Genomic DNA, 115,343 nt, shown 5'->3' on the forward strand with positions numbered 1-115,343 from the left:
TATCGGTAACTCCGGTCCATTGGCGGACGAAATTGAAGAAGCAGTGGCAGAAAATGACTTGCTTGTTACTTCTGTACTTTCTGGTAACCGTAACTTTGAAGGACGTATCCACCCGCTTGTAAAAGGTAACTACCTTGCATCTCCACCACTAGTTGTGGCATATGCGCTTGCTGGTAATGTGGATGTTGACCTTCAAAATGATGTAATCGGTAAAGATAAAGACGGAAACGATGTATTCTTTAAGGATATCTGGCCTTCCATGACAGAAGTGAAAGAAGTTGTTAAATCAACGGTAACTCCAGAGCTATTCCGCAGAGAATATGAGCATGTATTTGATGACAACAAGCGCTGGAATGAAATCCAGACTTCTGATGAAGCATTGTACTCATGGGATAATGATTCCACTTACATTCAGAACCCACCATTCTTTGAAGGGTTAACTGCTGAAGCAGGAACTGTAGAGCCACTTTCTGGTCTACGTGTAGTTGGGAAGTTTGCAGACTCTGTAACAACTGATCATATTTCTCCGGCTGGTTCTATCGGAAAAGATACACCTGCAGGTAAATACCTACAAGCAAATGGTGTAACTCCTCGTGAGTTCAACTCTTATGGTTCCCGCCGTGGTAACCATGAAGTAATGATGCGTGGTACGTTTGCAAACATCCGTATCCGTAACCAAATCGCTCCAGGTACAGAAGGCGGCTGGACGACTTACTGGCCAACTGGCGATGTAATGAGCATTTATGATGCTTGCATGAAGTATAAAGAAAAAGGTACTGGCCTTATGGTCATTGCTGGAAAAGACTACGGTATGGGAAGCTCCCGTGACTGGGCTGCTAAAGGAACAAACCTACTTGGAATTAAAACAGTTATCGCGGAAAGCTTCGAAAGAATCCACCGCAGTAACTTGGTTCTAATGGGAGTTCTACCTTTACAGTTCAAAGATGGTGAAAGTGCAGAAGTACTTGGCTTGACTGGTAAAGAAACGTTTGAAGTAGCTGTTGACGAAACAGTTAAACCACGTGACTTTGTAAAAGTTACTGCTACAGACGAAGAAGGCAACAAAAAAGAATTTGAAGCACTTGTTCGTTTCGATAGCGAAGTAGAAATTGACTACTACCGTCACGGTGGTATCCTGCGTATGGTATTGCGCGACAAGCTAAAAGCATAATGTGATAAAGATAAGCTGGTCTCTTAACACGGGGCCAGCTTTTTCTTTTGATTTAAATGTTATAAAATTGACATAGGTTAATGGAAATTACATCATTACATATGATTAAATGATAGTAATACAATGTAGAGGAGTAAGATATGGATGCTGTTCAATTAGGTCCGCTGCTAATAAAGAAGTCTTATCTGGTTCTTCTTTTTTCATGTCTACTAGCATATCTTTATATTGCTATATACCTTAGAAAGAAACCGGAAATCGTAAAAACAGTAGAGAACCATTTAACTTCTGGCTTACTAATATGGATCCTTATTTTTAAATTTAGTATTATTATTTTCAGACCGTCCATCATTTGGACAAATCCCTATGGACTGCTTTTTTTTACAGGGGGGACAAGGGGATTTTATCTAGCAATAGTTGTAACAATAGTTTTCTTATTTTGGAAACTTCAACAATCCAATATACATATTAAAACTTCAGCATTCATTCTAATCCCAAGTATTATAATAATCATCTCTAGCTATTACGGAATAACGGCAATTTTATAAAGGTGGGAAAGTAGATGGTAAAAAAAATAATAGCAATCGCCTTTCTTGTTGCATTAAGTGGCTATGCTATCTTTCAGGTGTTTGGAGAAAAAGATCCGGCTACTGGCACTCAACCTGGGGACAAAGCAATGGACTTTGAACTTAGTACACTAGAAGGAAAAACAGCTCAACTTTCTGATTATGAAGGAAGAAAAGTTATTGTGAACTTCTGGGCTACGTGGTGTGGACCGTGTCGAGCTGAAATGCCAGAAATGCAAAAGTTCCACACAGAAAATGAGGATGTCGTGATGCTTGCTGTTAACTTGACTACAAGCGAGCCGAGTATAGATTCAGTCAAGAAATATGTTGAAGAGGGTGGATATACTTTTCCCATTCTTCTTGATGAGGAAGATATCTTTAGGCACTATCAAGTCTTGACTATGCCTTCTACTTTCTTTATTGATTCAGAGGGTGTCATTTCCTATATGCATTTAGGCCCCATGACATATGAATTGATGGAAGAACAGGTTGCGAAAATGAATTAATGAGGGAGGTTGTATAGAGATAATCTGTGCAACCTCCTTTTAAAATTTCCAACGAAAATGACCGGTTATCGGCGATTTAAAAGACGTTAGCTTAATTTCAGAAGCAAATGGATATGTGTTATGAATAATATAGGGGATCCCATCTTTCGTTCGTTTATCTGAAACAATGCCAACATGATCGAAATCTCCACCAAGAAACACGATAATATCTCCGGGTTGCCATTGCTCTAAATTATCAATATCCCCTTTAATAACTTCTGTCGTTAACGACTGTGCATACCTTTCAAAAAATACAGATTGATTTGGAACACGTCTAAAATCAATGTTAGGGTCTGGTGAACCACCAACTCTTGGATACAGTTCTGTATTTTCGGCAATATCCACATCCATAAGGTCCTTTAAATTTATTCCCGCTCCCATAAACCCACGCCACACTACGTCCGTACAAACACCCTCTGTCTCTGGTGGGTAACCACCGTCATAATACACACTTTTATAAGGTGTACGCTGCTCTACCTCTTTCCTTGCAGTTAAAACAATGTCTAACTGATCTGGTATGCCGTTTTTATTATGATCAGTTTCAGATAAAGTTGAAGGGATATCCAGTGTTTTGGTAAAGGGAATTGATACATTAATTCCTAGATAGTCAAAAACAATGCCTTCCTTAAAAAAAAAGGCAAATCCTAATAGAAAAATTAATGCCCCTACAATAAAAATCCTCGCTTTCTTTTTCATGCTTCACCTCTCTCAGTTAATCAGTTAGGCTTATTATTTGTTTCATATGGTGTATATCGTGTTTTACAAACATATGTAAGAATGAATCGAGAGTATATTTGCGCTTTTTCTTCCCGATGGTGAAAGTAACTTCTTGATCTAAATTCTCTATTTTGTCCATTAGCTTATTTCTTGTGGTGACAAATTCCTCAATAAGTACATTAGTGTCTTCAAAGGTTCTAATTGATTCTATAGCTTTTTCATTGTAGGTATCATGATCCGGGAAGTCTGGTAGAACACCGTTGTCTTTCATTTCAGGCACCATATTTTCCAACAAAAATAAATCCCAGAAGTAAATATGGCCGATGATTTCTTTTATTGACCACTTACCTTTTGAAAGAGGTTTGATTAATTCACTTTCTTCTTTTGCTCTAAATGAATAGAAAAACTCCAAATTGTATAGATAGGCTTCATATGTTGAAGTTGTCATTTTCATCAATCACCCTCACTTTTCAAAATATTCTCTCATTAGATTGTACAGTAAATACATAAAAGAAACAAGAACGTATATTCGACTTTATGGCTATTTATACCAGTTTTTAATTTTCTGAATTCGGTTATATACATACTAACTATCCTCAATATCTACTTTCTATAGACTGACCTCTTCAAATTTTCATGAAATTCTAATTAATTTCGCAGAAAGTTATCATAATTTTAGAGTATTTTGGACATTAATACTATTACAATAATTAATAAGTAGGTGAGATGATGAGAAGAATCCGTAAACGTTCATTTGAAGAACTTGTTTTAGAGAACAAACAGCTTTTATTAAAGGACGAAGAGGCACTTCGTAAAATTGAAGATCGCTTAGAGGAAAAGATGTTAAATAAAGCAGCAGAATAACTTTCAAATATTTCTTGTTATGAATTTCCCTCCACCTTGAGATAGTAAAGGTAGGAGGGATGTTTTATGAGTAATCCAAAAAGAGTCAGCAAACGGATGCAACCAACACATATTGGGACGAAATCACGTGAAGCAGGCGGCAATAAGGGCAAACAAATGCAAGATACATCAGGTAAACATGCTCAAGTAATTCAAACAAAGGGCGAATAATACATCCAACAATTTCAAGTGTTATTAAGCCTTTCACTGCAAAGAATAATGTTTGTAGTAGCTTTTCATTCGATAAAGGGAGGCGTTTTGTTATGGACCAAAACAAACAACATCGTGCAAACCCGGATGATCGCAGTGATAATGTAGAAAAACTACAAAGCATGGTGCAGAACACAATAGAGAATATTGAAGAAGCACATGATTCCATGCAATTTGCCAGTGCAGAGGAAAGAGCTCGCATTGAAGCGAAAAACCAGCGTCGCGAAGAAAGCATTGCTGCTTTTAGGTCTGAAATTAAAGACGAAGCAAGTGCTCGCGAAAACGGTCTTCAGTAAAAAGGAAAAGGCGGGCAGCGTATGCCCGTCTTTTTTAAAGGTTTTTTTAATGTGGAAAAATATTCTTTTATGTTATTATTATCAAATACAGCTAAGTAAGGGGGAGCAGAGATGCTAATTTCTAAAAAAGAAATAGAAGTACGGTATGCGGAGACAGATCAAATGGGGGTTGTGTATCATGCCAATTATCTGGTTTGGATGGAACTTGGCAGAACACAACTTATTAAAGATTTAGGCTTTTCGTACGCAGAAATGGAACGGGACGGAGTTATTTCGCCTGTAATTGACATAAATGTTACATATAAAAAGCCTCTTCGTTACGGAGAAGTTGCTACTATACATACATGGATTGAAACATACGATGGCTTTCGAGTGGTCTATGGTTATAAAATTCTAACACCAAACGAGGAAATCGCATTGTTGGGAAGTTCCTCGCATGTGTGTGTGACAAAAGATAACTTTAAACCGATTATAATTCGAAAGAAATATCCAGAGTGGCATGCTGCCTACGAAAACGCTAAAAAGCAAGGAGAGTAAAACATGGCTTTCGGAATCAAACGAGGTGAACTTCAAGAGTGGAAAGAGAATGTGAGAAAGGGAGAGATTGCCTTCCTTACCCACTATTGGATTCACCCGCGCTTTGATGGTATAACAACCGTCACAAAAGCCGGTTGCTGTGATGTGAAAAAGCTCATTGACTGGGGCAGGCAATATGGTTTGAAGGAAGAATGGATACATAAAAGGGATCAATATCCTCATTTTGATTTAATCGGAGACACCCAACTGGAGATTTTGAAAAAAGAAGGTCAATGGACACAGATTCATCGATTCTTTGAGCATAAATAAAGAATTAGGACTTAATAGTCCTAATTCTTTTTATGTTCATTCGTAGTCAAATTTAGGTTCGTTCAATTCTTCATCAAACTTAATGTGAAGATCATGACTGTCAAAATACCATGCATCTTTTTCTTCCACAAAGAACGTAATTCCGTCTTTCTCAATGGTCGCAACAGGCTGGTCTGGATCTTCTTTTACAATTCCTAAAGAAAATCCCTTTTGAACCGTACTGCAGCCTCCATAGCGAACTTGGAATTTTAAGCTGTCTCCATTTTCTAGGTGAAGCTCTTTTTTATACCATTCTAGGGCTTGATCTGACAATTGAATATTCATAACAGCAACTCCTTTTGTCTCTTTGATTGTATTACGTTGCCTTGAAAAAAGGAAAGATGCTTTCGCATGAACGCAATATGTATATACAACCTTATTATACCTGAATTCCACGAATGCAACCAAACGAAACCACTTTATGTGAAAATGAAAAGCACCGACCCTTTTTGTTTAGGATCGATGCTTGTGGAATTAGTTATTTATTTGATCTTCTTTTAACCATTGATACATATGCTGCATCATTTCTTCGTTTTTAGCCTCTGCCTGAGAATACCCGTATGATGCAGCATCCTTTAATGGAACCACATGGTATTTAGTAGGATTGACTTGTGAAACATATGTAGGGATAAAATTATCCACTTTAATATCAATTTTGCTCTCTTGTCCATCCACCGTCTTTTCGACATGGAGTTGAAGGATACCACCAATATCTTTATAGTCATCTTTTTGGCCAGACAAGAAATTACCTAATGAATAGACGACAAACATTTTCCCGCCATCCGGCCTGTCCATGAATTTCATTGGCTGCAAAACATGGGGATGATGTCCGATCACAATGTCGACGCCAATTTCAGCCAAGAAGTCTGCAAGTTCTTCCTGTTCAGAGTTTGGAAAAAGGATATATTCCACTCCCCAGTGCATAGCGACTACGACAACATCTGAGTTTTGCTTGGCTTCTTCAACGTCTTTTTTTATTGCCTCACGATCAATCAGGTTTACAAAGAACTCTTTTCCCTCTGGAACGGGAATTCCGTTTGTTCCGTATGTATAAGACAAGAAGGAAAATTCGATTCCGTTTTTTGATATGGTCCGTAATCTTGCTTTATCTTCCTGGCTCTTATACCCACCGACATATTCCATCCCGATAGTTTCATAATGGTTAATGGCATTCATGATCGCCTTTTCCCCACGGTCCAATGTATGGTTGTTAGCGATGCTGACAATATCAACGCCAGCTTCTTGAAGGGCATCGGCAACTTCAAATGGACTGTTAAAGCTAGGGTAATTGGATAATCCTATTTCAGTCCCTCCAATGATGGTCTCTTGATTTGCAATGGAGATATCCGTTTCAAGTAGGTAGGATTTCACCCTGTCTAGCATGGGATTGAAAATATAACTGTTTTCCCCTGTTTTCGCTGCATTATAAACAGTGCTATGAATGAGTAGATCCCCTACAGCAGAAATGGTTGCTTCTGTACGGAAACCCTTTTCTGTTTTTACTTTCTTTGTTGCCTGGTGTAACTTAGCTGGTTTTGCAACAAGCTCTTCCTTGTTTTCACTCCCATTAAAACTGCTGAAGTGTTTAAAGGACAATACAGAAAAAACGGTTCCCAATAGCATAATAATTAAAATTGGGAGAAGATATTTAAATTTTTTATTCATGTAAATAACCCCTTATATCTTTTTCTTCCTCCACCATATAACATAGTTTTCGCAAAATTCATCGTAATATGTCGAATGTTCAAAAAATTAAAGGGTTTTTGTTTTGTTTCTCGAAATAGTATAAGGATACATATAAAAAAGGGGGAAACAATTTGCTTACATTCAAAAAACCTGAAGTGGAACAATTTTTTAAAGTCTTTAATATTGAAGATTTCACATTAAGTCCAGATGAAAAACAGTTAGTATACAGTACGAACCTAACCGGGCATTACAATGTATGGGCAATGGATCTGCCAAATCAGTACCCATATCCGCTGACATTCAATAACCAAAGTTGTCATGGGTTAAAGTACGATCCAAACGGAAAATACATATTAGCAAGCTTTGATAAGGATGGAAATGAGCTGGCACAACTTTATGCCTTGCCTAGCCGAGGCGGGGAATTGCAGGATGTGAGAGTGGATAACGAGCATCGTCATATGAACCCGAGCTTCTCCAAAGACGGACAACGTATATACTATACCAGCACAAAAGATAACCCAACATATTTAAATTGTTTTTGTTACGACTTAGAGACAAAAGAGGAAAAGTTATTGGTAGAGGGGACCGATGCGTCCACATACTTAATAGCCGTATCAGAAAATGAAGAAAGCTTCATTACTCTTAGACATTATGCCAACACTCATACTCAGGCATTTTTACATCAAGGTGAAACAACAACTAAGTTAACGCCGGAAACAGACAGTCAACATACTGTTGACAGTGCCATATTTACTGAATCCAACTCCATATATCTTGTTACTGATTATGAGGATGATAATGGTTACCTCGCGCATTTTGATCTTGAAACGAAGAAGTTTACAAGAGTATCGGATAGTGAGATGCATTTTAATAACATGTATCTAGACAAGTCCGGAAATAAGTTATATCTCGTTTCAGCAAAAGGAGTGGAAGATAAACTCTATACCTATTGCTTGGAGAAAAAAGTTTGGAATGAAGTCGACATACCAGTCTCCATTATTGATAAAGTGGTAATAAGTAAAAGTGGAGCGGTCTATCTACTAGGAAAAACTGCCTCAAAGCCGGCAAATATCTTTAAAAAGCAAAAGGAAGGGTGGATTCCTTTAACGAATAATCGTGTGCCGGCAGTTGCGGATGAAGAGCTTTGTGAACCGGAAATCCACTCTTATCCATCTTTTGATGGACTAGAGATTGAAGCATTATTCTTCAGGGCTAAAGAAGAGGTGTCAAACGGACATGTAATACTTTGGCCGCACGGAGGTCCACAGGCTTCTGAACGAAAGTTTTTCCGCTCTTATTTTCAATTCCTAGTTAATAGAGGATATAGTATTTTTGCTCCGAATTTCCGAGGGTCCTCCAACTATGGATTAACCTATATGAAAATGGTGGAGGGAGACTGGGGACACGGACCTCGTCTGGACAATATACATGGACTTGAATGGATTATACAAAAAGGGTTTGCAGATAGGGATAAGATTTTCTTAATGGGCGGCAGCTATGGTGGATACATGGCGTTACTTCTCCACGGTCGTCATCCAGAATATTTCAAAGCGGTCATTGATATATTTGGTGTCAGTAATCTGTTTTCCTTCATTGACTCTGTGCCAGAACACTGGAAACCGATCATGAAACAATGGGTAGGAGATCCGGTAGAAGATAAAGAACGACTGACAGTGGATTCTCCAATTACTTACCTCGATACCATGACAAAGCCAATGTTAATTATTCAAGGTGCAAACGATCCGCGAGTGGTCAAAAAAGAATCTGATCAGATTGTAGATGCTTTAAAAGAAAAAGGCCGGGATGTAGAATACCTTGTACTTGAAGATGAAGGGCATGGTTTCTCTAAGAAAGAAAATGAAATAAAAGTATTCAGGGCAATCCTGAACTTTTTAGAAAAAAATATTTAAATTATTTTAGGCATTTGCTAAGGATTCGGATTAATTTCCGGGTCCTATTTTTTGTTTAATATGTAATCGAGCTCAAGTCGTACCTCCATCTACGCCTCAAGAAGTATTTTCCAAAAAAGGCTTTTTATTTTATTATATCGAGCATATAATCAATTTTGGGAGTTGGAAATATATTCTTATTTTTGATAATTGAGGGGAGAATTTAGGGATGTCGATGATAGAATTTATTTTGAGAAGGAAAATCGCTGTTGGTCTTTTAGTCGTGTTTGTATTTATGATTGGCTTCTATTCGCTGAACAAACTTGACCAGGAATTAATGCCGCCGATTGCTTTTGATATGACGATTGTACAGGTAGATGCAGGGGAAATGCCTGTATTGGATGTAGAAGATAAAGTAACCAAACCGATTGAACAAATTTTAAGCGGAATAGACGGTGTGGATTCCCACACTTCCGCAACATACGTTGGTAAGTCTTCGATCACAGTTTTGATTGAAGAGGGAAGAGGGGATGAAGTACATAAGAATATTGAGGCTGCAGTGGCCCCTTTATCCACCCAAATCCCTGGAGTTCAGTATATTAATAGCTTTCAAATGACTACAAGGCAGGAATATGAGTTTTATATGGATATTTTTAATGGTGATATGGAGGATATTTCAGCCTTTGCAAAAAATGTGGTAGAACCTAGACTAGAAGCATTGCCAGAAGTAAGAGATGTGAAGTTTGATGGATTAGAAGAGAACGAAGTGGTTATTCAATTTAAGGGAAATGAACTAACGGACGCCGGTGTGGATTCCCAGCAAATCATTCAAACCATTCAACAGTCTAATCTGATTACTTCATTCGGGGAACTATCGGAGGAAGTAAACGAGCCGACTTTAAGATGGAATACTTCATTAATCAATGTCGAGGATATTAAGGAGATTTTAGTACCTACCTCATCTGGTGTAAAAGAACTTAGTGAGCTAGCTGACGTTGAATTAAAGGTACGTGAAACTTCATCGGGTGTTTGGAAGGACGGTAGCCAGGATGTCGTAATGGTTCAGATTGGCCGAGTTTCTGAGGTTACGCAAATTGAAATGGCCGAAGCGGTCCGTGCAGAAGTGGAGAAAATACGAGAAGAAGGACTTATTTCCGGATTTGAGTTTGAAGAAATAGTAGCGCAGGCTGATTATGTCAGCGAAGCGGTAAATGGTGTTTCAAGCAACATTCTTATAGGTGGATTACTGGCCATTGTGGTGCTATTCCTGTTCCTTCGAAATGTTAGAGCAACCATGATCATCGGAATCTCCATCCCACTATCCATTCTCCTTACGTTTGCAAGTATGTGGATATTGGAATACAGCCTTAATATGCTGAGTTTAATTGCACTTGGGTTAGGAATTGGAATGATGGTGGATGCTTCTATCGTTATTTTAGAATCCATTTATCGTAAAAAAGAACAAGGTTTAAATAATCGGGAAGCTGTATTAATTGGTGTTAAAGAAGTTGCTTCTGCGGTATTTGCCTCCATGCTGACTACCATCGTAGTGTTTTTACCTATCGGTTTGTTAGGTGGAGAAGCAGGCAAATTCATGATTATTCTATCCGTTGTGGTCATTGTGACACTCGTAAGTTCAGTCGTGGTTTCTTTTACTCTAATCCCATCCCTTTCTGAGAATTTCTTGAAATTGACGAAAAGTCAACAGAATAAAAAAGAGAGTAAAATTATCCTGTCCTATGGTAGGTTCATTAAATGGCTCACGGATAAAAAACGCAGACGTTACGGTGTCATCTTCCTGTTCTTCCTAATGTTCGTTGGTTCTCTGGCTTTAGTTACAAAAGTGCCGATGACCATCATGCCTGACATGTATAATCGTTATTCAGAAATAATGGTAACACTTGATAAAGGTGTTACACCAGATCAGAAAAATGAAATTGCTGAAGCAATACATTCCAAGCTCGTTGAAATCCCAGATGTGAAGGAAGGTTTTGTACTGGATCAAATTGAATTTATGTTTGTCTTGATCAATATGACTCCAGAAGAAGAAGCTACCTTAGAGCAAAAAGAAGTAAACGAACAGATTCTTAAGGGCTTGCTTGAACTAAAAGAAGATTATCCTGTTATGGATGTTACTTCCGTCATGAGCGCTGGAGCCAGTTATCCTGTTCAAATTGAGTTAAGTGGCGATGAACTGGATGGATTGACTTCGTTATCCTCTGATCTGGTAAAAGACTTAAACGGAATTGATGGGATCATCGGTACGACTACATCCCTTGGAACATTGATGGATGAGGAACTAATTGTACTAAACGACGCAGCAATGAATAAGGATGGAATTACTCCGTTGCAAATTCTAGGTCAATTAAACAATTTAACTTCTTCTGTTCCAATCGGTTCTTTGCAAGATGAAGGCGTAACACCAATCCTAGTTGCCCCAGATGAAGTAATCACAAACAAAAATCAGATATTAGAGCTTGAAGTGACAACACAAGACGGACTAAAGGACCTCTCTAATTATGTGACGTTTGAACAGGTGAAAGCGCCTGGCCAAATTGATCATAAAGACGGGGAGCGGGTTGTTAAAGTTCTTGCGAATATTGAGAATCGTGATTTAGGTTCTGTAAACAGAGATGTGCAAGAGATAGTAGAGAATTTTGATATACCAGATGGCTACACTATCACGGTTGGAGGAAGTCTTGAACAGCAACAGGAAGCGATACAGGATATGTTAGTTATCTTAGCCATCGCCATCTTCTTGGTATACGTTGTGATGGCCGTTCAATTCAACCATTTGCTCCATCCGATTATTGTTATGACCATTATTCCAATGACTTTTACGGGTGTTATTTTAGGATTACTGTTAACCCAGCGTGAATTGAGTATTATGTCAGGTATGGGTGTCATTATGTTGATTGGGATTGTACTGAATAATGCTATCCTTTTGATTGACCGAGCTAAACAGCTGAGAGCAGAAAACTATGGTGTAGGGGAAGCAATGGTAGAAGCGGGTATGAATCGGATACGTCCAATTTTCATGACTACATTGACAACGGTGGGTGGAATGTTGCCTCTTGCTATTTCAACAGGAGCCGCCAGCAACTACCAGGCGCCTTTGGCCACAGTTATCATCGCAGGACTATTGTTCTCTACTCTAATAACACTAGTGCTGATTCCTTCTGTCTATATGCTTTTCCATGATCTTGGAATAGGTATTCGTAAAGTGTTCAAACGAAAAAGAAACAACGGAACTGAGATTTCATCAGCTGAAAAAGCAGGTTAACGATAAGCAAGCATCCATTATCTTAGTGATATTGGATGCTTGTTTCTATTATATGGTAACATATAAACTATTAATAAATACTTAAGGTGGGATCCACACATATGAAGACACTGGTCTGTTTTGGTGATAGTTTGACAGCAAGGCATGAAGGAAAAGAAAACCCTCAACTTACGGAAAAACTTTCCCTCCAACTCCCAACATACAGAGTTGTCAACGCAGGGGTATCTGCTAATACCACAAAGGACGCATTAAAAAGAATGGAAAAGGATGTTTTAGCTCATCACCCCTATTTCGTAACTGTATTATTTGGGTCGAATGATGCTGCAGTTCATAAGAAGGTTGCTCTTAACACCTATAAAGAGAACTTGTTAAAGATTACCCAACTAATTGGACCGGATAAAACGATACTCATCACCCCGCCTCCAGTGAATGAATCATTACAACCTAACAGGAAAAATATCGAACTGGCTAAATATGCAGATGCAGTTAAGCGTGTTTCAGAGGAAACAGGCAGCTATTTGATTGACTTCTACACAGAATTGTACTCTAAACCTCATTATAAAGAGCTCTTAGTCGGCATATTAAATGATGGGTTGCATTTTGGTGAAGCTGGATATGACATACTGGCAAATTTAATTACTGAAGAGATAATTGAAATAGAATCAAACAAAGAGCAGAAATTTGATTAGGGCGGTAATATTTGACCTTGACGGCACGCTTTTGGATAGAGATGTTTCGTTAAAGAAGTTCGTTGAAGATCAATATGAAAGGTACAATCAAGCTTTCTCCCACATACACAAAAATACCTATATTGATAGATTTATCGAACTCGATGCACGCGGGTATGTCTGGAAAGATAAAGTATATCGACAACTTATAGATGAATTTCTAATTAATGCTCATACTTGGGATGAACTGTTAGATGATTATATTCATCACTTTCCATTCCACTGCACACCATTTAATAATGTAGAAAGCACACTTAAGCGACTTTCTGAAGACAACCTTTCATTAGGAATGATAACGAACGGTTTTGAAGTTTTCCAAATGAACAATCTAAAAGCATTGGGGATCGACCACTTTTTTCATTCCATTCTCGTGTCGGAGCGGGAAGGAATAAAGAAACCTAATCCTGAAATTTTCCGCAGAGCTGCAGAACGTCTGCAAGTATCCTTGAAGGAATGCCTTTTTGTTGGAGATCATCCTGAGAATGATGTGAAAGCTGCAAAGGGTGTTTGCATGACTACAGTTTGGAAAAAAGATACCTATTGGGATGAAGTGGATGCAGACTTTATTATAGAAGATCTCCGTTGTTTGCCTACTATTGTCAAATTCATAAATGAGAAGGAAGGCAGATAACATGGTTTATGACGTAGAAACCCTCAAACACGAGCTTTTAAAAATTGAGGATAAAAAGATACTAGAAGATAAAACGTATGTTGACAAATTAATAAATTCCATGATGAAGCACATCGGCTCAACAGACCCCATTCTTCGTGATAATTTAATTTACACAAACTTTGCAAAATTTATTAATGGTGGTGTAATCCCGCAGAGCAAGATTCTTAATATGTTAGAAATATGTTTGGATGAGGAGCATCTATTTTATAAAATTGGGGAAGAAAAGACGGACTCTGTATTTACACGCTCCTTTTCTTCTTTAGTTGTTGCTCTCATTTTAGCCAATGACGATGGAACACTTATTGATGCAAAGAGATTGGTAGAAATACAGGCAGCTATCTTAAAGTATTTAGATAAAGAAAGGGATACCCGCGGTTTCGTAGGAAATAAGGGGTGGGCGCACAGTATTGCACATGCAGCAGATATGTTGACTGCTTTGGTAAGTCACGCGCATTTTCGTATCAATCTACTTTCTGATGGGCTTAAAGCAATAGAAACATGCCTTTTAAAGGATGTAGTGTACCAAGATGAGGAAGAAGAGAGGCTTATTTTTGCTGTAGAAGCCCTTCTAGATAAAGGAATAGAAAAACAAATGCTTATTAATTGGATAAAAGGCCTCTCATCTAATTTGAATAAGGAACAGGAAAAGCACGGACAAACACTATCTTTTTACCGAAGTAAAATTAACGTGACCAATTTCATGAAGAGCCTTTATTTCCGATTGAGGCTTATGAATCCTGAGGACAAGGAACTGCTAGTGTGTCTAGAATATGAAATTCATTACTGGTTCAGAAAAACTTATGGTCAAGGGTAGGTGGTGTTATATTGATTTATCAAAAAGAAGAATTACTTATAAGGAAACTTCAACAAGGCGAGGACGAAAAACATTTATTAAAATGGTTGTCTGAACCAAAAGTGTTGGAATTCTATGAAGGGCGAGATATAACGTTTAATTTTGAAGATATCAAAAGGAAATTCTTTAATAGAAACGATGAAATATTTCGGTGTATGGTCATCTATCAAGGGAAAAGCATTGGTTATATTCAATATTATCCAATCAATAAAGCTACTAGCACACTAGCAGAATACTTTGAGATGGAGGGGGTTTATGGCTTAGATCAGTTTATAGGGGATTCCGACTACTGGAACAAAGGAATAGGAACGCTGCTCATTTCATCTATGGTTAATTACCTATTAACACAAAGAGGGGTCAACCGGCTAGTAATGGATCCAATGATATCCAACGGAAGGGGCATCAAATGTTATAAAAAATGTGGTTTTAAAAAGATAAAAGTGTTAGGTGAACATATTTTACATGAAGGAAAATATAGAGATTGTTGGTTGATGGAGTACACTACGTAAATGTACAAAAAACAACCTCTATTAACAAAATAATAATCCTAGATTGCTATAGCTTTAAAAGTAATTGCGAGATAGAAAATGACAGGTAGAAGTGTTACTATTACCCCCATTGTCTTGAACTTATTTTTAAATTGTAAAGTTAATCCGATAACCCATATGCCAAGTATAAGCAAATACCAGAGATTGTATTGTGAAGTTTCTGTCTCTGACAAACCTGGTCCTGCTAACCATAAGGTGAGTAATAAAACAAATAAACCAGTCACTACATTCCAAGCCAGTAGCATATATCTTTTCAAAATCGTGGCCTCCTTATATACAAATAAGATATCTTTAGTGTAATTTTACACGATAAAGGTAGAGGATGCACATACTTTATTCTGAAAATTAAATTATTTTTTATTTTGAAACCTAATCTTAATTTTAATCGTATTATTATTGATTAATAAACTTTTCATGTTGAATGGGGGAGAAGGGATGTCTTTTTTTAACAAGGCATTGGCTAGTGTAGGAATTGGCGCTGCGAAAGTAGATACTAAATTGGTTGAATCAAGTTTTGTATCTGGAGAGGAAATACGCGGTATTGTAGAAATCACCGGTGGTTCTGTGGAACAGCAAATTGATGAAATTTACTTAACTTTATTAACAAATTATATTAAAGAATCGAATGATACAAAGGTCCATAAACAAGCAGTCTTAGAAAAAAAGAAAATCGTGGATCCGTTTGTGATTGGTGTGAATGAAACGAAGGAAATTCCTTTTACAATAACCCTTCCACATGATACGCCTGTAAGCATGGGCAACACAAAAGTTTGGTTGCAAACAGGATTGGATATAAAAAATGCAGTAGATCCTTCTGATAAAGATGTTGTCCAAGTAAAACCCTCTCCACTCATTTCGACCATCTTAAGTGCTGCGGAGCAATTAGGTTTTCGCTTAAGAAAAGTGGAATGTGAAGCGGCGCCATATAGATGGAAAAATCACTTTCCGTTCATTCAGGAGTTCGAGTTTGTTCCAACGTCTGGTCCATTCAGAGGGAAGCTGGATGAAATCGAAATGATCTTTTCCAACAATAATGGAAGTTCCGTAGAATTGATTCTACAAGTAGATCGTAAGGTTAGAGGTCTTGGTAGTTTTCTATCAGAAGCATTGGAAATGGATGAGACGTTTATCAAATTGCGTGTAACGAATCAAGACCTCCCTGGGTTTAAACAACAATTAGAAAGTACCATTCGCCGCTATTGCTAATAATATGTTCTTAACAAGAACACCATTTCCTAGGGTGTTCTTTCTTATGTGAAAAAAGTTGTTATTTCAAAAGATATAAATTAAACTAAAAATTCATTCAATTTATTTTAAAGGAGCGTGTTGTAATGACAAAACTAGGATTTATCCGTCACGGAAGTACGGCCTGGAATAAGGAGAAAAGAGCACAAGGGAGTTCAAATATTCCACTTGATCAAGATGGTATTAGGGATGCAGAAAGTTTAGCAAACAGAATAAAAAATGAAGATTGGGATGTTATTTACTCTAGTGATCTATTAAGAGCCATGCAAACTGCTGAAATCGTGGCAAGGAGTCTACAAGTCGATGAGGTGTTCTTAGACTCTAGACTTCAAGAAGTGAACGGTGGTCAAATTGAAGGCACAACAGAACCTGAACGAATTGAAAAATGGGGAGAAAATTGGCGTGATCTGGACTTGGGAATAGAATCAAAGGAAATGGTAGTAAAACGGGCCCTTTCGTTCATTGAAGAGGTAACTCAAAAACATAAAGACCAGAATGTACTAGTAGTTAGTCACGGGTCCTATATAAGACATGTTTTAGGTGAATTGGTGAAAGACCTTAAGATGGAAAATCATCTTGAGAATACCTCTGTTTCTACTGTCAAAGTTCGTGAAGGACTGTGGGAATGCGAATTATATAATTGTACGAAGCATCTTGGGGGCAAGTAGGAAACATCTGATTGGAAAGTCTTGCTAAAATAGTGCTTTCTTTTGTATAATAAGAATATATGTTCGCACGCCGTAAAAGGAGGCATTTTTCTTGTTGCAAACTGAAAAAGATGTGCTGAATCTCATTGAATCAGATGAATGGATGATGGATATTTTGAGAGCGGCAAAATCTCTTAATCTCCCTGATTGGTGGGTATGTGCTGGATTTGTCAGAACAAAAGTCTGGGATACATTACACGGTCATGATTGTAGAACTCCTTTACCTGATATTGATGTTATTTATTTTGATAAAAATGATGTAAGTGAGGAAAAGGACAAGCAACATGAAAAAAGACTGCTAGAACTATGTCCGGTGGAACCATGGTCCGTTAAAAACCAGGCAAGGATGCATGTCATTAATAATTTACCGCCATATACTAATTCCACAGAAGCAATGTCTAAATTTCCAGAAACGGCTACGGCAATAGGAGTTAAATTAAACCAAGACAATCAATTACAATTAGCCGCTCCTTGCGGAATTCAAGACCTTATAAGTTTAAAAGTGAAGCCAACATCTCCCTATAAAAAAACAGCAGAACATGCCAGGATTTATGAAAATCGCTTGAAACAGAAAAATTGGCAGGCATTATGGCCGAATATCACTATTTTACATGTGGAAGGTGTAAATTCATGACAGGACTACTTCATCATATAGAATTATATGTGTCGGACCTGAAGAAAACGAAAGAATTCTGGGGATGGCTGCTCGAAGAACTGGGATATGAACCCTATCAAGAGTGGAAAAGTGGACAGAGTTGGAAAATAGAAAATACATATATTGTTTTTGTTCAAACGGAAGAAAGGTTTCTCGATGTTCCCTATCATCGATGCAGAGTAGGCCTTAATCATATTGCTTTCCATGCCTCGTCACGGGATCATGTGGACAGCTTAACAGAAAAACTGAAAGCTCGTGGAGTAAATATGTTATATAAGGACAAACATCCATATGCTGGCGGAGAAAACTATTATGCGGCATTTTTTGAAGACCCTGACCGTATCAAAGTAGAGCTTGTGGCTCCTTCAATATAATGATTCAAACGGAGGTAAACAGATGTTCAATACTGTATTACTAATAGGTATTGCTATTGGGGTAGGAACCATCATTTCCTACCTCGGACAATTGGTTAATCAAAATAAGAGAATCATAGAATTGTTGGAGAAAAAGGATAGATGAGATGACTAAGATCAGCATGTATACGATGTGTCTTGTAGTGGATGGAGATAAAGTTCTCTTAATTAATAGGCCAACAGATAAAGGATTTCCGGGCTTTATTGGCCCAGGTGGAAAAGTGGATTTTCCAGAAAGTTTAACAGAAGGCGCTATTCGAGAAGTCCATGAAGAAACCGGCTTACAGGTAAGTAACTTAATCTATAAGGGTCTAGATGAATATGTAAATGAGTTGGAAGATGAAAGATATATGGTATTCAACTATCTAACATATACATATATCGGAGAACTCTTAACTTCTCCACCAGAGGGAGAATTAAAATGGGTAGCAATATCTGAGGCCCTAGATTTACCTATGCAAGACTGGTTTAAAGAAAGATTCCCTCTATTCTTTGAAGAAGGGACTTTTGAAAAGCATGTAGTATGGGACGGAAAAGTTAAAAAAGCGGTAAAAGAAGTGATAACAAAGCATTGATAGTAATGAAAAAAGCATCCGAGAAAAACTCGAATGCTTAAGATACCTTCTTCTTTTTTAAATTTAACCATGTTATCTTAGGCTCTGTTCTCTTGATAATTCTACCGATATTTGCCCGATGTTTAAAAATGACAAATGCAGTAAGCACTGACACAGCTATAATAAGTGGTAGATCTCCAAATGCAATGCTGTAAATGGTGGTTACCACTCCGGTCAGCATAGAAGATAGAGATACATATTTCGTTAAAAACAAGAAAAGAAAAAAGCAGAATAACATTAAACCGAACAGAAGCGGACTGGCGAACAATAGAACTCCACCAGAGGTTGCAACTGCTTTTCCACCTCGGAATTTTGCAAATACCGGATAAACATGTCCGACAACGGCACAGGCACCAGCAAGAAGTGGATGAATATCAGCTCCAAGTAAGAAAGGCAGGGAGGCTGCCAGAGTTCCTTTTAATATATCGCAAATTGTTACAATCATTCCGGCCTTGACACCCAATGTACGGAATGTGTTGGTACCGCCTAAGTTCCCGCTTCCGTGTTCACGGATGTCGATTCCATAGCCTACTTTTCCCACTACAAGTGCGAAAGGAATGGAACCGATGAGATATGCAAGTATAATAATTAGTAGTTCAGTCATTCATTAAACCCCTTTATGTAATAATCCCTATCTTTAATATATGTTAAATTTAACAGGAAGCAAAGGGTTTATTGCAAGTTATCGCGAATTTTTTATGAGTAAGTACTAATATCAGGTTGTTATAAGTTGTTAAAACTAGACTAAACGGGTATAACAGTAAGAATTAACTTTTTAAAAAGGAAGGGGATAAAAATATGAATATTGAAATTCCTAGCAGAGAAGAGATCGGAAAGATATTGAAAAAGAGCAAGCGGATTGCTGTAGTCGGATTATCTGATAACCCTGCGCGTACATCTTATATGGTTTCAAAAGCAATGCAAGATGCAGGATATGAGATTATTCCAGTTAATCCTACTGTAGATGAAGTTCTTGGTGTGAAGGCTGTTCCAACATTAAAAGAAGTAGAAGGTCATATCGATATCGTAAATGTATTCCGTCGTTCTGAGCATTTATTTGGAGTTGCAGAAGAGTTCTTACAAATAGATGCAGACGTTTATTGGGCTCAACTCGGACTTGCAGATGAAAAAACTTATGAATTGTTGAAAGAAAAGGGCTATACTGTCATTATGGATCGATGCATTAAAGTGGAACACGCTTTAACAAAATAGGTCAGACTCGTCCTTGTTTTTATAAGAAAACAAGGATTTTTATTCATTTTATGACAATTTACGCCAGATTATATTGGCTAAAGTGTAAGAACCCTATACAATAGAACATAGACAAGTTTCAAATGTATGATAATATATAAACGAATATTTGTTGTGAACAAACAACGAATCCGTGTAGATAAAAGGAAATTCATACATAACATGATTTATTGGTAGTAGTAGTGAAAGGGGTATGTTTTTGTTGGCAAAAAATACGTTTGAATATAACGATGATGCGATACAGGTATTAGAAGGTCTCGAGGCTGTACGTAAACGTCCGGGTATGTATATTGGAAGTACGGACAGCAGAGGTCTTCATCACCTTGTATACGAAATCCTTGATAATTCCGTCGATGAAGCACTAGGCGGATACGGGGATCATATCATTGTGACGATACACAAAGATAACAGCATAAGCGTAAAGGATAAAGGCCGAGGTATGCCTACCGGAATGCATAAAATGGGAAAACCTACCCCCGAAGTAATTTTGACGGTATTACATGCAGGTGGAAAGTTTGGTCAAGGCGGATACAAAACGAGTGGAGGACTACATGGTGTAGGTGCATCCGTCGTAAATGCTTTATCCGAATGGTTGACGGTAACGATCAAGCGAGACGGTATTGTGTACGAGCAGCGTTTTGAAAATGGTGGGAAGCCAGTCACAACGCTAGAAAAGATTGGTACAACCAATCAAACAGGTACAACCATTCATTTTAAACCGGACACAACCATCTTTAGCACCACAACGTATAATTTTGAGACATTATGTGAGCGTCTACGTGAATCTGCCTTTTTATTAAAAGGTTTAAAAATAGAGCTGAATGATGAAAGGAATTCTGTTAAAGAGGTATTTCATTATGAGAGCGGCATTGAAGCATTTGTCACTTACCTTAATGAGGAGAAGGATTCGCTTCACAATGTCGTTTCCTTTGAAGGTGCCCAAAACGGGATTGAAATTGATTTTGCTTTTCAATTTAATGACGGGTATTCTGAAACCATTTTATCTTTTGTTAACAATGTTAGAACGAAAGATGGAGGTACACACGAAGCTGGTGCAAAAACGGCAATGACCCGTATTTTTAACGAATACGCAAGAAAAGTGAATCTTCTAAAGGAAAAAGATAAAAATTTGGATGGTTCTGATATTCGTGAAGGATTATCTGCAATTATTTCCGTTCGTATTCCAGAGGAACTCTTGCAGTTTGAAGGACAGACAAAAGGAAAACTTGGAACAAGTGAAGCCCGTTCTGCGGTAGATAGCGTGGTATCAGAACATCTCGCCTACTTCCTCGAGGAAAATCCGGAAACTAGTTCCATGCTCGTTAAAAAGTCCATTAAGGCTTTCCAAGCAAGAGAAGCGGCTAGAAAAGCAAGAGAAGATGCACGGAGCGGGAAAAAGAGAAAACGATCTGATGCGATGCTTAGTGGGAAATTGACTCCAGCACAATCCCGTAACCCTCAGAAAAATGAAATTTACCTGGTGGAGGGTGACTCTGCAGGTGGTTCCGCTAAACAAGGGCGTGATCGCCGTTTCCAAGCAGTTTTGCCACTACGAGGAAAAGTCATTAACACGGAAAAAGCAAAACTTGCAGATATCTTTAAAAATGAAGAGATCAATACGATTATCCATGCAATAGGCGGTGGAGTCGGACCGGACTTTTCAGTGGAAGACATTAACTACGATAAAGTGGTTATCATGACCGATGCCGATACAGATGGTGCACATATTCAAGTATTGCTATTGACCTTCTTTTATCGTTACATGAAGCCACTTATTGAAGCTGGTAAAGTGTTTATCGCACTTCCACCTCTTTACAAAGTAAGTAAAGGGACCGGGAAGAAAGAAGTATTAGAATACGCTTGGTCTGATGAAGAACTGAAGGGTGCCATCCAAAAGATTGGCCGTGGTTACACTATTCAGCGTTATAAAGGACTTGGAGAAATGAACGCAGATCAATTGTGGGAAACAACCATGAACCCGGATACTCGTACCCTAATACGCGTAAGAATCGACGATGCAGCCCGTGCTGAGCGTCGTGTAACCACACTAATGGGTGACAAAGTGGAACCAAGACGTAAATGGATTGAAAGCCATGTTGCTTTTGGATTGGAAGAAGATCCAAATATTTTAGAAAATGATAACTTGTTGGTCGCAACTGAGGAGGTATAACAGATGACACAGACAGAGAAATTTCACGACCTACCCCTAGAGGAAGTTTTAGGCGACCGATTTGGACGTTATAGTAAATACATCATCCAGGAGCGTGCATTACCAGATGCACGTGATGGACTTAAACCAGTACAAAGACGAATTTTATATGCCATGTACGCAGAAGGAAATGTGCATGATAAACCGTTCCGTAAATCTGCTAAAACAGTAGGTAACGTAATCGGTAACTATCATCCACATGGTGATTCGTCTGTATACGATGCAATGGTTCGTATGAGTCAGGACTGGAAGGTACGTAATATGCTTATCGAGATGCATGGTAACAACGGTAGCATTGATGGCGACCCTCCAGCGGCCATGCGTTATACGGAAGCAAGATTATCACCAATTGCTTCCGAGCTTTTACGTGATCTTGATAAAAAAACCGTAGAATTTATTCCTAACTTTGATGATACTTCCCAGGAACCGGTTGTTCTGCCTGCTATGTATCCAAATCTATTAGTGAATGGTTCAACAGGAATATCTGCAGGATATGCAACGGACATCCCTCCGCATCACCTTGGAGAAGTCATTGATGCAACCATCATGCGCATCGATAACCCTTCAGTGACAGTAGATGAGCTAATGACAGTGGTCAAAGGACCAGATTTCCCTACTGGCGGTATCATTCAAGGAGTAGAAGGAATCAAGAAAGCTTACGAAACTGGAAAAGGCAAGATCATCGTGCGAGGGTTAGCTGAAGTGGAAGATATCCGCGGCGGGAAGCAACAGATTGTTATCACAGAGGTTCCATATGAAGTAAACAAAGCAAATCTCGTTAAAAAAATTGATGAACTGCGCTATGACAAAAAGGTGGATGGTATTTCAGAGGTACGTGATGAAACCGACCGTACAGGACTGCGAGTTGTAATCGAACTGAAAAAAGAAGCAGATGCAAATGGAATTTTAAATTACCTTTATAAAAATACCGATCTGCAAATCACATTCAACTTCAACATGGTTGCCATCTATAAAAAACGTCCAACATTAATGGGATTGCCTCACTTTTTAGATGCGTACATAGATCACCAAAAAGAAGTGATTTCAAATCGTTCACGTTTTGAGTTGAACAGAGCAAAAGAACGCCAGCATGTTGTAGAAGGCTTAATGAAAGCACTCTCTATCTTAGACGAAGTAATTGCTACAATCCGTGCTTCCAAAGATAAACGCGACGCGAAAGATAACTTGATTGCCAAGTTCACTTTTACAGAGCCGCAAGCGGAAGCCATCGTTTCCTTGCAGTTATACCGTTTAACTAACACAGATATCACGGCATTGCAGGCTGAAGCGGATGAACTTGCTAAGAAAGTTGCTGAATTAGAAGCAATTCTAGCAAGCGAGAAAAAGCTGTTTTCTGTCATAAAGTCAGATTTAAAACGTGTAAAGAAACTCTATACAAATGATCGCCGTTCTAAAATCCAAGATCAAATCGAAGAGATTAAGATCAACTTGGAAGTAATGATTCCTTCAGAAGACGTCATCGTTACCGTTACAAAAGACGGTTACGTCAAGCGTACAAGCTTACGTTCTTTCTCTGCTTCAAATGGTCAGGATTTCGGTATGAAAGAAACCGATAGAATCATCTCTAAGTTGGACATTAATACAACTCAAACGTTGCTATTGTTCACGAACAAAGGGAATTATCTGTACTTACCAGTCCATGAACTCCCTGATATCCGCTGGAAGGACATGGGCCAGCACGTTGCAAACATAGTTCCAATAGACCGAGATGAGTCAATTATAAAAGCAATACCTGTCAGCAATTTCGAGGACCCTAACTTCTTGTTGTTCGTAACGCGCAACGGAATGGTCAAGAAGACGGAATTGAGTGCATACAAAGCACAACGCTACTCCAAACCATTAATGGCTGTTAACCTTAAAGGTGATGACCAGGTAGTCGATGTTCATCTCACAGACGGCGCTCAGGATATCTTCTTGGCGACGAGAAGTGGATATGGTCTTTGGTTTACCGAAGATGACATTAATGTCGTCGGTGCCCGTGCAGCTGGGGTGAAGGGCATAAACTTGAAAGATAGTGATTATGTTGTGAGCGGCTTAGTATTTGAGAAAGAATCAAAGGCTATGTTGTTCATCGCCACCCATCGCGGTGCCGTGAAAAAATTAAAAATTACTGAGTTTGATAAGGCCACTCGTGCTAAACGCGGGCTTGTTATGCTTCGCGAAGTGAAAAATAATCCACATCAGATTGCAGCAGTCGAACTTGTGGAGCCTTCAAGTTTCATATATGTTCAAACAGAAAAAGGTACGGTGGAGAAACTAGCAGCCGCATCTTACCGTAACAATGACCGCTATTCCAACGGATCCTTCGTCCTGGACCAACAGGAAGCAGGAGATGTAGTGGAAATGTGGGTGGAGACGGAAATGGAAGTAGAAGGTAAGGAAAAATAGAATTTGCACCGCTTTTCTGCGTGAGGTTTTTGCGTGGAGGGGCGGTTTTTGTGTTCTTTTGGGGAGGATAGGCTTTTAAAAACGAAATTATGTTTACTAGAATAATATTATGTAAACTAAAAAGTGTAATAAATCTACAAATTGTAGAACGTTTAGCAAAAGAGGTAGAAGTTCGCTTGGGAAATGTAGTAGTAGGTCCGGGAAATGTAGAAGGTCGCAGTTTTATGGTAGAAAGTCACAACTTAAAGGTAGAACTGTTCAAAAATGACCAGACTCGCCAAAAAAAATGTTTCTGAAACAGAAGAGACTGGAATACCTGATATAATGTTGGTAAATAATGCTCCAAGAAAAACTAAATCCAAGCCTTTATGCAAGCATATCTATTATGTAGGTCTAATAATATAGTGAAGGAAAGAGAGGGGATGTATCATGAAACCAGTATTGCTAGTTGTAGATGTTCAAAAAGGTTTTGACGATCCAGCATGGGGGCAACGCAACAACCCAGATGCAGAAGATAGAATGCTAGAACTTATGAAGACTTGGAGACAAAAAGATTTCCCTATTATTCACGTTCAACACGTTTCTCAAGACCCAAATTCAAAACTTCATCCTAGCAACCCTGGATTTGCTTTAAAGCCGGGGTTTGAACCGATGGAAGACGAATATTTTATCCGAAAAAATGTGAACAGTTGTTTTATCGGAACACAATTAGACAGTTATCTAAAGAAAAATGGCTATCAAACCCTGTTTGTTATTGGATTAACCTCCAATCATTGCGTATCGACTACAGTAAGAATGGCTGGAAATCTCGGGTACAGAACGTACGTTTGTAGCGACGCAACTGCAGCATATGAGGCTGTATCCTTTGACGGTTTAAAGCTATCAGCAGAAGATGTACATCGCCACGCCTTATCTGCATTACATAAAGAATTTGCGGAGGTTACTACATCAAAAGAAATAGTGAAATTGATTCAACAGCAAACAATAAAGAATTAATAAAAACAACGCCATAGCAAATTGGCGTTGTTTTTTAATAATGAGTCCGATCAACTTTTTTACTCCAGTTCATGAAAGGTTGCAAAGAGTTGACCAATGGGAGTTGAATAAAAGGGAGGGTTCGATTTGCAGGATCCAGTTGAACTTCACGGTAGATAAATTCATCATCAAAATGAATGGAGGCAGCGTCTTTGCGATCTGCAGCAAAATAAACGGTGGGAATCCGTGCCCAATAAATAGCACCAAGACACATCGGACACGGTTCACAACTGCTATAAAGTATACAATCTCTAAGCTCAAAGGTTTGTAAACTATGACAAGCCTTCCGTATGGCCATCACTTCAGCATGTGCTGTTGGATCGTGACTACTGGTCACTCTGTTGACACCTTCGGCAATAATTTGATTATTTCTTGAAATAACAGCACCAAAGGGACCGCCATTTTCTTGAACATTTTGAAGAGCCAAGTCAATGGCCCGGTGAAGAAAGAATTCATGCAAGTGCTTTTCCAAAGAAACACCTCCACAGAAAGGGGTTTCTAACATCTTATTGCAATATCTCAAAGTTAATACGCTTCAGGAATAATTACTTAAAATATAAATGGGGGACAAAAGAGGGACGAGTTCAAATGAATGATTGCGGTAATAATATTATGTAAACTTCAATAACAAAAAAGATAGCTGCAGTTTAAGACTAAATGGTTACATAGAAGCAATGGGTTAAATATAGTATAATTTAATCTTTATCAGCCAGAACCACATAGTTGGATTTGAGATTCATGAACTATTATTAATTATAAAAAATTTATTGGAAATAATACGAAATTAAATTTAAAATTAGTTAAACTGTGGCACTTATTGATTTCAATTGATTCCGTCTCACTATCATAAGTTTACTTTGTTTTTGATACAAATTAATGTTTTTTTGATGACTTCCCATAATAAGTGTTATGTCTACCCTGAAAAATAAATAAAGTTAGAGGAGAATCTTAATACTCCTCTTCTCTAAAATATTTATACATTTGTTTTATAATGAATACTAGCAAACCGAGCATCAGTCTTTATCCAGTTTTCCAACTGGTCAATAGTAATATTTGCATGTATACGTGCTTTTTCTATGGAATTGTGAAAGTCTAACTCTTTAAGGAATACTCTTTGCTTAGTCGGTTTTCTTGGAGCTTTATTTATTAACTGTTCAGCTGGTAACTTTTCTTTATTGTAAATATCAAATTTTCTTTTTAGATATAATTTCTTATCATTGTATATCCAGTCGCCAAACTGTTTTATGGTCTTTTTGCCGCTTATGTAAATCCTGAAGTGATTATCTTTGCTTTTAATTATTGGGTCGAATCCTTTGTCGTCGAGTATATCTCTAAAATCTAAAATAAAGGAATATGAAGCTCCAACAAAGTTTATCATATTTCCTTTTTTATATATACTACCATCCCCATCAAAATAACCTCTTACAAAATGATGCATATATACTTTTGGTACATAAGGGAATTCGACGGTTTTAGATTTGTTTGGTGTTAAGCCATGGATATTCATCAGGTCATCTTTAATAATTTTGCTGTTTATATTAAGGAAATGTACACCATTTTTATATTCCCCAATTAGATTCCATTTCATGCCGTATTTGATCAAGAATCTCAAACTCTTTTTGAGCAATACTTACTGTTTGTGCTTCTCCACTTACAACTCCATCAGCTAAGAAAAATCCCAATATATATGCCATGTTTGGTGACCAGCACTTGAAAAAATCCTCATTTATTTGATACTTCCTTTTCCAATGCCCCCTTGGTCGCAGTTCCACATTATTTTTCTTAAGAATTTGTGTAATTCTTCGACTTGATACATTACCCACAATTGCAATCTCAGTGGTACTCATACCATCATTATACATTTTAATAATTTCCGGGAGGTCTAAGGTGATTTTTCTACTTGGCATCTGTTTCATATATTCCCCTTCCTCTCCTGTAGATCTAATTACCTATATTTATATTATACGAACATTTGTTCTGTAGTACAAATAATAGCACTTCCCCACATAAAAAAAGAAAAAACCGCCCATCAATGAGCAGTTTTCCCTTCCATTTTCATTAATTTAACCGTCAACCCAACAGCCCCTAACACCATCACTCCCCCAATCCACGGAGTGTGGATTAGACCTATGGAATCCACAATAATTCCACCTAACAACGATCCAATGGCGATTCCTACGTTAAATGCTGCGATATTGAGCGCAGAAGCGACGTTCACTGCAGAAGGTACATATTTTTCTGCGAGATTCACAACCAATACCTGCAGTCCAGGTACATTCATAAACGCAAACATCCCCATTAAAAAGATCACGATCAACCCAACAACTTTAAATGGTGCTGCAAAAGTCAATACCACTAAAATGAAGGCTTGCATCATAAACATCCACATAAGAGCCCTCAAAGGGTTTCTATCCGATGCTTTACCACCAATTACATTCCCTACAGCAACTGCTATTCCGTAAACAAGTAATATACCACTCACCCATTTTGCGCTAAACCCTGTGATATCCACTAAAGTGGTGTCAAGTAAGTGAAAGCAACGAAGGTTCCACCATACCCTAAGGCGGTTATGGCAAAAGCCATCAGCAGTTTAGTATTCTTCAACACATCCAGTTGCTCACGTAACGATGATGGAGGTGCCTCTTTTAGATCACGTGGAATGAGAAACCAACTTGCTACGGCCCCAATCACTCCCAACAAAGCAACACCCCAAAAAGTCGCTCTCCAGCCAAACATTTGTCCAATAAAGGTCCCGAGTGGTACACCTGTTACTGTCGCCACTGTCAGACCTGTAAACATTAATGCAATGGCACTGGCTCTCTTGTCAGCAGGAACAAGATCGGCAGCAATTGTTGCCCCTATTGAAAAGAAAATTCCGTGTGAAAAGGCAGTGATAAACCGCGCTACCAATAGTAATTCATAACTGTTGGATAACGCTGCTACGGTATTACCAATAATAAATACAACCATTAGTGAAATTAATAACGTCTTCCGATTCATTTTATTTGTTAGTGCCGTTAATACAGGTGCGCCAACGGCAACACCCATCGCATAACCTGAGATTAATAATCCGGCCATTGTGATAGAGATATTCAAATCATTTGATATTGTTGACAACAAGCCAACTGGAACGAATTCTGTCGTGCCTATCCCAAAAGCACTAATTGCTAAGGCTAATAATGCGAACGTACTATTTCTTCTGTTCGTCTTAGAATGATTTATAGAAACTGTTTGTGAACTCATAATAAATGCCTCCTTCATAGAATGCGGATTACCTTTAGGCGCCATTAGGTAACCTTTCGAGTTCTTATTATGGAGGCAGATGATTTAAAATGTAAGTACGCACTTTAAAGTGAGGTAGGCACCTTGAAGTACCCTATTTACCTTTAAGGCCATGGTGGTATAATGATTGAAATAAATACCTTATAAAGAACGGATCTTTTATTAAGCAATACAATATTCCGGTGGAAGCTGCATTGGAAGTGATCGGTGGCAAGTGGAAAGTAGTCATCTTATGTCACCTAATAAAAAGTAAAAGACGGACAAGCGAACTTAAAAGACTAATGCCCACTATTACGCAAAAGATGCTCACACAACAACTTAGAGAACTGGAGTCTGATGGTGTTGTTAATCGCATTATTTATAATCAGGTTCCTCCTAAAGTGGAGTATGAATTAACCGAATACGGCTGGTCGCTGAAGCCTGCATTAGATATGCTTTGCGCATGGGGTGAACATCATATAGAGAAGACCTCACCAAATAACGAACTAGTAAATTAACCCCCTTTCTACATGAAAGAGGGTTTTTCGTTCTCCCTATGTGTAAAAACCAAAACAAAAACCCAACACAATTATTCGGTTTAGTCCTCTCTTTTCTTCTTTTCATGAACACTTAATTCTTCTGAGAACTCTGTTTGTAGTTCCATTCGTTGAGCTTCCCTTTTCGATTTCTTTCTCGGATGATCCGGGAAAACACTTTTGACAAGGTACAGATGGAAAAACACTTCGAAAACAGTGATGGTAAATGCTGCAATTGCAGATGGTAACAAGAATCCGCCACTTAGATTGGTCAGAATATATACCATAAAAGCGATAACGGCAAAGTTAAATACAAAGTCAAATACAGCAGCAAATGTATAATTTGTTCGCGGCAACACCATATCATCCACTACAAAATACGAAAAAGTAATTAGGAGAACGGTTGTCAAAAGGATATCTAGGAAAGAGATTTCAGCAAACTGATTCAAGAAAAAGGATAGGATTAGAAAACTGACGATGAACTTTATCAATAGTGGCATAAAATGTTTCATGTTTTTCACTCCTTTTCATTTGTATAGTGCTCGTTGAAAAGGTGTTTTATACAGAAGTACTTGCACAGAAACTGTAGCAGGGAATACTTTGGGCTATATAACCAATATAACCAAAGAAAGGATGACACCTATGTCAAAAGAGATGGATTATACGTCCCCCTCTATACAATTTTTTTATGATGTCAATAAGAGTAATGCTTATACTAAGGATAATCAGAATTATATAAACGTTTTAGGTGTTAAACAGCTAAACACCTTGTCAGGAACATCATTATTGGACATATTTTTGGATGCCAATAACGTCATTGAACCTCACTATCATCAAAATGCTACCGAACTTGTGTATTGTATAAAAGGATCTGCTGATATTTCCTTGTTCAATCCTTTTACAAAACAACTTCTAACATATACTGTAACGCCGGGGCAGGTGGTCAATATCCCACAAGGCTGGTGGCATTATGAAATTGCAAGAGAAAACAAAACCCATTTACTTGCTATTTTCAATGCGCCCACTCCGGATGTTATATTAGGATCTGACTTATTGGCATTTACACCTGCCAATGTTATGGCCCATACTTATTGCTTGGATGAGAAGAAATGGAAAGAGACTGTGAAGCCAGTCCATCCTTCAACTTTTATTGGCCCCCCTCAATCTTGTGAACGTAAATATCAACAGATTCAAACTTATTACCCGCGTTTACAATATCCATATTATTACTATTATTAAAAAAAGTCCCCGGTAAAAAGGGACTTTTTTTGTTATCCTGCAATATCACGATTGCGGAATCCTATAAATCCAAATATCATCAAAACAATGGCAATCAGCGATAGAAAAGTCAGGGAAAAATAACTGATTTCTTCCACTGGTATTTGCGGAATGTGTCCATATGGAGATAAATTTGCCATCCATTCAGGTAACTTGAGCATGCCACCAAGATAAACAACAAAAAACGAATAGCCCAGTACAAGCCAAGTAAGGCCTGTCAGTTTAGGTTTTAATCCAATTGTGGCAACCCCAATTCCAGTCATGATCCATAAAGCGGGCAAATAGACAAGACCTGCCTTTAAAAACGACTGTAATGATATAGGATCGTCCATGACTGAATCTGCTGCCACCCACAATCCTAAAATAGCCAAGGTAAGCATAATAAAGCCAAAGATGAGAGACAACAGCATGTAACTTCCCAGTAGCTTATATCTTGACACGCTTTTCGATAGAATCGGCTCCAGTTGCCCCCTTTTCTCCTCTCCTTTTAGTTTTAGAAGAAACATGATGGGTGGAATTGTACAAAGCATAGATATTATAGCCATTAGCATGGTCATAAACTGTTCGGTTAACGTGTATCCTTCGACTGGTGGTAACATTTCAGCCATCATTTCATTACTTGAAAAGAAAGACTCCAGATCCCCAAGCACTGAACCATACGACACACCTAAGATAAACATTCCGATCGCCCAAGCGATGATTCCTGTCCGTTGGAGCCTGAATGCTAACCCGAAAGGACTATTCAAAAAACGAGATGCATGTCTTTTACCTGGCTTTGTTGAAATGAATCCAGACCCAAGATCACGTAGCGCATTTAAGTACAGTGCAGTCAGTGCAATGAAAACGGAACTAACGAGTGTAAGAAAAATCGGCCACCAATAGTTGTTCACATAAACCTCCGACCCCAATATCCAACCAAGTGGGGACACCCACGACAAAGCTTCATTACTTACATCCCCTACCGCGCGAATTAAGTATGATAATGCTAGGAGTGTAAAAGACAAACCAATAGTTCCCCGTGAATTGGAGGAAAGCTGTGCAAAAAGAAGGGTAATGCCCGTGAAAAATATCCCTGTTGAGCCTAGTGCGGCACCGTACAGAATGGAACCATATAAATCGATACTTTCAATTCCCAATGAAAATAAACTAACGGCAATCATAAGGCTCAATAATACATTTGTAGCTATCATCACGACTAGTGTTGCAGTAACAGTACTTAAACGACCAACAGGCAAAGAGCGTATTAACTCCACACGTCCTTCCTCCTCATCATTTCTTGTATGACGAGTGACGAGCATGATACTCATAATAGCAACCACAATGGCTGTAAATAATAGCATTTGATGCGCCATCATCGGACCTTCTGTATAGTTCTCCAACCCATATCCCTTGCCGAGCATAGCCGTCATGGCAGGATTTTTCATCGTTTCAGCTATTGCTTGCCTTTCCTGTTCATTTGCATACAAACCAGCAAATGAAGTGGCCGTTAATAAAGTCATTAATGTAATGGATATTAGCCAAATTGGAATACGAATTTTATCCCTCTTCAAAATGAAAAATATAAGGCTACCAGTATTACTAAAACGTTGCTTCCACATTAGGCTTCCCCTCCCGATCCCGTTTTGGAAGGGCCTCCGCCTTCATAATGTCGCATAAACAGCTCCTCTAAGGTAGGAGGAGAGCTCTCTAATTTTGTAATACCAAACCCGCTTACATGCTTCATGACTGCTGTGAGTTCTTCAGCGTCTACTTGAAAAGATAATGCATCGTCCTTCTGTTCCACCTCATGTACTCCTTTTAAAGAACCAATATCAAGTACAGGCTGTGTAGTTTCGACAAGGAGGTTCGTTCTTGTTAAGTGTCTCAACTCTTGTAACGTCCCTGTTTCAATGATTTTTCCTTGTCGAATAATTCCGACACGGTCACAAAGCTTTTCCACCTCTGAAAGGATATGACTTGAGAGAAGTACACTCTTTCCTGCAGTCTTAGCCTCTAATACACATTCCTGAAAGACCATCTCCATTAACGGATCAAGCCCAGACGTAGGTTCATCTAATATATAGAGATCCGCATTTGAAGCAAATGCTGCAACCAACGCTACTTTTTGACGATTTCCTTTAGAATACGTTCTGCATTTTTTTGACGGATCCAGTTTAAATCTTTCAATTAGCTCTTCTCTCTTTCCAGTGTTGCTCCCTCCACGAAGTTTCATGAAAAGATCAATTACTTCTCCCCCAGTTAGATTTGGCCATAAAGTCACATCACCAGGTACATAGGCAATGCGTTTGTGAATCTCTACTGCATCTTTCCAGGCATCTTGGCCAAATATCTTTGCTTCCCCTTCTGTTGCCTTCAGAATTCCCAATAATATACGTATGGTAGTGGATTTCCCCGCTCCATTTGGTCCTATAAAGCCATATACCTCGCCGCTGTTAACATTTAGATTTACCCCGTCCAACGCAGTGAATTTACCAAATGTTTTACATAAATTTTTTGTCTCTAATATGGTCATGAAAGACCCTCCCTTAATCTACATGATAAATCATACAGAAAAGCAAAATATGAAATATTTTAACTTACATAGTTCATAATATACATAAAATTATCCTTTGACAAGAGTTTATGAACTATTTTATTTGTTTTATTACATATTTTTGATTAATATATAGGAGAGGTGAAATATGATGGACGGTTTTCAACGACGGAGAGAACAAAAGAAACAAGATATCCTAGAGGCAGCTTTGGCACTTTTTATGGAATATGGAGTCCAGAAAGTATCCATATCCGAAATAGCGCAAAAAGCCAATGTTTCGCAAGTAACAATCTATAATTACTTTGAAAGCAAACAAAAATTAACAAGCGGTGTGTTTGGTTACTATATAAAAAAAACTTCTGACGATTTTGAAAAACTCATTCATAGTAATATTCCGTTCCCAGAGAAAATCAAACAAATTATTTTCAATAAAAAAGAAATCTCTAAGCAGATTCATGAAGAATTTTATCATTTTATGATGAAAGAATATGCAACGGAAGGTAATATCATCGAGAAAATCTATGTGGAAAAGGCACTTCCCTATTTTGCGAAGCTTTTTGAAGAAGGAAAGGAACAAGGATATGTTAATCCAAACCTTTCCCAGGAGGCAATTCTTTTCTATGTACAGATGCTGAAAGATTATATGCAAAGAGAAGAAGTATATCAGAAAGTGCTTCCGTTAACAGAAGACATTACGAATATCTTTTTTTACGGCATTATCGGTAAAAAAGAGTAAAAAACAGGCTCCCTCTAGTGAGGTGCCTGTTTTTTTGTTTTATCCCTTTTTAATTACCTCATCGATAATTCCGTATTCCTTTGCTTCACCTGCAGTCATAAAATTATCTCTGTCTGTATCCCGCTCAATCTTTTCAATTGGCTGTCCAGTATAATCAGCAATCATTTTATGAAGGTCAGCCTTTAACTTCAGGATTCTACGAGCTGATATTTCAATTTCCGTTGCTTGACCTCTTGCACCACCGAGCGGCTGATGAATCATAATTTCACTGTTAGGTAATGCCAACCTCTTCCCTTTCGCTCCAGCCATTAGGAGCATTGCTCCAAAAGAAGCTGCCATTCCAATGCAGATTGTTCGAACGTCTGGTTTGATATAGTGCATCGTATCAAGGATAGCAAAACCAGCGGTAGTAGATCCGCCTGGGCTATTAATATAGATGGATATGTCCTTTTCCGGGTCATCGGCGGCTAAAAATAGTAATTGGGCAACGACGCTATTTGCGATCTGATCATTGATTTCTTCCCCAATCATGATGATACGGTCTTTCAGTAAGCGCGAGTAAATATCATAAGAACGCTCTCCCCTACTTGATTGTTCAATAACATAAGGTATCGTATTCATGTTCATATCCTCCTTTATTAGGCAACACAGTTAAATGCATTGATAGGAGTGTGAGTAGGTAGTGAGTACGTCGTGACATTATCATGGAAGATAGCCGGAAGGGCATCAATGAGCACTCCTGGATCTTCTTCCTGCAGACTTTCCTGAAATAAGTGTGGCAATAATTCCTTTTCCTCTTCGCTCCAAAGGCTTTCTATAAGGTCAGAATTGGGTGCCTCTTTTTTGTTTATTCTTTTTCTAGTACGGTGCAAAGCTGCTTTTACCGCTCCTTCTGTTGTTCCTAACATGCTGGCAATTTCAGTTGATTGAAAGTCAAATGCTTCTGTAAGGAAAAAGATTACTGCCTGTTTTGGCGTAGTATGTGTAAGAAGTGTATCTGTAATGATGAGGGCTTTTTCCATATGATGCTGATACACCTCTTCTTTAAGAACATCCTGCAATATTTCCTTTTGTCGTCTACGAACAATATCAATCCACTTGTTGTAAGCAACTTTTTTAAGCAGACCTTGGCTAATGACAGCAGGATGAGAGTAATGCTGAATTGTCTTGGCCATCGTTTCCTGTGCGAGATCATTTCCATCCCATTCGTTTTTTGTGAGAAAGAGGCAATATCGAAGCAATTTATGGTAATGGTCCTGCAGGTACTCTTCCCCGGAAAAATCAGTCTCAACTAACATTCTATTCTTAGCATTTTTCACTGAGCAACACTCCTTTACTCCACTCTATTATCTAAACGTTTCATTAGCCCCTTAAGATACGGGGTACTGTAAATTATTTTTTGAAGTATGTATATGTAAACATACTGTAAAGAAAAATACCCCCACAAACTCGATCGTTTTCATTAATATTATATATACAATACATAACCAAATATCAGTATGTTCATGGGAGGAAACTATGCAAACATATGTAAAGGATTCTTTATTGGAATGGAAAGAAGAAATGTTAAAGCAGAAGAAGGAAATTGATGATGAATATGAAAAAGTGAAGTCTGATCTTCAATTATATTCAATTAAGTTCAGTATTACGAAACAAGTGATACAATCTACGATTAATGATGAAATCATCGACAACATTAAAGAATCTTATCACAAACCATATGAAGAAAAATTCAATGAACTTAAACAATACATAAAAGAGCTGGATGAAAAAAGAAAAGTGTTTCAAATGTTTGTAGATAAAATAGACAAAGTCAGTGAAACAGAGATGCTGGAGAAATAGGTTGGATTGGGCTGTTGGGAACTCCCGTGTAATTGGTATTCCCGACAGCCCTCCTTCTTTATTGTGGATGTACCATTTTACTTGGATCAACGAAAGCATCAAATTCTTCTTCTGTAAGTAGTTCCAATTTGAGAGCGGCTTCTTTTAATGTCGTCCCCTCTTTGTGTGCAAGCTTAGCAATGGATGCAGCTTTTTCATATCCAATGTGTGGATTTAGGGAAGTTACTAACATCAAAGAGTTTTGAAGGTTTAAGGCTATTTTTTCAAGATTAGGTTCCATCCCGTTTACACATTTGTCGTTAAAGCTGTTCATACTGTCTGTCAAAAGTGTAACCGATTGTAGGAAATTGTAGATAATGACCGGCTTGAACACATTAAGTTCAAAATTCCCCTGACTTGCAGCAACTCCAATAGTCACATCATTACCCATAACCTGCGTTGCCACCATCGTTAAGGCTTCACTTTGGGTTGGATTGACTTTCCCGGGCATGATAGAACTGCCAGGTTCATTTTCAGGAATGGCTATTTCTCCAATCCCGCTTCTTGGACCACTGGCAAGCCATCTTACATCATTAGCGATTTTCATTAAATCGGCAGCTAGCGCTTTAATCGCTCCATGTACATACACAACCTGATCATGACTTGTTAGTGCATGGAATTTATTCTTTGCAGAGATGAAATTTTTCCCTGTCAGCTTTGTGATTTCTTCCGCCACCATCTTCCCAAAGTCAGGATGCGCATTTATCCCTGTCCCTACTGCCGTTCCCCCTATAGCTAATTCTTTCATATAGGGAACGCTTTCTATAATCATTTTCTCCGCTTTTTCAAGCATATGATGCCATCCACTGATTTCTTGGCCAAAAGTAAGTGGGTTCTTCCTATTTTAATGACATCTTTGAATTCCTCTGACTTCTGAAGCAAGATCTCTTTTAGTCTCGTTAGAGCTGGGAGAAGTTTTTCCTCGACTGCTAACACGCCAGCAATATGCAGGGCAGTCGGAAATGTGTCATTGGAGCTTTGGGACATATTCACATCGTCATTTGGATGTATCCGCTCCTCTTCTCCGCTCTCCGATAAAAGTTGGTTGGCCCTATTGGCTATCACTTCGTTTACATTCATATTGGATTGAGTCCCGCTACCTGTTTGCCACACAACAAGTGGAAAGTGATCATCCCATTTACCGGTCATTATCTCCTCAGCAGCCGCTGTGATTGCTTGTGCTTTTTCAGTAGAGAGTTTGGTCAATTTATTATTACTTATGGCCGCTGCTTTTTTTAATAGAGCAAATGCGTGGATGATCTCTATTGGCATTTTCTCCGCACCAATCGCGAAATTTTCGATGCTTCTTTGTGTTTGGGCACCCCACAGTTTATTCTTTGGAACTTTTATTTCTCCCATCGTATCTTTCTCAATTCTGTAATCCATGTATGTAAACTCTCCTTTCTTCTCATTACTTACTATTTACCTTTATAGTTAAAAGGAAAACGTAGTCTTTTCAGATAAGTATTTCTTTTTGTCTATAAAAATAACCTGTTCCTCGTATGAGAAACAGGTTAACTGATAATTCGTTAGTTTGTAACTTCTTCTTTAATTGCATCCATTCTTTTGCTTACTTCTTCTTCAGTTAATCCGTGCTCAATGATATAGCGGTTTCTTGGGTCTACACGGCATTCATGGGAGCAACTGCGCAAGTATTTGTGTTCGTTTTCCTCAGAGCTCAATATTTTTTTATTGCACTCAGGGTTTGCACAGTTTACATAGCGCTCGCAAGGTTCACCTGAAAAGTGGTCCTTACCTACTACTACATGTTCTTTTTGATTGATTGGAACACTGATGCGCTCGTCAAATACATAGCATTGTCCATCCCATAGTTCACCTTGCACTTCAGGGTCTTTCCCGTACGTGACAATTCCTCCATCCAGCTGGGAAACATCCTCAAAACCTTCTTCAAGCAGCCATCCAGAGAACTTTTCACAACGTACTCCGCCAGTACAATACGTCAGAATCTTTTTGCCTTCAAAATTCTTTTTGTTTTCTTTGATCCATTGAGGAAGCTCTTTGAACGTATTAATATCCGGTTTCACTGCACCTCGGAAATGCCCAAGCTCGTACTCATAATCATTACGAGCATCGATAACAACTGTATCTTCGCTTTGTAATGCTTCCAACCATTCTTTTGGTTTTAAATGCTTTCCTGTAGTTTTGCGTGGATCAATATCATTTTCCAAACGTAATGTCACCAATTCTGGACGATAACGAACCTTCATTTTAGGGAATGCATGTTCAGTTACTTCATCTACTTTATAAATGATATCTGAGAACAAAGGATGTGCATTCATATGCTCGATATAAGCATCTGTTTGCTCAATCGTACCTGAAACGGTACCGTTAATCCCTTCTTTTGCAATTAATATTCGGCCTTTCAATCCTAGCTCTTTACAGAATTCCAGGTGTTCTTGAGTAACCTCTTCAGGATTCTCAATATCTACATATTTATAATACAATAATACTCTATAGTCTTGACTCATCATTATCACCAATACCTTTATTAAATTTATCTATTTACATAGTTGACATAATTGTTTCTTTATATAAGAAGTTACAACATATTACTATATCAAAAATAGTGGGACTGTGACAAGCTTTTATTACTCTAACAAGTAGCTGCCCGACCTCTTCATTTGTTTTTGGTGAAAATGTATTGATTAACTTGAAGACAAAGGGTATATTTTACACAAATGAAGGCGTTTTCAGTCTATTTTTCGAAACGTTTCACTAAAATTGGTTAAAAGGAGTTGTTAGTATTTGAAAAAGTTGCTTGGGTTACTTTTAATTAGCGTTCTGGTTGTTGCTTCTGTTCTTTATTTTACAAGCACTCCAGAAAGGACTACTGTTCAACCGAGTAATGAAATGGAGAAAGAGCTATTGGAAACTGCAGAAAAAACGTTTCGATTCTTTGAAGATTATACAGATCTTGAAACAGGTCTTACCATGGATCGTGTTGATTTTGAGCAGGATGAAAACAAAGCCGAGCACACCTCCCCAACTAATATTGCCATGTATATGTTAGGGATGGTATCTGGTGTGGAACTTGGTTTTATTTCCAAAAAAGAAGCAGAACAAAAACTTGAAAAAACCTTGCGCTCACTTAAAGAAATGGAAACTTGGAACGGACTTTATTACAATTGGTATTTCACTAAGAATGGGACGCAAAAAACAGATTGGGGACAGTTTATCTCAAGTGTTGATAATGGTTGGTTGACAGCAGGATTAATTGTCACGGGGCAGTATTTTGAAGGTTTGAAAGAATTAACAGATCCTCTCGTGGAGCAAATGGATTATTCCACTCTTTATGACCCTTCAGTTGGTCATCTGTACGGAGGTTACGATAAGGAACAAGAAAGCCTCACCCCTCACCATTACGGGATGTTATATACCGAGCCCAGAGTGGCAAGTTACCTTGCTATTGGTAAAGGAGATGTACCTGAGGAACATTGGTGGAAGTTGTACCGAACTTTTCCGCCAGAGTTTGACTGGCAATCTCAAACACCCACTGGAGCTATGAAGGATTACGACGGCATAAATGTTTTTCAAGGAATCTATGAATATGAAGGAATCAAATATGTACCAAGTTGGGGAGGTAGTATGTTTGAAGCGCTGATGCCAAGCCTTGTCATGAAGGAAAATGAACTCGGTGTGGATGCTTTAGGATTGAATAATCTGCAGCATGTAAAAGGTCAAATCCGTTATGCAGAGATTAATGAGTTAGATGCTTGGGGATTCTCCCCTGCAGCAATTCGAAATAATTATGGAGAGTTTGGAGCGCCTGTATTAGGTACAGAAGGTTATGAGGATATAGCAACAGTAACACCGCATGCTAGCTTCCTTGCTTTAGAGCATGCTCCTGAAAAAGTCTATGAAAATCTTAAAAAACTGAAAGACATGGGCGTCTATGGAGAAGATTATGGCTATTATGATACGGTGAATCTTCAGAATGGAGAAGTTGCTCATTCTTACTTATCTTTGGACCAAGGAATGATTTTGGCTTCTATCACCAATTTCTTAAAGAAGGGTGTCATCAGGGAGTATTTTCATCAAGATCCAATTGGAGAAAGACCTGAACATCTATTGGAAGTCGAGGATTTTGAGATAAGGGATTAAACATAAAAAGAGCCCCGATCTGAGCGGCTCTTTTTATGTTTCTATCAAGCTATTTTATTGTACCGATATAGGATAAAGAATTCACTTCTGCAGAATCATAGGAACCTTCTAGTATTTTTCTAATATCTTCAAGCATCGTCGGGAGGTCCACATCTTCTCCTTTTTTTCCGGAGAATGGTTCAGCAACAAAGAAAGGTTGGGTTAGATATGCCTCTAATCTTTCCCCTCTCTTATATGTTTGGATTTCAGTTTCAGGGAGTAAATCCATTCCTCTGACTTGAACAAGTGAGCGTAATTCACGGTATCGTCTAAGAAGTTTTTGTGAGCGTTGTTGTATAGTTAAGTGGTGTTGGTCTAGATGAGCACCTTCTAAGACAGATGAAGTGGATTGTAAAGGATTAATAGCTGGATATTTGTGTCTTGCTGCAAGGTCTGCATCGAATTGCCATAACGTTTCTAAAGGACCGTAAGGAAGGTCTTCATCTACTACCTGCCCACTTAAATCAAGTAGGAAAGTTGTAACTGTATTCATTCCTATCTTTTCTAGTTTGTAGTGAAGGTCTTGAATGTTTCCATTCGCTACGTGGCCACGGTCAGCAGTGAAGATTAAATCTTTATTTGGTCCTAGTTCCATGATTTTTTGGTAAGCTTCTTCTATTGTATTAACAGTGAAATCTACATGATCAAGAATCTCCTCAACTTCGGGATGCTCCCCCTTAGGTGAAAGCATAATAGATGTGTACCCATCTCGTTTAAGACGGTAATACAACTCTGCTAAAACGACCAGTTGCCCCATGCCGGGCCTTGCTACGAGACCGTTAGTTCCTCCTTTAGTTAATGGAGCCAATAAATCGATAGCTTTAATTTTTGTTTCGATCATATCGACTTTCTCCCCTCTCAATATCAATTCATCTAAGCTACACTCTGCTAAATCTGCTAAAGCGATAATGGTACGTACTTCTGCTCTTCCTACTGGAATTTTGCCTGTGCACAGATTTGAAACGGTAGCGGGTCTCAAGCCCACAGATTTTGCTGCACTCGTTAGGTTCGGTACTTTTCTCCGCAATAAAGCAACATTCAATCTAACGCTTTCCATTATTTTCACCTCCTGTTACTTTATAGAGTAATTTATATTCCATTAAAAAGCAACACGAGTTTACGCTTAAAAGTAATTATTTTTACAATTGACACTCGTTAGCTTGGATTGTGGCCTTTCAGAGGCTGATTATAACTATTTTTTTAGTTATTGTAACTTTCTCGAAGGTTATTGTGACTTTTATAACGGTCATAGTGACATTTCGATTTTCGTAATAAAATTAAACCAAAAAAGAGAGCAGCACCCAAGCTGCTCTCCCTTCTCATACAAAAACCAATCAAACATCCAACTCCATATCAGTCGATGCTTTACTGTTAAATACAGAAGTATCAAGGTCATTCGTCACCTTGCTCGTAAGCACCCCTGCGGTCATACTGCCGCTTACATTGACCGCTGTACGCCCCATATCAATAAGTGGTTCTACAGAAATCAACAATCCTGCCAGTGCAATTGGTAAGTCCATTGCAGAAAGCACCAGAATGGCTGCAAAGGTTGCACCGCCTCCTACTCCTGCTACCCCAAAAGAACTGATCGCTACAATGACAATCAACATGAATAGGAAGGATGGATCTAACGGATTTATTCCTACGGTTGGTGCAATCATGACTGCAAGCATGGCTGGATAAACACCCGCGCAACCATTTTGACCGATGGATAATCCAAAGGAACCTGCGAAATTGGCAATTCCATCAGACACGCCAAATTCTTTCGTTTGTGTTTTAATGTTTAATGGTAAAGCTCCAGCACTGGTGCGCGAAGTAAAGGCAAACGATAGGACTGGAATTGCTTTACGCACATAGGTCAGTGGATTTAAACCGGCAACAGCTAATAGAATCAAATGGATACCGAAAACAATTGCCAGTGCGACATAAGAAGCAGCTACAAACTGTCCGAGTTTAGCGATAGCACCGTAATCACTTGTTGCGGTAACCCTGGTCATTAAAGCTAGTACCCCATAAGGAGTTAGCCTGAGAATCAATGTCACAACTCTCATGATGATGGTATAGAATGTATCAACTATTTTAGAAAAGGATTCTGCCTGTTCCGGGTTCTTACGTCTGACCCCCAAGTAGGCAATCCCAATAAATGCGGCAAATATAACTACTGCTATGGTAGATGTTGAACGTGCACCTGTGAAATCAAGGAACACATTGGATGGAATGAAGTCCAGCATCTGTTGCGGGAAGGTTTTGGATGCAAGGTCCCCCGCTCGCTGTTCCATCTGCTCTCCTCTTACTGTTTCCGCTTCGCCTTGTTCTATTTCTATCGCTTCCAAATCGAAGACAAGTGTGGTACCGATACCAACGGCTGCTGCCACTGCTGTCGTACCAATCAAAATACCAATAATTAAAGCGCTAATCTTACCGATGTTGCTCTTTAATGTAAGCCTTGTAAAAGCGGCAATGATACTGATGAACACTAACGGCATAACAATCATCTGCAGGAATTTTACATAACCTGAACCTACAATGTTGAACCAGTCGATAGAGCCGCTCAATACTTCTGAACCTGATCCATAAATAAACTGAAGGCCAAGACCAAAAACAATCCCAATTCCTAATGCAGAGAAAACGCGCTTAGAAAAAGAAACGCCTTTCTTTTGCATTGTATAAAGCCCAAAGCAGAGTAAAAGTAATAAAATAATATTAAGTACAATAAACAAAGTATCCATACTATCTCCCCCTTCTTTCTTAATTAAATACTTTAATCCACTAAAACAGCCCTGTCAAGTAGGAATTGGATAGAGAAGAATAACTTTCCAGGAAAAATTATTCTTTGATATAGTGTATTGAGCTTATTCTCATACATGCCCATCAAACAAAAAAAGAGGCTGTCCTTTTTATAGGACAACCTCATTAGTATTATTGTTCTTTGTCTACCATTGCTTCAAATGCTGCAGATACTTCATTGAACTCTTCGTCCGTTTCAATTTCTGATAACTCGCCATCCTCTTCTACTTTCAAGAAGAAAATATCGACGTCGCCAGTCGTTTCTTTTGCAATCTCTTCCACAAAACCTACTGCGACGTATACAGAATCAGCTACGTCCATAGTGCCAAGTACCTCAAGTTCTTGTTCCTGATCATTTTCATCTGTCACAATAAAGATATCTCCTACTTCTATCTTTTCCATTTTTCTATCTCCCTTCTTTAACTAATCACTCTTGTAAGTCTTTTCCTTGTCCTCTTTATTCTATACGCGTAAGGGACCTACTTATCTTAACACACTGCGCTCAGTTATTTATATTAAGAACAAAATCAAATAAAAACGAGCCTCCACCTCTAAAGATGGAAGCTCGTTTTTTAGTGTGTTTTTAAAGGAACAAGCCACAACTGCCGTAACTTAGTATAAGAAAGTTTTAAACCACCACTCCTGAAAGTGGGTGTTCGCAAAAACATTCCTGTCGTCCTCTATCCATGGAGGCATGACATTCCTGCTTTTATATAAAACTCCCTAGCTAAGTATAAAGGTTAAAACTTTGTTATGGTTACGTACATCGTAGCTTGTTTCCCTATAGTACAGGAGAACGAGAAAAAATGCAAATGGTTTTAATTAAAGCACTGCCTTGTAATGTTCACCGCAATATGCCAATACAGCCTGCTCTTCTTCTTCTTCCATTTCGAAATTCAGTGCGTTGTTTGTATTCTCTTCAAAAAATTGGTATTGAGCAATTCTTTGTCCATTATCTTCAACGGCGAATATCACCTTCAAATAAACACCTTGTTCGGTATACAATTCATCTTCTTCCTCTATATCCAAATCCAGAAAAAATTCAAATCTGTCTCCTTCAATAATTCCTGTAGGGTCTTTGAGCTTTTCTGCTTCATGTCCTTTAATATTCATCTGTACAACTTCCTTTCTATCTCTTGAAATTTTTGTTGGTAAAATCTTTTTTTCTGGCCTTTTCTCTTCTCGCTTTCGCTATATTAACATTGCGCTCTTCCTCATAGTCATCGCGGTCAGGAATGCTTATACCTTTGAATACTAATTTTTCTAGGGGCATTTCAATCCCCTTTTCTATCATTTGAAGGAAATCCACATCCCTTGGAGCGAAAAGCGTGTACGCTTCTCCTGATCCGCTTGCACGTCCTGTCCGGCCAGTCCTGTGGATATAGGTCTCTAAGTCCTGAGGTATGTCATAATTATAGACATGTGTCACGCCTTCTACATCTAGTCCACGAGCAGCTACATCTGTTGCAACAAGGTATTGAAGTTTAGCTTCCCGGAACCATTTCATCGCTCGGTTACGCTTAGATTGCGGGATATCACCATGTAATGCTTCACATTCTATTCCCTCATGTTTAAGAACCTCTGTTAGCTTCTGCACCCTCGCCTTTGTTCTGCAGAAAATGATGGCCAAATAGGGATTATGTTCTTTAATGAGGTGAAGCATGGTCCCTTCTTTACGACGATCCGTCGTTTCCACGGCATAATGGTTGATGGAAGCTACTGTCACTTGCTTCTCAGCTATCTGAATATGTTTTGGTTGTTTCATATATTTCTTCGCTAATGCATGAATTTCATTTGGAATTGTTGCAGAAAACAGCATCGTCTGGCGTGAAGAAAAAGTTTCTGCTGTAATGGTATGAATATCAGGTAGAAAACCCATCAATAGCATTTGATCAGCTTCATCAATGACGAGCATGGAGATGGTGGAAAGATCAATGGTTCCTCTTCTCACATGATCTAGCAAGCGTCCAGGTGTTGCCACGATTACATGCTGTGCTCCCTTTAGCTTTTTTAGCTGGGAGTTAACATCCTGTCCCCCATATACTGCAAGAACCTGTAAATCATCTATATTTTCTTTTAGCTTTTTTATCTCTTTTGTAATTTGATGGGCAAGCTCCCTTGTCGGTGTAAGTATCAATGCTTGAGTTTCTGGGTTATTAACGTCCACCTTTTCCAAGATAGGAAGGACAAAAGCCAATGTTTTACCTGTGCCGGTTTGGGCCTGTGCAATAACATCATGCCCCTCAAGTACTGTGGGAATAGTTTGTTCCTGTATTGGGGTAGGGGTATTGATCCCCATGGATTTTAAGGAATGATTTACTCCTTTTCGAATCCCTAACTTTAAAAAATCAGTCACTCTTATCACGTCTCTTTTCTATATATAGCCTTAAAATAGCTCCAATAACTATATCATATAATAAAGTAGAGCATAAACAAAAACCGATCAGAACGCTGAGATCGGCTTTTTATCATTCTATCCAATTTTACTTAAACCAACCTTTTTCCTTGGATTGAGTAATCGCTTCAATTCTGTTTTTCACTTCAAGTTTATCCAGTATGTTAGAAATATAATTTCTAACAGTACCTGATTTTATGCTTAACTCATCTGCAATTTCCTGCGTATTTTTGCCGTCAGCCACAAGCTCCAGAACCGCTTTTTCCCTCTCAGTGAGCGGATTTTCTTCTCCGTAGAAGTCATCCATTAATTCCGGGGCATAAACGCGTCTTCCCGACATGATGCTTCGAATGGAGTTGGCCAGATCTTCACTTGGACTGTCTTTAAGTAAGTAACCGGTAACTCCCGCTTTCAAGGCTCTCTGGAAATACCCTGTTCTTGCAAATGTGGTCAATATGATGATTTTGCACCCAAGGCCCTTTAACTCTTCAGCTGCTTCCAAACCAGTTTTCTCTGGCATCTCAATATCCATAATACAAACATCTGGCTTATATTTGTGAAATAAAGCTACAGCCTCTTCCCCGTTTCCAGCCATTCCGACCACTTCCATATCATCTTCCAAATCTAGTAATGAACCTAAGGCGCCTAACATCATGCGTTGGTCCTCTGCTATTACTATCCGTATCATGCTTTCTCCTCCTGTTCCCTCTGATTGACCATTTTGGGCACCTTGATTCGGATGGTTGTTCCCTGTTCCCCGCTAATCTCCATCTGGCCATTTACAAATTCCAGTCTTTCTCTAATGCCGAGCAGTCCGCTGCCTTTACCTATATCATCCTGCTCTGTCATTCCAACCCCGTTGTCACGAATGGTCAGTCTGATTTCATCTCCCAGCTGCTCCATCGTAACCGTACATTTTGATGCTTTACTATGTTTAACTACATTCGTAACCGCTTCTTTCAAGCACATACTCAATATGTTCTCTAAGAACAATGAATTGTCCTTTAAAGGTAAATCATGCTCCAATTTTAGGTCTATCTGTGCAGCATCAAGTATTTGTTTTATCCTTACAAATTCCTCTTTTAATCGTATTCCCCTCATTTGAGACACCATTTGTCTCACTTCATTCAAGGCGGTCCGGGCTGTTTGTTGAACATCCTTTAGCTCCGATTTTGCCTGGTCAGGATTCTTAGTCATTACTTTCCTAGCAAGATCGCTCTTCAAGCCGATTAACGAAAGTTTTTGTCCAAGTGTATCATGCAGATCTCTTGCAATCCGTTGTCTTTCTTCTTGAATGATAAGCTCAGAAATTCTTTTATTAGCAACATCCAACTGTTCTTCTAGCTGATCTTGTTTTCGCTTATTGTAAAGATTAAATGGTAGTAAAATCACTGCAATCCAAATGATAACGACAAACGGGATTTGTTTTAAGAATAATTCGTCCCTCATGACGACATTTATGTTGATTGCTACTGTAGTTGCAATCAAATGAATGATATATAGCACAGTAAAGGCTATTTTATTTTTAATTTTTCCATTGTAATAAGCTATATAGAAAGCAAAGTAAATGAAATGAAACAAGATTGTCATGGTAATGGAAATTCCTATCAGTAAACAAGTCCATAGGTAGACAGGCCACTTATAAGAGATGAATGCAAATCTATAAGCAATAAAAAATAGAATCGTTAAACATATCCCAACTATTATTTCGGGGGTGGATGATGATTGAAAAATAAAATAAAACGGAAGGATGCTGAATACGCTCCAGATATATGGTGATATTCCAGAACCTTTTTGAAACATTAAATATCTCTTTTTCATAGTTGAAACCTCATTTATCCTTTACATGTCTTGTATCTTTATTATACCAAAGTTAATAGGAAAGTTCTGTAAATTGATATTTTTAAACATTTAAATCCATTTTACTCTTTAAATGATACTACTCATAGTCATACGTGTCATAAGCTTGTTATGACAAATGTCATATATTTATATTAATTAGACGGGTTTTTACTGAACTTTCTATTCGTTAATATATTTAAGGCGGCCATCCCATCACTAGGGCAGCCATTCAGGTGATTAATTGGAAATAAAGAAAAGAACAAAAAATAAAATGAAAAATAAGTAAACTGATAGAAGAAGATACTTGGCTCCAATACTTCGTTTAATATTAATGTATTTAAGATGAATATGGACAAAATGTTAAAAATTGATCCTCCTAAATAGACTAAAATCTTATCAAGTTTAGAAGCTTTTTTGCTTATGGAAATATATTCGCACCAACCATCATAAAAATATAACTTCCTGATTCGTATCGAGCCAATCTTGAAAAGGACATTGCCGGTTCCAATATGGACAATAACTTTACCGCCAAATAGCTTTGCAAAGAAATAATGCCCTAACTCATGAATAATTGTCACAATAGGTAAGACTAGAAAAAAAGAGAAGAAAAATTTCCACAAATCATTTATTCCGAACAATGTAAACACTACCTTTCCCAATGGTGTAAAGAATTAAATAGTGCTTACATACCCTAAATTCAACATTCAAACATGATTTGATGAAAGAAAATAAAACTAAGCCAAATTACCCATTTATCATAGCGAAGCCCACACCAATATTCTTGGTGTGGGCTTTAAGGATTGCTCTTAGTAAGAGGTTTTTGATTTTATATTTTGCAAACAGCTGTCGAAAAACTCACTTGCTAACTTGTATTGTTGGTTTTCATAATAGTATTTAGCCAACATTTCCATATACTTAATGCTGTATCGTTCATTCCCGGCATTTTTAAAATAGGGTATTACCTGTTGTAAAATATACGGCTCTAATTCTGTATCTTTATTTAATAGATAGATATGTGCGGTAAAGTGAAGAATATATTCTGTTAAATCAATTCTTTTGGCCAATCTTAACCCTTGTTCCGCCCATTCCTTTGAAAATTCTGTTTGTTGTAAAAAGTAATATTCTTCAACAAGTCCTAGGATGGAAAAAACACTTCTTTCTTCTTCTCTTTTTCGTTTTAATGATTCTAAATAATAATAGATCGCTTCCTCTGATTGCTTTAAATAGGACTTAATGCATCCAAGATTGTGAAGTGCCATCGATTCCAGATAAGAATCTCCAATGCTTTCCCCAATGTTTTTTGCAGAAAGATAATGTTTTTCTGCAAAGTCCTGGCGTTTGGAATGATTATAGTTGATACCTAAAATAATATGACATTCAGCTGAACGTTTATTGTTATAGAGACTTTGATAGAGGGAAAGAGCCTTTTCGGCATAAAAGATAGATTCAAACGTGTCACAAGTTTTGATTTTCGTCAATGAGACTTGATAATACAGTTCTGCTTTATCATCTTCAGAAATATAAGGTAGTTTTTCAGCCAATGATAGGGCGTTATCAAGTGCTAAGGTGGATTGTAAAAAATTATTGGTTCGATAATGATAGATTCCTAATGTTTTATGGTGTATGTACTCAACAGAGGGATTTATGCTAGTAGGTAAACTTCTAATTTGATTAAATATTGGCTCATATAGCTTTCTATCATTATTTAAGATAAAGTACTTAAGCTTCACCACGAGATAAAGTAAGTTTATGCTGGGATCAGATAAGACATGATTAATATTAAACTCATCATTTAAATATAGAAACTTTTCCCTTGCAGCCTTTTTATCCTGTAGCACAGTAAAATCATAAATTTTATATAATAGCTCCTCCACTGGTGTATGGAATTTTAAATTCCCTTGACTCTTTAGATTGTCTACGTGTCCATTTGATAATTCGAAGGTGCCTACGATTCCTTGATCTAGATTATAATTTAGAGAGAATGTGTCCCTAGAAAGCCTATTACTATGATTAATTAAATTCCTCATTGAATACACCCTTTGTGTGAATTATAAGAATATTTTACCACCTTCTTCTACATATTTATACAACTTTCCGTTAGATTTTACTTTTTTTTCTAATATCTTTTGTTACTTAAAAAAGTAGGCGTTAGTTACTTAACCTCTCCTTCTCTTCATTATTTGTCACAAATTAGCCGAATCTTTGCCATAAAGATGTCATATTCAAGCGCTTTCCCCCTGTTTTGCTTCTTGGTTAAAGGGAATATACTAGAAAGAGAGTTTGCTTAGAGTTTATATTGTGAAGTATTGAGCAATCTATTGTATAATAAAAAATGAACCTAGAAGATTGTAATTTTGTTTTAAAAAGGAGTGGAGTATGGATGTTTGGAATGTTTGAATACGATCCGGTCTTTTTAAGCCGAATTCTTACTGGAATTACACTGGCTGTGCACGTCATTTTCGCCACGGTCGGTGTGGGAGTTCCACTTATGATAGCTTTGGCAGAATGGATGGGAATAAAGAGAAATGATGAACATTATCGCCTGCTTGCGAGAAGATGGGCACGCGGATTTGTTATAACCGTTGCGATTGGGGTAGTGACAGGGACCGCTATCGGTTTACAGTTGAGCTTACTTTGGCCGAACTTTATGCAGATGGCCGGCCATGTTATCAGTCTTCCATTGTTCATGGAAACCTTTGCGTTTTTCTTTGAAGCTATCTTCCTCGGCATCTACTTATATACTTGGGACCGATTTAAAAAGAAAATCTATCACTTTTTCATTTTGATTCCTGTAGCGCTCGGTGCAATGGCTTCAGGCTTTTTTATCACAACAGTGAACGGTTTTATGAATGCGCCAAGAGGATTTGACCTTGAAAACGGCGTATTGACCAATATCCGTCCTTTAGAAGCAATGTTCAATCCCGCAACCCCTACAAAGGTTGCTCACGTCTTATCTTCGGCATATTTAACAACAGCATTTGTTTTAGCAGCCATTGCAGCCTTTGCGATACTTAGAGGAAAAGACCATGTTTATCATAAAAAAGCATTGCACCTTACTATGACAGCAGCTGCAATCTTTGCAATATCTACTGCTATCATTGGTGATTTTTCAGGAAAGTATCTAGCAAAATATCAACCTGAAAAACTTGCCGCAGCAGAATGGCATTTTGAGACTTCAACGGAAGCTCCTTTAATATTGGGTGGAGTCCTTCAAGAAAATAATGAAGTGAAATATGCACTGGAAATTCCCTATGCCTTAAGCATTCTTGCTCACGGGACACCTGATGCAGAAGTGATTGGCTTAGAAGAGTTCCCTGAAGAGGAGCTCCCTCCATTAATCGTCCATTACTTCTTCGATTTAATGGTGGGGATAGGGATGTTCTTGGCGTTTGTATCTATTCTGTATGTCTTGTTTGCAAAAGTACGGAAATGGAACGAATGGAACAAACCTTTATTATGGGCGATCGTTGCAGGTGGACCGCTTTCCCTCTTGGCAATTGAGATGGGTTGGTTCTTTGCTGAACTTGGAAGGCAGCCTTGGTTGCTTGTAGGTTATATGACCGTGGAACAAGGTGCAACAACATCGGAGCATGTAGATTTAATGATTGTCCTTTTTGTTCTGCTTTACATCGTTCTTTGTACAACATGTGCCACAGTATTGCGGAAAATGTTTAAAAATAACCCGGTGGAGAAAGAGCTTCACGACAGAGGCATGGAGTAAGGGGGATGAAAAATGAGCTATGAAGTTATTGGGATTACTGTCTTATGGACATTTTTGTACGGTTATTTAATTGTAGCATCCATTGATTTTGGGGCTGGCTTCTTTAGTTATTATTCAACGATTACCAAGAAAAATCATCTAATCAACAAAGTGATTGTCCGTTACCTCTCTCCTGTTTGGGAGGTAACGAATGTGTTTCTCGTATTCTTCTTTATAGGAATTGTGGGCTTCTTCCCTTCTACCGCCTATTATTATGGAACAACACTTTTAATACCGGGAAGTATCGCGATTGTACTGTTGGCAATTCGTGGGTCTTACTATGCTTTCCATCATTATGGTGAGAAAGGAAACAACTTTTATCAAGCCTTATATGGAGCCACAGGCCTTTTAATTCCTGCTTCCCTTTCTGTTGTTCTTACTATTTCAGAGGGTGGATTCATTTATAAATATGAAGATTCCGTATGGTTGGATTATGGAGCTTTATTCACCAGTTTCTATTCTTGGGCAGTGGTCATCTTGGCTTTAGTAAGTGTACTTTACATCTCGGCTTACTTCCTGGCATATTACGCTAAAACAGCTCAAGACGAAAAGGCTTTTGATGTGTTAAGAAAATATGCCTTGAATTGGAGCCTGCCAACGATACTCGCCAGCGTTCTCGTATTCTTTGCTTTAAGCGATCATAACCCAGAACACTTCGATAAAATGTTGGAACTTTCCTGGATGTTCAGTCTTTCGTTCCTCTTTTTCCTTGGAGCGGTTTATCTGATGTGGAAAAAGAAACATCTTGGTGTAGCTTTTATCTTGGTAATGCTTCAGTTTGCAACGGCATTCTTCGGTTACGGGGCCTCTCATATGCCTTACCTTTTGTATCCATATTTGACGATCTATGATGGATTTACAAATGAGGCAATGGCTGTAGCGTTGATTACGGCATTCATTGCTGGGCTTTGCCTACTGATTCCTTCATTATATCTATTGATGCGCTTGTTCTTATTCGATAACAAGTACGTGCAAGGAAAAAAATAAGGAGGGTCATTCCATGGAAAACTTCTTGATTATGTATGCTGCACCATTGATAGTGGCTGCTGGCATCTTCGTTTTATTCCTTTGGGGAGCCAAGGGGAAGGAAAAATATAAATAAATTCAAGACAGCCCTGCCGATTGTATGGCGGGGCTGTTTTTGCCTAGATTAAAATGTAAAGAAGACTGCGTTTATACATCTAAGTTATTTTCGTCACTAACCACTGTCGGTTTCTTTTTAAGTAATGGAATGATTAGAGACAACAAAGCTACACCTATCAAAATAGCGGATATAGGACTATTTACAAAGACCAACCAGTCCCCATTTGAGATGGTTAGGGATTGACGCATCGCCTGCTCCATCATGCCGCCTAGAATGAACGCGAGGATAAATGGGGCTGCAGGAAAGGAAAATATTCTCATCAAAAACCCTGCTATTCCGAATAATAGCAATATATATAAATCAAAAGTATTGAAGCTTATGGCATAGACCCCGATAAGACTGAACATGATGACCAAGGAGATTAGCAAAGGCCTTGGAACCTTAAGCACTTTGGCTATATATGGGATAAGCGGAAGGTTCAATACCAATAAAAACACATTTCCTATATACATACTTGCAATAATTCCCCAGAACACTTCAGGATTATCCTGTACCAGTAAAGGGCCTGGCTGTACACCTAGAACAAGGAAGGCACCAAGAAGGACAGCGGTTGTACCCGATCCAGGAATACCTAAACTTAGGAGGGGAACAAAGGCCCCGCCTGTCGCCGCATTGTTGGCAGCTTCAGGTGCAGCAAGACCTTTTATCGATCCCTTCCCAAACTCTTCAGGCTTTTTGGCGATTCGCTTTTCTGTGACATACGCAATAAAAGATGCGATGGTCGCCCCTGCTCCAGGTAGAACACCTAGCAAAAAGCCTAGAAACGATTGCCTCGTAACTGGTCCCTTCATTTCATGGACATCTTCTCTGGATAGCTTCAGACTGCCAATGTTTCCACTCATTCCCCCTGAGCTGTCCTTACGATTGAAGATCAATATACAAACTTCTGCCAGTGCGAATAAACCAAGAGCTATTACAAGAAAGTCAATTCCTTCGAGGAGGTTGATGTTCCCGAAAGTAAAGCGCTGTGTTCCCGTTTGAGCATCTATACCGATCGTTACGGCCATGAAACCTAACACAGCGGAAATCATAGCTTTTATTGTGGACCCATCAGACAGACTTGAAATGGCTGTCAGTCCCATCAGCATCAAAGCAAAATACTCAGTAGGACCGAACACGACAGCGACTGAAGCTAATAAAGGAGTAAAAAGCATCAACAAAATTACACTGATAGTACCTCCTGTGAAGGAAGCGATGGCAGCAATGGCCAAAGCTTTTCCTGCCTTCCCCTGTTGCGCCATGGGATATCCATCAAATGCGGTTGCAACAGTACCCGATATTCCAGGTGCATTTAATAAAATGGAGGATGAAGACCCTCCAAATACTGCCCCGTAATAGACCCCGGCCATCATGACCAATGCCAACGCCGGGTCCATACTATAGGTCACAGGAATCATGATGGCAATCGCACTGATTGGTCCTAGACCCGGCATCATCCCAATAAAGGTTCCGATAAATACCCCTAAAAATACAAATAAAATACCTTCTATACTAAATGCGACTTGAAATCCAGAAAAGAGACCTTCCATAGAACCCATCTCTCACACCTCCTAAAATGGTAACACTCCTGGTGGTAAATGAATAAGGAGCAAGTAATTGAAAAGTAAATATAAGAGCAACGAAAAAATGATTGCCACTAAGGCACTTACTTTATATTTTTTATATCCAAGAAATGATGAACAAGTAAAAACAAATGCTGCTGTCATAATGACAAAACCTATTATTTCAAGTAAAAAAATATAGATTAAAATAAATCCCGCAACCCCAAGCAGGACGTAAAGTTCCTTCTTAGGGATCGTTCTTTTTTGTTTTTCTTGTTCGGTTTCCTCTTTCTTCTGAACGAAAAGTAAAATGGACAATAATAATAGTAAGAAACCTAATCCTTTTGGTACCACATCCGCATCGACTAACGCATATGGGTAACTGGGGATCTGGTAGCTTAAAAACAGGTATGCTCCTGCAAAGAGGGTTAGTGCCAATCCAAGTTTACGATTTATCGGTCTTAGTATCATATAACTCCCCACCTATCCATAGGGACCGCTCCCTCTTTATGGAGGGTAGCGGGTCACCTATTAATCTCTAATTTCCAAGTCCCAATTCTTCCAATAGCGCTTGCATTTCTTCATTCTCTTTTTTTAGAAATTCCTGATATTCCTCCCCTGTCATGAAAAGCTCATTCCAGCCGTATTTCTTTCTGATTTCATCCCAGGCAGCTGATTCGTTTAATTTTGAGAACTTATCTTCGTAATAGGCAACGGCCGCATCATCCATGTTGGATGGGCCAAAAAATCCTCTCCAGTTTACAAAGGTTTCATCTATTCCCTGTTCCTTGGCAGTTGGAAAATCAGAAAGGACCTCCCCCTCTAGACGCTCTTCAGCTGTTATGCCTAAAACCTTGATTTTCCCTGCTTTCACCTGCTCCACTGTTTCTGCAGTCCCAGCTGAATAGACATCTACACTTCCGTTAAGCAATGCCGTCAATGTTCCACCCTCTTGTTCGGATACATACTTGACCTTCGTGATGTCCACGCCTGCTGCTTTAGCAATTTTGACAAATTGTATATGATCCATGCTCCCAGGAGAAGATACACCGATTACAGTGATACTTGCTGGATCTTCTTTCATGTCTTCAAATAACTCGTTTAAATTATCCCACTTGGCATCAGCCCTTACGGCAAAAGCACCGTAATCCGCGATAACATTTGCCAGCGGAGTGAAATCTTTATACGTATTTTCAGATTGTCCATTAAGAGGGACTAGTAATAATGGTGGAGAAGAAACGAACAGATGGTGTGGATCTGCCTCTTTCTTCGCGATGTATGACCATGCAACTGCCCCGCCGCCACCTGGTTTATTGACAACTGGCATTCTCTTATCAATCAATTCCTCTTGCTCAAATGTTTGAGCAACCATCCTGGCAGTTGTATCCCATCCCCCTCCTGCGCCGGCTGGTGCGACCATTTCTATTGGTTTCTGAGGAGACCAGGTTCCATCTGCACTTGTTCCCCCTTGTGAGCTGGAGCAAGCTGCTGTCAAGGATAATAACACTGTTAATCCCATTGCACTTGCTTTGTTTTTCCACTTCATTTTCATCTAAATACTCCCCTTTGCTTATGTCTTGTATGTAATTGTAAAGAAAATTCTTATAAATGTAACCGTTTACAAAATAAGCGATATAAAAGATTTATTGGTTATTTTGTTCATTTTGTTCACGAGACGGTTGGCAAATTTTCAAAAAAAAGAGGCAGTCCTTAGGAATTTCCTATTAGGACGACCTCATCATTTTGTTAATGCAGCCAATGTTTCCTTGTAAAAAGTATCGCTGTGTGGAACAAACGTTTTTTTATCCACTCTTATAGTAACCTTGCTTCTTTCGCCGTCAGCAATTTCCTTTATCCCTTCCATAACGACATATGTCTTATTTTCAAACCATAGTTGGTAAAAGTCTTCTAAAGGAACCATAAAAATCCCGCTAACCTCTGCTGATTGCAGTGTAAAAGACTCAAATGGTATGTACCTCTTTAACAGAAAAACATTGGCATGCTCTCTATCGATAAAACCTTCTAATTCTTTTTCGTAAGGGATGACACCCAGGTAAGACAGTTCCTCCAGGGCAACTTTGATTCCTATTTCCTCTTCTACCTCTCGGATTCCATCTTCCACGTTTTCATGTGATAACAGATGTCCTGCCGCGGTGATATCCAATAAGCCTGGATAATCCTTTTTGTCCTTGCTTCTCAGTTGAAAATAAAGGTATTCTTTCCCGTCTATCATAGCCTTTATCCAGCAGTGAAAAGTCTCGTGCCAATGTCCCTTAAGATGTACTTCCTCTCTTGATGCAGTTCCCAAGTATTTTCTATCTTTGTTGAAGATCTTTAATTGTTCCATGGTCTCATTTTCCTATCCGATAGTATTTTCTTTCAGGTCTGCCTACCATGCCATATTCTAACGAAGCTTTTGCTTTTTCAAGAGAAATCAAGTACTCAAGATACCGCCTTGCTGTCGTCCTAGATGCTCCCATCCGTTCGCCCATTTGCTCGGCTGTCCATCCTCCTTGGTAATCGCTAGCTAGGAGTCCTTCCACTTTTTCCAATGTTAATTGGTCAATGCCTTTAGGATGAGAATCATTCGGTTTTTCTTTTTCCTTCAACCCATTTTTATGTAAAAACTCATCTATTACTGCTTGATTATAAGAATCATGATCTTGTATGAAAGCCTTTCTCTCAAGATATGTTTTTATTGCCTGCTGAAACCTATCAAACGTTACGGGTTTGATTAAGTAATCAACCACTCCATACTTCAAAGCCGCTTCTACCACTTCTTTTTCCGTTGCTGCAGTTATCATGATGATGTCCACCTCGGGGAATTTCTCGCGGATAAGCGGTAGCAGAGAAACTCCGCATTCATCCGGCATGTAATTATCCATTAGGATAAGATCGGTTTCGCCTTTTGCAAGGTGATCCATCGTTTGCGAAGCATTTAGAGCTTTATTTACAGCCCTTACTCCTTCAACCTTTTCTAAAAATTGCTCATGAATGCTCGCAACCCGAAAATCATCTTCTGCTATCGCAACGTTTATCATTTCTGTCACCCCTATAGGTAGTTTTTAGGGAGGTATACGGTGAACACCGTGGTATTGACCGGGGTTCTTTGTACTTCTACCGTTCCTTCTAGCTGTTCGACCTCCTTCTTCACAATAGCAAGGCCGAATCCCCTTGGCTGATCAGCTTGTTTGGTAGTATATCCCTTCCTGAAAATCAAATCTATTGTTCCAACTGGAAAACCTGGTCCATTATCACTTATTTCCAAAATTAAATCGTTTCCATAGTCAATAGCGGAAAAAGATACCATTCCATCCTCTTTTTCCTCTACTGCATCCAACGCATTATCTAGCAAATTACCAATAATGGCCACTAAACTAGAAAACTTTATATTAGAAGGTAAAACCTGGACTGAACTTTCCTCATCAAGTTGGAGAAGTTTCTTCCTTTCTGATGCGACAGCAAGCTTCCCAAGCAAGATGGCCTGAAGTTTTTCATCCTTTATCTTTTCAAATATGATATCATTTTGTGCCTGATTAATCCTATACTCTTTCTGGATCCAGTCTAAAGCTTCTTGAAATTTCCCTAACTCTAGCATTCCTGATATGACATAAAGCTTGTTTGTGAATTCATGGGTCTGAGCTCGCAACTCCTCCGAATATTTCTTTACTTCTGCCAGAGTGTGAAGCAACTTTTTCATATCTGTTTTGTCCCGAAAGCTGGATACTACTCCTACCACGGTTTCTTTTTCTTTTATAGGAATCCTGTTTACGATAATGTCTTTATCAGATAAATAGATTTCTTTGTTCTCTTGTGCGTGCCCTGTTCGAGCGACTTCCATAATATCGGTATCAGGTACGATGTCTGTGATTTGTTTATGTAACAATTCTTTTTCCCGCAGGTCTAAAATATCAAGAGCTGAAGGGTTAACCATCGTAATGTTCCCATTAGAATCAACGGCAATGATTCCTTCCTTGACGGATTCCAGGATGGCATTTCTTTCCCTGTACAAGGAAGCGATTTCATGGGGTTCCAGATCAAGAATATCTTTTCGAATGTTCCTGGCTAGCAAATATCCTCCCACCACTCCGATATTTATTGTCAACAGAGCAATCAACGATATTTCAGCCAATTTTTCTTCCATCCGGCTTTTTAAATTTTCCATGAGAAAACCGACCGATACAACCCCAATAACCATTCCATCCTCTGAAACAATAGGCGCTTTCCCTCTGATTGATAAACCTAGTGAACCTGTCGCTTCGGATATATAAGCTTTTCCATCTTCCAAAGCCCTTATATTATCTCCCCCTACCATCTGTTTTCCGATTTTATCGAAATCAGGATGCGTATAGCGAAGTCCTTGATTATTCCCAATCACCACAAATTGAGCGTCTATCTCCTGCTGAATTTTTAATGTCAATGGCTGGAGCGTTGTACTTGGATTTTTCGATCCCATTGCTTCTTGTACCTCTGGCATGTAAGAAATCGTCTTAGCTATTTGGAGAGCTCGCTTACCGGTATTCGCTTTAAGCTCTTTCATCTCTAAGTAAAAAAACACACCGCATATTAATACTATAATGCCGATAAGTAACGTCACAATGAGGATGATTAGCTTTGTTTGCAGCCGTAAGGGCTTTTTATTTAGTCTCATTCAGATCACCCCTCGAGTTCCTATTATTTTATAATAATTGAATTTATTATTCTATGAATTTTGATATTTAGTGTTTGGGAAATAATTTCTTGCGATAAACCACTTAAGTTTTAGTGGAATAATAACGGATTTAAGTGGTTTGTTTTTATCATTCTTCTAGAATAATAACGTTTTCACTATAAGAAAACTTTTTCAATATTATTTCCCGCTCCTTTTTTTACGCAAAAAAAAGCGACCCGTTTATCGAGTCGCTTATAATCGTTAACAAACTGAATCTGTGGGCTTAGGGTTCTTTAAGCCGAATAATGGTCTAATAAATAAAGCCAGTAGTGTCCCAAGTATAGCCATTACCATCCATACCCAACCGTGTAAACTGAAGGATGCGATTCCTCCAAAGTATGCTCCAATATTACAACCAAAGGCAAGTCTCGCACCGTAGCCCATTAATAAACCACCAATAATGGAAGCCCCTGCAATGCCAGGTTTGATTTTCCTGGGTTTAAAAGTACCTTGTGCACTTGCTGCAATAAATGCTCCTAAAATGATTCCAAAGTTCATCACACTAGTGGAATCAGCCAGGACCGACTGAGTTAAAGCTTCTCCGTTTGCTCCGGTAAAATATCCCCAACTGGAAACATCTATACCTACCAACATTAATGCCTTCCCTCCCCAAAGGGCGAATGCAGAAGTAATGCCCCAAGGGTTTCCTCGTACTGCCAATGTAAGGGCGTTTAGAAGTGCCAAAATGATAGCAGCCGCAAATAATGGCCAAGAACCTCGAAGCACCTTTTTCCAACCTGTTGTGGTCGCCAACGGTTTCATACTTGGCGGGTTTTTTCGCTTAGCTATTTGGACTGTTATCCAATAAATGCCCGCAAATAGTGCCATCTGAACCGCCCAGCCGCCAAAGAACCCAAGCCCAGTCGATTCCGCAATGGAAATTGGCGGAAGTGCCGGCGTATCTTCCATCCAAAACGTAAAGTGGTAAGCGCCAATGACAGATCCAACGATGAACGATATTAGTGTCAGGATCATTGATGAGGAACCTCCTCCGACCGAGTAAAGTGTTCCAGATGCGCAACCACTTCCGAGCTGCATCCCAATACCAAACATGAATGCACCGACTAATACACTAATCCCTACAGGTGATACATACCCTGTTGGTGTACTACCAGTAAAACTGAAGCCAGTACTTAAAATGATGGCAAACAGTGTAGTTGCGACTGCCAGCATCACCATGTGCGCCTGCAGCCCCTGTACATTACCTACAGACATCAAGCGCCGGAAAGCAGACGTGAAGCCAAATCGTGCATGCAGTAGTGTTACACCTAGCGCCAAGCCAATCATATATAAAGTCCCTTGAATCAAATCTGTTGTGGCGACAATGATTATTAAAAGTATAATGCTTGCTAGTACGCCAATCGTTAAGAAAGGTTTTTGAATCGGATTCAATTTCGCAACAATAGTGGTTGGTTGCCTTTCAGGTTGAAAAGTATTATAAGTTGTTTCTGCCAATTCAATCACACCTTTTCATATTGTTTTTATCGGGATTATTTGTTGTTCACATGATAACTTCTTTGCATCCTCTTGTAAACCTTTCTGCTTGTATTCTATATTTCTCTAAAAGTTTGACTTTTTCATCTACTTATCTATAATTCGATTAATCTATCGAAATCTATGTAAGTTGATTATTTAGTCGAATTGGATTAAACTAATGTGGTATTCTTTTTGGAAGGAGTGAGAAAAGATGAAGCACCCAATTTCCATTTTTATGATGGATGTGACAAACTCATCAAAGAATTGGGATGAAATAACGTCTTATTTAGGAGAAATGGAAGGCTTTGTGAAAAGATGGACGAGAGGCCTGCCCCACGCACAAGTTAAACACCGACTGGGAGATGAAATTGTCGGGCTTTTTGATCATTACTCTACCGCATATACAGTGGCATATTATATTAGCCAAATTTGGAAATACAAAGAACAGCCTCCATACTTCGGAATTACTTTTGGAACAGTTGATACCAGCTTACAGCAAATTGATTTAGATAAATGGAATCATCCGTTAATGCGTCAGGCAAGGCTCGCTAATGAAAAAATAAAGCACTCTTCCCAGCGTTCATCCATGTTGTTGCTCCCAGGTGAGGAATCTATGGAAAACTCGTCTTTAGAAATGGCCAATTTGCTCCTATCCTATCAGCATAAATTCATGAGTGAACAAACGTCCTTGCAACAATTAATATCCAGGTTGTATGCCGTCCTTGATGAGCAAAAAGCCATAGCAAGGCTAGTAAATAAGTCGCCTTCTACGATCTCGAGTCACTATAAGAAAGGGAATTGTGAGATAATATTAAATACCTTATACACACTCCAAGAAACCTTGGACAAGTTAGAAGCAAACAGCTTTGGAAACCAACCGCATAATATTACGAAAGAGTTAACCCAAACCATTAAAAATGAGCTTCATAAAAATATCGATGCGATCATTTCTATATGAATATATATAGCAAGGAGCGTTTGAAATGATAATTCTTTCCCTTATCTTAGGCCATTTAATTGCCGATTTTTATTTTCAGACAGAGCACATGGTGAAGGAAAAACGGAAGTTCTTAAAGCTCCATTTATTTCATCATGCGGCTGTCATGTTTATTACTCTCCTCCTCATTTATTTCTATCAAGGAAACGATTTTTTTATAGAGGTGTTGGGCCCAACCATTCTCTTAGTCGTGGTCCACGGCGTCTTAGACTATCTGAAGATTACCTTACAGAAAAAAACAGATAAATTAATACAGAAAAACGCCTGGAATCTTGGACTATTTATCGTAGATCAACTATTGCATATGATTACTATATTGGCAGTATGCTATTTTACTTTACAGGTAGATTTACAGGCTATGATTGATACTATTTTATTACTACTTAACTTAAAAGAAGGCATACGACCAGAGCTTGGTTTGTTGGAAGGTCTCTTATTTCTAATAATTATGTTGATACTATGTACAACTGTGACAGGCCACCTAATAAGAATTATGCTTGGTTCCCTCACTAAACATATTTCCCTTTTTGAAGGCAAATACACTTTAAAAGATCTTGCCATCAGTCCCAATAGTGAAAAAAACATGTCAGAAGAATATACATATATGGTGATGAAACACCAAGACCTTTCAAGAGGAAAAGTAATCGGCTATCTGGAACGTCTATTGGTGGTGGCTTTAATATTGATGGGTTCTTTTTCTGCAGTTGGATTTATTGTCGCAGCCAAGTCCCTTACACGATTCAAACAGATGGATGACCGCGATTGGGCGGAGTATTTTTTACTGGGGACACTAACTTCCTTTCTTTTTGCGATCATTTACGGCGTATTATTAAAAATAGTATTCTTCGGTTCTTACTAGCAGATTAATTTCGGGATTAATAGATTCGAAAAAAATAATAGAAAGAAGGTATATACCCTGTCCGATTCTATCATCTCTCATAAGATAGAAACAAAGGGGGTGACAACATGTTGCGTTATTACCGTTATGTCACAAGATTAGGTGAAAACCTGATCGAAGAGGGCGAAGATTACTTGGAAAGACGAATTCAACTGGCCAAGAGAGTGATCAAAAGAGTAGCCCGCCGCTTGGATGATTTGAATGACTGATAATATTCAGCCCTTCAGATGATGTTCAGATTTGCATGGAAAACAGCACCTACATTTTAGGTGCTGCTTTCACGTTACATATATTCTTCAGCAGCTTCCGCATCTGCTTTTGTAGGATGAACCGTACCAAAAGGATGATTTGGCGGCGCGTAAATAGAGTAAAGTTTCAGTGGAACATTTCCAGTGTTGGTCAAGTTATGCCAAGTACCGGCAGGAATCACGATCGCATAGTCGTCTGAAACCATTTTCTCAAACGTAAATTCATTTTTATTTTTCCCCATTTGAATGATTCCCTGCCCTTGTTCCAAACGCAGGAACTGATCAACATCTGGATGCATTTCTAATCCAATATCTTCACCAGGGTTTAAGCTCATTAACGTAATCTGAAACTGTGACCCCGTCCATAATGCAGTGCGGAAATTATTGTTTTGCAAAGTGGCTTCATTAATATCTTCTGCAAATGGATTTGGTCCATAGTCCTTTAATTCGATTGCTCTTAAGTTGTTTTGCAAGTAATAAGTATTATTCGTGTTTGGATATGGCCAGTAACTGTTTCTCATATAGTTGTAAGCATATGGATTCACAGTATAAGGATATGGATAATTATTTGGAGGATAATACATTCTTTCATCTCCTTTTAGATTTCATTAAATTATCCTATTCATTTTGGGTGGGAATGTACGTTGTATGGGTTGGTTTATTTTCGAAAGAAATAAAGAAGCCTATTTCCTCATTAAAGAAATAGGCTGTAAAAAGTGGTTACTCTTTTTTAAAGTCTACTGTACTTCTTACAGTATCAATAGGTCTGACAAGCTTTTCAATTTGGTCGCGTTTTGGTTCAAGGAACGGAGGCAAAGAAAGTTTCTCTCCTAGTGTTTCATATGGCTCATCCCCCATAAAACCAGGACCATCCGTTGCAAACTCAAACAGGATCTGCGGGGCAACGCGTGCGTACAAGGATTCAAAGAAGTAACGGTCCACATGTCCTGATGTGTTAAAACCAAACCCTTTCAATCTTGCATCCCACTCATCGATAACTGAGCGGTCCTCTACGCGGAACGCAGCATGATGCACGGTCCCGAATCCTTGTTGGGCTTGAGGAAGTGTATCATTATGTTCTACAACTAGGCGGGCCCCGTTGCCTCCTTCTCCTACCTCAAATAAATGTGTTTTTCCGTCTTGAGCAATTTCTTTAAATAGCAGAACTTTTTCCAGAACTTCTTTAAAGAAATCAAAATTTGCTACACGAATGTGGAGAGGTCCTAATCCTGTGATTGCATATTCCAGAGGGATCGGCCCCTTCTGCCATGGCGTGCCCGGTTCCACTCCTGTGTTATTTTCGTCAGAAACTAGTTGGTACTGTTGGTCATCAAAATCTACAAATGAAAGTGTCTTTGTCCCAAACTGATCCTTGATGCCGTCATGCTTTACGTTTAAGCGGTCAAAACGATCTGCCCAATATGTTAATGCCTTGTCAGACGGCACTCGGAAGCCGGTCTGGAAAATTTCATTTGTTCCGTGACTGCCTTTTGGAATGCCTGGGAAATCAAAGAATGTCATATCTGTACCAGGACTCCCCGTATCATCCGCAAAAAACAGGTGATACGTTTGGATGTCGTCCTGATTAACCGTTTTCTTAACAAGCCTCATACCGAGTACATATGTGAAAAATTCATAGTTCTTTTCCGCGCTGCTGGTTATCGCTGTTACGTGATGAATCCCTTTTAATCCGTTTATCATAAGGATCTCCCCTTTGGTTATATGTTCTTATTTTAATTATCTTGAATTCGAGATAATTATATCGTGGTTGGATGGAGATGTCAAATTAATGAGTGGATACAGGATGTAATTTATAGATCTGGTGTTTCCAATCGTTTGAAGTTCCATGGAAGTTAGGATCCTTTTCATCACATTAGTGGATGGTATGCGTAAGTATTCTCTAGCCTCTTTATTGGAGATGGTCTCACTAAATAACAAACAATAATCTTTTAAAGCTGGGATATGCGCGTTTTTTGATTTATGATTACACTTAAGACAATACCAATAAGAATGAGTCCTTTTCATCGGGAAAGCCAGGCAGGTTGAACATTGCGCACCTAGTAAAAGTTCTATTGGGTTTATGTTTAGCTGTTTTAAAGTGAGGGTGGCTTTACCTTTATGATGTTTAATAATGATGCGGGTTAGTTTTTGAATTTCTTTAGCGGAAAGAATCTGTTTATTGGAGATTGCTTGTTGTTGTTCCATTTTTGTCGGAAGAAAATGACCGTGAATGACCTTCTGGTTTGTGGATTTATCTCCAGGATCGACTTGAATCATGCATGACGGATTAGAGATAACTACGAAAGAAGTAAGTGGAATTGTGGGAAAGTTGAACTGTTCCAACCACTGCTTCAGGAGCCTCTCTTGATTACTGACCTGTATGATGGGACACTGATAATATTTCACATTGCCCATATAGGTCTGGGTCAGCTGATTAAATTTCCTGTCAAAATGAATGGTCCCACCCATATTCTTCACTTCCAATAGGGCTATGAAGTTATTGGTTAGGAGTAAGGTGTCGATATGAAAGTTTTGATTCTGGTATTGTATACTGACGGAATGGAGAATTTGGTAGTCTTGATCAGGAAGGATGCTTAAGGGATAGTCAATCGCAGTTTCACCTTTATAGCCTTTTATTTGTTTGGCCATCAATTCTTTTACTCGCGGCATTGAAGGATGATTTTCTTCGAGGCGCCTCTCTATAGCCTGTAAAAATAATAGATTAACAGGAAAATCTCTATCTTTTACTATCATTTGTAACCTCCTAAGCTAATTTGTTAGTAAATTATACTACTTGCACTTGCGAATGTCTCTTGAAAATGAGCGGGTTTTTGAAATCGGGCGATAATTTCAATTTACGGGCGATTTTCAGAAAATACGGGCGAAAATGCAGAGGAATCGGGCGATTTTTAAGATTTACGGGCGATAATACAACTTTACGGGCGAAAATCGCATACAATCGGGCGAATCCTAATAATAGGTAAAATCTGGACACTCGTCCCCCTCCTGCTGATTCGCCCTAAAAGTTAAAGCGTCAAACCGTTAAAGCGTCAAAGCGTCATTTCGCCGGTCGATCCAAAGGCAATCGGCCCGAGTCAAACTACAACTCATACTCCCACTCGTCCTTCATCTGCAAATAAAGCACCAGTAACATATCCTCCAGCTCATCGTAATGTTTACTGGAAGCATCAAGACCGATTTTCGGAAACAAAATGTCTGCCATCTTACGGGTTAAAACGATGCGGTCATCCGTTGATAAAGAATCCAGGCGCTCAGCGTATGTCTTCAAAAGCTTCCACTCTTTAGCACCAAGGGATTTCAAAGCCCATTCTTCTACCAGACCACCTTCCGCTTTGAGACCTTTTTCTGCAATAAGTTTGTCTAGCTTGGAAAGTTTCTTTTTCTTCTTCCCTCTCCTTTCATGGACAACAATGGTACCTGCTACAAGGTCGCCTAATCGTTTATGTTTGGAATGGAAGAAAATCATCAACATCCCAACTAGATAGTTCGCAGGTAACATATCAATGATTCGCAGAAAGTTGCGGATTAAGCTGGAAAGCAAGGTGATGCTGTGGCCATTTTCTTGAATGACACGAATTCCAAGCATCTTCTTGCCAACTGTTCTACCTCCTGTAAAATATTCAAGCAAGAAGTAATAGCTCCAATTCAACAAAAACATCAATATGATGACTCCAGCAAACATATAAGAGGGCATGTCTGTTTCAACATAATCAAATAAGCTTGCATTCAATCCGAAGATTAGCGCTATGACAACTAGAATATTAATAATAACCAACAATAGCGTATCGAGAATAAAGGCTGCTGCACGGCTGCCTAAACCTGCAGCATGAAACTGCAACGATACATATTCGGGAGTCTTTATGTCCACTTGTTCTGTCTGCAAGATGATCCCCACTTTCTATGGATAAATTTTACTTTAAGGTGTTTCTATTTATCTATAATATTACTATAATAAAGTAGATAGACGAAAATGAGACACGAGGTGAAGAAAATGAAAGTCAAACAATTTATAAAGCAGCATCGTGATCAGTGGAAGGAGCTAGAAAAACTAGTATCCGATTTACATAAACGAAAGAATATTACTGGGAAGAACCTCGAGCGGTTCCACAGTCTCTACCAAAAGGCCGCGCAGCACCTTTCTTATAGCCAGACTTATTTTCCAGATGAAGAAGTTACCTCCTACTTAAATGCTCTAGTTTCAAAATCTCATAATCTCTTATACAAAGATCAAATTACAAGTTGGAAGCAAGCGAGCGATTTTTTCGGTCACAAGTTTATTGGACTCCTTTATGAACAATGGAAGTTTGTCGTGGTGGCTATGCTGCTCTTTACGATAGGCGGACTTGGAAGTTATTTTGCCGTCCTGTCTGATCCCCTTTATTTGTACTCCGTTCTTCCGGGGGACATGGCACAAAACTTTGATCCGGAAAAATTAGGTGAAAGTGACGGAATGGTGGATGCCCCTGTAATGTCTGCGAGTATATTGACCAATAATATTCAGGTTGCCATACTTGCCTTCGCCGGCGGAATTACCTTTGGACTGTTGACTGTCTATGTATTGATTTACAATGGAATTATTGTAGGAGCGATTGCTGCATTGTTTTGGCACTACGATATGACATATGAGTTCTGGGCTTATATTGTTCCACACGGGATGATTGAACTGACAGCGATTTTCATAGCCGGCGGCGCTGGATTATTAATGGGGTACAAGCTTTTTGTACCGGGTGAATATTCTAGGGGCTATCAGTTGAAGGTCAATGCCAAACGATCTGTGCAATTATTACTTGGAACGATTCCGTTGTTTATTATAGCAGGGATAATTGAAGGATTCATCACCCCTGCCGATATATCGCTGGAAGCTAAGTATCTGGTTGCCGGTTTGACCGTTATTGCCTTACTACTTTATGTTGCTTTAGGCAGTCTTAAACTTCGTAAAGTCCAGTTACAATAATCCTCTGTTCATGGTATCGATATAATGGGATACAGCGGTTGTTGCAAGCCGTTCCTCACGGGCCTCTATCATCAGGAGGCCTTGTTTTTCCCATTTTGCCTTTTCTCGTTTCTTTGTTAACAGTTGTTGCTGCGCGACCCCTTTGATCATCGTTTCTTCTAAGGAAGTAACGGGGTTTGCTGCTCTTTTCCGCAATATCTCGTCTTCTACCCCGATCATGAAAAAGAGATGTCTTTGCCTTACTCGCTTAAGGTAGACTAGGGCGCTTTCCTCATGCAAAAATGTTTTAACATCACTGAATAAAAGGATAAGGCTTCGCTTCTTTTGTACAAGCTGTAAGTATTGAAATACTTCCGCGTAGTTTGATTCTGCAGCATCAACTTGAACGTTATAAATGGTTTTCAAGATTGTTTGTAAATGAGCCATTCCTTTTGCGGGCGGGATATATGCTTTTACACTTTTAGAAAAAGCAAGTACCGCAACATAATCCCCTTTTTGCAAAGCGGCTGCAGCAACAGTCAATGCTGCTTCTAATGACCTCTCCAGACGGTTCCCCTTTTTAAGTTCTGCCCCCATCATTCTTCCACAATCAATGAGTATCGTAATGTATTTACCGTGCTCTGGTTCATACTCATTTGTCATGACTTCCTGTAATTTGGCCGTTTGACGCCAATTTATCTTTCTTGGATCATCCCCGACCACGTAAGAACGTATTTTAGAAAACTCCCCAACACCACTCTTCTGCTTTCGAATGGTAACTCCTTCATGAAGCAGAAATTTTTGGGCGTTCTCTAAGTACTGTTTCGTTTCCGTCATATCAGGAATTACTTTTATCGTATCTTTCTCATCAAATGCCATTTGCTTTTGCCAGAGGCCTATACGACTTTGATATCGTAAATATAGCTTTAAGACCTGATACTCACCTCTTACAGGTGCGGTAGTATAGTAGGTGAATTGCTTTCTAGAGTTTTTCTCCACTATTCCGGTAAAAGGGAAAGGTCGAGAAAAGGACTGTGGTATTCCATCTTTTATTTCCGCTTTCATGTCATGTTCTGTTGGGTTTTCCACGACAATATGGACAGGATATTCTAACCCCCGTTCCAAATCCCCGGGAATACTTCTCGTCATTCTGAGTCTTTTTTTACTTGGGGTAAGTACAAGGTCCACCAAGCTGAAAAGAAAAAAGAACACATTTATCAGTAAGACAACCGGCCAAGAAATGGTTACAAAAAAGCTCAATACAATAAAACTCAAAGAAATGAAAGATAGTAATAGTACTAGTCTAGTAGTTGGTAAAATCCCTTTATCTCGGAACAGGAATCGACCCCACAAGTTCTTCAATGATTTGTTCAACAGTCGTTCCCTCCAATTCCATATGAGGAGATAATTGAATCCGGTGTCGAAGAGCAGGTTTGGTCACCATTTTAATATCATCAGGGGTTACATAATTACGGTTGCTCAAGTAAGCCCAGGCCTGTGCAGCTTTTCCAATAGAGATCCCAGCACGCGTGCTCGCCCCGAATCGGATGGAATCTGATTCGCGTGTTTTACGGACAATTTGCATCAGGTAATTCAGAATGCTTTCACTTAAGGTAACTTTTTGAATTTCTTCTCGAATGCTTAGGAATGTTTCCATGTCTAACACAGGCTCAACATCAGTGTGAGTAAATTTGTTTTCCATTACTTGTTTTAGCACTGCCGTTTCTTCTTCAAGGCTTGGAAAATCAATATGTAACTTGAAAAGAAAGCGATCTTGCTGTGCTTCTGGAAGCGGGTATGTTCCTTCGAATTCTATTGGGTTCTGAGTGGCAACAACAAAAAATACATCCTCTAAAGGAAACGTTTCCCCATGAATGGTAACTTGTTTCTCTTCCATTGCCTCAAGGAGTGCCGCTTGTGTTTTTGCAGGGGTACGATTTATTTCATCTGCAAGTAGAATGTTAGTGAAAATTGGTCCCTTTAAGGTTTCAAATGCGCCTTCTTTCATATTATAAATGGAACTTCCTGTTATATCACTTGGCAGTAAATCAGGAGTAAACTGAATGCGATTGAATTTACCTCCTAATAGGCTGGCAAGAGTTCTTACCATTTGGGTTTTTCCCGTGCCGGGCACTCCCTCCAATAAAACGTGCCCGCCTGCTAGAACGGAAGAAAGTAAGAGTTTCAAATTCAAGTGTTGACCTAGTATTCTTTCCTCGTATTTTTCTAGAAGAGATGTTAATTCTACTTTCATCCCTCTTCCACCTCTTTCCTTAAAGTATCAAGCTTATTTGACCATTCTAGATATTCTTGTTTAGTAATTTTCTCTTTACCTAATACTTGTGTTAATTGATGAATAAATAAGTCTATTTTGCCGTTTTCCTTTGTTTTCCATCTTTTGTGCAGGTAGACTGCACAATCTTTCCAATCTCTGTTGTATGGAATGCCCCATCTTTCTTGCAGCAAGTGCTTAAGGTATTCCGCCTGTATAGTCAGAGAATCCCGATAGGCATTTCCTTTCAAGTGCCAAGCGGCTAAAGCTCGAAGACTTTCATCACTAAATCGGACTGTTTCCCGACGGGGCTGTATGATAGGACCAAATCTTTTTCCTTGTTTCCAAAGCAATAGGATCGCGATTAATACTCCCTGGAAGAGTAACAATAAAAACCAGTCCTGGTAAACAGCCAAGAAAGAGGACCCGGTATCTCCGTGGTTGTATTCATCAAAAAGAATCGCTGTTTCATTGTTTAACCCATCTTGCTGTATTAAGCCAAGAACAAGTGGAAGGTGATCCTTTTTTAATATATCTTGATTTGTTAGCCAATTAGGCGCCAGTGCTACGATAAGTGTCCCATTTCCATACTTCCGCTGAACGGCTATATCCCCGAGCTGATCGGAAAGAAGTACTTCATCTTCCTCTCCCGGCTCTAACCTCACAGGAGAATAAATGTCCCCTACAAGGTTGGTTTGACTGTAATCTTTAATGCTTTGCTCCGGAAACATGGATTCCACAAATGACGTTCGAATATCAAAAAAACCTTTTGGATTATTTTTTAATAAAATGATGGTGTTGCCTTGTTCCATAAAGTCAATATATACTGACATCTCTTTTGAATCAGGAGTAAAATATGGTTCTACCATCAACAATACTTGCCTACCTTGTAATTCAGGAAGTAAGGTAGGGGGCTGTTCCCACCTTCTAACCATTTCCAATTCGTTATCCAAGTAGGTATAGAAAGCTTTTAACCCGTTTGGTGAAGGAGACTTTGAATCGTAAGGTGAGAATTCCTGTGGCTTTTGCGATAGAACGAAGAAGGAGCAGATGGTAAAAAGAACGACAAGAACTCCAAACAATATCCACCCTTTTTTCTTAGCAGTATTTACTTTCAAGTCCCACCCTCCTTCCTTCTATATTTCTTGCTGTGCATCATTTAACCACTTTAGTGCAATATCTCTAAAGGATAGATAATCGTCTTTTTCTATTTTTTGCTTACCATATGTGGCACGATCGAACAATAAAGCAAAATCGAAGAAAAACTGTGCCAGCTCTTTTTGTTCTCTTCTTAACTCATCATAATACTCCCAATTCGTTTTCCAAATTTTCGCTTCCAGCCATTGCCGTTCATGGAAGTTCAGAAGTAAGCCAAGAAAAAGATGCCTTGTAGCAAGAGAAAAATCTCCCACTTCTTCAAATTTTTTCGCCTCATTCACATGTTGCTGAAATGACCATTCTAACTCCACACCAGATTGAAAAGGCTTGTTTTTCTTGTTCCGTCCAAAAGGGTTATTTTTTGCAAGGTATGTGATTACGAAAGCACCTAATATTACGATTACTAGGATGATGACAAGAATCATTATGTTACCAGCTGTTCCGCTTGTATTTTCCATGGATGGGAAGAGTCGGGAAAGTAAATCTGCCAGCCATGCTTTAAATTCATCCCACCAAATTTGCAAGGTGTTTCTTGTATCAGCATAGTATACTTGATATTCTTGTTGGTCCAGGATTTCCTCTAGTTGTTCTCTTGCTTCTGGTTCTGTAAGCACGATTTATCACCTGCCCTTGTCTAAGGAATCGGGTTTATCTAATATGGTAATCATCAATCAGGTCTCTCAAATCATCAGCATCATGACGAACCTTCAAGTCCAAATACATAACAGCGTATCCGACTGCCATAATGAGGGTAGTAAAAAGAGTGGAAAAACCGACTATTAATCCAAGAAGAACACTGTTTCCAAGAAACGCAGAAACAGACATTTCAATGGCTACACCTATGGACGTTGTAATTAAAAAGAAAATGATATACAGTCCTATCAATTTAAATGTTCTACCTTTGGAAAGTCTCCAACTTCTTGTTAACCCAGGAGAGTTTTTGTCCAATACTACTGAGCCGAAGAAGAAACTCCATCTTGTAAGAAGAAAGGCACCGATAAGGAACAAACTGATCGTTAACACGATAGTGACGATAACCCCTGCTATTATATCTATAGAGAAAAATATAATGGGAATAAGTACGCCTAAGAGTATAAACCCAAATAGGATACTAAAAGCTATGATAACGTATAACAGAGAAGAACCAATCAACGGGAAAAAGCGCCCAAACGCCTGTTTGACTATCGTACTAGCGGTAAACTCTCGATTATGTTTAATATGATTTACACCAAATAAAATCGCAGCTTGAGCGACAGGATATGTAAACAAGACCAATAGGGATACAAAAAGTGTTCCAATGTCCGCTGCAAGGTTACTAGATAAAGATGCTTCTTCCGTTAATTCCATATTTCTCATCATCTCTTCATACCAAGCTCCACCGCCGCCTTCTTGTCTGAAAAAACTTTTTCCAGTAGCCAATTCAATGATTGCTTGCAAAATGTAGATTGGTCCAACTAACAGTAATAAGATAATGAAGAAATCTTTAAACTTGTATTTACTGATTTTAAACGTCTGATCAAGAATTTCTCCGAATCCTTTTGGTTTATTAAGGTTATTGTTCATGTCTATTCCTCCCTAAAACTATTCCAAATGTTGTCATATCGACTATTTTACCATTAATCTAGCAAAATTCGAGAAATAAATTATGAAAATGTGTTGATTTAGGAAATAGGAAAAGCCGCTCTCCTTTTGAGAAAGCGGCTTTTGTTAATTCGGATTTTTATTTATAAAAAACCTTTTCAACATTATACTTAGCTTGAAGTGTGTTAGCGATGTACGTTTCATATATTTCTCTTTCCATTGGGTCTTCAACGATACACACATCTATGCGATACACTTCATCACGGTGGTTTTTGATTGGGGATACATTGTCCTCAAAATGCTTTTTAATTCGTTGGCGAAGCTTTCTAGCTTTACCAACAAATAATAAATCTTCATTGATATTAAAGAACATATATATTCCGCCTTGGTCCCGTGGAATTTTATGAAAATCAATAAAGCCATTTATCGGTGTAATAATAGGTTCGTCATTTGTACGAATCTGCTGGCGTTCCGTAATGGATACACTAGGATTTGGTATGGTAATTTTTATCATAGAAAGTCACGTCCTCTTTTTCAGTAGAGCTACATGGTAACACAACGGCCTGATAATAGCTATAACAGTTTTTATCCAAGAGGTCTTATGGCGCCGGCTACATCATAGTTACTGATATCAAGAACCGTTTGTTCTCGCATAGCGAGCCTAGCCAATTCAGCTCCTAAAAATGGTCCGCTTGTTAACCCTGATGCGCCAAGTCCATTCGCAATTAATACATTATCATGATTTGGTAGCTTGCCGATGATCGGGAGGAAACCTGGTGTAAATGGACGGAATCCGACCCTAGTCTCTAATATGGTCCCTTCCGATAAACTTGGTGCAATTTCCAATGCCTTACTTAAAATTTCATTCATGCCACCTGCAGTGACCCTTGCATCAAATCCGGCATCATCCTCATGTGTAGCCCCTACTACAATCCTACCATCATCAAAGCTTAGGATGTACTGATTATTTGGAGGCATGACGACAGGCCAATCTTTCGTTTTTTTCGTATCAATCTCCAAGTGAACAATTTGTGCCTTTTGGGGGACAACTTCAAATTTCAGTCCCAACCCTAGAAAGATTTCCTGTGCCCAAGCTCCACCCGTCACAATAAACAAGTCCGCTTCCACTCTCTCTTCCCCTAGTGTTACACTTGTCACTTGGTTATCTTTGACTTCAAGGCCTGCATCGCCTTCAAGAAACTGGGCCCCATGTTTTTTGGCAGCATTTTTAAGAGCGTTGCGAAGGGCACGACCATTCACCTTTGCTCCTCCGGAAACGTGGACAGAACCGTAATCATCTGACAATACTGGGAAAAGTTCTTTTGTTTTCTCAGGGCTTAAAATAGTCACCTCGCCGATTTCAGGAGCTTCATCTCTTCTTTTAATCGCTCTCTCCGCCATTTTCTCGAGCTTTTCTTTATCTTTATGTAAGCTAATGGCCCCTACACGATTGTAGCCGGTTTCGGTTTCTCCATCTGCCTCTAATTGATCAATTAAAGTTGGATAGTACTTGGCGCCGTTTTTGACCATGTTATACCAAGCTTTATTTCGGCGCTGCGATATCCAAGGACAGATAATCCCAGCCGCCGCATCTGTTGCCTGTCCTTTATCAAAACGGTCGATAACCGTTACATTCTTACCAGCTTTAGCTAAATGATAAGCGGCAGAGGCCCCAAGGATCCCAGCGCCGATAATTACGATATTTTTCATTGATTTACACCTTTTCATTTATTAAGTCTTTTATCTCTATAAGTGTACAGGATTTTTGAGAAAGGCTCAATTTCCCCAAAGAAAAACCCCTCTTTAGTAAAAGAAGGGGATAATATCGTTATCTATTAAACTTAATTTTCATTGCTTCTGCCATTAATTTTGGAAGATCTGTGTTATCCAATAAACCGCTAAATTTATATGATTGTGGTCCATAGGCATAGACAGGTAGATCTGTTCCTGTATGTGCCGTAGTTGTCCACCCGATAAGAGCGCGGTCACTTACTACTTCATTTATTGCAATGGCAGGCTTTTCAGCCTTTTTGATTCTCTCTACTTCATCTTCTGTTAATTCCAAGGAAGTATATTTTTTAACCACTTTTTTAATATTGTTTTTGTCGTTGTTAAGTTCGCTTGCCATTTTGTCACCTGTTGCTGTTACGTTATCTAGCACATCAATCTTTAAATCATATTCACCGTTTGCACCAACGGACATACCACCTGTTTCATGGTCCCCGGCTACAACGACTAATGTATTTCCATCTTTTTCAGCAAATTCTAAAGCCGCTTCCACAGCTTTGTCAAAAGCTTCGGAATCTGTCATGGCCCATGCTGAGTCGTGTGCATGTCCTGCCCAATCAATTTGAGAGCCTTCTACCATTAAAAAGAAGCCTTGTTTATTTTTGCTCAATGTATCAATTGCTGTATTGGTCATTTCAGCCAGGCTTGGTTCATCCGTTTCGTCACGGTGCATCTCAGGAGACATGGCATCGGCCGCAAACAAACCTAGCAACTTATCTCCTTCTGCATTTTCTAACTCTTCCTTATTAGAAGCATATTGATAGCCATTCTTTTTTGCTTGCTCAATCAAATCGCTCTCAGGCTGCTTTCCTCCATTTTCTTTACTTAGAAAATAGTCTCTTCCCCCTCCAAGAATGACATCTACGCCGTTATCAAAATATTGTGGGGCAATAGATGATTCATCGGAACGAGAAGCGACACTAGCTCCAAATACTGCGGGAGTTGCATGTGTAATAGTAGATGTAGCAACTAGTCCGGTAGATTTCTTGGATGCTTCTGCTGCATCTAAAATGGAATCTACTTCTTCTCCATCAGGAGTCACGCCAACCATGCCATTATTTGTCTTTACTCCAGTTGCCATTGCGGTACCTGCTGCTGCAGAATCTGTTACTTCCGTGTCTGCTGAATGCGTTTTGATCAGTCCTTTTACATGTTGATCAAAAGAAGATTCCTCGCCTTTATACCAACGGTAATTTGTTGCATAACCGGCATTATATCCATCTGGAATCATATAAATGACATTCTTGACTTTACCCTGTTTTTGCTCAATGTGTACAGGTTCTTTTTTTGCTTCTGCTTTATCCATACCGACACTTACTTGAACCCCTGAAAATAACAACCCTGCTGCGACAGCAACACTTGCGACTTTTTTGTACATGACTTTTCCTCCCTCACCATTTTTACTACATGCTCAGGATAACAAGTAAAGGTAAAGGAGGAATGAAGATCCTATTAAAGCTATTTTACAAAAATAAGGGTATTTTCTACTAATTTACGATTGGTAGGAATGCTTTTATAGACCTCTATAATTGCGAAAGGGACATAAGGGCTAAAATTATTTACATGACGGTATCAAGTGTAAATGCAGAGTAAATAAAATGTTTAACTCACATACAATCTATTAACCTCTTTTGTTACATGCATGATTCTTTTTGCATCGTTCTCTAGTACCTCTTTTACATTGCCACCAAACCATTCAAGCGAAGCTTCGACCTCTGTCAAGGAGACTGCAGATTTTACAAATTCCTCATAATTAAGGATTCCTTTAAATAGTGGTGTCATTCCTTCCCTTGAGCCTGCGGCGGCATATACATTATGTGGGCTAAATACATCTAGTTTGTTTCTAGATGAAATATTTTTAAAATGAAAATGCTTGATAAATGGTTTTAGTTTTACTAGAGCATCTATTGGTTCCGCTCCTGATTCCCATATATGTAATACATCAAAGTTAATTTTTAAAGCAGGATGATCCACTTCCTCCAACAGCTGTAAAGTGGAAGGCACTGTGTCGGTCAGGGTATTCGGATGCGTTTCTAATAGTAGAAATTGATTCTCTCTTTCTAGCTCTTGACAAATCATTTTGAGCTTCTCAACCATCAATTTACGCTCTTGATTATTCAATGAGGCACTTGCACGCTGCCCGGCAAACGTTCTTAATTTATTCGTTCCCCAACGATGGCCAAGCTCACTTAGTTCCATCGTTGCGTGGAGAAGTTCACTATGTGATAAATGAAGAGGCAGATAGTCGCTTATCATACTTGTATATAGGTTGTACGATGCCAACCAATCACTGTTATACTGTGGATTCTCTTTCAAATGCTTCGCATGGATGCCCCATAATTCTATACCTTGGAAATGATTCATTTGTGCCCATTCTGCTATTTCTTTAATAGAATGGAGGTGATGTCGAAATGAGATGGTACATAATGATAAATTCATATACATTTCCTCCTTCAAGCTAGTACTTCCGTGTGTTTATTTGACACCCAGGCTTCAAAGCATTCATTTAGACCTTTTTTGATAAAATATTCAAGTTTCTCTTGTTCATTTATTTTTTCATGAATTTCTTTTAATACAGTATCATCGGCTGTCATTGCATATTTCATCGCCCGATATTGTATGGCCGTAAACCCTTTAACAAGTTTTTCAATTTCATCGCACCATGCTTCAAACCATTCCTCTGAGTAACCATCAGCCTCCCAAAAGAAGGCAAAGGCGTGTTCATAGGCATATTTTCTGATTGCCAACACAGGTATCTGCTTTAAAGCATCTGAAAGTTCAGACCGCCTATGCTTTTCGGTACCTCTAGAAAATAATTCTACTATTTTACGAATAGCCTCTGACATGGGATTTTCATCATGTTTCATACATGTCTGGAAATAAGCTTCAATGGTTTCCGCATTAGTTGGATTTATCTGTTTTGCGTCAAAGTAGTACCCGCCTCTTACATCTGGAACCATAATCGCATCTAGAATCTTTTGTTTTGGTAATCTCCCTTCCCACCTGAAATCGGGATCAAACATAAACCATTCCTTTGGATCATCTGTTTCCTCTAACATGACATAGTGAGGGAATGGGCTTTGATGAAACTTGTTTTCACGTTCAGGAAGCATGGATAAGTCAAGCATTACCATAATGGACCGGTAACTTGGTTTATTTTTCATTAATTCAAGCAAAGTCATGACATTTGTAAGTTTTGACTTTTTCTCGTCATACCAACGATGAATCTTTATACCATATAGCATCTCATACCAAGTTTTAAAAAAATCGTGATTGATATTTTCGGAATGGTAGCTTAAAATGCCGTCTGGTGAAACGTCGAAATCCGCATCCCATACACCAAAATAAAAAGGGCGATGGTCCACGCCATCTGTTTTTTTAATTACTTCACATACACAACTTACGAAGCAATGAACTTTAATCATACGTGTCTCTCCTTTTCATAAGAGTTCTTGGACAACTCCTCCAAAAAGTTCAATAATGTTTCAACAGTATGGAAGTCCTTTGGCACAAACATGTCATCCGGGATATTTAGACCCAAATCCAACTCTAAATGTAAAATAAGTTGTAGAATCATAATGGAATCCATATACAAATCTTCATTCAATCTTGCGTTCTCTTCGAAAGACTTCCATGTTGGTATTTCTAATTTATGTTTCAATATATCGTACACAGCCTGATAAAGCTCTTCTCGATTTAGCATCCCATCATCTCTCCTACTAGCTTTCTACTAATCTTTCCATTTGGGAGGGTCGGAATTTTCTCAACCTGTGTATATTCAACCGGAACTTGATGGGGGGCAAGTTGCTTTACGCACCAATCCCTTAACCTAGCCTCTTCCATAAATGACGAAGCAACAAATTGAACACATACTCTCTCCCCTGCAAATGCGTCTGGTTTTTTATAGGCAACCACCTCTTGGATGTGAGGTGCCTTCAGTAGTACCTCTTCTACCTCGTGAGGATACACATTGAGACCTGCTACGTTAATCATGTCATCTCTTCTACCAAGAAGGCATAGGGAACCTGAATCGTTGATATATCCTATGTCATTTGTATGGATAACTTTTCGTTTTCCGTGTACTATCACTTCTTTAGGGTCATTCTTATCTTGTCCTGCTTTGAGAGTAAAATGTCCTAGTGGAAATCCCATTTCATGAGGTTCTTGGACATCAGGGTTAATCGCAATACAACCAGCTTCTGAACACCCATACTGCTGCAAAACTCTATTCGTTTTGCTTTTTAGATCCTCCAGACATTTTGCAGACATCAACATCCCTGATGTCATAACATTGTGAAAGGAGAAGTCTTGTGGTGAAAGCTTTGTTAACGTATCTATAAATGCTGGCGAAGCATACAAGAGATGGTTTGGTGTCTCCATTAATTTTTTTAACACATATTTTGGATTGAGATTATGAAGAATGATAGGATTTGTTTCTCGATCTAAAGCAGTAAGCACCCCGCTTATAAGTCCATATGAATGGGAAATCGGGCATGCAATGATCGGTACGGTTCCTTTATCAACAGGCAAACTTTTATTATAGCTATCTATTTCTTCTTGAATGTCCTCCCAAGAGCGTTCCAAACATTTTGGTTCACCCGTTGTGCCAGAGCTCATTTGTACCAGCACACCTTGTTTTTCTACTCTGTCATTTATCATTAAAATGGGAGAATTAAAATTTTCGAATAATAAAATATGACTGGAGCTTTTATGAGCAACACGAATTGCTGCATCTCTTGGGGTGGCAGCATGGATAGGTACAACTGACCCGCCATTTTCTTTTATATATAGAGTGAGAGCCAATGCATCAAATACATTATTTGTGCAAACGGCAATTCGCTTCTTCCTGCAATCACGAAGTACGTTCATTTGGTCAAAACGTTCAAATTGCTGGTGCAAATCACCCTTAGAATAGAACTGATCGTTTATGAAAAACATTAATATAACTTCCCTTCCTTAAATAAGCTGTTGATAACGGAATGACGATACTCTCTTTTATCCATTCCAACTTTTCTTGTAAAAAGAGACTCAGTAAAAATACATTCCTTTTCTGCTTTTAAAAGTTTGTTTCTTTCATGTAATGAAGGGTGAAGAAGTAAATGGCTATGAATGGTTTCTCGAACTACTTCCCAGAAAGCTTTTTCTGTAAAATTCATATGTTCACTTAGCAAGAAAGAAACTTCACTCAAATGAAATACAAATAAAGTATCCATGATCAATTCCCTTAAACCCTCTATAGAGGACATCCAATAGAATTCATCGTCCCCTGCATTTAGGTAGCATGGATGTAACTTTTTAAAATTTGGAGCTAAACTGGGCTGTTTCAGAAAATCTTCTACATATTCCAAGCTTTCATGGAAATCTCTTAAAATTATTTTTTTAGGCCAACCATCTTCGTGAACAAGTATCATATTTTGCGCATGGGCTTCAAGAGCCACTCCTTCTGATACAAGCAAATGCCATACAGGGACAACCGTAACTTTAATGAACTGTGTTACCCATTCTTTGATTCCATGACGCTCAAGCCAAGGTTTTATAAATGGTTCACCATCTTGTTCTATTAAGGACATGGCATTCATGGGAATGGCCCTTTCCTCCTCCTTGACGAAACTACTTGGACTTTTCCTCCAAATAGCTGCTAGGTGACCGGATAGATTCGGGTTATCCTCCATTCCCACTATTCCTGCATATTCTGGCAGAATGTTAAGGCTCTCCGTTAGATAGCTATCAGACTTTATCAATTTCTCCAACCAGTTTGATAGAGCGGGAGCTGTACATACAGAGTGTGGTTCTATCAGTCTTAAAGACGAAGTGTTCACCATGTTTAATGGTAATTTTATATGTGCCTTTTTGGGATGGGTTTCATTCCACAATGTTCTAACAGATTGGGTAGCCCGGAAAAAGTCTCCGGCATATCCAAGTGGGATCATACTGTCCGGACTGAGACACTTTAGCTCGTGTTGAATCTTGTTCTTCCATTGCCAAGGATGAACAGGAAACAGGGAGTAATCCTTGGTTGTACCTCCCTTCATATTCAGACGCTCAAGGAGTAACGAATAGGTTTTTACGCCTAATTCATCTTGTAAGAATGCCTCTTCTACATGTGGAAGGGAGGCATTTACATAGTCTCTTTTTACGGCAACCCACCACAACTGGAAGGATTGTCGCGCTTCTGGTCCATACATTTCATGATCGGATAGGCTAAAACCAGTCCGCGCCTTAAAGCAAGGGTGGTACGGATGACCTTCCATAATCACTGATTCCATTTCTTCGTAAGACAGGCCTCTCCTATTTGGAAGCTTAAGGTTTTTCTCATTCCACTCACTAAGCAAGATAGTTTGGTTCAACTCTTCTAACAAACTATCTTGCATTTTTTCATGGTTTACTAATTGGTATACGATATCCCTTATTGGTTCTGGTTTTTCATGCCCTTGTAGGTCTGTAATGGTAATCGTGTTATCTTGTAGTCGGATTCTTCCAAAAGAAGAGCGTTTCGCTTCTGATCGAATCTTGAAATTAGCACCGAATATAGTGATAACAGTTTTTAAACTTTCCTGTTTTATCTCATAAGGGAGCAACTTTTCAAAAACAATCGCCTCCGACAACTGTTTGATTACCCTTTTTTCCGCTTTAGACGCTACTCGCTGTTGCATAATGTTTCTCCTTTTTCTCCATGGATAGCATTAGGTGAAATGGATTTGGTATGGAAGTATAGACTGCCTGTTCCAATTCAGTCAAAAGTTCATCTACATCATGAAAACGAGTTAAAAGGTTTGCTTTGCATGGAAGTACCTTGCTGTTAAGAATAAAATGAACAAATCTTTTTCCTTCCCCAGATAATCTTTTTCCAAGCTTTTGCAACTCTTTTATCATCCAATGGACTAACTTATCCTCAGCAATCAAGCCATCCTCTCCCATTCTGTAAATAATGGAGAATATATGGTTAATAAAAAGATAATAGGTAAAACGGTGTTGTATGATTTCTTCTTCATAGAATAATTCAGGTGCATTCTTCAAGTTGACAACCATTTTTTCAAGCATAGATCTCTTTGAATTGGATAGATAATAACCCTGATTATCCCTAAAATAATAATGACTTGGAAAACTGTTTGATATATCTACCAAACTATTTTGTTGATGTGCCTCTAATGCCAAACCGTATTCATCATATAATTCAATCATAGGCTCTACCGAACAATGCCAATATTTTTGGAACCATTGTAAACTTGCTTCTTCTAGACTTATACGATAAGTTCGGGAAATATTTTGTATCAATTTTTCTATGAATGATTCTTCACCAGGAAGAGGGTCTTGAACCAACGCTGCAATGGAATGTACACCCCTGTCATTACCTTCTTGAAACGGATTCGAACGCATAATGACTTCAAAACCATTTTCATTTCTTCCTGGTAGGTTAAGAGAAAAGGAAATAGGATCGTGTAATACTCGAAAAGAATTGTGTTTTGGTAAAAAGTCTATCTTATCGAACAATTCCGCCATCACAACTCCAGCTTCCAATTCATGCACTTTGTTTACTCTCATAGAATTTGTTACTTTTACAGGGATGGAGAACTTGTACATCCATTTATCCTCTTTGTTATAAACCGTCCTAATGGAAGAGGTGGCACTAAAAGTTTTCCCCATCGGCCCTACATATTTGATTAGACTAGCCTCAAATGATTTCTGTACATAGTCCTGTTGAAGGAGCCATTGGGCTTGTAAAGGATGCATTGGGAACAGGTATTTCCCCTCCCTGGTAATCTCCAGAATTTCATTGTTAACAATTGAGGAATCCTCTCCAGAAAAGAACCGTTCTTTCAAAATAGATTTATCCACTTCAAAATAATGTAGCTGGAAAGAGCCTTTTAGTTCCGGCGCATACAAATCATGTTGCCAAGTGGCCATGCCTTGTCTACTTTTCGGGGTAGGATGTAACCAATGCCCGAATATAAGCGACTGCTCCGATTCTAAAAAACTGTATTCTTCTACTTTATTATGATTATATTTCGATGTTGATTTTTCTAAATATGTACAAATGGTATGATAGCTATCAATCAGTCTTAAAATAAGTTCATCATAGTGGGATGTCATCTCTTTGCATTCATTGTTTCTTGCTTGAAGGTTCAACTCTTGAATGCATGTAATCATACAATTTAAGGGCTCTTCTTCTATCCATTCTAATTCCTTATCATGACTTCTGTAGACTCTCCCTAGTTTATGTTTTCCTACTAATGAGCGATAGTTGACTTCAATAATCAATCTTTTATGTTGTAAAGGAAGCACCAGTTCCAAAACGTCCTCACCATTCAATATGTAGGGTAGTTTAAACAGCTTAACCAAATCATTTTTCTTTACCCAGTTCACATCTCCTACCTCTCGAATATAACAATTCATAAAGGCCTGGTAGGAGGCGTTTTCTGCTATTTTTTTAGCTGAATTATGCATAATGCCACCCTTTCTATTCGTTTCACAATTCGTTGATAATGATTATCATTGCTAGTTAAAAAAGAATGAACTTCCTAATGAAATTCATTCTCAATGATAACTATTATCAATTAAAGTATCCATGCACAAAATATACTTTCGACATAGACAAAATGTACATTTTAATCATAAAGAAGAGTTTTATCCAAATTAAAATAGCTAATTATACCTTCTATCATATGCTTTCTTCCCAACGGCCCCCAAGGATCCCATTCCTGACTGCTTGGTACATAGATATCTTTGTTTTCTACTGCTTTAAGTTGATTCCATTCAGGATGCCTTGCCACTTTATCCACCGCTGCCTTAGTGCTCCATAAAAATAAAATTTTATCTGGATTAAGATCCAATAATTCTTTAACAGTAATGGAAATATACCCACTATTAGGCAGGTCTTGATGTGGTTTGAAACCTAGTGTCTGAAACAAAAGCTCCATGCATGCATGATTGGAGGAACCATACAGTCTAATTTCCTCGTTTCTTACCCAAATTACCGCCCATTTTCCACTTCTGGCCACCCCTCTTAACATCTCTTTTGCTCGTTTCTCTAATTGCCCCATGTCTTTCTTGATGGTAGCTACCGCATCTTCTCGACCAAAAAAATGAGCTATTTGTTCTAAGTAATCATCCCATGTACTCTGAAAATCTATGGAATAAACTTGATTATTCTTCATCCAAGTAAGTGTTTGTTGCTCCCCATGATGAAGAGATGTTTTTATAATACAATCAGGATCGACTGTCATAATATCTTTGGAATTAAAAGTTTTTTCCGCATTCAAAAGGTAGGTTCCTTCTAAAGGTTTTTCTAGATAGGAAGGGACTCCGTTTGTTTTTGGAAAAATGCTAGGATAAACGGGAGCTGCTACTGGTTGAATACCTAATGACAGCAAGTGATCTTGTAAAAATAATTGACTGACCACCGCGACTCTATTTTGAATCTTTTTTATGTATACAGTTGGTGATAACCCTTCACGTTTTTTAAATAATCGACTAAAGTAAAATTCGTCCTGAATACCTATCTGAAGCGCAACATCTTTTATATTAATACCTTTATTTTGGACTATAAGTTCCTTAGCTTTTTTCAATTTTGTATCAAGAACATATTCTTTTGGTGGAATGCCTGTATTCTTTTTAAAAGCTCTCGCAAAAGAAACCGGTGTCATTCTAGCTTTGGCAGCAAGGTCTTGAACAGTAAAATGTTTATGAGAATTATTGTTGATATAGTTTATGGTTTGATCTATATCGTCTAAAGGTTGCACTTCTGTCATGCTACCAATCAATTTCCAAAGCTTTGCTTGAAAATTGCAACGGTCCAAAAATGATTTGCTATTTTGAAGGACTATAAGCTCATCTAAAATAGGATTTATTTTACAAGGTTCCGTAGCGGTGAAGCGTATTTCTTCTGGTTTCATATCAGCTATTTCTATCATATATATTTTTAAATATTGGTTTGCAGGCGACAAGATAGAACCGTTTTTCATCCAATAAGCTTTACCTTCGGATAGTGTCTCTACATTAGACAATTCATTATTTTTAATGGCAGCTGAATTTGCCGCCACATAAATAATGGAAGGAGGTGTGCATAGCTCTTCTCCTTCCTCTAGTAGGTGATGAGTAATTCTGTTCATTACGATTTCCCCTTACTTTCATTCTCTAGGATTCTATCATTATACATGATAATGATTATCAGTTGCAATAGAGTAATAAGGTTTTGGTTCTTATGTTCTAGGTCCACTCTTAAAGATGCTTTTTTTCGACCAAACTATCCAAAATAAGCAACAAACTAGCTGCAACCAATTCTGTATTCAGTGGAACGGTGATCCCCTTTATCCATTCATCAGTCAGATATAAAGGAATCCATATAAAAAGGAAGGTAATCCCTATTTTTGAAATAATAATGGTCCACCTATTTCTTAGTCTAGGCAGAACTCTAATTAAGAAGGTCATGGTGGCTATTTCAAAAAGCAAGGTCAATGGAATCAGTAAAACGATATAGTAAACCAACGAACTTTTTGTATCATATTGGACACTGAACAGTTGAAAAAGACCAGCAAAACCAAACAAAAAAGCTCCTCCCACAAAAAGCAGAGCAAGTGCAAAAAGAAGTGTCATAGAAATCGCTAAAATCAATTTATCGGAACCGCTCAAATTTGGATCACGATCATGCCCCATTATGATCTCCCCTTTTAAACCATATTATTAGGTGTTATTCTTCTAAAGAGGATTTCATTCCTACAAAAAAAGCAATAAGTCATTTGACTCATCGCTTTTCTTAAATGGAAATTCTTCAATTAATCTTCCCGGTGTCCAAAATTGATGTTTTTTCCATAAAATATTTCGTCCATTTCATTTGTCAGCTTGTTTGTAATTTCATATCTTTCCTCATCTGACAGTTTGTCTTTAGAATAACCGAACAGATAATTGTTTAAGTCAAACTCTTTTAGGCGGCACTTTGTGTGAAAAATGTTTTCTTGATAGATATTTACATCAATCATATCATAAAGGCTTTTTACGTCATTTGGTATGTAATTTTGTATGGAATTAATATCATGATCAATAAACAGCTTGTTTCCATTTATATCTCGTGTGAAGCCGCGCACACGATAATCCATGGTCATAATATCTGTTTCAAAAGAGTGTATCAGATAGTTTAATGCTTTCAAAGGGGAAATTTCCCCGCATGTGGATACATCAATATCGGCCCGAAAAGTACTGATTCCTTCTACTGGGTGATATTCCGGATACGTATGTACCGTAATATGGCTTTTATCAAGCTGGCATACTACCGAATCTGGTAGTGGTCCAGGAGACTCTTCATAAGATTCGGTCGGGACTTCTACTACTGGTCCTTCAGAAACAAGCACCGTTACACTTGCACCTTGAGGTACATAATCCTGTTTTGCCACATTTAGTACATGTGCACCGATCAGGTCAGCCACGTTTTTTAAAATTTTGGTCAAGCGATCTGCATTATATTGTTCATCTATATAATCAATATAAGATTCCCTCTCCTCTTTTGTCTTTGTATAACAAATATCATACATATTAAAACTCAGAGATTTGGTCAAATTATTAAACTCATGCAGTGTGATCCTTTTTTCTGAAGTCAAATCAAAATTCCCCCTTCATTTATTTTCTATTGTTATAGTACCCCTTCTGCTATAGAAAAAAACTATTTAAGAACTCAAGAATTCGCTTATCACTTTTTTCTGTTCACGATAAACAGATTGACCGAATTGGATCAGCTCGTCCATATAGGTTACATCATCAAATGGTACTTCCTCGCCTAATTCCTTATTGAGACGGATGTAATTGCTTCCTAATAAATGACTGCATTGATAGGACACAGATTCAGATGATAATTGCAAAGCAAGGTCTAATAATTTTGGTGTAACTTTCATAGAAGGGAATTGAAACGGTAACCACTGTTTTACCCCCCAATATTTATTCTTTTGGATGGTAAAATCAATTTTTTGAAGTCCAGTTCCGATAGACAGAATTTCAATATCTTCCAGTTTCAATTTGAAATATTCCAACCCTTCTGTAATACAAACCAGTGATGGATTGTTTGCCCAAAGTCCTCCGTCAATGGATAGATAGTCATTGCCGATATTGTTGGGGGGGAAATATACGGGCGCAGAACATGAGGATAGCACGGCATCCCATAAGTGAATGGTCATATCTTTTGCCGCCTTGTTCCCATAATTGGAACGATGCACAAATGGCCTGCCATGGGTTAGGTTAACTGCAGGAATCAACAGTGGACTTGTGATATCCTTTAATTTGCGTTTTCCAAACGCTTGCATAATAAAACGTCTAAGCTGACGGTCACTATAGATGCTTTTGAAAAGCCCCACTTTTGCCTGACGAGTAAATATCTGTTTTCCATATTTCTGATAACCTGATAAAACTTCTTTCATTGGCTTTTTGATGGAAACGGAAGAAGCGATGATAGAACCTGTACTAGTCCCTGCGACTAGGTCTACCAAGTCGGCTATTGGCCGGTTGTATTCTTTCTCGATCTCCTGAAGAATAGAAACGGCAAATACTCCCCGGATTCCTCCCCCATCAAGACACAACATTTTCATTTACATATCTCCCGTACTCATTTCCTATTAGGCTTTCCTTCAAACAAGAAAAAACTCCTAAGAAAAGGAGGAATTTGTCCCTTTCTTAAGAGTTTTTCAGTAAGAGGTGATTTTTGTTAGGGCACCCGCATACTTCCTTAAATGTTCCATATTAGAAATATCATGCTCAAACAATGGAATTTTAATAATTTCTGGCTTGTGGAAAATTTCATGAACCTGCTGTATATATCTTCTTTCATTTTGTCTTCGATTTTCCATAAAGACTCCATCTGCATGATCGGGGATAACCTTATTTACAAAAACAGTGGAAACGTTCATGTTTTGCTTTTCCAACATTTCTATTGCTTTTTTAGTTTCAAGTATAGGAAGTCTCTCGGCATTAAGGACAAATGCATAACCTGTCTTATTCTGATCAAGGAGAATATCCCTTACCTTTACGAACTTTTGTTTTCTAGCCTGTAATTTATCAAATATCGGGTCTTCCACTGGCTCTCCATCGTTTAATAGCTGGCTATAGTTTTGCTGAACCTTTTTTCTCTTTTCCAACAGTCCACTGATCCAGACGTTCATCAGTTCAGGCAAAGTTAACAGCCGAATGGTGTGGCCGGTTGGTGCTGTGTCAAAAATGATATGATCAAAAGAATCGTATTCTTCCAGTATTAATGAAGTGATTTTATCGAATAGGGCTGCCTCATCTGCTCCTGGTGATGCGCTTGCAAGATCAATCTGCCTATGTACTTCTTCCACCATGGTTGCCTTTACTAACCCCTTGAGGTTATTTTTAACCTCCTCAATATACCTTTTTGATTCTGATTGAGGGTTAATTTCTAGAAGATGCAGGTATGTGTTGATCGACAATACTTTATCTTTCGGTTTTACATGAAAGATGTCTCCAATATTATGGGCTGGATCTGTCGATACCAATAACACCTTTTTGCTCTCTTCCGAGAAAAGCTGTGCAACCGCAGAAGCTGTGGTTGATTTTCCAACTCCCCCTTTGCCTCCAATAAACATAATTTTATGATTGAAAAATCTACTCATTCTTCTCTTCCTCCTAACAGCAGCGTATTCCGTTTAGTGGTGATTTTTCCATCCCCATCCGCAGATGCCAATCATGAAATCTCTCAATAACAAATGGATATAACTCCAAAGTATAGTAAAACGCAGGATTAGGAAGACCGAGCATTTCAGAAAAACATAATAACGTAAACAGGTCCTCTTCCTCCCTCATCTCCCTTGCGATTTCTGTTCTATGAGGTTGCTGAAGTATTTCATCATAAATAGTAATGACTTTCTTGAATTTTTCCAGAATGTCCATATGTAAGCCTCCTTCTGCTCTTTATGAAAGAAGAGGATGAGCAACATGCTTCATCCTCTCGCTAAATGTTACATGGACGTATCTATTGGGGGAGTCTTGTCAGTTTTAAAGAATACTCTGAACGCCTCCAAGATGATCCAAAATGCGAACACAAAGATAATTCCACCTAAAATGAAAAGTAACATGTTTGCATCTGTTTCACCCAGACCTGACCATTGAAATACGACTTGAACAAACATTGCATATAGAGTCATTGAGAAAATGAAAATCATTGGTACAAATGTATAGAAGAAGTTCCTTCCCTGCTTCTTTAACCATACAGATATCAGAAGTAGACTGACCCCAGCCAAGAGCTGATTACTTGTACCGAACAGCGGCCAGAGCAAGTAACCTCCTGAACCAAACCCATTTGGTCCTTTTGGGATCAACACCAATGCAGCACTTGAAACCACTGCAACAGAAGTTGCGACATGCATGTTTGTTAACGGCTTAAAGTTATATTCACTGCCAATTTCCGAAATGATGTATCTCATAAGACGTAATGATGTGTCCAAGCTTGTTGCAGCAAAGCTTACAACAATGACGGTTACAATGGTTCTGGCAATGTCTGCTGGAATTGCAATACCTGTAGCAAGTTGGGCCGCGCCGTTAATGAAGTTGGACATTCCCCCGAGACTTGCTGCACCAAAGTCGGAATACGCAGCCCTGAAGTCACCAGCATTGGCAAACAATGTCGCAACAGCGATTATGGAAATCAATGCAAGTATCCCTTCTCCTACCGAGCCCAAGTAACCAACAAAGCGAGCATCTGTTTCTTTATCCAATTGTTTAGAGGTTGTACCAGAAGCAACCAACCCGTGGAATCCAGAAATGGCACCACAAGCAATAGTGATGAATAGCAACGGGAACCAAGAAACATCACTTACTTCATTTGTCATTGGTGCTGTAAGTTCTGGTCTAAGAACTAATAATCCTGCATAGAGCATTATTAAACCAACGACTAATTGATGCGAGTTAATATAATCTCGTGGTTGCAAAAGCTTCCAGACAGGTAACGTGGAAGCAAAATAACAATAAACTAAAAGGATAACAATCCAGACGAAGAATGACATGGAGACTCCATCCAAACCGAACAGTACCGTGTTATCCGCTCCACCAAAGTAGCGGACCAAATCAATCTGTAGGAATGGAAGCTTGCTTGTCAAAACTGCCGAACCGTACATGACGGCAAGTGCAATCAAAGAGGGAACCAGCATTTTGGCCTTTCTTTTGTAAACTGCATATCCAATCCAAATAGCAATCGGAATTTCAATAAAGATTGGTATAACTGCAGCCGGAAATTGAATGAACAGGTTTGAGATAACCCATGCAAACACGGCATTTACCATGAGAACTAAAATTAATATGATAAATAAAAATAGCATTTTCGCACGTTTACCGATCAAGCGGTCTGTTAACGTACCAATAGATTGACCTTTATTTCGGACTGAAAGAACCAATGTACCAAAATCATGAACTCCGGCTGCAAAGACAGTCCCAAGTATGACCCAAAGAAATGCGGGTCCCCAGCCCCAGTACAGTGCAATTGCAGGACCTAAAATAGGAGAAGCTCCAGCAACAGAGGAGAAATGATGTCCCCATAAAACTACCTTTTTCGTTGGTACAAAATCCACCCCGTCATCATACTTATGGGCGGGTGTTACATAATCAGGATCCAGGCGGTAAATCTTTTCTGCGATGAATTTAGAATAATATCGATATCCCAGTGCAAATACGATAAAACCGATGATTGCCAACCAAACAGAATTCACCCTAATTCCTCCCTCTTTCTATGTATACAAGAAAAGATTACTAATGAGTGTAAGCGTTGTCAATATAGAATTCTGAAAATTCATACTAAATACATGCTACTTTTAATATCAGGTCGTAAAATAGGTGGAAAGTAGGATGTTGTCGATTGCTAACTAAATATGTCGTAAGCACTATTTTTTATTGAATATTCCGACATATAGACTTATAATGTGGAAGATTCATGTAATTTTATATGAATACATAACCAATCAAGGGGGATCTTTTGTTGAAGTTTAAGCACGTTTCATTGTTGTTTGCCTTGTTGCTCGTTTTTAACTTTTTTGCCTCCAACTTTGTTTTTGCAGAAGAAATTAAAGAAACAGAACCAACACTGGTTGCGTTGGGAGATTCAATCCCATTTGGTACAAGTCTTCCAGACCGTAGTCAAGCATTTCCCAATCTAATTTTAGATGGAGAAACAACTGTTATTAACAAAAGTGCACCAGGACAAACTTCTGCTCAATTACTAACACAAATTACAACAGATCCCGAAACAGGCCAAGCACTACAAAATGCTGACGTTATTACAATTAATACAGGAAATAATGATCTACTGCAGGCAGCAAAAATTGCGGAGATAGCTGCTGCAATTCAAGCAGGAAAAGAAATTGATTATGAAACACTACAAAAAGAAGTTGCCGCTGCTGCTTTAAAAGCTGGAGAAAACTTGGCAATTATATTGCACACTATTCGGGAGATTAACTCGGATGCCCCTATATTGCTATATAACATTTATAATCCTTTCCCAAGTCTTGAGGCAGAACCCGTAAAAACTCTGCACCAAGTCTGTGAAATGATTTTAGAAGATGTGAACAAGGGATTTCCTTTAGTTGCATCATCTTATTCGAATACATTTGTTCTTGATGCCTATTCAGCCTTCGACGGTAATCAAGTAGAACTTGTCTATGGTTTTCCTGATGTTCATCCAACTATTATTGGGCATCAAGCATTGGCAACGTTGGCTAATAGCTTGCTGTTAGAAATGTATCCACCAGTGGAACCAGAGCCTGAATATGAGCTTGATTTGACCATAACACCGAATGTTGAGACAGAAGGACCTGTCACAGTTCATGTTAATACCAAGGGTCATACCCCTCTTAAAGTTATGTGGATGGCAGGAGAAAAAACAGAGTTAGATTTTATAAGTTTGGAAGATGTAAACTTCTTGCAAGGTAATAGCTTTGAAGTAAATGAAAATGGTAAATACACAGTACTAGCTGTTTTTAGCGAAGATGGAATGGATAGAGCTATTCAAACGATTGAAGTTTCCAATATAGTTCCACCAATGGAGAACCCCACATATGAACTAGATTTATCAATCTCTCCAAGCGAAGAAACGGAAGGACCTGTTACCATCTCAATTGATACAAAAGACCAAACGCCTATCAGCTTGATGTGGATGAAAGGTGAAAAAATCGACTTAGACTTCTTGGACGTAGAAAACGTGAATTTTTTACAAGGTACAAGTTTTGAAGTGACTGAAAATGGAAAATATACTGTTCTTGCAGTATTTAGTCAAGATGGAATGGCGAGAGTTCTGAAAACTATTGAAGTCACAAATGTTTTTCAACCTGTTGAACCTCCGGTAGAAGAACCGCCTGCAGAAGAAGAACCACCTACAGAAGACGAAGATAATACTCCTCCTCCACCAGTAAAGAAAGATGAAACAAAACAACCGGTAGAAAAGAAGCAAGTAGCTAAGAGTGGAAACAAACTTCCGAATACGGCTACAAGTGCTTATAACTATTTGGTTTGGGGAGCAGGATTGTTGTTTTTGGGACTTGGTTACATGGCGACTGTAAAGATTTACAAAAGAAAAACTAGAGTTCAATAGCAAGAAGCACCTCACTAAAATTAGTGGGGTGCTTTATTATTTTTCAAGGATTATATCTAGCAGGTATGATAATGAGTTTTGGTTAGCCGTAATGTTAACAAGGGGCTTTTTAGAAAATAGCATCCCCTTAACATTCCAGATTCCAGTTCGAATCCACTCTATTTTTCTGAATGATGGAGAATTAGGGAATTTTGGGAACATGTAAGGTGAGCACACTTTGCCCAATCCAATGATTTGCTCTTTATCATTTTTTACAAAAACATAATCGCCCTCTTCCATCTCATGACAAAATTGAAATAAAGAAGAGGTCTCTACATAAGGTACTTTTTTTGCGCTATAAATCTGCCGGTAATTATTCCATATTTCTTTTCGAGATGAATAGTTCCTGATATTTCCAAGCTTCCCATGATTAAAAGTAAGCATCCCTTCATCAAAAAAAGAATTGGCATCAATTCCAGTTTGAGTAGTGTAAATCCAATATTTCTTTTTTTCTTTCTCTTCGAAAGCTACTTCTTTTCCATCATTTTCACTTTCAGAGTGTGTATCGTAAATATATTGCAAGAAACAGTTGATCTCATAATATATTGGCAGCTCTGTCTTTCTACCTACAATATTTAAATACTTATTTAATAAATAACTTTCGTGAATTAGTTTTTGATAATGGTAGATTTTAGAGCCAATAGTATATGTATTTTTTAAAGTGGATGCTTCTTTAAACAATCTTTCAACAGCCACAATCTCTTTATTGGTAAATCGACAAAAGAAGTTTGGGAAAAGGTAATGAACCAATTCACCAATTTCTTTCTGACCAAAGCCGATTAACCTACGTATAGGGTCTTTGTAGAAGCTGTCTAAGCGTTTATCAATACTATCGTCACCAAAAAGAAGATCTATAAAAAATTGTCTGTAGCGTTCAATCGGTGCTTTTTGCTCAGTAAAGAAACTTTCCACTGGCAGAGTTGTTTGTAAAAAAGGCGACTGCTCTCTAAGTTTTTGGAAATCCTCCCAGTTCATAATCGATAAATTTTCTTCTTTTCTAAATGCTTGGAAGAACTGATATTTCGTAAGTTGTTTTTCAGTGTCGCCTATCCAAACCTCTGCAACGCGACTGTACAAAAACAAATGTATATCCAAGTAATCGTATTTCACCAAACCTTCCACTGATCCAGGCACTTTCCAATAAGAATGTAAAATGTCATCCTCATCTTTTTCAAGTGCTAGTACCTTAATATCCTCTATTTTAAAAATATCCAGATTTTTTAAACCCCAAAGCTTTCTTACAAACTTTAATGGCAAGGGCTCTCCCTGCTCTATTACATCTAATGTAATAACAATTTGATTGTACATGGTAATCGTATTTACCTTGCAAATGCAAATTATATCAGTATAATCACAATAATAAACTTTGTCTCCTGGCTGCATTTCATTTATATAAAATAGTTCATACATATCTAATTGATAAGAAATGGTGTTTGTTTGGATGTTTTTTGATTCACCACGTAAAATCCAAGTGGACACGATAAACACCTCTCTCCCGCAAAAACTCTTTTTTATACTGTATTATTTTTTTTCTAAAACATTCAAAGAAAAGAGGCGCTGCCGTTCGCACCTCTTAAAAAATGTAGCTTGCACGCCTAAAATGGACGCTTTATTGTAAAGTTTTTGTGTTTTTTCCGCAGTTTGGAAAAGTGACAAGCATCACATACTGCATACTTGAAATCTGGGTCCAATCTCTTTCCGCATTTGCTGCACTGCTTCGTTCGCATTTTTACATCTGTTTGCAATCGCTCATGCACTTCATCACTAAATGACTCTCTTACTCTTTCCCAATATGTTGCTTCCGTCCTTCTGTCCAATCTGTATAAAAACAGCAAGTGAAGACCGATGGATTTATAGGATAACTCCACATACTCCAGGCTATCTTTATTCATGAACGGTTCCGGCAATTCTTCCCTTGTTACAATCGCTTCCATCGTTTTTTTCCATTGATTTATAAGGGTCTGCTCTTTTGTAGAAAACGGGAGATGTAAAAAGCCATACAAATCATTAACTGTCAGCCTAGCTTCAATCATCGTGTCTTCAATTGTTTCGTACAAAATTTGTTCCTCGCTAAGGGAGGCTTTCTCTGTACCTGCAGGACTTTCAAACTTTTCCCAAAGCTCAAAGAAATGACCCAGCTTGTTGGAATACTTTTGAAATCTCTCCAATATAGAACTGGTTGGAGCAATTGCAAAAGTGTGAACTTGACGATCTTTCCCACCTAAAAGCTTTTCCATTGCTTTAATGTCTCCTGTAAAAGCAACCTTTCCCACATCATACATTCCTTTACGGCCTGCTCGACCAGCAATTTGCTTTACTTCTTGCGAGGTCAGACGTCTGCGGCGCGTACCATCAAATTTTTCATTTTGTAAGAAGACTACCCTTCTTATTGGCAAATTCAAGCCCATTCCGATAGCATCTGTTGCAACAATTACCGTTGTTTCTCCATCTATAAAACGCTGCATCTGCTTTTTTCTTGTTTCAGGAGGCATACTTCCATATATCATGCTGACTTGATGCCCGTTGTTCTGGAGAATCGATGCCGTTTCTAAAACCCGCTTACGAGAAAAACAGACAAGGGCATCCCCTCTTTTTGTATCCCTAAGTGTGAATGGCCGATCTTCAACTTGAAGAGGTGTATCCCTTGTATACTCGTTAATTTCAATTGCCGCATTTCCTAAAAGTTGCAATACCATTTCTCTCATACTAAAGCTTCCGACAATGTGTACTTCATCCGCGTTAGCCTTTGTAATGGCTTTATACCATGAGAAACCTCGGTCTTTATCTGCTATCATTTGTGCCTCATCAATCACGATAACTTCATAATGATCTTTTTCATAAAACATTTCGACCGTACTAGAGAAATGGCTTGCACCTGGAGACAGTTTCTCTTCTTCTCCTGTTTTTAGTGAGCATGGTACTCCATCAGAATTTAATGTGTCGTAAACCTCCAACGCCAATAGTCGCAGTGGAGCAAGATATAATCCGCTTTTTGCTTCTTTCATTCTTTGCAAAGCCTGGAATGTCTTTCCTGTGTTTGTTTCCCCAATATGTATGACATACCTTGTGCTTCTACCGTTCGAAGGGATATACTCCCTTCCGAAAATATCTTCTAACATCCTCTCCTCTTCTTCTTGCTTTCGGCGGATCTCTGCCAAAATCTCCTCTTCTTTTTGATTCCGATCTTTGATATCTCTTTGCAAATACTGCTCATGAATTTCTAAGTTGAAAGGTTGTTCTGCAAGGTCAAGCAAATCCGTAACAAACTCATCTTGTAGTTGTTCCATAAAATCATTGACCAGTAAGTAAAAAGAGTTAGCAAGTAATTTCCTAAGCTTTGATACTGTGAAATCTTGGGATGTCACGGTTTTGTAGTCTGTTAAAATTTCATCTGAGAGCTCATTCACTATTAGTCCCGGTAGAAAACCGAACAGATAATCCGTAATCCTTTTCTCATAGAAAAAATAATATGTCTCATATTCTAAGTATTCCTCATAATAATCAAAGCTCTGATGAACAGCACCTGTCAGCTCACCGAAAAAATCTTTCAAAGTGTGATAGTCAGATGCATCCATAGGGCCAGACTCTTTTAACACATCTTCTCTTCTGTTGGATTCTGTTTCCTCAAACTTCGGGTTATTCTGTAAATCCTCTCTTACCTTCTTGGCAACAAAGTGTCTGACATATAAGAAGTAATTCGCTTGATTTTCTTCTACTATCCTATGAGCAGCCTGATCAACCGTAGCTGTAACATCATCTATGCGAAGTTGTATACGTTTTTCTTCCATTCTTTTTTGAAGATTTTGGCGGGCTTGAAGGTAGTGTTCTTCCCAAACGGATTGGTCCGTAAAAGGAGAATTTTGCAACCACTCTAATGCATTAAAGGATTGATATTCCCTCATTTCATTTTTGAACAGTTGGTTAATAATTTTCTTGTCTACCCCTTCTACTTCGAACCCGCGTGCACTAAGAATCTGTTTTTTCTCTTTTCTGGCGATGTCATTTGTTACTTGATTAAGCCATACATTGTACCAAATCTGTTCAACGTAGTGCCTACGATCTTCTATATATTCCGCGAACGTTGGCAGATCTTCTTTCGTTTCAAAATATTGTTGAATATCTTCTTCAATCTTATATTTTGTTCGATCTAACGATGTAGAATGTATGATGTTTAATTTATCCATGATGAAGTCTCCTTTAGTGTATGTTTAGAGACTTTAGATGTTTGGCTTAATCCATGTCTAAAAGCTCTAGTCTTATGGTTTTATATATCTTTTGATAATTCATTGGTTTTAAACAAAAATCTAATGTTTCCTGCAACATATCATAAGAATATTCCCTTGTCACCAGTTACATCTCATATTTTTAAAACAGAGTAAATTATAGGAAAAAATAGTTGTTGACAATTTTATACCCCGAGCATATAATTTATCTTGAAGTTATAAATCTTGAATTAAAGATACTTTATTAAAAGGGAATTTAGGAGGAATTTTATTATGGCTAAAACAGTATGGAATGTTGACAAATCACACAGTACAGTGGACTTTTCGGTGAAGCACATGATGTTTGCGACAGTTAAAGGCGGATTTCATGAATATGATGCAACAATTGTTGCGGATCCTACAGATTTAACAACGGCTGATATCGAGTTTACAGTAGATGTGGCAAGTATTGATACACGCAGCAGTGATCGCGATGCTCACCTTCGCTCTGCAGATTTCTTTGATGTGGATAACCATCCGAAAATGACTTTTAAAGCAACATCCATTGAAAAAACAGACGATAATGAATACAACGTAACAGGAGACCTTACTCTTCGTGGTACGACAAAATCTGAAACTTTCTCTGTAGTATTCGAAGGAACTGGTCAAGATCCTTGGGGAAATGAAAAAGCAGGCTTTGCAGTCGAAGGAAAACTTAAGCGCAGTGACTATGGTTTAACGTGGAATGCTCCACTAGAAGCCGGTGGTGTACTTGTTGGGGATCAAATCAAGATAGCATTACAATTACAAGCAGCAAAGGGATAAATATAAAAAGGGAATTGCTTCATAATGGCAATTCCCTTTTTGTTTATTCTTGTATTTCTTCCCAGATTAAAACCGCTACTTGCACGCAAGTTATAGAAGGTAAATCGGTGGAAAAAGAAGCGTCCATAGTCTGTTTAATATACACCCCTAATTTATCGACCGAGTCAATTTCATCTAGCGCATCTACAATTTTATCAATTTCTAACCGGTACCTATCTTCCCCCGCTCCCATTGCAAGGAGGTCCATCGGATCCCATTCATTGATATTTTTGGTGACGATTTCTTGTTTTTTCTTCCTAGATACACCAATAAAACCTTCCATCTATAACACCTGCCCTAGTTAGTTTGAAAGAGCCTCATAAAATTTGTTCGTCAATTCTATTGTGTATCTGCTTCCACCTCTGTCAATTACATCCTCAATCAACATGGCAGTCAATAATGTCGGGTCCTTCTGATCGTAAGAGACCCATAATCCATTTTCTAATCGTTCTTCTTTCTTAATCTCAGCTGTACCGGTCTTTCCTGCAATCTCACGGCCTGGAACATTTGCCACACTGGATTTCCCTTCTGTAACAGTCTTTCTTAGATTGTTCTGAAGGAGTTTTGCATTCTCAGGTGACACAATATCCTTCCATACTTCAGAAGTTTCTTCTTCCAGCAGTAATGGCTTCATCATCGATCCGTCATTTACTACTCCACCATAAATGCTTGCTAGGTGTACGATGTTCAATAAGATTTCACCTTGTCCATAAGCGGTGTGGGCCAATAGGACCTCATTGTCGAGGGATCCGGAGTTGGAAATTTGAGAATCACTTACTGGTGGATAAGAGAAAGGAAGTTCTTCTCCAATACCTAATTTCGCTAAACCTTCCTCAAATTCCTCTATTCCAATGTCAATCGCAGCTTTAGCAAAATAAATATTGTCTGAATTGTTCAATCCACTCACTAAATCTACTTTTTTATCGTCTTCATAGACCCTTGTTACTTTACTGCCCCCGATATCCCATTGCTTGTCAGGAATATCATATTGGTGGTTCGGGTCAAGTTTCCCGCTTTCGAGACCGATAATGGAAGTTAGGAGTTTCATGGTGGAACCTGGGGAATACGTACTACGAAAGCGATTTTCACTTGCGTTTATCCCTGCTTCCTTTAATTCATCCAGCCTCTTTTTCTTGCTCATTGATGTTCCCATAGTTACAGTATTCGGGTCATATGCGGGCGTACTCACAAGACTTAATACCTTTCCGGTACTTGGGTCAATCGTAGCTGCTTGCCCGGCATCATCTTTCATGACATCATACAATTTCTGTTGTATGTTCGCATCAATTGTCAATGTAATGTCTTTGCCACGTTCTGGCTCTGTTCTAGCTATTGTTTTTTCCGTGCCGTCTTCTTTTACTTGTGTTACTTCTAAGCCTTTCTTTCCTTTTAGTTCTTTTTCATACAACCCTTCAATTCCGGTGACACCTAATCTATCACCTTGTTCATACCCTTGAAAGTCTTCTAAATCCTGCGCGGTAACCTCATCTATATAGCCAACTAAATGAGCTGTTGCTTCTGCGAATGGATAAACGCGTTCAATTGATCTTCCATTTGTAACTCCTTCAATTTCTATTAGTTCTAAAACCAAATCTCTGTCGTTTTCTCGGAAGTCTTTAATAGGCATGGCATAATCAGGCTGTGCCCAGCTTAATGTATAAAGGCTTGTAATTTCTTCTTCTGACATATCGATCATATCAGCAAGCTTTGCCAAATCTCTTTCTTCATTAAACTTACCAGGAACAATTTGCAGATTCATCACCTCCTCATTAGCAGCAAGCTTGTTCCCCTTGCTGTCTAAGATTTCACCTCGAGTAGCTTTGGTGTAATCTATCACAAACTCATCTGTCAAATCATATTCTGGAAAAATAAAACTTGGCTCCCACTGTATATACCATTGTTCATTTTCTTCTTCATCTAACACTTTATTCAGGACAAAATACACTTCGTAATCTATTTTTCTAGCAAAAGTGTCATAAGTGATTTTCCCTGGAATGGTGACGGTTTCTTGTTCTTCCCACTCAACTTCTTGATCTAACACTTCTATTTTTAAATTTTCCATTTCAAAAAGGTCATAAACCTCTTTGTGTTTTTCTTCAAAAAGTTGCTGTGGAACGTTTTCTTTTGATTCCGACTGGAGATATTCCTCATACATACTTGAGAAATCTTGTTCCTCCCACGTGGTTATGTAGGCGTTTAATACTTCATAGGGATTGACGGGTTCTTTTGTACACCCGGCTAGTATAAACAACATGATTATCATAAATAATATCTTTTTCATTGAAGCCCCCATCCTCTCTTGTCTCTTAGTTTTAAGGATACATGAATTTCCAAATTGATTAAAGGAAAATGATTCAATCGTTTCTTGGAATATCCAGCTAAGCTTTCATGAAGACCTCAGGGAAACAGTTTCTGGTAGAGAGGGGCCCTCATAAGCGGTATGAAGACACCAGTGATGTAATTTTTGGCTAAGAGAAGTCCTCATAAGCGGTATGAAGCCCCCAGTGATGTAATTTTTAGCTAAGATAAGTCCTCATAAGCCGTATGAAGACACGAGTGATGTAGTTTTTAGTCAAGTCCATATTAATGTGTAAAAATAGTTACAATGAGATCTAATGCTAAATGTGTTATGGGGTTATGTTTTCAGGTCTTGTTCTTCTTAAAGGTTTAGGGTGTATTCTTTACCCCCTAGGGGGTAAAATTTTCCCTTTTTATGGCCCAGTCACTGTAAGCGCTTTTTTATTAACAAACATTAATGTGACAGTTCACATAATTCCGTTTAGGGAATTAAAAAACTATTTTACTTAGATATGGTGTATATACTTTGACTTACTCCATTCTTCCTCCATTTTCATCAGTACAGATCCAATTATACGTATTGCAGATTGATCGTTCGGGAAAATTTGAATTACCCTTTCTCTTCTCCTTATTTCCCTATTTACTCTTTCTAGCATATTGGTTGTACGTAAGTGTTTGTGAAGCTCAGCTTTTTGAGAATGAAACTGCATTGCATCTTCAAAGCCAGCATCCAACGTTTCAATTACCTTAGTAAACCCTTTTACTTCGTAATACTTCTCAATAAAGTCGCGCTTCAGTTCTCGGCTCAATTTAATGTTGGATGTTCTAAAGATTTCCTTGAGTTCTGTTTTTGCTTCTGAAGAGTTTTTCTTAGGAAAGGAGTCCATTATATTCCTAAGAAAATGAACACAACACCTTTGCCAAGAGGTTCCTAAAAAGGATTCTTTTATAGCAGCCACTAACCCTGCATGTGCATCAGAAATCACCATCTTAGGTGATTGTATCCCTCTTGATTTTAGGTGATCAAAGAAATTAGACCAACTTTCTTCTGATTCCCCATGGGTAACCCTTAACCCAATAATCTCTCTATGTCCTTCTTCGTTTACACCGCAAGCTATAAGTACTCCTTTTGAAACAACCCTATCGTTCTCACGAACTTTAATATACATGGCATCAACATATATGTATGGATAATAAAGGGTGTTTAGTGGGCGGTTTCTCCACTCATTAACTATTGGATCCAATGATTTAGTGAGGTTAGATACTAGTGATTTAGATACACCTTTTCCACACAGTTCTTCTACAATCTTGGTAACTTTACGAGTTGAGACTCCATTTACAACCATCTCAATCATAGAAAGAATTAGAGCTTGTTCGCATCGCTCATACTTTTGGAATACAGAAGTTGAAAATTCACCATCACGAGTTCGGGGAACCTTTAATGTGAGTGAGCCAGTGCCGGTAATTAATTCTCGTTCATAGTAGCCATTCCGATATCCTCTGCGGTCATCCGTTCTCTCGTGAGAGAGAGCATTAATATATTCGTCCCTTTCTTTCTCCATAAGCGAATTCAATACAAGGGCTAAAGATGCTTTTACCGGGGATCCTAAAGAGCTTTTTTCTACCTCGGCTTTAAGTTGTTCCAAATTTATAGTAATATTAATGTTGGTCATTATCATTGCCTCCGTGTGTGATTGTTTTTCGTCGAACACATTGTAACACGGACATTGATAATGGCCTTTCTTTTTACACAATTATATAGACTTAATCTAGTTTTTGGCTAAGAGAAGTCCTCATAAGCGGTATGAAGACTCCAGTGATGTAATTTTTTGCTAAGAGAAGTCCTCATAAGCGGTATGAAGACACCAGTGATGTAATTTTTGGCTAAGAGAAGTCCTCATAAGCGGTATGAAAACCTCTGCTTCAGAGATTCTAGTAAAAAGAGGTCTTCATTACAAACTTTATAAGTTACCGCTAATACTAATCTTGGTTCCCAATAACAAAACAAAACCCCTACCCAAAAAGTAGAGGTCAAAATATGACTATTGTCCAAACCAAGCATCTGCCAAAATCTGATATGATTTTAACCTTGCCTGCTGATCATACACATGAGTATTCACAATTAGTTCGTCTGCTTGTGTTTCTTCCACTATTGCTTCAAGTTTCTTCTTAACTGTTTCTGCGTTACCCGTAACGGTATATATCAACTGTTGTGCAACCACATGTTTTTCATACTCACTCCACAGGGAGTCCATGTCTTCCACAGGTGGCTTCAATTGGCCTGGGTTGCCGCGGATTAAATTAAGGAACTGTTGCTGAATGGAGGTCGCTAGGTATTCAGCTTCCTCATCACTATCAGCAGCTATTACGTTCACGCCAATCATGGCATACGGCTTCTCCAAATCTTCTGATGGCTTAAAAGAACTGCGATAGATTTGAAGTGCAGGCAGAGTGTAATCTGGTGAAAAATGACTGGCAAATGCAAAAGGCAGTCCTTGTTCAGCAGAAAGTTTTGCGCTGAAGCCACTTGAACCGAGCAACCAAATCGGAACATCCAATCCCTCTCCTGGGACCGCTTTTACTCTTGTGGTTCCATCAGGATGAAAATAAGAGCGTAATTCCGCTAACTGATTAGGAAAATCCTCTCCCCCTGTTTTGCGTTCGCGTCTAAGTGCCGCCGCAGTCAGTTGGTCACTTCCTGGTGCCCGGCCGAGGCCAAGGTCAATTCTGCCTGGATATAAGGATTCCAACGTTCCAAACTGTTCTGCAATGACAAGCGGGGCATGATTAGGTAGCATAATGCCGCCGGACCCAACTCTTATGGACTTTGTTGCCCCTGCTATATGCCCGATCACGACAGAAGTTGCAGAACTTGCGATTCCTCTCATATTATGGTGTTCAGCAAGCCAATAGCGGGTAAAACCTAAACTTTCCACATGTCTTGCAAGTTCCACACTATTTTTAAAAGATGTCTGAGCATTACTTCCTTCTACAATTGGGGCAAGATCCAAGACGGATAATGGTATCTGGTTATTTCGTACTGTCATCATTTATTCTCCTTTCTTACTTTGGAGCCTTCTCGAACTCTTCTTTTATTTTCACTAGAAGCTCTTGTTTGGTTAAAAGTTCATATGCGGTAGTTGCCATTGCTTTTGATCCAAGGATCATTGCCTCTTTTCCTTGCGCACTCATTGCTGCATCACGGAATTCAGTGGTATGGCAACTATATAACTCATTGCAGATTTTTATATAAGGGTGTATGGAGGGAACTACTAGACTTACATTTCCCATATCCAATGAACCAGATCCGTCTCTATTTTCAACAATCTCACTGGAGTCAACTCCAAGAGATACCAGTTGTTCTGTAAAGATATCTGAAAGTGTTTCATTGGTCACCATGTTATCGTAGGATAGTTCATAGTTGGACATTTTCATGGTGGCCCCCGTCATCATCGCTGCGCCTTCTGCTATAGATTTCACTTTTTCTACCAATTCATTCACATAACTCCGTGTTTTAGCACGCACGTAAAATTGAGCAACGGCATAATCAGGCACCACGTTTGCTGCTTTTCCACCTTCAGGAATGATTCCATGAATACGTGTATCGCTGGTAACATGTTGTCTTAGTGCATTTATACCGTTAAAAGTCTGAATCACAGCATCCAATGCATTAATTCCTTTTTCGGGGTTTGCCGCTGCATGGGCAGGTTTCCCGAAGAATTCAAATTGGATTGCATCCATCGCAAGCGAAGACCCGCTCTTCACATAGGAATGAAGTGGATGAACCATCATGGCTACATCCAATTTATCAAAGACACCTTGCTCCGCCATTGTCACCTTGCCGCCTTTGGTCTCTTCTGCAGGAGTCCCATAGACAATCACTTTGCCACCAGTCTCTTTTATAACTTTACTAGTGGCAATGCCGGCTGCGATACCCATTGTGCCTATTAAATTATGACCGCATGCATGCCCGATCTCAGGTAGGGCGTCATATTCACACATAAACCCGATGGTTGGACCCGGTTTCCCACTGTCAAATGCAGCTTCAAAAGCCGTTGCCAGCCCACAAGTACCTAATTCCACTTCAAAGCCGTGTTCAGAAAGTTTATCTGAAAGGACTTTTGCTGATTTGAATTCCTCATGTCCAAGTTCAGGGTTTTCACCTATATATGTACTAATCTCAAAAAAATCATTTTTATGTGAATCAAGGAAATCTATTAGAATTTGCTTCATTTATTAATCCCCTTTGCCCAATTTATTTAGTGAATGGAAATATAGTAACACGAAGTTTCTTCAAATAATAATATTTTGCCTCAAGATAAATAAGGGAGCTCCCAGCTTATTGGAAGCTCCCTCAGCATTATACTCTTCTCATTTGGAAGACATCTAATCCATTTTTCCATAGTGACTGTATTAGTGCCACTTTAGGAGACAGTTCCGGATTAGTTGGCTTATCTTTTCCTATGCGCTCTAACTGATTGCTATACCATGTCAATTCTAGCATGGCGGTTTGATCCACTAGTTTTATTCCTGTCTTTCTAGGCGCTAATTCAATCGTTTCTCTTTTTCCTTGCAGAAGTTCTTTAGGAAGAAAAGGATAGACGGCCATCGGGCGAGCTAATCCCACCATCGAAGTTGACCCTTCAAGAATTGCTTCCTTCATTCCATTTAATGTCCTGAATCCTCCGGTAACAACAAGCGGTGCTGTTGAAACCTTCTTAGCTTCTGAGGCAAATTCAAGAAAGTACGCTTCTCTTTTCTTGCTGCTTTCTTTTACATTTACACCTGTCATTTGCGGGCTTTCATAGGAACCTCCTGAAACTTCAATCAAGTCTATTCCCAGTTGATCTAATGTCTCGATAACCTGTAATGCTTCATCCTCTGTAAATCCTGCCTTCATAAAGTCTGCAGAATTAAGTTTCACTCCAATCGGGAAAGAGTCCCCAACTTCTTTTCGAACCGTTTTATAGATTTCCAACAGAAATCTCATTCGGTTTTCAAGTGAACCGCCCCACTGGTCTGTTCTTTTATTATGTCGAGGTGATAAAAACTGACTGATAAGATAACCATGTGCACCATGGAGTTGAACACCGGTAAATCCAGCTTTCTTGGCAATTTTAGCAGTGTTGGCAAATCGTTGGATGATGTCAAAGATTTCTTCTTCTTGCAGCTCTCTTGCTATCGGAAAGTAACGTTGAAGTTTTGGTTCAAACTCCACTTTGGACGGGGCAACCGCTTCTTTAACGATTCCTTTAAAAACTTGTTTGCCTGGATGATTGATTTGCATCCAAAGGTGAGTGCCGTTCTTAGTTCCTGCATTCGCCCAACTCTTCAATAAATCTAGATCTTTTTCATTTTCCACGACGACATTTCGAGGTTCCCCAAGCGCACGTTTATCGACCATGACATTGCCTGTCACAACGATACCTGCTTCACTTTCTGCCCAAGTCTCATAAAGACGAACAAGTTTTTTTGTCGGTTTATTGTGTTCGTCAGCCATCCCTTCGCTCATCGCTGCTTTAAAAAATCTGTTTTTTATTTTAACCCCATTTGGGAGCAACAATATGTCGTGTAAATCAGCCATAATCTAACCTCCCATATGCTTGTCCTTATAAGGATATGAAAAAATGGTTGGAAGAACTCTCCAACCATTCGTTTATTTGTTAAATTAGTATCTTAAAGCTCCTGCACCTGCGATAATCAAAATAATGAAAAGCACTACAATCAGCGCAAATCCTCCACCGTAATTTCCACCTGACATACAATTCCCTCCTTCACGTAGACTACAATACAATTTATGCATGATACTAGTCCTACGTATAGGCTAAGGAGTATTTTTTAGGCAGGGAATGTGCTGTTAGAGATTTATGCCCAATTGCCTTGGCGGAACAACGGTACTCGTTCCCCCTCGTGTGTGATCCCGTCAATATCCATGTCGCTTGATCCGATCATAAAATCAACATGGGTAATACTTGAATTTGCCCCTGCTGCTTCAAGCTCTTCTTCTGACATCTGTTTGCCGCCTTTTAGAGCAAAAGAATAGGCATTTCCTATCGCTAAATGGTGTGATGCATTTTCATCAAATAACGTATTATAGAAAATAAGATTGGTATTTGAAATAGGAGAATCATGTGGGACAAGTGCTACTTCTCCTAAATATTGTGAACCCTCATCCGTTTCAATTAATTTCTGTAGCGTTTCATATCCTTCTTCTGCTTCAAATGAAACAACTTTTCCGTTTTCAAACCTAATAGAAAAATTATCAATCACATTTCCGCCGTAGTTTAATGGCTTGGAGCTTCTCACCGTTCCATTAACTCCTGTTTTAAGTGGTGTGGTGAAGACTTCCTCTGTTGGCATGTTGGCAATAAAGGCAACACCATGTTCGTTAATGCTTTCCGGTCCAATCCAAACATGTTTTTCAGCTAACTCAATCGTTAGGTCTGTACCTTCAGCTTTGTAATGAAGAGATTTAAACTTTTTATTGTTTAAGAAATCCACTTTCTCACTAAGTTTTTCCTTGTGGTCCATCCAAGCTTGAACTGGATCCTCGAGATTTGCTCTTGTTGCATGGAAAATAGCTTCCCATAACTTTTCTTCCTGCTCTTGTTCTGATAGTTCAGGGAATACTTTTGCGGACCAGCCTTTAGATGGTACAGCCACAATAGACCAGCTGATTTTATCAGCCATAACCATATTTCGATAGCCTTTGGTTGCTTCCCCAGCTGCCTTTTGTAGGCTTGCGATTTTTGAAGCATCCACACCTTTTAGTAAATCTGGATTTACGGATGTAATAGCAAGCATTGCTGCTCCTTCTTCGAATGCCTTCTCAAGCATTTCCGCTCTCCAGCCAGGGAAATATTCAAAGGACTCGTCTGGAGCTTTATCGTAACGGATTCTTGTTACTTGTTCATCGGACCATTCAATCTGAACTAGTTTTGCTCCTGCTTCATATGCTTTTTTTGTAACAAGTCTAACGAAAGGTGCTGTAGCAATGTCAGCGTTTACAATTAGTGTTTGGCCATTTTGTATATTTACTCCGACTTTTACTGCAAGTTCAGCGTATTTTTCCATGGTTGTTTGAAGATTGCTCATTATGTATACCCCCTAAGATTTTTCCTTTGTTCCCAAAAAATATCATGTTCCCTAGGATTTGTCTAGTTTTCTAACGCAAAAAGGCAGGAACCATAGTTGGTCCTGCCTAAAGGTTGCATTTACTGTTGATCTCCGTTCCAGGTGCTTCGCTTGCCTGTGGGCGGTCCGGGAGCCTCCTCACTTCGTTGCGGGGTCTCCCCTGTCCCTTCCTCCCGCGGGCGTCTTCGCACCTTACACTACGAACAACATGGTATTTGGTTACCATACTTTTACTTATTTAAAACCTCATTTACTCTCGGGAGGTTTGAGCTGAATAGTTTCATGCCGTGTTTGTATGCGGCTAGACCATAGAGCATGCTGCTCCAGTCGATTAGGGTTACTTTTGTTGGGTACCAGCGGTTTGGTTGCTCAAGATGCCACCAGGAAATGCGGTGTAGTCCAAATTTGTAAGCCGCTTTGTATTTTTCTTCGTCCTCTTTATCCTCTGGATTTGAATACACATCATACGGGATGTGCAGAGAATATTGTGCGTACAGGTCATAGATTCCTGCAGGATACACAGGCAGATAGCCCCCAATAATGTAGGATGAGGCAATATTATGTGGAGCATCGTTAATTCTGTCCGCATGATAGCCGTCGAATAGCCCGTCATTTGGGCCTGCACCATAGCCCCATATATAAGATGGTACATCCTCGAGCTCTTTCCATTTCATTCTGTCAGCAAGACAAGCATTCTTATAGTATTCCAGATAAGTTTTACTTTCTGCATATTCAGGTACTAGATAATAAGGAAACTGTTGAACGAAGGATGATAAAAATGCACCGGGATGATCGTTTAGAATGGCTAGCCCACGGAACTCTTCTTGGGGAAGTTCCTTTATTTTATCTTCTGCAAAATTGTTCAACCAAAGTGCCTGGATGTTTTCATCATTAGGTTTCCCTAATAGAGCAAGGTAAGAGACCATTACATATTCATTATAGGCCGGTAGAGGAGCAATCCCTTCCCCGTCTTTAGCTATCATATTAATGACACCTTTATCTTTATCTGCAACCACGATACTCCAATCAATAGAGTAAAGAAGTTTTTCAGCCATCTCCAATATCCTTGGCTCTTTTTTTGCGAAATGGTTTCCTGCAAAAAGTGCACCCGTTAGGAGAAGGGTCGTATCGATTGTAGAATACTCGGAATTCAAGTTTTCTCCTGTTTCCATATCTACAAAGTGTGAAAAGAAACCAGACTTATCATCTCTGGCAACCTGGCATCCCTCTATTTCCCCAGACACCCCTTGCAAGGTAATTAATGCTTTAGTAGCCGCATTATCATCCCAGCCTTCTAGATCAGCGATAGCAAGACTGATTAAACCGACACCAGTAGCAGCTATGGAGGAGCGAAAATCAGGATTTGCTCCAAGGGTCAAATAACCATCTGCATATAAACCTGTTCGTGGATTTCGTGAAGCTTCAAACAGTGCGTAGGAATCATGAAATTGACGATCAAAAAACATTTTCACTTTAGTTGGTAGATTTTTATATTCGTTGGTTGGCATTTCTTTTGCCCCTTTCATCCAGTAAATTGGAATGACATTGTATATTTCATGCTTTTGTATTTTTTATGCAATCAAATTCTTTGCTGAAAATGATATAATAATCATACAAAATATATCCTTATGTGAAAATAGACAAAACTATACTAATTGGATAATTCATCGATTTTATTAGAATGGAGGGAGTATGATGCCCACTATTCATGGGGTTTTCTACGATATTTCGCCACATTGGGACGTGGAAAAAGCAAAGGGTCTAGACACGCTTGTTTATGTTACAGAAGGAAAAGTTCATTACCAGGTAGAAGGTCGGCTTATGGAATTGACGAAAGGGGATCTTTTGTTTATCCCTTCAACGTACACGAGGTCTTGGAAAAACGATATCGTCGAGGGACATCGTAAATATACCGTCGTTTTTGAGAACAACGAGAGAACCTATCAACATTTTGTGGAAAATGAAATCGTTTCATTTAAACCACGCAAGTCTGCTTATTATGAACAACGGCTGACTTTTTTAAATGAGCAATGGCTTAGTAAGAGGGTTTTTCATGAGGAATTGTCTCAGAATATCTTATTGGAGCTTCTGATCATGATTGCTCAGGAGAAAGCAGAATGGCATACTTCTCCTGTAAAAGAAACATCTGTCCGTGACATGCAGGAATATATTCTTCAGCATTACCGCCGAAATATTACAATAGAGGAATTGGCAGCTTTAATTGGGGTGACACCGAATTACGTTACCGTGTTGTTTAAAGAGGTATTAGGGATCACCCCTATTCAGTATCTGCATCAAACCCGAATTAATAATGCTTGGAATTTAATTAGTACCACGAGGATGACGATTAAGGAGATTGCGGAGCATTTAGGTTATTGCGATCAGTCGTATTTTAACAGGATGTTTAAAAAGTGGATGGGGATCCCGCCTTCGCGAGTTAAGAAGACATAAAAAACAACATTTATTATTGATCTACTTTTCAGGAGCTTCGCTTTCCGCGGGCGGTCCGGGAGCCTCCTCAGGCTACGCCTTCCGGGGTCTCCCATGTCCCTTCCTCCCGCAGGAGTCTTCGCTCCTTCCACTACGATCACCTAGGTTTCTATATTTAAGCTAACCTATGCTTTTTCGGTGGTCGTTTTCGTTTCTGATTTGACTGCTTCACGGAAGGCTGCTTGAAACTTGCTTGTATATGGGCCTGGCTTTGCTTGTGAAAACGTGACACCGTCGATTTTGATGATCGGCATGACTTCACTGGTTGTCGATGTGAGGAATACTTCATCTGCCTCCATCAGTTCCTCTTTATGGAAGGGTTGAATTTTATAGTCCCAACCATTCGCATCCATGATTTCTAACAGTTTCCTTCTCGTAATCCCGTTCAAGATCAAGTTATTGGCTGGATGGGTCCGGAGAATTCCGTCTTTAACGATGAAAATATTAGAAGATGAACCTTCTGTTACAATCCCGTCTCTAATAAGAATCGACTCAAATGCACCAGCCTCACTTGCTTTTTGCTTTACCATAATATTGTAGAGCAAGTTTAAGCTTTTAATATCGCATCGAAGCCATCGTAAGTCTTCTGCCGTTATGGCTTCCACTCCATTTGTTTGCGCATCCTGTACACTTTTATAAGGAAGAGGATAGGCAACAAGTTGGGGAGTTAGTGTTTGATCATAATGGTGCGTCCTGTTAAAGACTCCTCTTGAAATTTGAAGGTAGAGTCCTCCATTTGTCATGTTATTAGCTTTAATAAGTTCAAGCAACCTATTACAAAGCTGTTCTGGTTGTTCGTTTAGTAGAATACCAATTTCTTTAGCACTTCTATACAACCTTGCAATATGTTCTTTTAGGGTAAAAGGAACTCCATCATAAATGTTGACAACCTCATATACCCCATCTCCAAACTGATACCCTCTGTCTTCAATATCCACTTTTGCTTCATTTCTTTCCAGAATCTCATCATTCAGCAATACTTTCATTTTTCAGCACCTCCGGCTGTGTTATTTATTCAAAATAAGTACAACAGGGCAATGGTCACTTCCCATAATATGAGAGTGAATTTCAGCACCTTTTAACGAATCACGTAATAAATTTGAAACGATGAAATAATCAATCCGCCAACCGATATTCCTTTCACGGACCTTATTCATGTACGACCACCAAGTGTATTTATCAGTGGTTTCAGGATAAAAATGGCGGAACGAATCAGTAAATCCTTCTCCTAGCAATCTGGTCATCTTCCCTCTTTCTTCTTCTGTAAAGCCAGAATTGTTGCGGTTAGATTTAGGATTTTTCAAGTCAATTTCAGCGTGTGCTACGTTCAGGTCGCCGCATACAATGACGGACTTCTTTTGATCTAGCATTTTTATGTAAGCTAAGAATCGGTCCTCCCAATCCAGTCTGAACGGGAGTCTGGCCAAATCACGCTGAGAGTTTGGGGTGTACACATTGACCAAGAAAAAATTCTCGTACTCAAGTGTGAGTATCCTGCCTTCCGGTTCGCACTCTTCAGCCTTTTCCTCATTCAACCCATAGAGCACTTGCAGTGGTTTCATTTTAGTAAAAACAGCCGTGCCTGAATATCCTTTTTTGATTGCATAGTTCCAATATTGATAATACCCTGGGGTTTCTAACTCGATTTGCCCCTCTTGAAGTTTTGTTTCTTGAATGCAGAAAATGTCCGCATTCATCTCGTTAAAATAATCCATGAATCCTTTTTTAACACACGCTCTAATTCCATTTACATTCCAAGATACTAATTTCATAGGTGCATGTAATTCCCTTCTAAACTATTACTATATTTAGCCCAGTATATCAAAAAGAACCGCTTTTCAAAAAGAAAAGCGATTCCAACCTTGGTTATTACACTTGAAATAGATGAAATTTTAATCCGAAAGGGTCACTTACCATCATACTTTTCTCGCTAAACTCCTTCGTAATGGTGCAGTTATTTGCGATTAAGACTCCCTTTGCATCTTCAATGTTATCAACAGCGAATTCAAAAAATACGGAATTGTCATGACCCTGGTTATTATTTTTTTCAATATAAAAATTCAGCCCGTTCATAGTAAATTGTGTTTCAGAATTCGTACTTTTCTCGGGTTTAAAACCAAGGGTCCTGTGATAAAATTCTATAGCCTTTTCATACTCCTTCACTTGAACTGCTATGTTATTTGTTAACTGATATGGTGAACGCCCATTGATTTTTTTACTTGGTTTATAATCTTCGTACCCTGATGGAAGTAAATCAAATAACGGCCATACAGAACAGAAATCATCTCCAGGTCCGAAAAAGGAACTTGCATGGCGGTATATAACCCCCTTGTCATCTTTTGAAAACACCGTCACGCCGGGGTAAAACCCTTCATTTACAACAAACCCCATATCTTCTTTAAATGATGTTCCTTTTGTGGACACAACCGGGAAGTTCCAGCTTCTTTCCGCTGCGAAGTTCTCTTGCACTTCAGGTTCATCCGGAGTAGATACGACAAATGCTGCCTTCCTACGAATGTGATGGTATACACTTCTAAATCCATCTGCCCACATCGTACAATAAGAACAGCTTTTTCCCATATTGTGCACCACGAATAATTCATCTTTATCTTCAAACAGATCTGCCAAGCTTACCTTTCCACGTTGAAAAGACGAGAAGACATAATTATCGACTTTCTCTTTTTCTATATTCCGTTTCATTTCTGCCAACTGCTTTTTCTTTTCAAGGATTTCCTTCTCGAGCTGTTGAATTTCTGTTAACATTTCCGTTTGATTCAATCCGACCACTCCACTCCCGATAGTATTTTATCTATCTATTATACAACCTTTAGCATAAAATAAAATTTAATTTTCAAAAAACACAAAATATTTCAAGAGGGCCTTCATATAATAATACAACTACTACTTACCCACATTTCATGTAAAGGAGAGATGTTTATGAGAGAAGCTCCTAATTATGGAGAATTTTACCCAAAGTCCTTGGTTCCGATTAATAAGGATGATCTTGTGATTTTTCTAGAAAAGGTGACGGACTTTGAGTGCTGTGATAGTTACAGCCATTGGTTGATTGCCCTTGAAGGCAGAGCAATGGGAACAGGAGAAGATTATTACCATTGGCAAGTAGTTGTGTTCCCGGCAGAAATTGGTGGAGGTTTCGACTATAAACATCCCCTATATGTTTCCTCCTTCTTCTTATCCATTGATGAGGCTATTGATTTCACTGCAGAAGTGGAACGGATTGCAAGTGATGGGCAGCTTTATACAATCGCCGGGTAAGAAAGAAAAGTGTAAAAAAAGAAAAACTCCATGTTTTTCTTTTTGCAAGCGTTTGTGAAAGAATATACATATGCTTCCCCTTGGTTCCCTCTTCAAAAACCGCCTCTACAATTTAAAAAAGCCCACCGCTAATGCGATAGACTCTTAAGCTAAACGGAACACAATTCCATGACCGCCTTTTGGATACTCCCATTTAATATTTTGATGGGGACAACCAATCCGACAGCTTCCACACTCATGACAACCCTCGTACCCGACATGCATCCTAATATTTTCCCATTTATATATTTCTGCAGGACAAAAGATCGTACAGATTTTATCGGGGCATTTTGTTAAACAGATATCTTCATCCATCACGGTCAAATGTGATTTGGTGTCTGCATTAAAGCGAACCAGGTATTGTTTTTCCTCGATAGACTGACCCTTTTTCTGTTCACTCATTACTTCATCACCTTCCATGCCCGGTATGCATCACGGGCTAGTTTGAGTTTTTCTTTTGGTGAGCCAAGATCCTTCCAAATCTTTTTCTGCTTCTCCCACTTGGACTTACCATCAACTGTAAACATCTGGCTGGCTGCACGGTTGACCATCGGGATGTACTGATCAAAGTATTGTGGAAACTTATTAAAGTGATGAGTGGAATCCTTGTATTTTTTCATATCCTGACCCACAAAGCTCTTCATTAGATTAACGCGATACTGATCCAGTGTCCGTTCGGAGAAGTCCCCTACAGACATGGCTTCAAGAATAGTGGATGCCGCCAACCTTCCTGAGGTCATCGCAAGGTTCGATCCTTCGCGGTGGATGGCATTCACGAGCTGTGCCGCGTCCCCTACCACTAATACCCCGTCTGCCACGATACGCCCCATCGATTTCAAGCCACCTTCTGGTATCAGATGCGCCAGGTATTCTACTGGTTCTCCGCCAGCAAGATACGGTCGTACCATTGGATGTGTTTTCACATATTCCAACAGCTCATATGGTCTTATTTTATGCTCAATTAATCCGGATAGAAGTGTTCCTACCCCGATACTTAACGTATCTTTATTTGTATACAGGAATCCTGTTCCAAGAATCCCTTTTGTGGCATCTCCCAAAAGCTCAATGGTACAGCCCTGGTTCTTTTCGAGGTTGAAACGATCCTCAATCACCTTACTGTCTAGCTTGATGATTTCCATTGTGGCAAGAGCCACTTCATCAGGGCGATATTCCTTGTGGAAACCAAGCGATTTACCTAGCAAGGAATTCACACCATCTGCAAGGACCACTACATCTGCATAGACTTCCCCGTCAGGGCGATCTGTCCTAACCCCCACTACTTTTCCGTTTTCCACAATACACTCCAGGACAACTGTCTCATTGACAAGTAATGCCCCCTGTTCCACCGCTTTCCCTGCGAACCATTGATCAAACTTCGCCCTTAGGACGGTAAAATTATTATAAGGTTCCTGTGCCCACTCCAAGCCTTTGTAACCAAATGTAACGGCGGATTCCTTGTCCATCATCATAAAACGCTGCTCGACAATCGGCCTTTCTAGCGGGGCTTCTTTATGAAAATCAGGAATAATATCCTCCATCATCTTTCTGTATAACACTCCGCCCATTACATTTTTAGATCCTGGGTATTCCCCTCTTTCCAAAAGAAGGACATTCGCACCACCCTTAGCAAGTTCATATGCACAAGAGATACCTGCAGGGCCTGCACCAACCACGATACAATCGAACTTTTCAGGCATTAAACCTCTACCTCCTCTCCATGTAAAGCTTTATGGAATTCCTTTACAAGCAACGGGACGATTTCAAATGCATCCCCGACGATCCCATAATGGCAGGAATTGAAAATGGCTGCATCAGGGTCTTTATTAATGGCGATAATCATTCCTGAGTTCTTCATTCCCACAATATGCTGGATCGCCCCGGAGATGCCGATGGCAAAATATATCTTTGGTGTCACCGTGACCCCTGTCTGGCCGACCTGATGATGGTGCTCGATCCAGCCTGCTTCGACTACATCCCGGCTTGCCCCAACCACTGCTCCAAGCGTTTTTGCAAGTTGATGGACAAGTTCAAATCCTTGTTCACTTCCAAGACCTTTTCCGCCAGCGACGACAATATCCGCTTCATCAATTCTTATCTTTTTGGTGGTTTCCCTGACAATCTTTAATACTTTTGTACGCATATCGTCTTCTTTGATATCAATTTGCTCTGCAATTAACTGACCTGCACGACCCTTCTCAGGTTGGAGCGCTTTCATCACTTTCGGCCGGACCGTAGCCATTTGTGGACGGTACTTTTTACAAAGGATGGTCGCCATGATGTTCCCCCCGAATGCCGGGCGACTTGCCAAAAGTAATCCCGTATCTTCTTCTACATCCAGTTCGGTTGTGTCTGCAGTTAAGCCAGTTGGAAGATCCGTCGCTACAGCACTAGCAAGGTCCTTACCAGTCGATGTGGCCCCGTACAAAATGATCTCCGGCTTGTACTTTTCACTGCAATGGAGTAGTGCTTTCATAAAAGATTCCGTACGATACAATTGGAAAATCGGTTGGTCATATACATAAACCTTATCTGCTCCATATTCAAAAACTGTATCTGAAAGCCCTGTAACATTTTCACCAATGATAATTCCAGCAAGCTCCACTCCACGTTTGTCTGCAAGCGTTCGACCGGCCCCAAGCAGTTCCAAGGAAACCGGTGCGATTTTCCCTTCATTTTCTTCAATGAAAACCCAGACCCCGCTATAATCCTCAAAACTCACTTCGATCCCCTCATTTCTGCAAACAACTCTTTCTTGTCCAACACTACTGATAGCAACTGTTGAACCTGTTCGTCCGGGTTGCCCTCCAGTATCTTTCCACCTTCTGGTTTAGGAGGTCCCCATACTTTTGCAACAATGGTTGGAGAGCCCTTTAACCCTAGTTGTTTCCTGTCAATATCCTCCAGGTCATTGACCGACCAAATAACAGGTTGATATCGGGCCGCCTTTAGCATGTTAGGAAAAGAAGAATAGGGAACCTCGTTAATCTCTTTTTCTACCGAAAGCAGACAAGGCAATGTGGTCTGCACGATTTCATACCCATCTTCAAGTTTCCTGTGTACCACCAAATAGCTATCCTCTTTTTGCATCTCGACGACTTTATTGACAGATGTCAATGGTGGTATATCAAGACGGCGGGCAATGCCGGGCCCTACTTGTCCTGTATCACCATCAATGGTCATTTTTCCGCAGATAATCAAATCGACCGGCTTGATTTCGCTGATCTTATTGATTGCCTTTGTCAATGCATAACTGGTTGCTAAGGTGTCCGCTCCGGCAAAAGCCCTGTCAGAAATCATATATCCCTCGTCGGCCCCAATCTCGATGCATTTCCGAATGGCTTTAACTGCTGGTGGTGGCCCCATCGTGACAACTGATACGGTTCCTCCATATTTATTTTTCAGGCGTACAGCCTCTTCTACCGCATGGGCATCATAAGGATTCAATATCGCCGGTGCACTGGCTCGGTCCATCGTATTCGTTTTCGGATTCATCTTAATTACTTTTGTATCCGGTACTTGCTTTATACAGGCAACAATGTGAAGCAAATCTTTTCCCTCCTGCCCATTATCTATTTGTCTATTTGACATGATGATTAGTAATATATATTCGTCCCACTACTATTACTATATAAAGTTAATAAAGAGAAAATACCGATTTTTATAGATTTGTTGACAAGCAGGGAAAAGAAAAAACATTACTCCTAATGTTTGGGGAGTAATGTTTTAGTAATTGTCATTGTTAAATTCTATATTGAGATAAAAACTTCAGAAACTCCTTTTGTAACAAATGCTCATATTTCATCAGTGCGTAGGTTTTTGCATCGGGTAAAATTATCGATCGGCATTCAACTTCGAGTAGCCTTCCTTCTAACAATTCACGCCTTACAGTGGATTTTGGTAAAATGGAAACTCCTAGACCCTCTATAATAAACCGCTTAGTTATATGCGTCTGGGACACCTTCATCATTTTTGTATATGGATACTTTGACTTTATCTGCTGACA

114 protein-coding genes, 1 other RNA gene and 2 pseudogenes (2 of these 117 only partly in view) are annotated in these 115,343 nt (G+C 38.9%); 39 read left to right on the forward strand and 78 right to left on the reverse strand.

Going from position 1 to position 115,343, the window contains the following annotated elements:
• Both acnA and B4U37_RS10700 read left to right on the forward strand, forming a co-directional pair.
• Nucleotides 1-1,171: the 3' portion of an aconitate hydratase AcnA gene (gene acnA / locus B4U37_RS10690; RefSeq protein WP_088018200.1), read on the forward strand. 1,535 nt of this gene lie to the left of the window's left edge; 1,171 of the gene's 2,706 nt are visible here — the last part of the coding sequence; its start codon lies off the left edge, out of view; the stop codon is at nucleotides 1,169-1,171.
• Between the two features lie 559 nt (nucleotides 1,172-1,730).
• Entirely contained in the window at nucleotides 1,731-2,240 is a 510-nt protein-coding gene (locus B4U37_RS10700; RefSeq protein ID WP_088018202.1) for a TlpA family protein disulfide reductase, read from the forward strand.
• Nucleotides 2,241-2,279: 39 nt separating this feature from the next.
• Here the strand turns inward: B4U37_RS10700 and B4U37_RS10705 are convergent, their stop codons facing one another.
• Together B4U37_RS10705 and B4U37_RS10710 are read right to left on the reverse strand one after the other, a co-directional pair.
• Entirely contained in the window at nucleotides 2,280-2,975 is a 696-nt protein-coding gene (locus tag B4U37_RS10705; RefSeq protein WP_088018203.1) for a DUF1287 domain-containing protein, read from the reverse strand.
• A 16-nt stretch (nucleotides 2,976-2,991) separates the two neighbouring features.
• A complete protein-coding gene (locus B4U37_RS10710; protein WP_245840076.1) occupies nucleotides 2,992-3,444 on the reverse strand; it encodes a DinB family protein in 453 nt (150 codons plus the stop codon).
• Nucleotides 3,445-3,725: 281 nt separating this feature from the next.
• Between B4U37_RS10710 and B4U37_RS10715 the strand changes: the two genes are divergently transcribed.
• From B4U37_RS10715 to B4U37_RS10735, 5 genes are all read left to right on the forward strand, one after another.
• Nucleotides 3,726-3,860 carry an FbpB family small basic protein gene (locus tag B4U37_RS10715; RefSeq protein WP_082153446.1) on the forward strand — a complete coding sequence of 45 codons (135 nt, stop codon included), beginning with the start codon at nucleotides 3,726-3,728 and terminating at the stop codon, nucleotides 3,858-3,860.
• A 66-nt stretch (nucleotides 3,861-3,926) separates the two neighbouring features.
• Complete coding sequence (locus tag B4U37_RS10720; RefSeq protein WP_088018205.1) at nucleotides 3,927-4,070, forward strand: acid-soluble spore protein N; 144 nt, start codon at nucleotides 3,927-3,929, stop codon at nucleotides 4,068-4,070.
• Nucleotides 4,071-4,162: 92 nt separating this feature from the next.
• Nucleotides 4,163-4,405: a small acid-soluble spore protein Tlp gene (gene tlp, locus B4U37_RS10725; RefSeq protein ID WP_088018206.1), complete on the forward strand. Its 243-nt coding sequence runs from the start codon at nucleotides 4,163-4,165 to the stop codon at nucleotides 4,403-4,405.
• A gap of 111 nt (nucleotides 4,406-4,516) precedes the next feature.
• Nucleotides 4,517-4,942, forward strand: coding sequence for an acyl-CoA thioesterase (locus B4U37_RS10730; RefSeq protein ID WP_088018207.1), 426 nt, complete (start codon nucleotides 4,517-4,519; stop codon nucleotides 4,940-4,942).
• A gap of 3 nt (nucleotides 4,943-4,945) precedes the next feature.
• Nucleotides 4,946-5,251, forward strand: coding sequence for a hypothetical protein (locus tag B4U37_RS10735; RefSeq protein WP_088018208.1), 306 nt, complete (start codon nucleotides 4,946-4,948; stop codon nucleotides 5,249-5,251).
• Between the two features lie 36 nt (nucleotides 5,252-5,287).
• On the opposite strand, the gene B4U37_RS10740 is transcribed toward B4U37_RS10735, so the two are convergent.
• Nucleotides 5,288-5,575, reverse strand: a complete 288-nt coding sequence (locus B4U37_RS10740; RefSeq protein WP_088020252.1) for a HesB/YadR/YfhF family protein — start codon at nucleotides 5,573-5,575, stop codon at nucleotides 5,288-5,290.
• A 189-nt stretch (nucleotides 5,576-5,764) separates the two neighbouring features.
• The gene (locus B4U37_RS10745; RefSeq protein ID WP_088018209.1) at nucleotides 5,765-6,955 is read right to left on the reverse strand and encodes a CapA family protein; all 1,191 of its coding nucleotides are present in this window, start codon (nucleotides 6,953-6,955) and stop codon (nucleotides 5,765-5,767) included.
• 152 nt (nucleotides 6,956-7,107) lie between these two features.
• On the opposite strand from B4U37_RS10745, the gene B4U37_RS10750 reads away from it, so the two are divergent.
• The 6 genes from B4U37_RS10750 to B4U37_RS10775 all read left to right on the forward strand — a co-directional run bounded on the left by B4U37_RS10750 (nucleotide 7,108) and on the right by B4U37_RS10775 (nucleotide 14,911).
• The gene (locus B4U37_RS10750; protein ID WP_088018210.1) at nucleotides 7,108-8,886 is read left to right on the forward strand and encodes a S9 family peptidase; all 1,779 of its coding nucleotides are present in this window, start codon (nucleotides 7,108-7,110) and stop codon (nucleotides 8,884-8,886) included.
• A 208-nt stretch (nucleotides 8,887-9,094) separates the two neighbouring features.
• Entirely contained in the window at nucleotides 9,095-12,148 is a 3,054-nt protein-coding gene (locus B4U37_RS10755; RefSeq protein ID WP_088018211.1) for an efflux RND transporter permease subunit, read from the forward strand.
• A 101-nt stretch (nucleotides 12,149-12,249) separates the two neighbouring features.
• Nucleotides 12,250-12,837 carry a GDSL-type esterase/lipase family protein gene (locus B4U37_RS10760; protein ID WP_088018212.1) on the forward strand — a complete coding sequence of 196 codons (588 nt, stop codon included), beginning with the start codon at nucleotides 12,250-12,252 and terminating at the stop codon, nucleotides 12,835-12,837.
• Complete coding sequence (locus tag B4U37_RS10765; protein WP_088018213.1) at nucleotides 12,830-13,507, forward strand: HAD family hydrolase; 678 nt, start codon at nucleotides 12,830-12,832, stop codon at nucleotides 13,505-13,507. Before B4U37_RS10760 ends, B4U37_RS10765 begins: the two co-directional genes overlap by 8 nt.
• A gap of 1 nt (nucleotide 13,508) precedes the next feature.
• Nucleotides 13,509-14,363, forward strand: coding sequence for a DUF2785 domain-containing protein (locus B4U37_RS10770; RefSeq protein ID WP_157663769.1), 855 nt, complete (start codon nucleotides 13,509-13,511; stop codon nucleotides 14,361-14,363).
• Nucleotides 14,364-14,374: 11 nt separating this feature from the next.
• Complete coding sequence (locus B4U37_RS10775; protein WP_088018215.1) at nucleotides 14,375-14,911, forward strand: GNAT family N-acetyltransferase; 537 nt, start codon at nucleotides 14,375-14,377, stop codon at nucleotides 14,909-14,911.
• Nucleotides 14,912-14,949: 38 nt separating this feature from the next.
• Here B4U37_RS10775 and B4U37_RS10780 read toward each other — a convergent pair whose 3' ends face one another.
• Nucleotides 14,950-15,207, reverse strand: coding sequence for a hypothetical protein (locus tag B4U37_RS10780; protein WP_088018216.1), 258 nt, complete (start codon nucleotides 15,205-15,207; stop codon nucleotides 14,950-14,952).
• A gap of 178 nt (nucleotides 15,208-15,385) precedes the next feature.
• Between B4U37_RS10780 and B4U37_RS10785 the strand changes: the two genes are divergently transcribed.
• From B4U37_RS10785 to B4U37_RS10805, 6 genes are all read left to right on the forward strand, one after another.
• Nucleotides 15,386-16,156, forward strand: coding sequence for a sporulation protein (locus B4U37_RS10785; RefSeq protein ID WP_088018217.1), 771 nt, complete (start codon nucleotides 15,386-15,388; stop codon nucleotides 16,154-16,156).
• 125 nt (nucleotides 16,157-16,281) lie between these two features.
• Nucleotides 16,282-16,863 carry a histidine phosphatase family protein gene (locus B4U37_RS10790; RefSeq protein WP_088018218.1) on the forward strand — a complete coding sequence of 194 codons (582 nt, stop codon included), beginning with the start codon at nucleotides 16,282-16,284 and terminating at the stop codon, nucleotides 16,861-16,863.
• A gap of 142 nt (nucleotides 16,864-17,005) precedes the next feature.
• Nucleotides 17,006-17,536: a nucleotidyltransferase family protein gene (locus B4U37_RS10795; RefSeq protein ID WP_088020254.1), complete on the forward strand. Its 531-nt coding sequence runs from the start codon at nucleotides 17,006-17,008 to the stop codon at nucleotides 17,534-17,536.
• Nucleotides 17,533-17,931: a VOC family protein gene (locus B4U37_RS10800; RefSeq protein WP_088018219.1), complete on the forward strand. Its 399-nt coding sequence runs from the start codon at nucleotides 17,533-17,535 to the stop codon at nucleotides 17,929-17,931. The genes B4U37_RS10795 and B4U37_RS10800 overlap by 4 nt, the downstream gene beginning before the upstream one ends.
• 22 nt (nucleotides 17,932-17,953) lie before the next feature.
• On the forward strand, nucleotides 17,954-18,076 hold the full coding sequence (locus B4U37_RS22560) for a hypothetical protein (protein ID WP_280524605.1): 123 nt from the start codon (nucleotides 17,954-17,956) through the stop codon (nucleotides 18,074-18,076).
• A gap of 1 nt (nucleotide 18,077) precedes the next feature.
• Complete coding sequence (locus tag B4U37_RS10805) at nucleotides 18,078-18,545, forward strand: NUDIX domain-containing protein (RefSeq protein WP_088018220.1); 468 nt, start codon at nucleotides 18,078-18,080, stop codon at nucleotides 18,543-18,545.
• 37 nt (nucleotides 18,546-18,582) lie between these two features.
• On the opposite strand, the gene plsY is transcribed toward B4U37_RS10805, so the two are convergent.
• Nucleotides 18,583-19,188, reverse strand: coding sequence for a glycerol-3-phosphate 1-O-acyltransferase PlsY (gene plsY / locus B4U37_RS10810; RefSeq protein ID WP_088018221.1), 606 nt, complete (start codon nucleotides 19,186-19,188; stop codon nucleotides 18,583-18,585).
• 194 nt (nucleotides 19,189-19,382) lie between these two features.
• Here plsY and B4U37_RS10815 point away from each other — a divergent pair, with 194 nt between their 5' ends.
• The 4 genes from B4U37_RS10815 to B4U37_RS10835 all read left to right on the forward strand — a co-directional run bounded on the left by B4U37_RS10815 (nucleotide 19,383) and on the right by B4U37_RS10835 (nucleotide 25,449).
• Entirely contained in the window at nucleotides 19,383-19,796 is a 414-nt protein-coding gene (locus B4U37_RS10815) for a CoA-binding protein (protein ID WP_088018222.1), read from the forward strand.
• A gap of 232 nt (nucleotides 19,797-20,028) precedes the next feature.
• Nucleotides 20,029-22,005, forward strand: a complete 1,977-nt coding sequence (parE, locus tag B4U37_RS10820; RefSeq protein ID WP_187443873.1) for a DNA topoisomerase IV subunit B — start codon at nucleotides 20,029-20,031, stop codon at nucleotides 22,003-22,005.
• Between the two features lie 3 nt (nucleotides 22,006-22,008).
• Entirely contained in the window at nucleotides 22,009-24,453 is a 2,445-nt protein-coding gene (gene parC / locus B4U37_RS10825; RefSeq protein ID WP_088018223.1) for a DNA topoisomerase IV subunit A, read from the forward strand.
• Nucleotides 24,454-24,882: 429 nt separating this feature from the next.
• Complete coding sequence (locus B4U37_RS10835) at nucleotides 24,883-25,449, forward strand: cysteine hydrolase family protein (protein WP_088018225.1); 567 nt, start codon at nucleotides 24,883-24,885, stop codon at nucleotides 25,447-25,449.
• 34 nt (nucleotides 25,450-25,483) lie between these two features.
• Here B4U37_RS10835 and B4U37_RS10840 read toward each other — a convergent pair whose 3' ends face one another.
• From B4U37_RS10840 to B4U37_RS10850, 4 genes and pseudogenes are all read right to left on the reverse strand, one after another.
• Entirely contained in the window at nucleotides 25,484-25,960 is a 477-nt protein-coding gene (locus B4U37_RS10840; RefSeq protein WP_425329176.1) for a nucleoside deaminase, read from the reverse strand.
• 501 nt (nucleotides 25,961-26,461) lie between these two features.
• Nucleotides 26,462-27,076, reverse strand: coding sequence for an LAGLIDADG family homing endonuclease (locus B4U37_RS10845; protein WP_245840077.1), 615 nt, complete (start codon nucleotides 27,074-27,076; stop codon nucleotides 26,462-26,464).
• Entirely contained in the window at nucleotides 27,048-27,395 is a 348-nt protein-coding gene (locus B4U37_RS22360) for an LAGLIDADG family homing endonuclease (RefSeq protein WP_245840078.1), read from the reverse strand. The genes B4U37_RS10845 and B4U37_RS22360 overlap by 29 nt, the downstream gene beginning before the upstream one ends.
• Nucleotides 27,396-27,517: 122 nt before the next feature.
• Nucleotides 27,518-28,731 (reverse strand): annotated as a pseudogene (locus B4U37_RS10850) (MFS transporter).
• A 200-nt stretch (nucleotides 28,732-28,931) separates the two neighbouring features.
• On the opposite strand from B4U37_RS10850, the gene B4U37_RS10855 reads away from it, so the two are divergent.
• Complete coding sequence (locus B4U37_RS10855; RefSeq protein ID WP_010193582.1) at nucleotides 28,932-29,267, forward strand: winged helix-turn-helix transcriptional regulator; 336 nt, start codon at nucleotides 28,932-28,934, stop codon at nucleotides 29,265-29,267.
• An 80-nt stretch (nucleotides 29,268-29,347) separates the two neighbouring features.
• On the opposite strand, the gene B4U37_RS10860 is transcribed toward B4U37_RS10855, so the two are convergent.
• A complete protein-coding gene (locus B4U37_RS10860) occupies nucleotides 29,348-29,797 on the reverse strand; it encodes a DUF2512 family protein (RefSeq protein ID WP_088018227.1) in 450 nt (149 codons plus the stop codon).
• Nucleotides 29,798-29,927: 130 nt separating this feature from the next.
• Between B4U37_RS10860 and B4U37_RS10865 the strand changes: the two genes are divergently transcribed.
• A complete protein-coding gene (locus B4U37_RS10865; RefSeq protein ID WP_088018228.1) occupies nucleotides 29,928-30,524 on the forward strand; it encodes a cupin domain-containing protein in 597 nt (198 codons plus the stop codon).
• A 32-nt stretch (nucleotides 30,525-30,556) separates the two neighbouring features.
• On the opposite strand, the gene B4U37_RS10870 is transcribed toward B4U37_RS10865, so the two are convergent.
• Together B4U37_RS10870 and B4U37_RS10875 are read right to left on the reverse strand one after the other, a co-directional pair.
• A complete protein-coding gene (locus B4U37_RS10870) occupies nucleotides 30,557-32,161 on the reverse strand; it encodes an ABC transporter permease (protein WP_088018229.1) in 1,605 nt (534 codons plus the stop codon).
• Nucleotides 32,161-33,075 carry an ABC transporter ATP-binding protein gene (locus B4U37_RS10875; RefSeq protein WP_088018230.1) on the reverse strand — a complete coding sequence of 305 codons (915 nt, stop codon included), beginning with the start codon at nucleotides 33,073-33,075 and terminating at the stop codon, nucleotides 32,161-32,163. The genes B4U37_RS10870 and B4U37_RS10875 overlap by 1 nt, the downstream gene beginning before the upstream one ends.
• A 172-nt stretch (nucleotides 33,076-33,247) precedes the next feature.
• On the opposite strand from B4U37_RS10875, the gene B4U37_RS10880 reads away from it, so the two are divergent.
• Nucleotides 33,248-33,832: a TetR/AcrR family transcriptional regulator gene (locus tag B4U37_RS10880; RefSeq protein ID WP_198317110.1), complete on the forward strand. Its 585-nt coding sequence runs from the start codon at nucleotides 33,248-33,250 to the stop codon at nucleotides 33,830-33,832.
• A gap of 39 nt (nucleotides 33,833-33,871) precedes the next feature.
• On the opposite strand, the gene clpP is transcribed toward B4U37_RS10880, so the two are convergent.
• Nucleotides 33,872-34,453 (reverse strand): ATP-dependent Clp endopeptidase proteolytic subunit ClpP, encoded by a 582-nt coding sequence (gene clpP, locus B4U37_RS10885; RefSeq protein WP_088018232.1) that lies wholly within the window; start codon nucleotides 34,451-34,453, stop codon nucleotides 33,872-33,874.
• Between the two features lie 17 nt (nucleotides 34,454-34,470).
• Nucleotides 34,471-35,151, reverse strand: coding sequence for a sigma factor-like helix-turn-helix DNA-binding protein (locus tag B4U37_RS10890; protein ID WP_088018233.1), 681 nt, complete (start codon nucleotides 35,149-35,151; stop codon nucleotides 34,471-34,473).
• A 199-nt stretch (nucleotides 35,152-35,350) separates the two neighbouring features.
• On the opposite strand from B4U37_RS10890, the gene B4U37_RS10895 reads away from it, so the two are divergent.
• Nucleotides 35,351-35,674, forward strand: a complete 324-nt coding sequence (locus B4U37_RS10895; RefSeq protein WP_088018234.1) for a hypothetical protein — start codon at nucleotides 35,351-35,353, stop codon at nucleotides 35,672-35,674.
• A 58-nt stretch (nucleotides 35,675-35,732) separates the two neighbouring features.
• Here B4U37_RS10895 and fumC read toward each other — a convergent pair.
• Nucleotides 35,733-37,099, reverse strand: a pseudogene (fumC, locus tag B4U37_RS10900) (class II fumarate hydratase).
• A 143-nt stretch (nucleotides 37,100-37,242) separates the two neighbouring features.
• Nucleotides 37,243-38,202, reverse strand: coding sequence for an oxygen-dependent tRNA uridine(34) hydroxylase TrhO (gene trhO / locus B4U37_RS10905; protein ID WP_148966544.1), 960 nt, complete (start codon nucleotides 38,200-38,202; stop codon nucleotides 37,243-37,245).
• A 277-nt stretch (nucleotides 38,203-38,479) separates the two neighbouring features.
• Between trhO and B4U37_RS10910 the strand changes: the two genes are divergently transcribed.
• A complete protein-coding gene (locus tag B4U37_RS10910) occupies nucleotides 38,480-39,835 on the forward strand; it encodes a glucoamylase family protein (RefSeq protein WP_088018235.1) in 1,356 nt (451 codons plus the stop codon).
• Between the two features lie 49 nt (nucleotides 39,836-39,884).
• Here B4U37_RS10910 and B4U37_RS10915 read toward each other — a convergent pair whose 3' ends face one another.
• The 10 genes from B4U37_RS10915 to B4U37_RS10960 form a co-directional block, all read right to left on the reverse strand.
• The gene (locus tag B4U37_RS10915; RefSeq protein WP_088018236.1) at nucleotides 39,885-40,931 is read right to left on the reverse strand and encodes an ATP synthase beta subunit C-terminal domain-containing protein; all 1,047 of its coding nucleotides are present in this window, start codon (nucleotides 40,929-40,931) and stop codon (nucleotides 39,885-39,887) included.
• Nucleotides 40,932-41,208: 277 nt separating this feature from the next.
• Entirely contained in the window at nucleotides 41,209-42,603 is a 1,395-nt protein-coding gene (locus tag B4U37_RS10920) for an L-cystine transporter (protein ID WP_088018237.1), read from the reverse strand.
• Nucleotides 42,604-42,793: 190 nt separating this feature from the next.
• Complete coding sequence (locus tag B4U37_RS10925; protein ID WP_010193616.1) at nucleotides 42,794-43,063, reverse strand: DUF1292 domain-containing protein; 270 nt, start codon at nucleotides 43,061-43,063, stop codon at nucleotides 42,794-42,796.
• 187 nt (nucleotides 43,064-43,250) lie between these two features.
• A non-coding RNA gene (gene ssrS, locus B4U37_RS10930) (6S RNA) lies at nucleotides 43,251-43,439 on the reverse strand.
• A 44-nt stretch (nucleotides 43,440-43,483) separates the two neighbouring features.
• Nucleotides 43,484-43,774, reverse strand: coding sequence for a DUF6509 family protein (locus tag B4U37_RS10935; RefSeq protein WP_088018238.1), 291 nt, complete (start codon nucleotides 43,772-43,774; stop codon nucleotides 43,484-43,486).
• 16 nt (nucleotides 43,775-43,790) lie between these two features.
• Nucleotides 43,791-45,017: a DEAD/DEAH box helicase gene (locus B4U37_RS10940; protein WP_088018239.1), complete on the reverse strand. Its 1,227-nt coding sequence runs from the start codon at nucleotides 45,015-45,017 to the stop codon at nucleotides 43,791-43,793.
• Between the two features lie 127 nt (nucleotides 45,018-45,144).
• Complete coding sequence (locus B4U37_RS10945) at nucleotides 45,145-45,744, reverse strand: response regulator transcription factor (protein WP_088018240.1); 600 nt, start codon at nucleotides 45,742-45,744, stop codon at nucleotides 45,145-45,147.
• Complete coding sequence (locus tag B4U37_RS10950; RefSeq protein ID WP_088018241.1) at nucleotides 45,741-46,877, reverse strand: sensor histidine kinase; 1,137 nt, start codon at nucleotides 46,875-46,877, stop codon at nucleotides 45,741-45,743. Before B4U37_RS10950 ends, B4U37_RS10945 begins: the two co-directional genes overlap by 4 nt.
• Before the next feature lie 173 nt (nucleotides 46,878-47,050).
• Nucleotides 47,051-47,557 (reverse strand): site-2 protease family protein, encoded by a 507-nt coding sequence (locus tag B4U37_RS10955; RefSeq protein WP_425444104.1) that lies wholly within the window; start codon nucleotides 47,555-47,557, stop codon nucleotides 47,051-47,053.
• Between the two features lie 147 nt (nucleotides 47,558-47,704).
• Nucleotides 47,705-48,736 (reverse strand): tetratricopeptide repeat protein, encoded by a 1,032-nt coding sequence (locus B4U37_RS10960; RefSeq protein ID WP_157663770.1) that lies wholly within the window; start codon nucleotides 48,734-48,736, stop codon nucleotides 47,705-47,707.
• A 551-nt stretch (nucleotides 48,737-49,287) separates the two neighbouring features.
• Between B4U37_RS10960 and B4U37_RS10965 the strand changes: the two genes are divergently transcribed.
• Genes B4U37_RS10965 through cydS form a run of 3 tightly spaced genes read left to right on the forward strand, consistent with a single transcriptional unit; the run spans nucleotide 49,288 to nucleotide 51,760 of the window.
• On the forward strand, nucleotides 49,288-50,619 hold the full coding sequence (locus tag B4U37_RS10965; protein WP_088020260.1) for a cytochrome ubiquinol oxidase subunit I: 1,332 nt from the start codon (nucleotides 49,288-49,290) through the stop codon (nucleotides 50,617-50,619).
• A 12-nt stretch (nucleotides 50,620-50,631) separates the two neighbouring features.
• Nucleotides 50,632-51,645: a cytochrome d ubiquinol oxidase subunit II gene (locus B4U37_RS10970; protein WP_088018244.1), complete on the forward strand. Its 1,014-nt coding sequence runs from the start codon at nucleotides 50,632-50,634 to the stop codon at nucleotides 51,643-51,645.
• Nucleotides 51,646-51,658: 13 nt separating this feature from the next.
• On the forward strand, nucleotides 51,659-51,760 hold the full coding sequence (gene cydS, locus B4U37_RS22695; RefSeq protein WP_392396758.1) for a cytochrome bd oxidase small subunit CydS family protein: 102 nt from the start codon (nucleotides 51,659-51,661) through the stop codon (nucleotides 51,758-51,760).
• Nucleotides 51,761-51,831: 71 nt separating this feature from the next.
• On the opposite strand, the gene B4U37_RS10975 is transcribed toward cydS, so the two are convergent.
• From B4U37_RS10975 to B4U37_RS11005, 7 genes are all read right to left on the reverse strand, one after another.
• Nucleotides 51,832-53,340, reverse strand: coding sequence for a tripartite tricarboxylate transporter permease (locus B4U37_RS10975; RefSeq protein ID WP_088018245.1), 1,509 nt, complete (start codon nucleotides 53,338-53,340; stop codon nucleotides 51,832-51,834).
• A gap of 12 nt (nucleotides 53,341-53,352) precedes the next feature.
• Complete coding sequence (locus tag B4U37_RS10980; protein ID WP_088018246.1) at nucleotides 53,353-53,814, reverse strand: tripartite tricarboxylate transporter TctB family protein; 462 nt, start codon at nucleotides 53,812-53,814, stop codon at nucleotides 53,353-53,355.
• Nucleotides 53,815-53,881: 67 nt separating this feature from the next.
• Nucleotides 53,882-54,895 (reverse strand): tripartite tricarboxylate transporter substrate binding protein, encoded by a 1,014-nt coding sequence (locus B4U37_RS10985; RefSeq protein ID WP_244951567.1) that lies wholly within the window; start codon nucleotides 54,893-54,895, stop codon nucleotides 53,882-53,884.
• A gap of 186 nt (nucleotides 54,896-55,081) precedes the next feature.
• Nucleotides 55,082-55,690, reverse strand: coding sequence for an NUDIX hydrolase (locus tag B4U37_RS10990; RefSeq protein ID WP_088018247.1), 609 nt, complete (start codon nucleotides 55,688-55,690; stop codon nucleotides 55,082-55,084).
• A 4-nt stretch (nucleotides 55,691-55,694) separates the two neighbouring features.
• Nucleotides 55,695-56,384 carry a response regulator gene (locus tag B4U37_RS10995; protein ID WP_088018248.1) on the reverse strand — a complete coding sequence of 230 codons (690 nt, stop codon included), beginning with the start codon at nucleotides 56,382-56,384 and terminating at the stop codon, nucleotides 55,695-55,697.
• Between the two features lie 11 nt (nucleotides 56,385-56,395).
• The gene (locus tag B4U37_RS11000) at nucleotides 56,396-57,994 is read right to left on the reverse strand and encodes an ATP-binding protein (protein ID WP_088018249.1); all 1,599 of its coding nucleotides are present in this window, start codon (nucleotides 57,992-57,994) and stop codon (nucleotides 56,396-56,398) included.
• 261 nt (nucleotides 57,995-58,255) lie between these two features.
• Nucleotides 58,256-59,509, reverse strand: a complete 1,254-nt coding sequence (locus B4U37_RS11005) for a YeeE/YedE family protein (protein WP_088018250.1) — start codon at nucleotides 59,507-59,509, stop codon at nucleotides 58,256-58,258.
• Between the two features lie 232 nt (nucleotides 59,510-59,741).
• Between B4U37_RS11005 and B4U37_RS11010 the strand changes: the two genes are divergently transcribed.
• From B4U37_RS11010 to B4U37_RS21965, 3 genes are all read left to right on the forward strand, one after another.
• The gene (locus B4U37_RS11010) at nucleotides 59,742-60,488 is read left to right on the forward strand and encodes a helix-turn-helix domain-containing protein (protein WP_088018251.1); all 747 of its coding nucleotides are present in this window, start codon (nucleotides 59,742-59,744) and stop codon (nucleotides 60,486-60,488) included.
• A 25-nt stretch (nucleotides 60,489-60,513) separates the two neighbouring features.
• Nucleotides 60,514-61,386: a DUF3307 domain-containing protein gene (locus tag B4U37_RS11015; RefSeq protein WP_088018252.1), complete on the forward strand. Its 873-nt coding sequence runs from the start codon at nucleotides 60,514-60,516 to the stop codon at nucleotides 61,384-61,386.
• Between the two features lie 107 nt (nucleotides 61,387-61,493).
• On the forward strand, nucleotides 61,494-61,634 hold the full coding sequence (locus B4U37_RS21965; RefSeq protein WP_010199616.1) for a hypothetical protein: 141 nt from the start codon (nucleotides 61,494-61,496) through the stop codon (nucleotides 61,632-61,634).
• Nucleotides 61,635-61,708: 74 nt separating this feature from the next.
• Here the strand turns inward: B4U37_RS21965 and B4U37_RS11020 are convergent, their stop codons facing one another.
• The 4 genes from B4U37_RS11020 to B4U37_RS11035 form a co-directional block, all read right to left on the reverse strand.
• Complete coding sequence (locus B4U37_RS11020; RefSeq protein WP_088018253.1) at nucleotides 61,709-62,257, reverse strand: cupin domain-containing protein; 549 nt, start codon at nucleotides 62,255-62,257, stop codon at nucleotides 61,709-61,711.
• A 136-nt stretch (nucleotides 62,258-62,393) separates the two neighbouring features.
• Complete coding sequence (locus tag B4U37_RS11025; protein ID WP_088020261.1) at nucleotides 62,394-63,371, reverse strand: ring-cleaving dioxygenase; 978 nt, start codon at nucleotides 63,369-63,371, stop codon at nucleotides 62,394-62,396.
• A gap of 39 nt (nucleotides 63,372-63,410) precedes the next feature.
• Complete coding sequence (locus B4U37_RS11030; RefSeq protein WP_088018254.1) at nucleotides 63,411-64,427, reverse strand: nuclease-related domain-containing protein; 1,017 nt, start codon at nucleotides 64,425-64,427, stop codon at nucleotides 63,411-63,413.
• A gap of 346 nt (nucleotides 64,428-64,773) precedes the next feature.
• The gene (locus tag B4U37_RS11035) at nucleotides 64,774-65,577 is read right to left on the reverse strand and encodes an RDD family protein (RefSeq protein WP_088018255.1); all 804 of its coding nucleotides are present in this window, start codon (nucleotides 65,575-65,577) and stop codon (nucleotides 64,774-64,776) included.
• A 108-nt stretch (nucleotides 65,578-65,685) separates the two neighbouring features.
• Here B4U37_RS11035 and B4U37_RS11040 point away from each other — a divergent pair, with 108 nt between their 5' ends.
• The gene (locus tag B4U37_RS11040; protein ID WP_088018256.1) at nucleotides 65,686-66,648 is read left to right on the forward strand and encodes a stage II sporulation protein M; all 963 of its coding nucleotides are present in this window, start codon (nucleotides 65,686-65,688) and stop codon (nucleotides 66,646-66,648) included.
• On the opposite strand, the gene B4U37_RS11045 is transcribed toward B4U37_RS11040, so the two are convergent.
• The 21 genes from B4U37_RS11045 to B4U37_RS11145 all read right to left on the reverse strand — a co-directional run bounded on the left by B4U37_RS11045 (nucleotide 66,640) and on the right by B4U37_RS11145 (nucleotide 89,124).
• The gene (locus B4U37_RS11045) at nucleotides 66,640-68,001 is read right to left on the reverse strand and encodes a DUF58 domain-containing protein (protein WP_088018257.1); all 1,362 of its coding nucleotides are present in this window, start codon (nucleotides 67,999-68,001) and stop codon (nucleotides 66,640-66,642) included. The two genes, B4U37_RS11040 and B4U37_RS11045, sit on opposite strands and share 9 nt — an antisense overlap.
• The gene (locus B4U37_RS11050) at nucleotides 67,952-68,881 is read right to left on the reverse strand and encodes an AAA family ATPase (protein WP_088018258.1); all 930 of its coding nucleotides are present in this window, start codon (nucleotides 68,879-68,881) and stop codon (nucleotides 67,952-67,954) included. Before B4U37_RS11050 ends, B4U37_RS11045 begins: the two co-directional genes overlap by 50 nt.
• The gene (locus B4U37_RS11055) at nucleotides 68,878-70,017 is read right to left on the reverse strand and encodes a DUF4350 domain-containing protein (RefSeq protein ID WP_088018259.1); all 1,140 of its coding nucleotides are present in this window, start codon (nucleotides 70,015-70,017) and stop codon (nucleotides 68,878-68,880) included. The genes B4U37_RS11050 and B4U37_RS11055 overlap by 4 nt, the downstream gene beginning before the upstream one ends.
• Nucleotides 70,018-70,035: 18 nt before the next feature.
• Nucleotides 70,036-70,671, reverse strand: a complete 636-nt coding sequence (locus B4U37_RS11060; RefSeq protein WP_088018260.1) for a DUF4129 domain-containing protein — start codon at nucleotides 70,669-70,671, stop codon at nucleotides 70,036-70,038.
• 34 nt (nucleotides 70,672-70,705) lie between these two features.
• A complete protein-coding gene (locus tag B4U37_RS11065) occupies nucleotides 70,706-71,620 on the reverse strand; it encodes a hypothetical protein (protein ID WP_088018261.1) in 915 nt (304 codons plus the stop codon).
• A 157-nt stretch (nucleotides 71,621-71,777) separates the two neighbouring features.
• The gene (locus B4U37_RS11070; protein ID WP_010199589.1) at nucleotides 71,778-72,152 is read right to left on the reverse strand and encodes a nucleotide excision repair endonuclease; all 375 of its coding nucleotides are present in this window, start codon (nucleotides 72,150-72,152) and stop codon (nucleotides 71,778-71,780) included.
• 71 nt (nucleotides 72,153-72,223) lie between these two features.
• Nucleotides 72,224-73,348 carry an NAD(P)/FAD-dependent oxidoreductase gene (locus B4U37_RS11075; RefSeq protein WP_088018262.1) on the reverse strand — a complete coding sequence of 375 codons (1,125 nt, stop codon included), beginning with the start codon at nucleotides 73,346-73,348 and terminating at the stop codon, nucleotides 72,224-72,226.
• A 118-nt stretch (nucleotides 73,349-73,466) separates the two neighbouring features.
• On the reverse strand, nucleotides 73,467-74,804 hold the full coding sequence (locus B4U37_RS11080; protein WP_088018263.1) for an alkaline phosphatase: 1,338 nt from the start codon (nucleotides 74,802-74,804) through the stop codon (nucleotides 73,467-73,469).
• A 224-nt stretch (nucleotides 74,805-75,028) separates the two neighbouring features.
• Nucleotides 75,029-75,865, reverse strand: coding sequence for a sugar phosphate isomerase/epimerase family protein (locus B4U37_RS11085; protein WP_088018264.1), 837 nt, complete (start codon nucleotides 75,863-75,865; stop codon nucleotides 75,029-75,031).
• A gap of 14 nt (nucleotides 75,866-75,879) precedes the next feature.
• Nucleotides 75,880-76,851, reverse strand: coding sequence for a DUF6005 family protein (locus tag B4U37_RS11090; protein WP_088018265.1), 972 nt, complete (start codon nucleotides 76,849-76,851; stop codon nucleotides 75,880-75,882).
• Nucleotides 76,848-77,129, reverse strand: coding sequence for a petrobactin biosynthesis protein AsbD (asbD, locus tag B4U37_RS11095; RefSeq protein WP_088018266.1), 282 nt, complete (start codon nucleotides 77,127-77,129; stop codon nucleotides 76,848-76,850). The genes B4U37_RS11090 and asbD overlap by 4 nt, the downstream gene beginning before the upstream one ends.
• Nucleotides 77,123-78,364 (reverse strand): AMP-binding protein, encoded by a 1,242-nt coding sequence (locus B4U37_RS11100; protein WP_088018267.1) that lies wholly within the window; start codon nucleotides 78,362-78,364, stop codon nucleotides 77,123-77,125. The genes asbD and B4U37_RS11100 overlap by 7 nt, the downstream gene beginning before the upstream one ends.
• Nucleotides 78,364-80,079 (reverse strand): IucA/IucC family protein, encoded by a 1,716-nt coding sequence (locus B4U37_RS11105; RefSeq protein ID WP_088018268.1) that lies wholly within the window; start codon nucleotides 80,077-80,079, stop codon nucleotides 78,364-78,366. The genes B4U37_RS11100 and B4U37_RS11105 overlap by 1 nt, the downstream gene beginning before the upstream one ends.
• Complete coding sequence (locus B4U37_RS11110; RefSeq protein WP_245839952.1) at nucleotides 80,057-81,820, reverse strand: IucA/IucC family protein; 1,764 nt, start codon at nucleotides 81,818-81,820, stop codon at nucleotides 80,057-80,059. Before B4U37_RS11110 ends, B4U37_RS11105 begins: the two co-directional genes overlap by 23 nt.
• A gap of 212 nt (nucleotides 81,821-82,032) precedes the next feature.
• Nucleotides 82,033-83,535 carry a helix-turn-helix domain-containing protein gene (locus B4U37_RS11115; RefSeq protein ID WP_088018270.1) on the reverse strand — a complete coding sequence of 501 codons (1,503 nt, stop codon included), beginning with the start codon at nucleotides 83,533-83,535 and terminating at the stop codon, nucleotides 82,033-82,035.
• 109 nt (nucleotides 83,536-83,644) lie between these two features.
• Nucleotides 83,645-84,079 (reverse strand): YrvL family regulatory protein, encoded by a 435-nt coding sequence (locus tag B4U37_RS11120; protein WP_088018271.1) that lies wholly within the window; start codon nucleotides 84,077-84,079, stop codon nucleotides 83,645-83,647.
• Between the two features lie 119 nt (nucleotides 84,080-84,198).
• Nucleotides 84,199-85,017 (reverse strand): adenosylmethionine decarboxylase, encoded by an 819-nt coding sequence (gene speD / locus B4U37_RS11125; RefSeq protein ID WP_010199570.1) that lies wholly within the window; start codon nucleotides 85,015-85,017, stop codon nucleotides 84,199-84,201.
• A 66-nt stretch (nucleotides 85,018-85,083) separates the two neighbouring features.
• Complete coding sequence (locus B4U37_RS11130) at nucleotides 85,084-85,995, reverse strand: CBASS cGAMP-activated phospholipase (protein ID WP_088018272.1); 912 nt, start codon at nucleotides 85,993-85,995, stop codon at nucleotides 85,084-85,086.
• Between the two features lie 96 nt (nucleotides 85,996-86,091).
• Nucleotides 86,092-87,036 carry an ArsA family ATPase gene (locus B4U37_RS11135; protein ID WP_088018273.1) on the reverse strand — a complete coding sequence of 315 codons (945 nt, stop codon included), beginning with the start codon at nucleotides 87,034-87,036 and terminating at the stop codon, nucleotides 86,092-86,094.
• A 13-nt stretch (nucleotides 87,037-87,049) separates the two neighbouring features.
• Nucleotides 87,050-87,313, reverse strand: coding sequence for a cory-CC-star protein (locus tag B4U37_RS11140; RefSeq protein WP_088018274.1), 264 nt, complete (start codon nucleotides 87,311-87,313; stop codon nucleotides 87,050-87,052).
• Between the two features lie 68 nt (nucleotides 87,314-87,381).
• On the reverse strand, nucleotides 87,382-89,124 hold the full coding sequence (locus B4U37_RS11145) for a carbon starvation CstA family protein (protein WP_088018275.1): 1,743 nt from the start codon (nucleotides 89,122-89,124) through the stop codon (nucleotides 87,382-87,384).
• A gap of 266 nt (nucleotides 89,125-89,390) precedes the next feature.
• Here B4U37_RS11145 and B4U37_RS11150 point away from each other — a divergent pair, with 266 nt between their 5' ends.
• On the forward strand, nucleotides 89,391-90,998 hold the full coding sequence (locus tag B4U37_RS11150) for a GDSL-type esterase/lipase family protein (protein ID WP_157663771.1): 1,608 nt from the start codon (nucleotides 89,391-89,393) through the stop codon (nucleotides 90,996-90,998).
• Between the two features lie 36 nt (nucleotides 90,999-91,034).
• Here B4U37_RS11150 and B4U37_RS11155 read toward each other — a convergent pair whose 3' ends face one another.
• Complete coding sequence (locus B4U37_RS11155; protein ID WP_088018277.1) at nucleotides 91,035-92,516, reverse strand: hypothetical protein; 1,482 nt, start codon at nucleotides 92,514-92,516, stop codon at nucleotides 91,035-91,037.
• A gap of 116 nt (nucleotides 92,517-92,632) precedes the next feature.
• Complete coding sequence (locus tag B4U37_RS11160; RefSeq protein ID WP_088018278.1) at nucleotides 92,633-95,221, reverse strand: DEAD/DEAH box helicase; 2,589 nt, start codon at nucleotides 95,219-95,221, stop codon at nucleotides 92,633-92,635.
• Nucleotides 95,222-95,533: 312 nt separating this feature from the next.
• On the opposite strand from B4U37_RS11160, the gene B4U37_RS11165 reads away from it, so the two are divergent.
• Nucleotides 95,534-96,064 carry a YceI family protein gene (locus B4U37_RS11165; protein WP_088018279.1) on the forward strand — a complete coding sequence of 177 codons (531 nt, stop codon included), beginning with the start codon at nucleotides 95,534-95,536 and terminating at the stop codon, nucleotides 96,062-96,064.
• Between the two features lie 43 nt (nucleotides 96,065-96,107).
• On the opposite strand, the gene B4U37_RS11170 is transcribed toward B4U37_RS11165, so the two are convergent.
• The 9 genes from B4U37_RS11170 to B4U37_RS11210 all read right to left on the reverse strand — a co-directional run bounded on the left by B4U37_RS11170 (nucleotide 96,108) and on the right by B4U37_RS11210 (nucleotide 107,043).
• Nucleotides 96,108-96,386, reverse strand: coding sequence for a DUF1871 family protein (locus tag B4U37_RS11170; RefSeq protein ID WP_088018280.1), 279 nt, complete (start codon nucleotides 96,384-96,386; stop codon nucleotides 96,108-96,110).
• 18 nt (nucleotides 96,387-96,404) lie between these two features.
• The gene (locus B4U37_RS11175; protein ID WP_198317019.1) at nucleotides 96,405-98,384 is read right to left on the reverse strand and encodes a penicillin-binding transpeptidase domain-containing protein; all 1,980 of its coding nucleotides are present in this window, start codon (nucleotides 98,382-98,384) and stop codon (nucleotides 96,405-96,407) included.
• Between the two features lie 523 nt (nucleotides 98,385-98,907).
• A complete protein-coding gene (locus tag B4U37_RS11180; protein WP_088016864.1) occupies nucleotides 98,908-100,074 on the reverse strand; it encodes an IS256 family transposase in 1,167 nt (388 codons plus the stop codon).
• A gap of 369 nt (nucleotides 100,075-100,443) precedes the next feature.
• Complete coding sequence (locus B4U37_RS11185; RefSeq protein WP_088018282.1) at nucleotides 100,444-101,448, reverse strand: LLM class flavin-dependent oxidoreductase; 1,005 nt, start codon at nucleotides 101,446-101,448, stop codon at nucleotides 100,444-100,446.
• A 16-nt stretch (nucleotides 101,449-101,464) separates the two neighbouring features.
• A complete protein-coding gene (locus B4U37_RS11190) occupies nucleotides 101,465-102,634 on the reverse strand; it encodes a M20 family metallopeptidase (RefSeq protein WP_088018283.1) in 1,170 nt (389 codons plus the stop codon).
• A 127-nt stretch (nucleotides 102,635-102,761) separates the two neighbouring features.
• On the reverse strand, nucleotides 102,762-103,985 hold the full coding sequence (locus B4U37_RS11195) for an NADH:flavin oxidoreductase/NADH oxidase family protein (RefSeq protein WP_088018284.1): 1,224 nt from the start codon (nucleotides 103,983-103,985) through the stop codon (nucleotides 102,762-102,764).
• A gap of 84 nt (nucleotides 103,986-104,069) precedes the next feature.
• Nucleotides 104,070-104,162 carry a YjcZ family sporulation protein gene (locus B4U37_RS11200; protein WP_010199532.1) on the reverse strand — a complete coding sequence of 31 codons (93 nt, stop codon included), beginning with the start codon at nucleotides 104,160-104,162 and terminating at the stop codon, nucleotides 104,070-104,072.
• A gap of 104 nt (nucleotides 104,163-104,266) precedes the next feature.
• Nucleotides 104,267-105,496, reverse strand: coding sequence for an aminopeptidase (locus tag B4U37_RS11205; protein WP_088018285.1), 1,230 nt, complete (start codon nucleotides 105,494-105,496; stop codon nucleotides 104,267-104,269).
• Between the two features lie 269 nt (nucleotides 105,497-105,765).
• Entirely contained in the window at nucleotides 105,766-107,043 is a 1,278-nt protein-coding gene (locus B4U37_RS11210) for a hypothetical protein (RefSeq protein ID WP_088018286.1), read from the reverse strand.
• A 184-nt stretch (nucleotides 107,044-107,227) separates the two neighbouring features.
• On the opposite strand from B4U37_RS11210, the gene B4U37_RS11215 reads away from it, so the two are divergent.
• Complete coding sequence (locus B4U37_RS11215; RefSeq protein WP_088018287.1) at nucleotides 107,228-107,986, forward strand: AraC family transcriptional regulator; 759 nt, start codon at nucleotides 107,228-107,230, stop codon at nucleotides 107,984-107,986.
• 164 nt (nucleotides 107,987-108,150) lie between these two features.
• Here the strand turns inward: B4U37_RS11215 and dat are convergent, their stop codons facing one another.
• From dat to B4U37_RS11230, 3 genes are all read right to left on the reverse strand, one after another.
• The gene (gene dat, locus B4U37_RS11220; protein ID WP_088018288.1) at nucleotides 108,151-109,011 is read right to left on the reverse strand and encodes a D-amino-acid transaminase; all 861 of its coding nucleotides are present in this window, start codon (nucleotides 109,009-109,011) and stop codon (nucleotides 108,151-108,153) included.
• A 21-nt stretch (nucleotides 109,012-109,032) separates the two neighbouring features.
• Nucleotides 109,033-109,797, reverse strand: a complete 765-nt coding sequence (locus B4U37_RS11225; protein WP_088018289.1) for an exodeoxyribonuclease III — start codon at nucleotides 109,795-109,797, stop codon at nucleotides 109,033-109,035.
• A 97-nt stretch (nucleotides 109,798-109,894) separates the two neighbouring features.
• Nucleotides 109,895-110,803, reverse strand: coding sequence for a DUF899 family protein (locus tag B4U37_RS11230; protein WP_088018290.1), 909 nt, complete (start codon nucleotides 110,801-110,803; stop codon nucleotides 109,895-109,897).
• A gap of 159 nt (nucleotides 110,804-110,962) precedes the next feature.
• Between B4U37_RS11230 and B4U37_RS11235 the strand changes: the two genes are divergently transcribed.
• A complete protein-coding gene (locus B4U37_RS11235; RefSeq protein ID WP_088018291.1) occupies nucleotides 110,963-111,301 on the forward strand; it encodes a hypothetical protein in 339 nt (112 codons plus the stop codon).
• A gap of 144 nt (nucleotides 111,302-111,445) precedes the next feature.
• Here B4U37_RS11235 and B4U37_RS11240 read toward each other — a convergent pair whose 3' ends face one another.
• From B4U37_RS11240 to B4U37_RS11260, 5 genes are all read right to left on the reverse strand, one after another.
• Nucleotides 111,446-111,760 (reverse strand): ferredoxin family protein, encoded by a 315-nt coding sequence (locus B4U37_RS11240; RefSeq protein ID WP_047968712.1) that lies wholly within the window; start codon nucleotides 111,758-111,760, stop codon nucleotides 111,446-111,448.
• The gene (locus tag B4U37_RS11245; protein WP_088018292.1) at nucleotides 111,742-113,037 is read right to left on the reverse strand and encodes an FAD-dependent oxidoreductase; all 1,296 of its coding nucleotides are present in this window, start codon (nucleotides 113,035-113,037) and stop codon (nucleotides 111,742-111,744) included. The genes B4U37_RS11240 and B4U37_RS11245 overlap by 19 nt, the downstream gene beginning before the upstream one ends.
• Nucleotides 113,037-114,059, reverse strand: a complete 1,023-nt coding sequence (locus B4U37_RS11250) for an electron transfer flavoprotein subunit alpha/FixB family protein (RefSeq protein ID WP_088018293.1) — start codon at nucleotides 114,057-114,059, stop codon at nucleotides 113,037-113,039. The genes B4U37_RS11245 and B4U37_RS11250 overlap by 1 nt, the downstream gene beginning before the upstream one ends.
• On the reverse strand, nucleotides 114,056-114,886 hold the full coding sequence (locus tag B4U37_RS11255) for an electron transfer flavoprotein subunit beta/FixA family protein (RefSeq protein ID WP_088018294.1): 831 nt from the start codon (nucleotides 114,884-114,886) through the stop codon (nucleotides 114,056-114,058). The genes B4U37_RS11250 and B4U37_RS11255 overlap by 4 nt, the downstream gene beginning before the upstream one ends.
• Before the next feature lie 193 nt (nucleotides 114,887-115,079).
• Nucleotides 115,080-115,343 carry the final stretch of a LysR family transcriptional regulator gene (locus tag B4U37_RS11260; protein WP_088018295.1) on the reverse strand. The gene runs 615 nt beyond the window's last position, so only the last 264 of its 879 coding nucleotides appear in the window; its start codon lies off the right edge, out of view; its stop codon occupies nucleotides 115,080-115,082.

It is taken from the genome of Sutcliffiella horikoshii, from assembly GCF_002157855.1.
GTDB classification, from domain to species: Bacteria; Bacillota; Bacilli; order Bacillales; family Bacillaceae_I; genus Sutcliffiella_A; species Sutcliffiella_A horikoshii_C.

Bases quoted from the DNA above. Each gene is read 5' to 3' on its own strand.
- asbD (WP_088018266.1), bottom strand. From the start codon at position 77,129: ATGCTAAATCGAGAAGAGCTTTATCAGGCTGTGTACGATATATTGAAA.
- B4U37_RS10785 (WP_088018217.1), top strand. From the start codon at position 15,386: ATGTCTTTTTTTAACAAGGCATTGGCTAGTGTAGGAATTGGCGCTGCG.
- B4U37_RS10895 (WP_088018234.1), top strand. From the start codon at position 35,351: ATGCAAACATATGTAAAGGATTCTTTATTGGAATGGAAAGAAGAAATG.
- B4U37_RS11235 (WP_088018291.1), top strand. From the start codon at position 110,963: ATGAGAGAAGCTCCTAATTATGGAGAATTTTACCCAAAGTCCTTGGTT.
- B4U37_RS10835 (WP_088018225.1), top strand. From the start codon at position 24,883: ATGAAACCAGTATTGCTAGTTGTAGATGTTCAAAAAGGTTTTGACGAT.
- B4U37_RS10815 (WP_088018222.1), top strand. From the start codon at position 19,383: ATGAATATTGAAATTCCTAGCAGAGAAGAGATCGGAAAGATATTGAAA.
- B4U37_RS10975 (WP_088018245.1), bottom strand. From the start codon at position 53,340: ATGGGTTCTATGGAAGGTCTCTTTTCTGGATTTCAAGTCGCATTTAGT.
- B4U37_RS10920 (WP_088018237.1), bottom strand. From the start codon at position 42,603: ATGGATACTTTGTTTATTGTACTTAATATTATTTTATTACTTTTACTC.
- B4U37_RS10760 (WP_088018212.1), top strand. From the start codon at position 12,250: ATGAAGACACTGGTCTGTTTTGGTGATAGTTTGACAGCAAGGCATGAA.
- B4U37_RS11195 (WP_088018284.1), bottom strand. From the start codon at position 103,985: ATGGCTGATTTACACGACATATTGTTGCTCCCAAATGGGGTTAAAATA.
- B4U37_RS10705 (WP_088018203.1), bottom strand. From the start codon at position 2,975: ATGAAAAAGAAAGCGAGGATTTTTATTGTAGGGGCATTAATTTTTCTA.
- B4U37_RS11085 (WP_088018264.1), bottom strand. From the start codon at position 75,865: ATGAATTTATCATTATGTACCATCTCATTTCGACATCACCTCCATTCT.
- B4U37_RS11020 (WP_088018253.1), bottom strand. From the start codon at position 62,257: ATGTATTATCCTCCAAATAATTATCCATATCCTTATACTGTGAATCCA.
- B4U37_RS10770 (WP_157663769.1), top strand. From the start codon at position 13,509: ATGGTTTATGACGTAGAAACCCTCAAACACGAGCTTTTAAAAATTGAG.
- B4U37_RS11010 (WP_088018251.1), top strand. From the start codon at position 59,742: ATGAAGCACCCAATTTCCATTTTTATGATGGATGTGACAAACTCATCA.
- B4U37_RS11080 (WP_088018263.1), bottom strand. From the start codon at position 74,804: ATGTACAAAAAAGTCGCAAGTGTTGCTGTCGCAGCAGGGTTGTTATTT.
- B4U37_RS11180 (WP_088016864.1), bottom strand. From the start codon at position 100,074: ATGACCAACATTAATATTACTATAAATTTGGAACAACTTAAAGCCGAG.
- B4U37_RS11185 (WP_088018282.1), bottom strand. From the start codon at position 101,448: ATGACAGTACGAAATAACCAGATACCATTATCCGTCTTGGATCTTGCC.
- trhO (WP_148966544.1), bottom strand. From the start codon at position 38,202: ATGAGTCAAGACTATAGAGTATTATTGTATTATAAATATGTAGATATT.
- B4U37_RS11120 (WP_088018271.1), bottom strand. From the start codon at position 84,079: ATGGGGCATGATCGTGATCCAAATTTGAGCGGTTCCGATAAATTGATT.
- B4U37_RS10730 (WP_088018207.1), top strand. From the start codon at position 4,517: ATGCTAATTTCTAAAAAAGAAATAGAAGTACGGTATGCGGAGACAGAT.
- B4U37_RS10845 (WP_245840077.1), bottom strand. From the start codon at position 27,076: ATGAAATGGAATCTAATTGGGGAATATAAAAATGGTGTACATTTCCTT.
- B4U37_RS10995 (WP_088018248.1), bottom strand. From the start codon at position 56,384: ATGATAAACGTTGCGATAGCAGAAGATGATTTTCGGGTTGCGAGCATT.
- B4U37_RS11110 (WP_245839952.1), bottom strand. From the start codon at position 81,820: ATGAATTGTTATATTCGAGAGGTAGGAGATGTGAACTGGGTAAAGAAA.
- B4U37_RS21965 (WP_010199616.1), top strand. From the start codon at position 61,494: ATGTTGCGTTATTACCGTTATGTCACAAGATTAGGTGAAAACCTGATC.
- B4U37_RS11015 (WP_088018252.1), top strand. From the start codon at position 60,514: ATGATAATTCTTTCCCTTATCTTAGGCCATTTAATTGCCGATTTTTAT.
- B4U37_RS11130 (WP_088018272.1), bottom strand. From the start codon at position 85,995: ATGAAAATGTTGTGTCTTGATGGGGGAGGAATCCGGGGAGTATTTGCC.
- B4U37_RS10985 (WP_244951567.1), bottom strand. From the start codon at position 54,895: ATGAAAATGAAGTGGAAAAACAAAGCAAGTGCAATGGGATTAACAGTG.
- B4U37_RS11200 (WP_010199532.1), bottom strand. From the start codon at position 104,162: ATGTCAGGTGGAAATTACGGTGGAGGATTTGCGCTGATTGTAGTGCTT.
- B4U37_RS10870 (WP_088018229.1), bottom strand. From the start codon at position 32,161: ATGTGGAAGCAACGTTTTAGTAATACTGGTAGCCTTATATTTTTCATT.
- B4U37_RS10880 (WP_198317110.1), top strand. From the start codon at position 33,248: ATGGACGGTTTTCAACGACGGAGAGAACAAAAGAAACAAGATATCCTA.
- B4U37_RS10915 (WP_088018236.1), bottom strand. From the start codon at position 40,931: ATGGAAAGCGTTAGATTGAATGTTGCTTTATTGCGGAGAAAAGTACCG.
- B4U37_RS11030 (WP_088018254.1), bottom strand. From the start codon at position 64,427: ATGATAGTAAAAGATAGAGATTTTCCTGTTAATCTATTATTTTTACAG.
- B4U37_RS10950 (WP_088018241.1), bottom strand. From the start codon at position 46,877: ATGAAAAAGAGATATTTAATGTTTCAAAAAGGTTCTGGAATATCACCA.
- parE (WP_187443873.1), top strand. From the start codon at position 20,029: ATGTTTTTGTTGGCAAAAAATACGTTTGAATATAACGATGATGCGATA.
- B4U37_RS10865 (WP_088018228.1), top strand. From the start codon at position 29,928: ATGTCAAAAGAGATGGATTATACGTCCCCCTCTATACAATTTTTTTAT.
- B4U37_RS10795 (WP_088020254.1), top strand. From the start codon at position 17,006: ATGATGGATATTTTGAGAGCGGCAAAATCTCTTAATCTCCCTGATTGG.
- B4U37_RS10735 (WP_088018208.1), top strand. From the start codon at position 4,946: ATGGCTTTCGGAATCAAACGAGGTGAACTTCAAGAGTGGAAAGAGAAT.
- B4U37_RS11050 (WP_088018258.1), bottom strand. From the start codon at position 68,881: ATGAAAGTAGAATTAACATCTCTTCTAGAAAAATACGAGGAAAGAATA.
- B4U37_RS10710 (WP_245840076.1), bottom strand. From the start codon at position 3,444: ATGACAACTTCAACATATGAAGCCTATCTATACAATTTGGAGTTTTTC.
- B4U37_RS11245 (WP_088018292.1), bottom strand. From the start codon at position 113,037: ATGCCTGAAAAGTTCGATTGTATCGTGGTTGGTGCAGGCCCTGCAGGT.
- B4U37_RS10740 (WP_088020252.1), bottom strand. From the start codon at position 5,575: ATGAATATTCAATTGTCAGATCAAGCCCTAGAATGGTATAAAAAAGAG.
- B4U37_RS10790 (WP_088018218.1), top strand. From the start codon at position 16,282: ATGACAAAACTAGGATTTATCCGTCACGGAAGTACGGCCTGGAATAAG.
- B4U37_RS11115 (WP_088018270.1), bottom strand. From the start codon at position 83,535: ATGAACAGAATTACTCATCACCTACTAGAGGAAGGAGAAGAGCTATGC.
- plsY (WP_088018221.1), bottom strand. From the start codon at position 19,188: ATGACTGAACTACTAATTATTATACTTGCATATCTCATCGGTTCCATT.
- parC (WP_088018223.1), top strand. From the start codon at position 22,009: ATGACACAGACAGAGAAATTTCACGACCTACCCCTAGAGGAAGTTTTA.
- B4U37_RS11215 (WP_088018287.1), top strand. From the start codon at position 107,228: ATGATGCCCACTATTCATGGGGTTTTCTACGATATTTCGCCACATTGG.
- B4U37_RS11165 (WP_088018279.1), top strand. From the start codon at position 95,534: ATGGCTAAAACAGTATGGAATGTTGACAAATCACACAGTACAGTGGAC.
- B4U37_RS10805 (WP_088018220.1), top strand. From the start codon at position 18,078: ATGACTAAGATCAGCATGTATACGATGTGTCTTGTAGTGGATGGAGAT.
- B4U37_RS11105 (WP_088018268.1), bottom strand. From the start codon at position 80,079: ATGCAACAGCGAGTAGCGTCTAAAGCGGAAAAAAGGGTAATCAAACAG.
- B4U37_RS11090 (WP_088018265.1), bottom strand. From the start codon at position 76,851: ATGATTAAAGTTCATTGCTTCGTAAGTTGTGTATGTGAAGTAATTAAA.
- B4U37_RS11190 (WP_088018283.1), bottom strand. From the start codon at position 102,634: ATGAAGCAAATTCTAATAGATTTCCTTGATTCACATAAAAATGATTTT.
- B4U37_RS11170 (WP_088018280.1), bottom strand. From the start codon at position 96,386: ATGGAAGGTTTTATTGGTGTATCTAGGAAGAAAAAACAAGAAATCGTC.
- B4U37_RS10755 (WP_088018211.1), top strand. From the start codon at position 9,095: ATGTCGATGATAGAATTTATTTTGAGAAGGAAAATCGCTGTTGGTCTT.
- B4U37_RS10965 (WP_088020260.1), top strand. From the start codon at position 49,288: ATGTTTGAATACGATCCGGTCTTTTTAAGCCGAATTCTTACTGGAATT.
- B4U37_RS10935 (WP_088018238.1), bottom strand. From the start codon at position 43,774: ATGAATATTAAAGGACATGAAGCAGAAAAGCTCAAAGACCCTACAGGA.
- B4U37_RS10990 (WP_088018247.1), bottom strand. From the start codon at position 55,690: ATGGAACAATTAAAGATCTTCAACAAAGATAGAAAATACTTGGGAACT.
- B4U37_RS10800 (WP_088018219.1), top strand. From the start codon at position 17,533: ATGACAGGACTACTTCATCATATAGAATTATATGTGTCGGACCTGAAG.
- B4U37_RS10925 (WP_010193616.1), bottom strand. From the start codon at position 43,063: ATGGAAAAGATAGAAGTAGGAGATATCTTTATTGTGACAGATGAAAAT.
- B4U37_RS11225 (WP_088018289.1), bottom strand. From the start codon at position 109,797: ATGAAATTAGTATCTTGGAATGTAAATGGAATTAGAGCGTGTGTTAAA.
- B4U37_RS11175 (WP_198317019.1), bottom strand. From the start codon at position 98,384: ATGAAAAAGATATTATTTATGATAATCATGTTGTTTATACTAGCCGGG.
- B4U37_RS10715 (WP_082153446.1), top strand. From the start codon at position 3,726: ATGAGAAGAATCCGTAAACGTTCATTTGAAGAACTTGTTTTAGAGAAC.
- B4U37_RS11100 (WP_088018267.1), bottom strand. From the start codon at position 78,364: ATGTTTTTCATAAACGATCAGTTCTATTCTAAGGGTGATTTGCACCAG.
- B4U37_RS11065 (WP_088018261.1), bottom strand. From the start codon at position 71,620: ATGAACAATAACCTTAATAAACCAAAAGGATTCGGAGAAATTCTTGAT.
- B4U37_RS11160 (WP_088018278.1), bottom strand. From the start codon at position 95,221: ATGGATAAATTAAACATCATACATTCTACATCGTTAGATCGAACAAAA.
- B4U37_RS10970 (WP_088018244.1), top strand. From the start codon at position 50,632: ATGAGCTATGAAGTTATTGGGATTACTGTCTTATGGACATTTTTGTAC.
- dat (WP_088018288.1), bottom strand. From the start codon at position 109,011: ATGAAAGTATTGCTGAATGATGAGATTCTGGAAAGAAATGAAGCAAAA.
- B4U37_RS22360 (WP_245840078.1), bottom strand. From the start codon at position 27,395: ATGCCAAGTAGAAAAATCACCTTAGACCTCCCGGAAATTATTAAAATG.
- B4U37_RS10745 (WP_088018209.1), bottom strand. From the start codon at position 6,955: ATGAATAAAAAATTTAAATATCTTCTCCCAATTTTAATTATTATGCTA.
- B4U37_RS11040 (WP_088018256.1), top strand. From the start codon at position 65,686: ATGAAAGTCAAACAATTTATAAAGCAGCATCGTGATCAGTGGAAGGAG.
- B4U37_RS11135 (WP_088018273.1), bottom strand. From the start codon at position 87,036: ATGAGTAGATTTTTCAATCATAAAATTATGTTTATTGGAGGCAAAGGG.
- tlp (WP_088018206.1), top strand. From the start codon at position 4,163: ATGGACCAAAACAAACAACATCGTGCAAACCCGGATGATCGCAGTGAT.
- B4U37_RS10980 (WP_088018246.1), bottom strand. From the start codon at position 53,814: ATGATACTAAGACCGATAAATCGTAAACTTGGATTGGCACTAACCCTC.
- B4U37_RS11140 (WP_088018274.1), bottom strand. From the start codon at position 87,313: ATGGACATTCTGGAAAAATTCAAGAAAGTCATTACTATTTATGATGAA.
- B4U37_RS11205 (WP_088018285.1), bottom strand. From the start codon at position 105,496: ATGAGCAATCTTCAAACAACCATGGAAAAATACGCTGAACTTGCAGTA.
- B4U37_RS11210 (WP_088018286.1), bottom strand. From the start codon at position 107,043: ATGCCAACCAACGAATATAAAAATCTACCAACTAAAGTGAAAATGTTT.
- B4U37_RS11000 (WP_088018249.1), bottom strand. From the start codon at position 57,994: ATGAGACTAAATAAAAAGCCCTTACGGCTGCAAACAAAGCTAATCATC.
- clpP (WP_088018232.1), bottom strand. From the start codon at position 34,453: ATGAATACGATACCTTATGTTATTGAACAATCAAGTAGGGGAGAGCGT.
- cydS (WP_392396758.1), top strand. From the start codon at position 51,659: ATGGAAAACTTCTTGATTATGTATGCTGCACCATTGATAGTGGCTGCT.
- B4U37_RS11070 (WP_010199589.1), bottom strand. From the start codon at position 72,152: ATGATAAAAATTACCATACCAAATCCTAGTGTATCCATTACGGAACGC.
- B4U37_RS10945 (WP_088018240.1), bottom strand. From the start codon at position 45,744: ATGATACGGATAGTAATAGCAGAGGACCAACGCATGATGTTAGGCGCC.
- B4U37_RS10860 (WP_088018227.1), bottom strand. From the start codon at position 29,797: ATGAAACATTTTATGCCACTATTGATAAAGTTCATCGTCAGTTTTCTA.
- B4U37_RS11075 (WP_088018262.1), bottom strand. From the start codon at position 73,348: ATGAAAAATATCGTAATTATCGGCGCTGGGATCCTTGGGGCCTCTGCC.
- B4U37_RS10875 (WP_088018230.1), bottom strand. From the start codon at position 33,075: ATGACCATATTAGAGACAAAAAATTTATGTAAAACATTTGGTAAATTC.
- B4U37_RS11240 (WP_047968712.1), bottom strand. From the start codon at position 111,760: ATGGAAGGTGATGAAGTAATGAGTGAACAGAAAAAGGGTCAGTCTATC.
- B4U37_RS22560 (WP_280524605.1), top strand. From the start codon at position 17,954: ATGTTCAATACTGTATTACTAATAGGTATTGCTATTGGGGTAGGAACC.
- B4U37_RS10700 (WP_088018202.1), top strand. From the start codon at position 1,731: ATGGTAAAAAAAATAATAGCAATCGCCTTTCTTGTTGCATTAAGTGGC.
- B4U37_RS10720 (WP_088018205.1), top strand. From the start codon at position 3,927: ATGAGTAATCCAAAAAGAGTCAGCAAACGGATGCAACCAACACATATT.